Source organism: Psychrobacter pulmonis, assembly GCF_904846465.1.
Lineage (GTDB): Bacteria > Pseudomonadota > Gammaproteobacteria > Pseudomonadales > Moraxellaceae > Psychrobacter > Psychrobacter faecalis.
This window is the reverse complement of the sequence record NZ_CAJHAT010000001.1, coordinates 749,725-865,067: the sequence shown is the minus strand read 5'-3', so window position 1 is coordinate 865,067 and position 115,343 is coordinate 749,725. Positions and strand designations below refer to the sequence as shown.

The window sequence follows — 115,343 nt, the reverse complement described above, 5'->3', positions numbered from 1 at the left end:
AGAGCTAAGTGCGCCTGATATCATCGTACGTAACGAAAAACGTATGTTGCAAGAGTCAGTCGATGCCTTGCTTGATAACGGTCGCCGTGGTCGTGCGATTACCGGTAGTAATAAGCGTCCATTGAAATCTTTGGCAGATATGATCAAAGGTAAGCAAGGCCGTTTCCGTCAAAACTTACTTGGTAAGCGTGTTGACTACTCTGGTCGTTCGGTCATCGTTGTAGGTCCGACCCTGCGTCTACATCAGTGTGGTCTACCAAAGAAAATGGCACTTGAGCTATTCAAGCCATTTACTTACAACAAACTACTGTCTCATGGTTTAGCGACAACGATTAAAGCCGCTAAAAAGATGGTAGAGCGTGAAGAGCCACAAGTGTGGGATATGCTGGCCATGGTTATCCGTGAGCATCCAGTACTACTAAACCGTGCGCCGACGCTTCACCGTTTGGGTCTACAAGCATTTGAGCCAGTATTGATTGAAGGTAAAGCGATTCAGCTACACCCTCTCGTTTGTACCGCGTTCAACGCTGACTTTGACGGTGACCAAATGGCGGTACACGTGCCATTGACCCTAGAAGCACAGCTTGAATCACGTGCGCTTATGATGTCGACCAACAATATCTTGTCGCCTGCCAACGGTGATCCAATCATCGTACCGTCACAAGACGTTGTACTTGGTTTGTATTACATCAGCCGTTCATCAATCAATGCCAAAGGCGAGGGCATGATCTTTGCCACCGTTAATGAAGCATTGCGTGCGATTGGCTCAAACGATTTGCATGTTAACGCTAAGATTAAAGTGCGTGTAACGGAAACTCATGTCGACGACGAAGGTAATGAGACCAAAGAAGTCAAGATGCAAGATACCGTTGCTGGCCGTCTACTTATCTGGAACATCATGCCTAAAGGTATGACGTTTGATGAGTGTAACCAAGAGATGACCAAGAAAAATATCTCTAAGTTGATCAACTCTTGCTACCGTAAAGTTGGCGTGAAAGAAAGTGTTATGTTCGCTGACCAATTGATGTACCTTGGTTTTGCACAAGCAACCTTATCTGGCGTGTCTATCGGTATCGATGACATGGTTATTCCACCGCTGAAAAAACAAATCATCGAAACCGCTGAAGCAGAAGTTCGCGAAATTGAAGATCAATTCGAGCAAGGTTTTGTGACCGCGGGTGAGCGTTATAATAAAGTCGTCGATATCTGGTCGCGTACCAATGATAAAGTCGCTAAAGCGATGATGGATAACTTGGCAACTGATAAAGTTATCAATGCCAAAGGTGAAGAAGACGAGCAGAAATCGTTCAACTCTATCTTTATCATGTCGGATTCTGGCGCTCGTGGTAGTGCCGCTCAGATTCGTCAGTTGGCAGGTATGCGTGGTTTGATGGCAAAACCGGATGGCTCAATTATTGAGACGCCGATTAAAGCCAACTTCCGCGAAGGTCTGACCGTACTGCAGTACTTTATTTCAACGCACGGTGCGCGTAAAGGTCTTGCCGATACCGCTCTAAAAACTGCGAACTCAGGTTACTTGACGCGCCGTTTGGTTGACGTAGCGCAAGATTTGGTTATCACTAGCGAAGATTGTGGTACTGAGGAAGGCTTGCTCATGAAGCCGCACATTCAAGGTGGCGAAATCATCGAGAAGCTCGGTGAGCTAGTCCTTGGTCGTGTGACCGCGCGTGATGTTACTTACAACGATGATGCGTCAAAAGTCTTGATTCCAGCAGGTACCTTGATCGATGAGTATTGGGTAAATGTTCTTGATAACAACGCGATTGATGATATCTGGGTACGTTCGGTCATCACGTGTGATATTGAGCATGGCGTTTGTTCACAGTGTTACGGTCGTGACCTTGCTCGTGGACATAAAGTCAATATCGGCGAGTCAGTCGGTGTTATGGCAGCGCAGTCTATCGGTGAACCAGGTACTCAGTTAACCATGCGTACGTTCCACGTTGGTGGGGCCGCAAGTTCTGCATCTGTAGACAATAGCATCTCGGCACGTAATGCGGGTCAAGTGCACTTTGAGAACATGAAAACGGTACAACATACCGATGGCCATTTGGTTATCGTATCGCGTTCAGCAGAATTGGCATTGACCGATGAGCTTGGCCGTGAGCGTGAGCGCTATAAAGTACCTTATGGTTCTAGCGTTCTTGTGAAAAACGAAGAGCAGGTCGAAGGTGGTCAAACCATCGCTAAATGGGATCCGCACACGCACCCAATTATCACAGAGTTCGCCGGTACCGCACGCTTTAGTGATATTGTTGATGGTTCGACAGCAACGGTTAAAGTTGATGATGCCACTGGTATGAGCTCGTTTGAAATCCTAGCGACTCGTGACCGTTCAAGTTCAGCCAAAGACTTACGTCCAGCGATTATCTTGAACACTGACGAAGGTAAAGAAGTGGTTTACTTCTTACCAGCTGAAACGATTATTCGTGTCAGCGATGGTGAGAAGGTTGCTGCAGGTTCTATCTTGGGCCGTGTACCACAAGCGTCTTCAGGAACCAAAGATATTACCGGTGGTCTACCACGAGTTGCTGACTTATTTGAAGCGCGTCGTCCGAAAGATCATGCCATCATGGCGGAAATGACCGGTGTCGTCAGCTTCGGTAAAGAGACCAAAGGTAAAAATCGCTTCATTATTACCAATGAAGATGGTGAAGTCCATGAAGAGCTAATCCCAAAATGGCGTCAGATCAACGTCTTTGAAAACGAGACGGTTGCTCGTGGTGAGATTATCGCTGATGGTCCACAAAACCCGCACGATATCTTACGTCTAAAAGGACAAACTGCGCTTGCTGATTATATCGTAAACGAAGTTCAGGACGTTTATCGCTTACAGGGCGTGAAAATCAACGACAAGCACATCGAAGTTATCATTCGTCAGATGCTGCGTAAAGTTGAAGTCACGGACGGTGGTGATTCAAGCTACTTTAAAGGTGATCAGGTCGAGTACGCTGATGTTAAAGCGTTAAATGCGAAACTGGAAGCGGAAGATAAATTCCCAGTTAAGTATGAGCGTCAATTGCTTGGTATTACCAAAGCAAGTCTGGCAACAGAAAGCTTTATCTCAGCGGCATCGTTCCAGGAGACAACCCGTGTCCTAACGGCAGCAGCTGTGACAGGTAAAGTCGATGAGCTACGCGGTCTAAAAGAGAACGTGGTGGTTGGTCGCTTGATTCCTGCTGGTACTGGTCTTGCTTATCATAAAGCCCGCAAAGAAAAAGCGGAGCAAAAACTGCAAGATAATGATTTGAATGCAGCGTTTGATATGTCTGCTAGTACCGATAGTACAGACTTTGCAAGCTTTGATGAAGCCTTTGCTCAAGAGCTTAACCAAGGTAATCATTAATCTAGATAACCTTTAGTTATTTTTCTCAATAAAAAAGCCAGCCTCAGTCGCTGGCTTTTTTATGGCTTTAAGAAAATAAATCAGGTAAATTATTTTCTTAGACAGTCACTTAAGAGAATCGTACATTGTCATACAGAGGCTTTTTAAATTATTATTAATAGATTTTGAGCGCGTTATAGAATGATATGACATTTTCAATGATGGTAGCCAATTAAACGATTCACTTCACTCAATTAACTCATAAACACATAAGGATAAGCGCATGGCAGGTAAGACTCGCGTTGCTAAATATCAAGCTGATCGCACCAATCAAAAATTATATTTTTGTCGTTTGGCCTGTCAAGCAGCTGCTAATACGAGCGATAAACAACTATACCAAGCGCACTGTGAAACCGCTATTTTTCATTTATACGGCGCCTATCTTGCTTTTATACAAGAGCTTGGAAATTTTTATGGTTTAACGATGACCGCGCCAACCTTAGCAGACATTGAAGAAGCATTAGGCGCCCGCACGCAAGTATCACCTGAAGTACAGCGCTTAGAGCAGCTTTTACAGCAAGGTTTTTTGGCTGATATAGAGCGTGCCTATCAGCGTTGTTTATATCCAGTGTTACCTGAGAATGTAATAGATGATAAGGTAATAGATGACAGGGCAGGTCGCGGCACAGCAGCGGCACCCGATCTGATTGTTAATGTCGTTACCTTATCAAATGAGTGGCTGCCAGATGAGGCGACCGTACGCGAATGGCGTCAGCAATTATTAGAGCTGATCGAACAACTGCGCGCGGGTATGGTTGAGTTTTAAATAACCTCTAGGCTTTTATACTCTGTTTAAGTAATAGGCTTTATTTTTATAAATAAGTGTTAATAAAAAAGGTCTGGCACAGTGAAATTGTGCCAGACCTTTTCTTTACATCTACACTAAAACTGCCACTTATTTATTCGGGCATCGGTGGCATACGCTCAACCGGCGTGGCTGATAAAGGTTTGTTTTGGGAATTACCGTTATCAGTACGACTTGGTTTTGGTTTTTCAGGAGCGGGTCGATTTTGAATCTGCTCTTCAGCTGACTCAGGAGTAGGTGGCTTACGTTGTTGGGTGGTGGTTTTGACTGGCTTTGCCGATTTGCCATCGTCGGTATCTTCATCTTCAAGCTCAGCTGCGCCTTCGTCCATCATTTCTATGATAGTCTGCTTCTGCTTTTTAGATTTGGCACGGTTATTGATAGCCACCCATTGATGAGGGGTGTTCTTTAACTGGGCTTTCATAAAGTCCATCCAAACAGGCAGCGCTGCCACACCGCCATATTCACGGCGTCCAAGCGTCGATGGCTGATCAAAGCCCATCCAAACGACAGTAGCATTGGTAGGATGGAACCCTGCAAACCATGCATCTTTTGCTTCATTCGTCGTTCCGGTTTTGCCACCAATGTCATCGCGTCCCAACGCTTTTGCCCTCACAGCCGTACCGCGCTGGATAACGTCGCGTAGAATATCGGCCATCTCAAAAGCCACTCGCGGTTTCAAAATACGCGGCGCTTGCTCAGCACGTAAATACTGCAAAACTGGCGCTTTTAGGCGATCCGAATCTGGACTTGCATCATAAACCTCTACATTAAGTGCTTTGCTATCTTTTACTGGACTGTCTTCTGTAGCATCAGAATCTGCACTATTTTCAGCTTTAATATCGTTCTCTGATTCTTTTGACGCCTTATTTTCTTCTTCTACTTTTGCTTCATAATCTTCGATAAGTTTTTTGTTGAGGTCGTCGAGCTGTTCATTAAAACATAGCGCGCATGCTTGTTGCGGGTTGGCTTGAAATAGCAGCTTATTATCATAATTATAAATTTGGTCGATAAAATAAGGCTGAATACGATGACCACCATTGGCAAAGGTGGCATAAGCCGTTGCCATTTGTAATGGGGTAGCTTGACCTGTGCCCAATGCTAACGACAAAGTGGTAGGCAGCTTTTCTTTATCGAGTCCAAACTCATCTAATAAATTACGTGCATCGGAGATACCAATGGCTTGTAGCAAGCGAATAGACACTAAGTTACGTGATAAATAAAGTCCACGGCGCAAGGTAATATCGCCTAAAAAACGTTGGTCAGAGTTTTTAGGTTTCCAGTCGCCTACTTGAATCGGACGGTCTGAAACAATACTATCTGGGCGGTAGCCTTTTTCTAGGGCCGCGGTATAAACCAGTGGTTTAATCGTTGAGCCGGGCTGGCGCCAGCCTTGTAGGGCGCGGTTAAATTTACTGTGATTAAAATCAAAACCGCCAACCAAGGCTCGTACCGCGCCTGTTTCAGGGTTTAAGGAAACCAAACTGCCTTGTACGTCTGGTATTTGACTCAATTGCCAACTGCCATTAGCGGCTGGTATCAAGCGCACGATGTCATTTTTACTAACAATCTGGCTGGCATTACTCGGAAAATAGCCAATACGGTCGGCAGAAATATATTTACGTGCCCAGCTCATGCCAGACCAATTGACGGTGACGCTTTCACCGGACTGCAGGATTGCTTCAAAACTGCGTGAGTTAACCTTAGTGACTTTCGCCGGCGACATATTGCTATAACGACGGAATTTTTCCAGCGGTTCACCGTTTGCTTCTGGTCCGCGCCAGCCATGACGATGCTCATAGGCCACAAGCCCCGTCAATATTGCTTTTTCTGCAGCTTTTTGCGCTTCACTATCAACGGTCAAACGCACGCGCCAACCGCCATTCATGACTTGTTCGCCATAGCGCTCGACCAAGGCAGAACGTGTCATCTCTGCCAAATACGGCATGTTCATATCAAGCTTTTCTTGATACAGGTTGATACCGATAGGGGCGTTGATGGCTTCGTCGTGCTGCGCCTTAGTGATATAACCAAGCTCATGCATACGGCCGATAATCCAGTTGCGGCGGGTGAGCGCACGACTAGGATTGGCGACAGGATTGTATTTAGAAGGGGCTTTTGGCAAACCTGCAAGCATAGCCATCTCGGCCACCGTCAGGTTATCAAGTGATTTACTATAGTATTTCTTGGCAGCAGCACGGATACCGTAAGCGCCTTCGCCTAGATAGATTTTATTGACATATAAAGTAAGAATGTCGTTTTTACTGAGCTCATCTTCTATTTTACGGGCCAAAAACAGCTCTGTTAATTTACGATTTAATGTACGTTCCGGGCTTAAGAAATAGTTTTTAGCGACCTGCATAGTGATGGTAGAGCCGCCGGTTTGACTTTCATCGTCGGTTACCACTTCGGTCACAGCGCGACCAAGTCCTTTAATGCTGATACCGCTATGCTGAAAAAATGTTGCATCTTCTGCCGCCAAAAAGGCATGGGTTAAGCCTTCAGGGATTTCGTCAAACGTAACCGGCAACGATAGACGATTGCCATACTGGCCAATTAGCTTATCGTCACTACTATAAATCTGTAAAGGCATCTCAAGATTGGCGGTTTTAATCTCTTGGGTACTGGGCAAGGTTGGCGCTAAATACATCGCCATACCATAAAAACCAATCGGTACAGCAAGCGCTAAAATAAGCGCTAACGCTAAGCAGGCAATGAAAAGCCCCACCAAAAAGTGAATGAGACGAGCGGTAGCATTTTTTTTGGTCATAATCAGGCTTATCAATTAAAATTTGCAACAGGTAGGAGATTATACCTTGAACAAAATAGGCAAGTAATAATAAATGTGTAATTGTGCCTTAATAGGTAATTTAAATGCTTGAATCTATCTATTAAGTAAAGTATTGTACTAAATTATTACAAATAACTATCAGAATGTACACTTAATATAAGGTATAGAGTTCGTGAGGCTATTTACTTCTAAAAGTCGGCATTTGATTGGCGTGGATATTTGCGCCACGTCAGTAAAGCTGGTCGACATTCAGCGCCAACAAGGTATCTTTCATTTAAAGTCTTACGGTATCGAAGCGCTACCAGAAGGCGTAGTCGTCGACAAACTCATCGTAGACACTGAAGCAGTGGGTAGTACTATAACAAGCCTAGCAAGGCGTTGCCAAGCTGCGGGCAGTAGTGCGGCAACTGCTGTATCAGGTTCTGCTGTGATTACCAAAATTATTGATATGGATATGGTGCTTAACGATGTGGAGCGTGAAGCACAGATTCGTTTGGATGCCGATCAATATATTCCTTATCCATTAGAAGATGTAAATTTAGATTTTGAAGTACTAGGGCCGTCACTGATAAACGATGATATGGTGCAAGTGCTCCTAGCGGCGTCGCGTTCAGAAAACGTCGACCAAAGAGTCGATGCGCTTACTTTTGGCGGTTTACAAACCAAAGTGATGGATATCGAATCGCATGCCATTGAGCGTGCTTTTGGATTAATGGCAGATAACTTGCCAAATGTACCAGACTTGGTCGCTTTAGTCGATATTGGTCATAATCAAACGACCTTATATATTGCTAAAAATGGTGAGTTTATATATAGTCGTGAACAATTATTTGGTGGTGCTCAGCTCACTGATGCGATTCAAAACCGTTATGGACTATCTGCTGAAGAAGCAACCATTAGCAAACGTGAACGCACTTTACCTGATGATTACTATCCTGAGGTTTTGACACCGTTTATCGAAAATACCATCCAGCAAATTACGCGCTCATTACAGTTTTACTTCTCATCTAGCCAATACAGCAGTATTGATCATGTCGTGCTAGCGGGTGGTAGCAGCTCTATTGCAGGGCTTGCCGGTATGGCGCAGCAACGATTGGGTGTCCCTGTCACTATCGCAAATCCGTTCATCAACATGACCATCGCTCCGCACATTGACAATGAGCAACTGGCGATTGATGCACCAAGCTTAATGGCCGCTTGCGGTCTTGCGTTAAGGAGCTTCGACTAATGGCTCGTATTAACTTATTGCCCTGGCGGCAAGAAGAGCGCGAACGCCGCAATAAAGAATTTATCACTTTGGTTGCCGCAGTAACTTTGTTAACTCTATTAGCGGCATTCGCCTCATGGAGCTATTTTAACAATGAACTCGATGAGCAATTGGATGCCAATGCGCTGATTGAGCAAGAAAACGTTCGCTTAGACAAAGCCTTGGTCGAGATTGATAGCTTAGAGCAGCGCCGTGAAGACATCATCTCACGCATGCAGGTTATCCAAGATTTACAAGGACGACGCCCAGTTCCAGTCCGTATATGGGATGATCTTGCCAAAGCAATACCGCCCGCGCTGTATTTAACCAATTTAAAACGCGAAAGCGATGTGCTGACGTTGACAGGCCTTGCTGACAATCCAAATATCGTCTCTAGCTTGATTCGTAATCTTGATAGCAGTAAGTGGATGGGTAATTCAGCTGTCAGCAACATCCAACAAAATATCAGCGCTTATCAAGCCGCGCCCGCCTTAGAAAATACGGTAACCACTGGAGAGCAGTCGCGCCCGGTTTATCCTGAAGACAGCTATGTTCAGTTTGTTGTCACGACTAAAGTACAGTCAGAAACAGCAGAAGAGATTGAGGTTAACGCTGCGTCTGGAGGTGAGTTATGAAACTGATTCGAAAAAAGAGCTTGGTTAAAACCAAGAAAGAGGCGCTAAGTACAAAAAAGCAGTTTGACTTAAATGAGTTTCGCCGCAGTTTCGAATCATTAGACAGCGAAAACTACGGCAGCTGGCCGCTTCCTGTCAAAGTCACCGTGATTGGATTTATTATTGCTTTGATTGCAGCACTATCTTGGGCGCTGCCAATCAGCAGCAAAATTGATGAAATTAATGCGGCTGAAAGTCAGCAGCAAACTTTACTTGATAGCTACCGCGAAAAAGAATCGCGTGCACGTCATTTAAAAGCCTATCAAGCGCAAGTGATTCAAATGGAAACTGAGTTTAATACTTTACTCGATCAACTCCCAAAAGATACCCGCGTATCAGAGCTGGTCGAAGGTATCAATATGACGGGCGTTGGCAGTAACATTCGTTTTCAAGATATCTCTGTTGAGCCTGAAATTGAAAATGAGTTTTTTATTGAGCAGCCTATTCGTATCGCTGCCTTAGGAGAATACCATCAGTTTGGTAGCTTTATCAGTGGTCTTGCTGCCTTGCCGCGTATTATTACCATGCATGATTTTGAAGTCAGTAATCCACAGCCAACTCTAGATGTATTGCCTGAGCTCAATCTTGTGCTACAAACCAAAACCTATCGCTCAAAAGAAGCCGCTCCTGAAGGTGAAGAAACCACTGCACCAGATGCTGCTACTACTGATGCTGCAGGAGGCAACTAATGCGTAACCAAAAACTGCCCATGCTGCTGATTTTAAGCGCGACTGTTTTGTCAATGACCGGTTGTACTGACCGTATTGGCATGGCAGAGCAGGCGATGACTGCTATTCGTAATCAGCCAGCACAGCCGATTGAGCCGCCGCCCAAAGCTGAGCTGGTAGAAGATTTTGTTTATAGTGCCAGTACGCAACGCAGCCCATTTTTGCCGCCAAGCTTAGTAAATGTCCAAGGCCCTGCCACCTCTATTGATGGTGTGCGCCCTGATATAACCCGAGTGAAAGAACCACTTGAACAATATGAGCTATCGCAACTCGTCTTTCGCGGCGTCGTTATTTCACCTGAAGGTCAGCAATATGCTTTAGTACAGCGTCCTGACGGTTCGGTTGCGAGCGTAAGAGTCGGTAATTATCTTGGCTTAAATGACGGCCGTATTGTTGAAATCACGCCGACCCAGATTAACTTGATCGAAATTGTGCCAGACAGCCGCGCTGGGTTTGTTGAAAAACCCCAGTCGCTGGTCTCCCCTATAAGCTAAGTCGGCAGATTTTTTGAGGAATATATAATGACAGTACGCAACAACAAGGTAATGACGATGAGCGACCGCGTATCTTCTAGTTTTGCCATCTCTGTATTGGCAATGAGTATGGTAGCAATAAGTAGCAGTGCTCATGCTGAGCAGCGTATCAATAACGTCTCTGTGGTACAAACAGCGCCAGCGGTTACCCAAATGCGCTTAGGGTTTGCCGGTAAGCCAGTATTACCTGCTGCCTATCAGCTTGATAATCCAAGCCGTTTGGTATTAGATTTTGAACAAGTGCAAAATGGGCTTGCCAGCCGTTTTAGTGAATATAATGTTGGTATGATCAACGATGTCACCACTCTAAATAGTGACAATACCACGCGTCTGATCGTCGGTCTCAAACAAGCGGGCAATTATACTACCGCTATTGAGGGCAATAATTTGCTGCTAACCATCAGCGACCCTAGTCGTCCGGTAGTTAATCAAGTAGTTACCAATGACCCAGTCCAAGACGTATTAAATGGCAACGCAGCTATCACCACTACTGCGGTAGTGACGCCAATTGTTGAGAGCAGTAGCGTTGCCGTTGCGCCAATTAAAACCAGAGTAGTAAAAAATCAAGCAGTTGCAACACAGGCACCTGCTGACACTATGGTAGTGCGCGTCAATCCTTTATTAAGCCCACAGCTTGCCGCCTCACAAGTGAGTAAGCAATATAGTTATGATGGTTTAACGGCGGTTAATTTCACCAAAGGCAATGACGGCGGCGGTAACGTTAGCATTGCGCTCGCTAACGAAGCTATTCCAGTAGACGTGCAGCGCCAAGGTAATAAATTGGTCGTTCGTTTAACGGGTAGCACGGTACCGAGAAACTTGTTGCGCCGCTTGAATGTGAATAGCGGTCTGGTTGATAGTATTGATACCAAGAATCAAGGGCAAAATGGTGTGATCACTATTAATGTCAAAGAAGATTTTGAATATCAGGCTTACCAATCAGGCAATCAATTAAACATCAATATCAGAAAGCCTGAGCTACTACGCGAGCCAACATTAGAAGAAAAAGTCTATACCGGCGAAGCATTATCGATGGAGTTTCAAGACGTCGAAATCCGTAGTGTTTTAGATATATTGGCCCAGTTTACAGAAATGAATATTGTGGCGAGTGACTCGGTGGCGGGCAACATCACTTTGCGCTTGATTAATGTTCCTTGGGATCAAGCGTTAGATATCATTCTAAAAAGTAAGAATCTTGGCAAACGTGAAAACGGTAATGTGATTTTGGTCGCACCTTCGACTGAGCTTGCAGAACAAGAAGCGCGTGAGCTTGAAGCGCAGCAAGCGGTTGAGTCTTATGCACCGCTACGTACAGAATACATTCGCTTAAGCTATGCTAAAGCGGCTGATGTGTTGACGCTGATCTCTCAAGGTAGTGGTTCATCAGGTGGCAGCGGTACTGGCAACGCAAACTCTGTTGATAACAATACCTTATTGTCTAACCGTGGTACGGTAACGGTTGATGAGCGTACCAATACCTTGATTATCAAAGACGTTGCTGAAAGCATCGAGAATATTCATAAGCTGATTGGTAAAATTGATATTCCAGTCCGTCAGGTCATGATTGAAGCGCGTATCGTTAGCGCAACCGATAGCTTTAGTAAAGAGATTGGCGTGCGTTGGGGTATTTTATCAAACGGCGCTGCCAATAACCGTAACTTGCTGGTCGGTGGTAGCAATCAGACGCTATGGGACTTGAAAGACTTTGATGTAGAGACGACGACCGTCAATGGTCAAACAGTTTCTTATCCTAAATATGACATCAGCCGTCCTGATAACTTAAACGTGGATTTAGGGGTTGCCAACCCAGCGGGTAGGATTGCTTTTGGACTGCTTAGCATGTCAGATGTGATGCTCGATCTTGAACTATCGGCCCTACAAGCAGATAACCGCGGTGAGGTGATTTCGACGCCAAAGATTTTGACTGCTGATAAACAAACGGCAAAAGTATCTTCTGGTACGCAAATTCCTTATCAAGAAGCCTCGGCCAGTGGCGCGACCACGACCAGCTTTAAAGAAGCGGCATTGAGCTTGGAAGCCACGCCAAACATTACCCCAGACGGTAAAATTGGTTTGCAGCTGCTTATCACCAATGGCACACCGACTATTATTAACAATCAGGTCGCGATTGCTGAAGATTCTATTTCAACCAATGTGATTGTGGAAGATGGGCAAACCGTTGTACTGGGCGGGGTATTTAAAAACCGTAAAAGCAATGGGGTCGATAAAGTACCTTTCTTAGGCGACTTACCTTATGTTGGTCGTGCGTTCCGCAAGGATGTACGTAACAATGCCAAAGAAGAGCTATTGATCTTTGTCACGCCAAAATTGATTAATGATGGTACCAGTCGCCTAAATTAATCTAGCGTTTCATTGTTTCATAATAAAAAAAAGCAAGCAGCAACGCTTGCTTTTTTTATGGCTGATTTTCGTAATTGCTTAGATTTTACTGACAATAATCAATACACGTTACTAGCCAGAATATCCATGACGTTGTATCATACCTAATTTAGCTGAGTGCGTATTATGGTTGAGGAATTACCGTCGGTATTTCTAGTGGGGCCGATGGGAGCGGGAAAGACCACCATTGGCAGATTGCTTGCTAAGCAGTTAGGACGCTCGTTTGTAGACAGTGATTGGTATATTGAGTCACAAACCGGCGCAGATATTGCTTGGATATTCGCCAAAGAAGGCGAAGCGGGCTTTCGCGAACGGGAGACGCGCGCCATTGATGAGCTGACGCAGCAAACACAAATTGTCTTAGCAACCGGCGGCGGTGCGGTAATGGCCCCTGAAAACCGAGCATTTCTTCATGAACGTGGTATCGTCGTCTATCTCAATGCGCCAGTAGACGTGCAAATGGCGCGTACGGCCAAAGATAAGTCGCGACCACTATTACAGCAGCCCAACCCTAGGAAGGTATTGCAAGATTTATACAGCGCCCGCGACCCCTTATATCGGCAAGTGGCGCATATTATTATGCCGACCGGCCATACCTATCCTCGCCATATGGTCAATCAGTTATTGCAGCAATTAGACGCATTTTGTGCCTCAACTTCTATTAGCTCAGCACATCAAGAAGATCAATAAGAAAAAGTTTAATAAACAACGCCGCTCAATTTAATTCAATCCTCATACTTAAGGAGATTTTCATGGCAACGCCACTGTTTCATGCCAACTTAACAGTACAGACGAAAAGTCATGATTACCCTATTATTATTACTGAAGATAGTAATGCCATTAGTCCTAAAAAAAGCAGCATGGCAAGTCAAATCGCGCCTTATATTACCGGTCATCAAGTCCTTATCGTCACCAATGAGACGGTTGCGCCTTTATATTTAAAGGCTCTACAGGATGAGCTTGAAGCGCAGTTTACGGTCAAGGTTTGTGTGCTGCCAGATGGTGAGCAGTATAAAAACCAGACCAGTATTAACCAGATCTATGATGCGCTGATGGCAGAGCATTTTAACCGTGATGTGACCTTAATCGCGCTTGGTGGCGGCGTGGTCGGCGACATGACAGGATTTGCCGCGGCAAGCTTTATGCGTGGGGTCAATTTTATTCAAATCCCAACCACTCTGTTATCACAGGTGGATTCGAGCGTCGGCGGCAAGACCGGCATCAATCATCCGCAAGGTAAAAACATGATTGGCGCATTTTGGCAGCCGCAAATGGTGCTTGCCGATATGAGCACGCTAAAAACCTTACCCGCGCGTGAGCTATCGGCAGGCTTGGCAGAAGTCATCAAGTACGCGCTGATTATGGATGCAGAGTTTTTGACGTGGCTTGAGCACAATCTACCAGCGATGATGGCGTTAGATTTAGCCGTACTTGGCGAGGCAGTGAACCGCTGCTGTCAATATAAAGCCGATATCGTCGCCCAAGACGAAAGAGAGTCCGGCGTACGCGCTTTGTTAAACTTCGGTCATACTTTTGGCCATGTGATTGAGACCCATGAAGGCTATGGTAATTGGCTACATGGTGAGGCGGTCGCGGCCGGTATGGTGCAAGCAGCTGAGCTGTCGCAAAAGCTTGGTTGGTTAACGAGTAATGATGTTGCTCGTATTAAACGCGTACTCACCTTGGCAGATTTGCCGATTACGCCGCCCGCTATTGACTTACAAACGGCATTAGGTTTGATGGGTCATGATAAAAAAGTCAAACACGGACAAATCCGCCTTATTTTGTTAAAATCATTAGGTAAAGCGGTATTGACCAATGATTTTGATGCCAAGCTTTTGATCGAAGTTTTGTCGCAGCATCAATAGTACAAGCTCGTGAAGTATTCAGTAGGTAAGTAGCACGTTTAATTTATCAGTTAATATATAATCGTTAAACGCTTAAAATAATCATTTTAACCATTATTTTTTTAAGACCATTATTATATAAAACTCTTTTATAAACCCCACTCTCAACTTATTTTTCTAAGGTATTGGTTTACTTAGTTTTTAAAATTTCAGTTAAAACAATTAGAATTTTAAATTCTATAAAAATCAAAAGCCTACGATAAGTTGGGATTAGCGTTTTATAAGTATCTTTTTATAAGTACCCTTTTCCAAGGACCTCTCCATGGCAGCATCACGCTCGACGACTCGCACAGCTGGGCAGAAATATCGCCGTCAAGCACTGATCTGGCTGATAGCAACCCTGCTATTGGGCGTGTTTACCGCCTTAGTTTGGATGTTTAGCCAAACGCCAGCGATGGGTGCTAAGATTGAGAATGAGCCAATTTCAGCGCCACAAACCTCAACCGCTGAGCTTGAGCAGCCGCTAAAGATAGAGTCTTTGCATGAGCTCGATACAGACGTGCAGCCGATTAGTTTTGATACCACGGTTAAAGACTTACGCAGCTATCCTGATGAGTTTAAAGACAAGCGTTATCTGCTCGCTAACAAAGGCAAGTGGACAGTGCAGGTGATGAATGTCGCTGAAAATGATGTCATTGTCAGCTATTTAGAAAGCCGAGAAGATCGCGATAAGTTCGCTTATTTCCGCTACCTCGATGAAAACAATCAAGTACGTTATATGCTGACTTATGGGCTGATGAGCAGTCCACAAGAAGCGGTTGGCGCGGCTAAGCTAATAGACTTTAAGCTGCCTGCTAATGTGCGTGTGTTGCCAGAAGAGATCAATCGCTACGTCAGTATTATCGATAATTATGAACGTCCTGATCCCGTCAAGGACTTAAGCACCAAACGCACGCGCGCTGTCAATTTGCGCCCAACCAAACGCGAAGTGCCGGTGCGTCAGAAAGCACCAGCTAACGATAGTGTCAACGAGCAAGCAGCAAGTAATGCCAATCGCGGCGCCCAAGAAGGGACGAATAATAGCACTGCTGAAAGTATTCGTCAGTCAGTCGATACCTCTGAGACCTTATCTGTCAATGAAGAGCGTACGGTCGGTATCGAAGAGCAGACAACGACTGCACCAACACCAAAAAATGCAGATAATAGCCGAAAATCTGAAGCAAGTAACAATAATGAACCGAAAAAACCATCCGTGGTTGAAGCGCCTAAACCGCCGAATACGAATGCAAACAGCAATGCGGCTAATAAGAACGCCAATTCCAATGCGGCTAATAAAAATGCCAACGCTAATGCCGGTACTAATAACAATGCCTCAAAAAATAACGCCTCAAAGAACAACAATGACAGCATCAAAGAGCTTATTGAGGAAAAAAGTAACTAACTTCACCGAGCATACCGTTTTATAAACGCTCCTGTCGTATTTTATGGCAGGGGCTTTTTCGTGAACGATTTATTTACTATTAAAAAAGCTTAGTAACGCTTATAAAAGCGGCTTTGAATAAGTAATTATTCTCAATAGTTAGTCGTTAATACGACATTGATAATATATTTTTTTACAAAAACTAGAGTATGAGTTGATAGAAAAGACTAGATTTTTTAATCATCATTAACTAAGATAACTGAGGGCGACGTTCTGTATAGTTATCGTAAATTGTTATTTCATACCTCGATATGGTCGTTTCAAGCGCTGCTACTTGCTACCTATTTAAGCTTATCGCAAGTGGCGCAACTCCTCATTTTATCCCGATTGGGATTGTTAAGGCGCTTGAATGTAGAGCGTCTGATATTCATATTTGACGGCGGTTTAACCTATTCATCGCCAATTTATCCATAACTTTCTTATCAGCTGCTTTGCTTATTGTCCATTGGAGGGGTTAAGGCGTCACCGTTTTTATTAACGTTTACGCCGCTCATATTGAGTTTTTAACCGTTAAAACAGACATAAAAGTAAGTAGAGTCCGATAAGAATTTAGGTATAGATGTCTTAGCGGTAACGTTAAATCAATCGCTGTGATGGTTATAAAATAAAGAGAGTCGTGATAAGTATTTTTATCACCCTCAAAACGCTTGCACTATTTTCTCCGCTTGCGCTTTATTAATCCGCTTATGTGAATATATTTAGCCCGTTCTGCCCGCGGAGTTTGGTTGCTACTTCATATTGAAAGTATAGGCCGTCCGCTCACTCAAAAGGACAAGCTATGTCAATGATTTCCTCCTTTACGCATTTGGCGACCCCAGATGACTTCTCTGATAACTGCGGCTTTGGTTTGATAGCTCATATCGAGGGCCAAGCCAGTCACGATTTGGTAAAAACAGCCATTCATAGTCTAAGCTGTATGACCCATCGCGGCGGCGTTGCCGCTGATGGTAAGACTGGCGATGGCTGCGGTTTATTGCTGGCAACGCCGACGGTATTTTTTAGCGATATCGCCGCTGAGCAAGGCTTTACCCTGACAGCCGATTTTGCCGTTGGCATGGTGTTTGTCAGTTTGGATGAGACAAAAGCGCAGTATAGTCAGCAGGTGCTTAATGAAGAGATTGCCGCCCAAGGGTTAGCAGTGGCGGGCTGGCGCGATGTGCCGCTTGATTTAAGTATCGTTGGTGAGATTGGGCGTCAGACATTACCTGGTTTTCAGCAGATATTTGTCAATGCACCAGACGAGATAGCGGCCGATGACTTTAACCGCAAATTATTTGTCGCCCGTAAAAAAGCTGAACAGCGTCTGCATGATGACGAGTTATTTTATGTTTGTTCATTAAACTGTCAGACCATTATCTATAAAGGTTTGGTCATGCCATCAGACCTGCCAGCGTTCTTTTTAGACTTACAAGATACGCGTTTGGCCTCGCATATCGTGGTCTTCCATCAGCGTTTTTCAACCAATACCTTGCCGCGTTGGCCCCTAGCACAGCCTTTTCGCTATCTGGCGCACAATGGTGAGCTTAATACCATCACCGGCAACCGTAGCTGGTCTGAAGCGCGCACGCCAAAATTAAAATCTGATAAATTGCCCAATTTAAGCGAACTAACGCCATTGGTTAATAGCACCGGCTCAGACTCATCAAGCTTAGATAATATGCTAGAGGTGCTGATGTCGGGCGGTATGAGTTTATTCCACTCGATGTCGATTCTAGTACCACCCGCTTGGCAAAATGTCGATAGCATGGATATGGACTTGCGCGCGTTTTATGAGTTTTACTCGCAGCATATGGAGGCGTGGGACGGCCCAGCAGGGCTAGTGATTCAAGACGGTCGCTATGCGGTCTGTATGCTTGACCGTAATGGTCTGCGGCCGTCGCGTTGGGTGACCACCAAGAACGGCTATATCACGGTAGCCTCAGAAGTCGGCGTTTGGGATTATGCGCCAAAAGATGTGCTTGCTAAAGGGCGCGTTGGGCCCGGTCAGATGTTAGTTATCGATACCATGACTGGTCAAATTATGGATACCAAAGCGATTGCGACGTTACTGAAAAAAGCACATCCGTATCGTAAATGGCTGCGCGAAGAAGCGACGCGTATTCGTGATGATGAGCGCTTAGAAGAAATGCTTGCCGCCCAAGCCTGCCGCGGTGAGCCGCTAAAAGCTTTGCAAAAAATGTATCACATCACCAATGAAGAGCGTACAGAAATCATCCGTCCTAATGCCGAAAACGCGCAAGAGCCAGTTGGTTCGATGGGTGATGATACGCCAATGGCTGTGCTGTCGCAGCAAATACGTCATGTCGGTGACTTTTTCCGCCAGCAGTTTGCGCAGGTGACCAATCCACCGATTGACCCATTGCGCGAGTCCATTGTGATGTCGCTACAGACGTGTCTTGGTGCTGAGACCAATGTGTTTGCACCATCAGCACGTGACGCGCATCGTATTATCTTATCGTCGCCGGTTTTATCAGCCAGTAAAATGCAGCAGCTTGAAAACTTGGCTGATCCGGCGTTTCAAATGGCGCGTATCGACTTAAACTGCGATGCCAATCTTGAGCTAGCAGCCGCCATCAAAGCCATCTGTGAGCAAGTGGCAAGCAGCATTCGTGCGGGTTTTACTTTGATTGTGTTGTCTGATAAGAATATCGCCGCCGACAAACTACCGGCCAACGCCATTATGGTCACTGGTGCGGTGCATCATTATCTGATTGCCCAAGGTATTCGTACCGATGCCAATTTAATTATCGAGACTGGTCTGGCACGCGATTCACATCAAGTGGCGGTACTGATTGGCTTTGGTGCGACCTGTGTGTATCCGTATCTTGCTTATGATGTCATCGATGATTTGGTTGCGACGGGTGAGCTGCTTGGTGATCCGATTCAAGCGCGGGTCAATTTCCGTAAAGGCTTGGATAAAGGTCTGCTGAAGATTTTATCAAAAATGGGTATCTCTACCATTGTCTCGTATCGCGGCGCGCAGTTATTTGAAGCGGTTGGTCTTTCTGAAGAAGTCGTTAACTTATGTTTTAAAGGCGTGCAAAGTCGTATTAAAGGTGCAACCTTTGCCGATTTGGCAGCAGATCAAGCGCAGCTCGCGGCTAACGCCTTTAAGCGTCGTGCACCACTTGATCAAGGTGGCTTATTAAAATTTGTCTTTAATAAAGAATACCATGCCTTTAACCCTGATGTGATTAATAGTCTACATATGGCAGTACGAACTGGTAATTATGACAATTACCGTCAGTATGCAGAAATCGTCAATAGCCGTCCGGTCGCCACTTTGCGAGATTTATTACAGCTTAAAACCGACAATCCGCTTGAAGTAGACGAGGTTGAAGATATCTCGGCCATTTTGTCGCGTTTTGACTCTGCAGGCATGTCGTTAGGCGCATTGTCGCCAGAAGCGCATGAAGCCATCGCTATTGCTATGAATACCATTGGCGGTCGCTCAAACTCAGGTGAGGGCGGTGAAGACCCTGTCCGTTACGGCACCTTGCGCAACTCAAAAATCAAGCAAATCGCTTCTGGTCGTTTTGGGGTCACACCTGCCTATTTGCGCTCAGCAGAGGTTATGCAGATCAAGGTTGCTCAAGGGGCAAAACCGGGTGAAGGTGGTCAGCTGCCAGGCGGTAAGGTCAATGCTTTGATTGCGCGACTGCGTTATTCAGTGCCGGGTGTGACGCTCATATCACCGCCGCCGCATCATGATATTTATTCGATTGAGGATCTGGCGCAGCTTATTTTTGATCTCAAGCAAGTCAATCCTGATGCCTTAGTTTCGGTCAAGTTAGTCTCGCGTCCAGGCGTTGGTACGATTGCGACGGGTGTGGCAAAAGCTTACGCTGATTTGATTACCATCTCAGGTTATGACGGCGGTACGGCAGCATCGCCACTTTCGTCCATCCATCATGCTGGCTCGCCGTGGGAGCTGGGGCTTGCTGAAACGCATCAATCGCTACGGGTCAACGGCTTGCGTGATAAAGTTCGTATTCAAACCGATGGCGGTCTAAAAACCGGTCTTGATGTGGTCAAAGCCGCAATTCTGGGGGCAGAAAGCTTTGGTTTTGGCACCACGCCGATGATTGCCGTTGGCTGTAAATACTTGCGGATTTGCCATCTTAATAACTGTCCGACCGGCGTTGCCACCCAAAAAGCCCAGCTACGTGATGAGCATTTCATCGGTGAAGCGGAAATGCTGATTAACTTCTTTAAATTTGTCGCAACCGAAACGCGAGAATGGCTTGCCGCTCTTGGCGTGCGCAATATGGAAGAGCTGGTCGGACGTACTGACTTGCTTGACGTGTTAGAAGGTAATACCGATAAGCAGCGGCATTTGGATTTAACGCCGTTATTGTTTAGTCATCCAGCGAGTAGTGGCAAAGCGCAAACTTGTCAGGTGGCGCGCAATGAGCCGTTTGATAAAGGCTTACTTGCTGAGCAAATGATTAACGATATGCTGCTGAGTATCCGTCAAGGTAACGGCGGCGATTTCAGCTATGCCATCGGCAACTGTGATCGTTCTATTGGCGCGCGTATCTCTGGCGAGATTGCGCAGGTCTGGGGCAACCTTGGCATGAGTGATAGGCCCATTAAGCTGCATCTAAACGGCACCGCAGGTCAGAGTTTGGGGGTCTGGAATGCAGGCGGTTTGCATATTGAGCTAGAAGGCGATGCCAATGACTATGTTGGTAAAGGCATGGCGGGCGGTGAGATTGTCATTTATCCACCGCAAGATTCAAGTTTCACCACGCATGAAACCGCCATTATCGGCAATACTTGTTTGTATGGCGCAACTGGTGGCAAGTTGTATGCGGCGGGTACAGCAGGTGAGCGTTTCGGCGTACGTAATTCGGGCGCTCATGCGGTCATCGAAGGCACGGGCGACCATTGCTGCGAGTATATGACCGGCGGCATCATTACTGTCCTTGGGCGTACGGGGCTGAATTTCGGCGCAGGCATGACCGGCGGCTTTGCCTATGTCCTCGATATGGATGGTGACTTTTTTGACCGCTGTAATCATGAACTGATTGATTTAAACCGTATCTCAAGCGAGCAAATGGAAGGTCATCGTATTTACTTGCAACAAGTGATTGAAACCCATGTTGATAAAACGGGCAGTGCGTGGGGACAAACCATCTTAGCGGACTTTGAGCATTACGCGCGTAAGTTCTATTTGGTGAAACCCAAAGCGGCAAACGTTGCGACCCTGCTTAAAACCACGACGGCTGACCCACAATAAGTGAGACAGTAAGAGGTTTACAAGCAGTTTAATTCATAGGTTTTAAGCAGGTAAATGACAGCCTCTATCCGTAAATTTGCCTCATTTAAGCTACAGATATTGGCTGTCGTTACCCACTATAGAAGAGACAATACCATGGCAAAACGCTTAGAAAATAGTTTTCAGTTTTTAGATGTACCGCGCCTTGAGCCAATCAAAAAAGACATCGTTACGCGCTCAACAGAGTTTGTAGAAATATATCAGCCGTTCGATAGCGAATCAGTAGCGCAGCAATCGCACCGCTGTCTTGAGTGCGGCAATCCATACTGCGAGTGGAAATGTCCGGTACATAATTACATTCCCAACTGGCTTAAATTAGCAAGCGAGGGACAAATATTTCAGGCAGCAGAATTGTGTCATCAAACCAATACTTTGCCTGAAGTTTGTGGCCGTGTCTGCCCGCAAGACCGCTTGTGTGAAGGCGCTTGTACGCTAAACGATGGCTTTGGCGCGGTCACCATTGGCAATGTTGAGAAGTATATCAACGACACCGCTTTTGCCCTTGGCTGGCGTCCTGATATGTCCGAGGTGGTTTGGACGGATAAAAAAGTCGCTATTATTGGCGCAGGGCCTGCAGGACTGGGCTGCGCCGATATCTTAGTCAGAAACGGGGTCAAACCTGTTATCTTTGATAAGCGTCCTGAGATTGGCGGTTTATTAACCTTTGGTATTCCAGAGTTCAAAATGGAAAAAGATGTCATGCGCAATCGCCGTGTCATTTTCGAAGGTATGGGCATGGAGTTCCGTTTAGAGACCGAAATCGGCAGCGACGTCAGTATTGATGAGTTGTTAAGCGAGTACGATGCGGTATTTATGGGCATGGGCACTTATACTTATATGCGCGGCGGCTTTGCAGGCGAAGAGCTAGAAGGCGTCTACGATGCGCTAGATTATCTGATAGCTAACGTCAATCGCTGCAATGACTGGGAAAAAAATTCAGCAGACTATATCGATTTAAAAGGCAAAAAAGTGGTGGTGCTAGGCGGCGGTGATACCGCGATGGACTGTAACCGTAGCAGTGTGCGTCAAGGCGCGCAGCAAGTGGTTTGCGCTTATCGCCGTGACGAAGAAAATATGCCCGGCTCTCGCCGTGAGGTGGTCAATGCGCGCGAAGAAGGCGTTGAGTTTTTATTCAATCGTCAACCGACCGAAATCATTGGCTTAAATGGCAAGGTAAACGCGGTTAAGGTGATTACCACGCATCTGGGCGCGCCTGACAGTCATGGTCGCCGCCACCCTGAGCCTATTCCCAATTCAGAAGAAATCATCCCGTGTGATGCGGTTATTCTGGCTTTTGGTTTCCGTCCTAGCCCGGCCGATTGGTTTGCCAGTCAGCAAGTGACAATGGACGGCTCGGGTCGAGTGGTCGCCACCGAAAAACAAACCTTTAAATTCCAAACCAGTAACCCAAAAATATTTGCCGGTGGCGATATGGTGCGCGGCTCTGATTTGGTGGTGACGGCGATTTGGGAAGGTCGTGAAGCGGCAGAAGGTATTTTAGATTTCTTAGAAGTCTAGCTTTTAGAAGTCTAGTATTTGGCTATTGGTAGTTATCAATAGCCAAATCCAAATATGCTTTTTCATCATTTTTAAAATGAGGACACGCCCTTGCATGTTTATAACTATAACGTTGACGTCTTTTATCTTTACGGGATAAAAGGCGTTATTTTTTTGATAATTGCTTTATGAATGGTTAAGCTAGCAGTTATCATTTAAGCTACTTTTTATTTATCCATTATAAGAGACGCCCTGCGTGAAACCGACTTTTTGGCAACGATTTACCGCGCCGTTTGTAGAGCCTTACGCCCGCTATCAGCATGCCGATGTTTTGCATGCCATACGTTTGGGCGTGGCCGTGCTTATTGCCCTGTTGTTAAATGAGTTTACCCACTTGCCACATGGCGAGTGGACGACCATTACTGTGTTCGTGATATTGGGTTTGTTGCAATATCAAGGAGCGATTTATACCAAGGCCAAAGAGCGTGTGCTGGGCACGCTACTAGGTATTGGCACAGCATTAGGGGTGTTGTGGTTCAATCAAAATGCAGGGGCATGGCTATGGATCGATTATGCACTTATCGGTATATTAAGCGGCATTATTGGCTATCTGGCCGTTCGTAAGCTTGGCTACACAGGGCTGCTGACGGGTATTACGATGTTAATGATTGTCTCCGATCTAGGCAATAGTAGTATTGGTCAAGACGGCATTTATCGTGCGCTCAATATCTTGCTAGGGACAGGCGTGGCGGTCGCAGTCACACTCATTTTACCGCTAAAATCAACGCTGATGTGGCGATTTCTATTGAGTAGCAATCTTGATGCTTGTAGCAGCTTATATGCAAGCGTTGGCCATCATATTGATGCAGCGGACGGAGCGGCGGGCAACACGACCCATAAATCAAATCCAGTGGCTTTTTCAGTTGAAGAAATACCTGTTGATAGAGCGTTGGTCACCACATTACAACAGATCAATAAGCGCCTACTGGCCGTGCGTCCACATATCGCTGCGACCGCAAGTGAGTCGGGGATCGAAAAAGAGACGCTGGAGACCATCCAGCGCACCCACCGTAATATTATCGGGACGATTGATTTGCTGCTCAGTGCAGCGCCGCGCTTGGCAAATATTGAAATCGATGAGGAGAACCATGTTTTATTGGTTCATTATCAGCATGAGTTGACGCAAGCGATGCAGCATATGGCTGCGGTGCTACGTAGTCCCAGTGATGAAGTGTTTCGCCCGATTACGCGCATTGCGGTATCAGAATATCCAAGTGTGGAGAAATTAGGCTTTGAGTGGCAAGGCTATTTTTGGCTCACCCAAACGCTGCAAGTACAGTTACAGCGCCTTAGTGAATTATTGCAAACCACCCAGCCGCAATGGTTTGCTGCCTCTGGGTTGCGCTATCAGCGCCGCGAGCAGTGCCGTATCGAGCATAAAGGCAGCGAAACCGATTTGCACTTATAAATAAAAGCCAAATAAAAAATAGCAACCAAATAAAAGACAAATAAAAAACGCTGACTCTATAAAGTCAGCGTTTTTTGGATAGATAATAGGCATCTAAAACAGCAATTAATAAATGTGTATTAACTTACAGAATTAACGCCCTGTTTTAAGCTTATCCCAATACTGCTGATAAACTTGCAACGCTTCATCACCGACATCTTCTTGAAACTCCGCTTTTGCCAATACTTCTTTGCTTGGATAAATGGTTGGATTGTTGCGCACCTCTTCTGGCATCAGCTCACGCGCGGCCATATTCGGCGAGGCGTAACCAATCTCTTCACTGACGATTTTAGAGTTCTCAGGACGCAGTAAATAATCAATAAATTTGTGCGCCGCGTCGACTTGTTTGGCGTTTTTTGGAATAACAAAGTTATCCATCCAAAGAATAGCCCCTTCAGTTGGATATTTATACACCAAGCTAGTCAAGCCTTCGTTATTGGCGATGATGGCTTCACCATTCCAGCTCATACCAACCGTGGTTTCGCCTTCCATATAGGGCATGCGCGAGGCGTCCGAGTTGAAGGTTTTTACATTTGGCATCAAGGTCGTTAGCTTCTCGTAAGCGGCTTTGATTTCCTCAGGATTTTTACTATTACCTGAATAGCCAAGGGTCAATAGCGCCATGCCAAACACTTCGCGCATGTCATTCATTAGCATCACTTGACCTTTATACTCAGGACGCCATAAGTCATTCCAGCTATTTACGGTGGCAGGATCGACCGCTTCGCCATTGATGGCAAGGCCGGTGCTGCCCCACATATAAGGAATCGAGTATTTATTTTCTGGGTCAACCTTGGTATTGGTAAAGGAGGTATCAAGATTTTTAAAGTTGCTTAATTTGGATTTATCAAGCTCTTGTAGCAGTCCTTCTTTGGCCATTTTTTCCACATAATACGTCGATGGAATCGCTAAATCGTATTGGCTGGAATCATCAAGCAATTTAAGCTTAGCGTACATCGCTTCGTTCGAGTCAAAAGTGGTGTAATTGACCCGAATGCCGGTCTCTTTGGTAAAACCATCTAGGATTTCTTGCGGCATATATTCCGACCAGTTATACAGGTTTAACGTTTCTGCACTGGGCGCAGCGCCATCGGTAGCGGCATTATCTGATTTACTACAGCTCACAAGTACGAGCCCAACTGCCACGGCTAATAAGGCTTTTGGAAGCATGTGAGCGCTACGAGCGGCAGCACGCGACGATGATAAATGAGTCAAAATATCTCTCCTAAAATAAGAATGGTGCAAAGCAAGAAAACCCGTAAAACAGGCACGATGCTAAATTTACAGCTATGTAAACCATTATGGCTATGATTGCGCATAATTTAAAGGGCAATCGTACTTAGCGTTTTACTAGTATCGTTACAGCTCAGGCGATTAAAAATAATATGCCAAATGATCATAAGTGATGACAAATGCTGATTTTTATCATGCTTGATTTAACAATAGCCTTTTATAGAATAAACAGATTTACCATAGCATCGTAGTCGAAAAGGCGACATGATAGGCGCGTTTTATGCCACTATAGTTGCCGTATAAGACTTTAAACAATAAAAATAAGACAGTTTTACCCAATTTGAGTGAATTAAAAGAGGAAGACAATGAATAATCGTGTACGCGCTGGGATAGTGATGGCTTTGATTGGCATCATAGGTTTTATGATGGTATTTAATTCGGGCTCGCCAACCCCAATCGTGAATTGGCCAGTTGAAACCTATCTGGGTTTGGCATTTACCATTGGCTGGTTAAGCCACGTGCCAAATTGGCTGGCTTATGTGCTCGCAGCGCTGGTAATTATTTTAATCATCGTCGGATTTTATAAAGTCGGTAGCTGGCTTTATGGTTTGATGGCTAAGCGTCGTTAAATTTTGCTAGGACGTGGCTTTATTTCAAAAACCAGGACACGCCTTAGATAAATAGCGGTTTTTATAAACTATTTATCAAGACGCTATATGAAATTGCTCGAGTACCGACTGGATGCCGCGCTCTTCAATCGTACCCGTGACAAAATCCGCGCGCTCAATCAACGCAGGCTGGGCATCGCCCATCGCTACTGCATAGCCGACCAAATCAAACATCTCTAAGTCATTCATGCCATCGCCAAACGCCATGCATTCAGTTGCCTCTACGCCATAATAGCGACAGACGTCTTTGATACCGCGCGCTTTAGAGGCGTTTGCGGGCAGGATGTCTGCGCCAATATGATGCCAATGTACCAGTTTTAAATCGTCCTGTGCAAAGTCGATATCTTGCATTTTATCGAATTGATTGTTAAAAAACACTGAGCATTGATAAACGGGGTTTGATTGATAATAGAGTGGATCCACGATAGAGTTGGGCGTTTTGGCATTAAAATCACGCAAACGCTCATTTTCGTCTGACCAAGCAATGTGCGTCGCCGAGTCAAACTTATGAATCAGCTGACTGGTTTGGCATAACTGCACGATTTTGTCTGCTTGCTCAGCAGACAATGGATAATGGCTAATCAAGCCTTTATTATCAAAACTATATTGTCCATTCATACAAATAATGGCATCTAAGACATCCGCTTCGAGCAAGGCTAAAATATCCGCTGGCAATATCGCTTTAGAGCGTCCGGTCGAAATCACCAGTTTAATATCAGTTTTGGCCAGCGCCTCAAGCGTCGCTTGGTTGTGCGTAGCGATGATGCCATTACGGCTGAGCGTGTCATCAATGTCAAAAAATATCACTTTCGGCACTGGTAACGCCTGATTGATACTGGCTGGCGCCTTATCTACAATAAACATGAGTATCCTTTATATTTAAAAAACGACTATTTAGGTATTTAAAGCTAGTATAAAAAGTCGTTGAGATTTGCTGAATAGTCTCAAGGGTTATGACTGATAATATAATTTGAATTTATGGATAAGTATGCATTTTACAGGGCTGAAAATACAGTAATAGAGTGATTATGGCTAATTTATGTATCATCTTTACTGCGTTGTTTGCCTTTGATATTTAAGATGCGCTCGCTAGCAAACAGTTGATTTTCTAATTTTTGGCTTTGTAACTGCATCAGACTTTGGTGGATGCAACCGACTTACTCTCGCAACATTTGACTGATGAAGAAGACTTTGTTATTCCGATTTTGGAGTTAAGGCAGGGTTAGGGAGTAGCTTATAACTTTTTTCATTATAAGTCTTGGTTTGGGTCGTCTTTGTGATTAATAAACCAAGAGTGTATCTACGGTAGCTATAAGCCAAGAAATAACGATAGGTGATAGAAAATTGGTCAGAATGCAAAAACCTTATTGATTATTTTTTATAATAAAGTGTATCTTAGCTTAAATAAGCTTTTGTAAATAAGGTTCCTTATGGACACAACAACAAGTCATACCCTTGAAGGGAAAAAAAATGGCGAGCATATTCTTATTAACATGACATATGTCGCCAAAAATATTGACTTAGATTCGGGAATCGAGCTGACTCGTGCATTTGAGTATTGGCGAAGATATTTTGAGGAAAACAATATCGTTTCCGCTTTGGTCATTAGCGAAGGTTATTTCGTTCAAAGTTTTCAAGGGACAAGGCCTGCTATCAATATTGCCTTAGCAAAAATACTGGACAAGCATTCAACCATTTCCCCTAATATTGTTAATATAGAGGAAATTGAATCGCGGCAATGGAATGGGTTTTTAGTTAAATATCTAACATCAAGCGCTGAAGATGAAGAATATACCCTAAAAAGCTTCTCAGCAGGTTCTGACTATAATCCCTATCTAATGACAAGTACTCAGATTGAAAGCTTTTTGACAGCAGTTTTTAAAGATACCGAATCTAGCAATTTTTAGATGAGTAATGTCTTTTGACAATAATTGTCATCTGTTTTAGCCTGCCTAAAAAAGCCGCTTATACCTTGTGTATAAGAGGCTTTTTGTTAAAAGTATTGTAAGCTTTAAATGTTAAAGACTAGAATGCTAAGCATAGCTATTATTAACCAACCTCAACACTCGTCACATTCTGAAAGCCTCTTGGCAACTGACCGCCGCGATTACCACGAGTGCCCGTATAATTGGCCAAATCATTAGGCTTTAGCGTCACGTGGCGTTTGCCAGCAGTGATGATTAAGCTGTCTTGCTGACTGAGTGGCGTGATGGCAAGTACTTCTTCACCGTCTTTTAATTTGATCAGCTTATTACCCTTACCACGTGCCTGTTCAGGCAAATCATCAAGAGCAAATATCAATAGATAGCCCGCATTGGTCACGACAGCAAGATGGTCAGGTGTGGCTGTTACCGCTTCACTATTATCGCCATTAGCTTCTGCATTAGCATCGATCCGCGCAACAGGTAGCAAGCGGCTATCAGTTGCTAGGTTGATGATGTTTTTACCCGCTTTTTGATTGCTATCGAGATTGCCAACGGTGTTGATAAAACCGTAACCTGCTGAACTTGCGAGGATGATACGTTGGTTATTATCGCCCGTTAATAACTGCTCAAAGCTGGCGCCTGCTGGCGGTTTGAGTACGCTGGTCAGCGGATCGCCTTGACCACGAGCAGAGGCGAGGCTATGGGCGTCGATACTGTAGCTGCGTCCAGTGCTGTCGAGTACGTAAATTCTTTCATTGGATTTAGCACGTACATGCGCTTGATAGCTATCACCTGAGCGGTAAGTCATGCCAGCAGCATCGACGTCGTGACCTTTGGCAGCGCGTATCCAGCCCGCTTTCGATAGGATGGCAGTGACAGGCTCGCTTGGTACGAGGTCAGACTCTTTTAACGCTTGCGCTTCTTCACGTTCTGCCAATTGCGATACGCGCTCGTTGCCGTGTTCCTTCATGTCGGCGCTAAGCTCGTCAATCATCAGATTGGTCAGGCTGTCTGGATTGTTCAAGTATTCTTGAATGATGGCACGTTCGGCAGCCAGTTCATCTTGCTCGCGGCGCAGCTCAATCTCTTCTAGTCTTGCCAGCTGGCGCAGTCGAATATCCAAGATAGCATTGGCTTGGATTTCAGTCAGATCATAGCCTTGCATCAATGATAATTTTGGGTCGTCTTCTTCACGAATAATACGAATGACTTCATCGATATTCAGATAAGCAATCAGCAAGCCTGCGAGGATATGTAAGCGTTTATCAATTTTGTCGAGGCGATATTGTAGACGGCGCGTGACTACTGAGCGGCGACAGACGAGCCATTCTTCAAGGATTTCTTTGAGGTTTTTGACCTGCGGCTTACCATTTAAGCCAATCATATTCATGTTGACGCGGTAATTACTCTCAAGGTCAGTACTGGCAAATAAATGACTCATGACACGCTCGACATCGACGCGCGATGAACGTAGTTCAAGTACGATACGGCAAGCGTTTTCGTGGTCTGATTCGTCATGGATATCTGTTACCCATGGCAGCTTTTTATCCATCATGAGTTTAGCGATTTGCTCTTGAATCTTATTGCCTGACACTTGATAAGGAAGCGCGTCGATGATAACGAGGTTTTTTTCTTTTGGGTCGATATGGAAAGTGGCGCGCATTTTATAACTGCCACGACCGCTTTCATACATCGCCTGCAAGTCTTTTTTACTGGTAATGATTTCAGCAGGGGTTGGCAAATCCGGTGCGGGTATCGATTGGGTCAATTGCTTCACGGATAAATCAGGGTTTTTTAGCAAGCGAATTGCCGCCCGTACCACTTCATTAAGGTTATGCGGCGGAATATCGGTCGCCATACCGACGGCGATACCCGTTGTACCATTCAATAAAATATTGGGTAGGCGCGCGGGCAGGGTGACCGGCTCTTGCATGGTGCCATCAAAGTTATCTTGCCAATCGACCGTGCCTTGACCAAGCTCGGCAAGCAAGGTATTGGCATAAGCCGACATCTTAGCTTCGGTATAACGCATGGCAGCAAAGGATTTGGGATCATCGGGACTACCCCAGTTACCTTGACCTGTAATCAGCGGATAGCGATAACTAAACGGCTGTGCCATCAGTACCATCGCCTCATAACAGGCGCTATCGCCATGCGGATGATATTTACCCAGTACGTCACCGACCGTACGCGCGGATTTTTTGGCTTTGGCAGACGATTTTAGCCCAAGCTCGCTCATTGCATAAACGATACGGCGCTGCACAGGTTTTAGACCGTCAGCGATATTGGGCAATGCCCGATCCATGATGACGTACATGGCGTAGTTGAGATAGGCTTGTTCGGTGAATTCCGCCACGGAGCGGGTATCCATCGGTTCATTAGGAATAATAGGGTCAATGGTATCAATAACATCGGACATAAAATAGGGTTCGCTTTTGATTCTTAAAAGAGGTTTTTAATCAATCTATATAGGCAGTCCACTATAAAATAAGCACAGAGCTACTGGTATTAATTTTGCGCAGCCTCTGTCTGCGTAGGCACAGCAAGCAAGGAAAATGAATACCAGTAGCGCGTTATAATACTTGTACTAAGTTGATTTAGGACTGACTGTATCGATAAAATAGGGAAAAATAAGATAGTGCTATCGTAAAGGATATTGGCAAAATTAAAAAGGGATAAGTCAGAATAGACGACAGGACGTGACGCGCTTGATATAACAGCTTTAATATCAAATATTGAGAATGAAGTATTGAGCAAAATAGAAATTTGACGGTTTCATAATTTTAGAAATGGTGGAAAATAGTGAAAAAACTGATAAATTTTTTAATAACAAATAAAAGTTTATTATATAAATAGTCGTGATTATAGCCAATTTTAGTATTTAAGTCACTGATATTAATAAAGATAGATATCGTCAAGTAAGTTTAAGAACTCAAGTTTCAATCTTTTGTATTGAGTAGTTTGTATAAAGTGTGTATGTTAATCAACAAAGGGCTATTTACCGCTATATTGTTGATCCTTCACCATATTCCATATCGTTAGCCGCCAACCATTACTTACGTTATATCAATGGTTGGTTGTACGCCGATGTTAGATATGTTTGACCTTTTCGATTATGGATGGATTGATACCAGCACACTATTATTAGGAGCAGTAAGATTATGGAAAATCAAGGTAACGTAATTCGTCGCGATGACAAACCGTGGGTAAAAACTTACGAAAAACTTGGCATCCAATACGATATTGATATGCCGCCCGCCAACACTTCTTTGATCGATATCCTCGAACAGAATTTCGTTACCCATGCAGGTCGTACCGCTTTTGTGTGCATGGATGTGACACTTTCTTATGAAGATTTAGACCGTTATAGCAAACAAATTGCCGCGTATCTACAGTCGCTTGGTTTACAAAAAGGCGATAAAGTAGCGGTTATGATGCCCAATATCTTGCAGCTACCGGTTGCTGTATTAGGGGTGTTACGCGCTGGCATGACCTTGGTCAATGTTAATCCACTTTATACCACCAAAGAGCTTGAGCATCAGTTAAAAGACTCTGATACCAAAGTGCTATTCATCCTAGAAAACTTTGCCAAAACCTATCAAGACATCGGTAAAGACTTGGTTGATCACGTCGTCATTACCTCGATGGGCGATTTGATGAGCCCGTTAAAAGGCTTTATCGTGAATGCAGTCGTGCGCCATGTCAAAAAACTGGTGCCTGATTATAAGGTTAACGGTAGCGTAAACTTTAAAAAAGCACTCAATAAATTGTCTGTCAAAAACTATAAACGCCCAACCAATATCGGTCTTGATGACGTGGCGGTCCTACAATATACAGGTGGAACCACAGGTGTTGCCAAGGGCGCGATGCTGACGCACGGCAACTTGGTCGCCAACCTTATTCAATGTGATACTTATCTTGGCGATGCGTTTGATAAGTTCCAAGAGCGTAACGAGCAGCCGGTTATTATGACCGCCTTGCCGCTGTATCATATTTTCTCATTTACCGTTTGCGGTATGTACGGTTTATATAAAGGTTGTATCGGCTTATTGGTACCAAATCCACGTGATGGCGCAAGCTTAATCAAGGCTTATAAGGACTATCCACCGGCGTTTTTCCCAGCGGTCAACACGCTGTTTAACGCGCTTGCCAACAGCGAAGCCTTTCAAGCATTGGACCATAGCAAGCTTGAGATGTCGATGGGCGGCGGCATGGCAGTATTAAAAGACACCGCGGCTAAGTGGGAAAAAATAACCGGCAATATTATCGTGCAAGGTTATGGACTGTCGGAAACCTCTCCTGTTGCTTCAGCAAATCCGCAAGGTACAGGCGAGTTCTCAGGTAATATCGGTCTACCGATGCCTGGAACAGACATGGCCATCTTGGATGAAGAGGGCAATGAAGTGCCACTCGGTGAGCGCGGTGAAATCTGTGTTCGTGGTCCGCAGGTTATGAAGGGCTACTGGAAACGCGAAGACGCGACGGCTGAGGTCATGACGGCGGATGGCTATTTCCGTACCGGCGATATCGGCGTGATGAATGAAGAAGGTTACTTTAAGATTGTCGATCGCAAAAAGAATATGATTTTGGTCTCAGGCTTTAACGTTTATCCAAACGAAGTAGAAGATGTGATGTCTGGTCATCCAAAGATTTTGGAATGCGGCGTTATCGGTATCGACGATGAAAAAAGCGGCGAAGTGCCGAAGATTTTTGTTGTGCGTAGTGATAGTAGCCTGACCGAAGAGGAAGTGCTTGCTTATGCCAAAGAAAACCTCACCGGTTATAAGCGTCCTCGTTATGTTGAATTTATCGACGAGCTACCAAAATCTAACGTCGGTAAGATTTTACATAAAGACTTACGCGCCCTAGAAGAAAAGAAACACGCTTAAACCGTCTCATATCATAAATAGCCTAATACCAAATTTAGCGGGCTTTTTATAGCGCTTTATCAATACTGAGCATTGATAAAAATATCTTGATATTTGATAGGCGAATGGTGAAAGATGATAAGGTCTTATGCAAATGACCTTATCATCTTTTTTGTTTTTCTATAAGGGGTTGCTAGTATTCATAGAGAACTGGGCGCAAAACTGCTATAGTTCTTGCCCATAGATACTCTATTTAACAGGTGTATTTGACGATAAATGTAGAATATTATCGTCATAAATACCCTTAGACAGGCTCTATATGTCTCGAGATTTTTAACTTAAAAGTTTGTGAATGACAAATTCTCTTGAATAAGCAGTTTCTTATGTCATAAGACTTCTTATTCACAAGTTTTTGCTTTTATAACTCAGTGATTGTAAACCACGGTGATTCTATTTAATAAATTTTGATAGCAACTTACTAACAGTAATATTTAGGGAAGATTATGACGGACAGTACCAATAAAGAAGCCAAAAACCATAACGCTGCGGCAGATAGTCAATCAATGGTTGAAAATACCTTTCCTACCATGCCGACGATAGACAGCGACAGTCCGTGGTTAGGCGCGTATGAGCGTTATGGCATCAATGCAACCATCGATATGCCAGAAGACAATACGTCTTTACTGGAAGTGTTCGAACGTAATTTTAGCCGTTATGGGCAAAAACCTGCTTATATTTGCATGGGTTCGTCAATCACCTTTAAGCAGTTAGATTTATACAGCCGCCAAATCGCCAGTTATTTGCAGTCGTTAGGATTGGTAAAGGGTGATAAAGTTGGGGTAATGATGCCCAATATTTTGCAGTATCCAGTGGTGGCTTTGGGTATTATCCGTGCAGGTATGGTACTGGTTAATGTTAATCCTTTGTATACCAGCCGTGAGCTATCGCATCAGTTGCATGATAGTGGCGCTAAAGCGTTGTTTATCGTTGAAAACTTTGCAAAAACCTATCAAGATGCCGAAGATAAAGGGCAAGTGAAGCATGTGATCGTCTGTAAGCTTGGTGATATGCTTGGCTTGGTCAAAGGGGCAGTGGTCAACCTGGTCGCGCGTCATGTTAAAAAAATGATTCCCGCTTATCGTCTGCCAGAGAGCACCAGCTTTAAGCATGCGTTAAATGCGGTTTCAGCCAGCAAGTATAAGCGTCCTGATTTAAACTTAAGCGATGTGGCATTGTTGCAATATACTGGCGGTACGACGGGTGTTGCCAAAGGTGCAATGCTGTCGCACGGTAACTTGGTCGCTAATATGCTACAGATTAGTGTCCTGATGAACAGCGCTTTTGATGACGATGTCGATGCCAATGATGTGATTTTGACCGCGCTCCCGCTGTACCATGTGTTCTCATTTATGGTTTGCGGTATGTATGGTATGTACCAAGGTTATGCCGGTCTATTAATTCCAAACCCACGTGATTTGGATGGTTTGATTAAAGAGATGGGCAAATACAAGCCATCGTTTATCCCTGCGGTAAACACCTTATTTAATGGCTTAGTACATAAAGAAGGCTTTGCAGATTTAGATTTCTCTAACCTAAAAGCCTCGATTGGCGGCGGTATGTCGGTATTACCAAGCGTCGCAAAAGAGTGGCATAAAATCACTGGTCTGCCTATCGTTGAAGGTTATGGTTTGTCTGAAACCTCGCCAGTGGTTGCCTTTAATCCAATGACTATTTCTGAATTTACCGGAAAAATTGGTATTCCTGCTTCTAGCACTGATATTATTTTAATCGATGATGATGAAAATGAAGTGGCATTAGGTGATCGCGGTGAGATTTGTGTCAAAGGTCCACAGGTGATGATTGGCTATCAAAATCGTCCACAAGAAACCGCTGAAACCTTTACCTCTAGTGGTTTCTTAAAAACGGGCGATATCGGCATCATGGACGAAAAAGGCTTTATCAAAATCGTTGACCGCAAAAAAGACATGATTTTGGTTTCGGGCTTTAACGTTTATCCAAATGAGATCGAAGAAGCCATGAGTGAGCATCCTGCTGTGGTAGAATGCGGCGCTATTGGTATTCCAAATGATGACCGCGGTGAAGATCCAAAGCTATTTGTGGTCAAAAAAGGCAATGTCACCGAGCAAGAGCTGCTTGATTTTGGTAAAAAGCAACTGACCGGCTACAAACGTCCGCGTTATATCCAATTCGTTGATGAATTACCAAAATCAAACGTCGGTAAAATCCTACGTAAAGAATTGCGTAAGATGGAAGGTTTAGAATAAAGTTAACGCTAAACCTTGCTAAAGCAGCGGCGTAATAGCTTGAGAGAATCTTGCTATTGCGCCGCTGTCACGTTAGGATATCGTCATATTTATGTCTGCGAGCACATCCGTTGATGTAACGACGAACTTGTTATTGTATAACTTTATATAACCATAACTCTGCTTTTACAACATCGTACTAGGAAATTTTATGCGTATTGACAACCGTGAGCTTAACCAACTTCGCTCAATCAGCTTTGAGCGCCATTACACTAAGCATGCCGAAGGGTCAGTATTGGTCAGCTTTGGCGACACCAAAGTATTATGTACTGCGAGCGTTGAGTCGGGCGTACCACGCTGGCTTAAAGGTAAAGGCAAAGGCTGGATTACCGCAGAATACGGTATGTTGCCACGTGCGACCAATACCCGTAATCAGCGTGAAGCAGCACGCGGTAAGCAATCAGGTCGTACGCAAGAAATCCAGCGTTTAATCGGTCGTAGTTTACGGGCGATGATTGATTTAAGTAAGCTTGGTGAAAATACCATTTATCTAGATTGCGATGTATTGCAAGCAGATGGCGGCACGCGTACCGCTAGTGTGACCGGTGCAGCTATTGCCCTTATCGATGCGCTAGAGAGCCTACAAAAAACCAAAAAGCTCAAAGCTGATCCATTAATTGGTTTGGTCGCTGCGGTATCGGTTGGTATGAAAGATGGCGAAGCCTATCTTGATTTAAATTACGAAGAAGATGCTAGCTGTGATACGGACTTAAACGTGGTGATGACGCAAAAGGGCGAATTTATCGAGCTGCAAGGGACGGCAGAAGAAAAGCCATTTACCCGCGCGCAAGCAGACGATATGCTGATTCTGGCGGAAAAAGGTATTGCTGAGCTGATTGCTATGCAAAAAACAGCACTAGGTTGGTAAATCTCTAAACGTTCTTTTATGACTTTTTATTTAAACTTTTAACCATTCACTGCTTTTGAACAGGTAATCGCCCATGCTAAAGCTGACTGATGACGGCGCCAAAATCACCTTACAAGGTCAGTCGCCAGCGGCTGACAATGGGCTATTTTGGTTTGGCTCCGCATTACTGGTTGGGGCAGTGGCGGTTGCTTTAGCCATGAGTCTGTTGCCTGAGCGCTTGGCTATTGGCGCTTTGGCCTTATTGATTATTGGTAGTTTTATTTTTAATCGGCAACGCTTGAAACATAAACAAGCCATGAGCGGTATTATTAGTAGCGGCGTATTGTGGGTACGTGATGGCGAGCTGGTGCATGATAATCAAGGCAAACGTGAGCATATTCATCTGACTGATGGCGATAAAATTACTCTGATTGGTGAACAGCTACAGATTGTCGATTGTGATGACATACGTAAATATCTGATTGGCGGTTTTGATAATCTCCAAGAAGCTAACGCGGCCAAAGCCATTCTACAAGGGCAACCGCTGAGCAAACGCCATGCCAATATTAAGATGAGCAACGATTAGATTGTCGATTGATTTTAGTCTGTTCATTCTGTGAGTTGTATTTAACATAGCTTATAGCTGATTCAATTGAAAAAGAATTTAGTGCTGCTGGAGAATTTTTTGCCAAGCCTCTGGAGTGCAAAGCACACAGCAAGCGAGCAAAACTTGTTCCAGCAGAACGCTATGTTGAATATACCTTTTTTATATTGAACTGATGATATTATCTTTCCTAAATCTCTGCCTTCATCTCTAAAACTCCTATCTCGTTTTACCGTTTATCCTCAATTTCATACCTTTTATCGCTTATCTCCAAGCAATAAGACTTGCAGATTCCTGTGCAAATGGTTTATAAATAGGATTGAAAAATCTTATCTTACTTATCGTTAATACGCTTATTGATACTGAGCATTGATAGCCGTTTATTAATATTAAATTGAGTCGGCTAATCAATAATATGTTGACAAGGAGTTAGTCATGTCGCGTTTGTCCCTTTGGTCAATCACAACGTCGTGCAGTGCCTTATTATTTACCTTTGCTGCGGCCGGTCAGGTTCATGCCGATAGTCTGAGCGCCTTGATTGCGCAAAAATCTGTCCAACCTGATTATAGCGCCCGTTATACCCCAACGTATTCAGCGGTCCCTTCGGCCAAAATTAGCACACGCTCTACCATTCAACGTGCTGGTAATGCCACTAGCTATCGCTCGAATTCGAGCAACGGCCAACCAAGCTATTCTAGTAATAGCTCTTCTAATAACAGCTACTCTAATAACTCCTATTCTAACCAAAATGCTTACATCGGTAATGCCCAAAGCAATTACCGTTATCCTGAAGTACAGCGCCAAGCACCATCTGTTCTGCCCGCATTTTTATCTGGCAATTATGACAATGTCGATAGCGAATATTTACCGCTGCTGAGCAATGCTGAAACCCAAAGCAGTCGGGCGGCGCGCGAAGTGATTAGCACTGCGCGCAAGATGGCGTTAAATGAGCGTACGATTATTAAAGGTGGCTGCTGGGACTATCTCAATGCGGTGTTTAATCGAGCAGGGGTAAGCCGCGATACCATCCATAAAGGCACTTACGGTCAAGGCCCTTATGCCAGTAGCAAGGATATTGAAGTCGGTGATTGGCTGTATTATATCAATCATGGTTACAATGGTGTCGAGCATAGCGGACTGTTTGTTGGCTGGGTCGATGAGCGCGCCAAGCAAGCATTAATACTGAGCTATGCCGGTGAAAATCGCCGTGAGCCTGCGCGCTACCGTGTTTATGATTTAAGCAACGTCTATCAAATCATGCGACCAAACGTTTAATTTTTAAGGGTATTTATTCAGCTTACTTGAGAGATAAAAAAAGCGTCCGTCACTTGTTAGAGTAACGGACGCTTTTTTATGGATTTTAGAATAAAGATAAAAATGCTTATAAGGTAAATAAGCCTTATTGTTAGCTGTTTTTAAAAGGGTTTTACCACCACTAAAATCACAATAAAGATTAACGCAAATACTGGAATTTCATTAAACCAGCGCCAAAATTTATGCGATTTATAATGCGGATTATCAATGAGCTTTTTACGATAAAATCCGCAAGCCCCATGATAACCAGAAAGTAGCACCACCAATAATAATTTTACGTGTAGCCAGCCCTGAGTTTTATAAACATCCCAGCCCATTCCCAACATCCATAAACCAAACAACCAGGTGGCTATCATCGATGGTGTCATGATACCGCGATAGAGCTTGCGCTCCATAATGGCAAAGCGCTCGTGGCTGATGCTATCTTCGCTCATCGCATGATAAACGAATAGGCGCGGCAAATAAAATATCGCCGCAAACCAGCACACCATAGAGATAATGTGTGCCGCTTTAATCCAATTGAAATAATCTGCCATCATATTCTCTCTTACGATTTGATATCTTATGCACAATTTCTTGATTCATAACGTCGGCAAGCTTAGCGCAGATTACGTGATAATGGTAGCGGCACGCAAGGCATTTACTCTGCTAAGACAACTTGCGACTGATGACCACTCATGGCGTCAAGCACCGGTACTTGCTTTGGCGCTCGTGGCGCGGCAAATTGCTTGGTTAACCCAAGCTCGCGCATCAGTCTATCGTCACCCGACTGGCTGGCATTGCCCGTGGTCAGTAGCTTATCACCATAAAAGAATGAATTTGCCCCTGCCATAAATGCCAATGCTTGCTCAGAGTCAGATAAGCTTTCGCGTCCAGCAGATAAGCGTACGTAGCTGCTTGGGCAGCAAATACGTGTCACGGCAATCGTCCGTATCCATTCAAGGACTGGCAGCTGACCTTCTGCTAAAACCTTGTCGCCGATAGGCGTACCTTGAATAGGAACCAATAGATTGACCGGAATCGACTCGGGTGCTTTTGGCATTTTCAGCAGCTCATGGACCCAGTCGATGCGGTCATTACGGCTTTCGCCCATACCGACGATGTTGCCGCTACAAACGTTAATACCTGAATTGCGTACGTTTGCAATAGTATCTAGACGCTCATCATAGCTGCGGGTACTGACTACTTGCTCGTAGTAACTTCTTGAGGTATCGAGATTATGATTGTAATAATCTAAACCTGCATCAGCCAATTGTGCTGCTTGGTCCGTATCTAGCATGCCAAGGGTCATACAGGTTTCAAGCCCCAATGCTTTGACTTCTTTGACCAGTTCGACCACATAAGGCATGTCTTTGGCGCTTGGGTGTTTCCACGCTGCACCCATACAAAAACGCGATGAGCCTGTGGCTTTGGCGCGTTTGGCGGCGGCAATGACCTTATCGACCTCGATACGTTTTTCCGCTTGTAACTTAGTGGTATCGCGGTGATGACCAGACTGGGAGCAATAACCGCAATCTTCTGGACAGTTACCGGTCTTGATAGATAGCAAGGTGCTGATCTGTACTTCATTGGCGGTAAAGTGTTGGCGGTGGATCGTCTGTGCTTGCAGTAATAAATCCATCAAAGGCAAGTCAAACAATTGAGCAATCTGTTCACGGCTGTGCTTACTGGCAGCTTGTTGCTTGGTATTAGTCGCGTCTGTTGCCAATGTCGCTAAAAAATCATGGGACGCGTTTTTATTATTAAGTGTCGTATCAGTGTGGTTATGATTATTGGCATTCGGTTCTGAGATGTTAAGCAATCCTGCCATGAGATAAATCCTTTTATAACGGTATTTAGAAGTATTAGATAAATTAATAGCTATTAGTTAAATGAAGAACAATTAAATAACCTTGGGTTTATGCCTTTGTTAAAGTGTAGACAAAATAATTTAGGCAATAAAAAAAGGTTGCCGTATAGTATACCGCAACCTTTTTAGAAAATCAGAATAGTGCTAAGTAGCTCGTTAAAGGTTAGTCAGCTAATTAATTAGGTGACGCAATTATTTACCCAACTTGTGCTTAGCAACGCCGATCCAATGATTGGCAAGTTTTTGGGCTTTATAAGCATAAGGTTTGGCTTGCTGGATATAAGGTTTGTACTGTTCTGGAACGGCTGGCACGATGTGTTTGGCAAGCTTATTGAACCACATCATTAGGCTATAGTCGCCCTCGATGCTCAAATTGCCTTCTTGCACGGCAGTCATAAAAGCAGGCAGGCTGCCTTTGGTCAATAGCTTAACGCCAGTCATCGAGTCTTTAAAATTAATCGTCAAATCAGCGTCTTTGGCATGACCGCTATGTTGACTAAATTGACCATTATCAAAGCTATAGTAACGCGCAATATCAGCGTCAGTGCTGGCAAGCTCGATAGTGACTTTGCGATCAGCAAACAGCGCTTTAACGTCTTCATCTTCGCTATCAGCGAGCATCGATAAACGATAACCAATCACCGCTAATAACACATCTAATGGGTCAGACTTAATATCTAATACAGGAACAGTAAACATAATCGAACTCCTAAACAACCTAAAGAATGAGAAATGAAACGCAAAATAATGCGTACTTTATAACAATTTTTATGACAAATATATAATTAGATTATAAACGATTGAACAGATAATAAGTTTCCATTCTTTAGGGTTTACGTAGAGTGCCTTAAGTATCTTGTAACATTCGATGACAGCCGTATGATAGGGACAAGCTTAGTAAATGACTGAATTAGTGAAAGCGCGGTTGATAGTCATCATCATAAACGGGCGTGTGTTCAATATAGCGGGCGGCTTGTAGCTCGCGCTGCTGATGTACAGTGCGGCTGACGTCTTCGTAACGCAAAGCTCTATAGAGTACCCAACCTATCAAAGGCAACCAGCTAATACCCATCGCGACCACATAATTGTGCCATTCTGATAGTACCGACCAATAACTTAATAAGCTATAAATGGCTTCAACCGCCAACCAATACGCCATGCCACCAAACAGATACCACAGTAACCAACGCTGCGCTGATAAAGCCAGCGCAAGCACCAAGCCCATTAGCAGTCCAGTACCCAATATGGCACCTGCGCCCCATGTCTCACTGGCAAAAGTAGAAAATATGGTTAATAACATTGTTCATCTCGCTCTTTATCAGGTGAATTCCAACAGGGTCATTATGGAAGTTTGCGAGCTAAAGCTAAAGAGGCTAGCGACGACTTTGCGACAACAGCTGACGTTTGATTTTTTTAAACAGTTTTAAGAAACTTACGCGCAAATATTGCCGTCAATAGCAACAAAAAAGCGCCTTAATCGTAGGCGCTTTTTTGGACTTAATTTACTTTTAACGTAGATTTGGCTTTAAGGACGAACGCCGCGGCGCCCCCACCATGATAAGGCGGTGACCAAAACAGCGCCTAACAGCATTAAGCCTAAAGTGGTTAGCCAATGAGCACCCGTAGGATATTGCCATGGCATGACGTTATTGATAGCAGCGCTATTTAATGTACCGAGCGCATCGGTTTTCCATGGCCAAACTTTTACCAGCGAGCCTGCGATAAAGCCTGTCAGCAAAGCGAGGGTTGCTTGATAATAGCGTGATAGCAACCATTTGAGCATACGCGTAAATAATAATAACCCCGTTGCCATGCCAGCTATGACGGTAAAAATAATACTAAAGTTTAGCGTATGCACCGCTTCGAGTACGGTGTCATAAGCGCCCATTAATAATAGAATAAATGAGCCTGAGATACCGGGTAATATCATCGCACAAATAGCAATCGCACCTGCAAGAAACAAATAAGGCAAACTTGGCGCGGTGGTCAATAAGGGCAAGCTACTGATGACAACCGCGCTACCAGCGCCTAGCAAGAACAATACCACCCGTCCTATATTCCAGCGCGTGATCTCAGTCAATAAGATAAAGACTGTTGCCACCACCAAACCAAAAAAGAATGACCAAATCAGTAAAGGCTGATGGTCGAGTAAATGCTTAATAAATCCAGCTAACGTAGCAAAACTGGTGGCGATACCAAGTAACAAGCACACCAAAAAAGTGGCATCGACTTGCTTCCATACGGCGACCAAGCCTTTAAGCCCGCCTTGTTGACGAAATATTTGCCAAAGATGAGGACCGACGCTACTCAAAGCATTAATCAAGCGCTCGTAAATCCCTGCAATTAGGGCAATCGTGCCGCCAGAAACACCGGGTACAATGTCTGCTGCACCCATCGCAATGCCTTTGGCATAGACGCCAAATAGCTGCTTTGGACTGTCATTATAAATAGGGGTGCTTTCTTGGGATAAAGACGCATTATCTATAGGAGTGGAAGATGACGGCGCATCTGGCCGCGGTGATTGTGATGCCGTCATGGACAGTCCTTTTTTATTTAATAAGATAAAAGTAAGATGAATAGGGTAAAAGAGATGTAGATATAAAAAAGCTTCAACCATAAAAGCTAGGCTAAAGACAAATCCTTAACCTAGCTAATTTTTTAGAATGGTTAAGCGTTATTTAGTGCGGGCAAAGGCTGGATAGCCAAGCGCATAAAGCACGCCTTCAAGCCCTGTGACATTGACCGCAGCGTCCGCACGCGCTTGCACGATGGGTTTGGCATTAAACGCCACGCCCAAATCTGCCAGCGCCATCATCGGTAAATCATTGGCACCATCGCCGACGCAAACTACTTGTGACATATCAATACCCAAGCGCTCAGCAGTATGTTCAGCAATCGCCGCTTTTTTGGCGCCATTAATAATCGGCAGTTGCACATGACCGGTCACTTCGCCGTCTTCGATATCTAGCGCATTGGCGTGGACTTCATCGATACCCAATTGCTCAGCGATATAACGGGCAAAGTAGGTAAAGCCGCCTGAAACCAAGACGGTATGATAACCCAAGGCTTTAAGGGCGCTGATAGTGGTCAGCGCGCCTGTTGATAAGGTTAAACGGCTACAAATATCATCGAGCACATCGGTCGATATGCCTTTTAATAACGCCACGCGCTGTGCAAAGGATTCATCAAAATCCATCTCACCGCGCATCGCCGCTTCGGTAATGGCTGCAACTTGCTCGCCAATCCCTGCAGTTTTTGCCAGCTCAACGATGACTTCTTGTTCAATCAAGGTCGAATCCATATCAAAACAGGCCAGCTTATGGGTACGTAGCATATGACCGACCGACAAGATATGACAGTCGACCACATCTAAATGCTCGCTACCTATGGTAGTTTGCGAGTTTTTATAGTCTTCGGTTAACTCGTGGCGCAGACGGGTGGTCAATTGGTCATCGATAATGTGCGCCGCTGCTGTCTTTTTAGCAGGGTGCATGAGAGTATCGGTGACGGGTACTAGCAAATAGCGGAACACTTGCACATCAATAAACGAGCGCTTGGCAAATGGCTGCGTGGTATCTATATCAGCAATCTCAATATCGACAAAATTGGCGTCGGCGTCTTCTGCGACAGTGACCAAGTGCCAGTTTGGCTGTTCATCGACCCAAGACTGCACATATTGATGAATATCGAGCGAAGATACATGCGTCGGCAATACCACAATCAAGGCAAACACGGGCAAGGATTGTAGCGCATCAAAATCATGTAGATTTGTGCCTTCAGGCAATAATGAGGCTACAGAATCGACCGCTTGTTGCCAAGCTTTGCTGTCTTTTGGTAACGAGTAAGATGTATTTTTTTGCATCGCTCAATTGTCCCTTGTATGCTGATATAAGATTGGGAATAATAGCAGCTTTACTGGGCAGCGCCTATAGGTGAGGTACAAAGTCTCACAGTCTGATAAAAACGCTTAGCATACCCAATTAACAGGCCTAAAAAGCGCCGCCGCATAGAAGAAAATTCTTACAATAAATTTATGCGATTCGCTAACGCCATAACCCTTACTATGATGATATAGTAGAGAAAATAAGCGCTCGATTTGTCGGTAAATGTATGAACCAAACATAATTGCACAACAAAACTGCTGTACGATGGCAAGGTCTTATCAATAGTATTGGTTTCAGTGTCATCTGTTTAGGTGCTATTTGTTTAGGTGCGATGCGTTTAAATACTGTAATACTATTGATTGAGTGGCGGCGCTAGTGAATTAAGCAAAAAACAAATAGTCAAATTAAGAGCGGCATACACTTCTAGAAAATGAGCCTTAGCCTCGTTTTTTTTACTTCCATTTATCCAAAAAAGTTTACCATATCATGACGTATTTAGCGCCGCGGCAAGGGTTGTTTGCCATTATTCTTCTGGTTAGTTTTTGTTTGCAGTCCCTATTATTGGTCATCAGTACCGATCAGCAGCTGAGCAATAGCCGTGCCCAAAAGGGCGAGCAAATGGTCGCTCAGCTTATTGATGAAGCGCGCTTATCTTTAGAAAATAAAGACCGCGTCAGCCTTAGCGTCATAGCCAATCGTTATACCAGCGAGCAGGATGTCACGCGCATTTTGATTAAAGACAATAATGGCGATGTCTTGGTGCCAGTCGGTAATGCACCGATGCAGCAAGGCGATACCATTAGCCAAATCGCCACCAAAGGCGATGCAGTCATCGGTAGCGTGGCCTTGACGCTTAAAGACATTAGCAAGGGTGAGATTATTGCCATGCAGTGGCCGTTTGTGATTGGTTCGATGCTGCTGCATTTATTGCTATGGCTGATTTATGGTTATATTGCGCGCCCAACCAAAGAGCAAATCAATGCCCTAAGCCGCGCTATTCAAGATTTACATCGCGAGCAGTACAGGCAGATCGATCAGCGCGAATTTGCGCGCGGTTATGAGCGCAACCTTGAGCGTGGCGATGAAAAAGAAGATGTGTCAGCAGAATCCGCTAGTGCAGCCAATGCCGCGGCTACCAGCCACAATCCAAATGCTGATAAATCAGACCTACCGCGTAAACTCGATATTCATAGTGCGGTCAATCAATACGTTAGAGGGCAGCAAGGTCAAAATCTTGAGCTTGATGCGACTCATGACACAACTGCACGTGCTATGAGTAACGATGGCGCGGACAATCTACAGGACCAACTGACTGCTGGCAATGCTAACAATCATGACAGCCATAGGCCTAATGGCTCTAATGGTATGGCTCGGCTGTCTGCCAACCGTCCATTTGATAGTGTCAGCGTCCAGATAGTCTTTCATGATGAGTTCAATATGCTCGAGCGCTTAGCGCCGTCGCAGCGCCTGCCTTATTTGGCATTATGTACGCAGTTATTAAATCAAGCGGTGACCGAATTACTGAAGCAGCCATTATTGCTTGGGGTCAGCGCGATTAATGAGCCACACTTTGATGAAAGCGGCGCTTATGTGATGCTAAAGGCAGATAATAGCCATGCCAAAGTAGCATTGGCAGGGGTGATGCTCGCTAAGCTGTATCTCATGCTCAATAAAATTATCCACGATAAGCATATCGAGCTGTCAAGATTTGCCTTACCAGCGAAAGCGGGTGTCAGTGACAATGCGCAAGTTGAGGCGATGAGTCATTTATTAGAGAGCGTCGGTAAAAAAGAGCAGATGCTTATTTTGCTACCAAATGCGGGTATTAAACAAATCAATCATCATGTGCAGCTCCAAAGCGTCATGCGCCCAACGACCGTTTATGAGCGCGAATGTGCGATATTCGATGGCGGTAATGATGCCATGATTCAGCGGCTGGCTGATGTACGTAATGCGGTATTGATGATTGAAGAGACAGAAGAGCAGGGGTAAATTTGTCACTTTAGACGTCAGTGAATCTCTACAATTGCCTGTAAGATAAATGCTTGTGCGCTTATTAGCTTTGAGCATAACGTTGTCATAGTGATAAAAAGGATTGACAACGCTTGGGAGAGACTTTATAAGGCATATATATATTTATGTATTTTTAATACCTTTGCCGAAAAACGATAGGAGCTTGTCATGAGTGACGCTGATATTGATGACGATTTTGATGACGATTTTGTCGATGATGACGACGCCAAGATGGTGGAAGAGGCTGAAACCAGTGTGCGTACGCGCTTAAGTAGCCTTGAAAAACGCCGTTTGATTGATAACTTACTAGAAGAAAAACGTCTAGAAAAAGAGCTTAAAGACGATCTTGATGACATCGATAATTTTGATGAAGATGGCGATGACTGGGATGATGACGATATTTAACCCGTTATTTCTGTTTTAAGTTTGCCGCTTGATATTCAGGAAAAGTAGAGATAATGGCTATGTGTTAGCCGAAAGTTGTTAACTGGTTACACAGATAAGCAATCATCATGTTAAGTATATTGTGCTAAGCTGATTGTCAGAGGTTTTTAATAATATTAAATTGTTAAAAATGATGCTGCAATCAGCTCTTTTTATGTTGCCATACTCATGTATGGCGTACGCCGTAATCTAGCCGCCAAGGACTCCCTGCTATGAATAACCCACTCAGTTTCGATGAATTATTAGACTATTTGGACAATGATGAGAGCCAGTTCGTGCTTGATAGTGTTGCCACCCATGGTTTTTTGACCGCGACAGTTATTGGTCGTCCGTTGCCAAATTGGCTAGATGCGCTATTTGAAGGTCACGTCAGTGACATTCCTGCAAATGTGATTGACGGTATTCAGCGCTGGCGCGACTCGATTATGGCTGAGCTAAAAAACGAGACGCCGATCGAGCTACCCTTTGGTGAAGATGCGGGTGATGAAGAAGTGGCGGTCGATTTCTCAGAAGAATCTGATATTGTTGCTTGGTCGATTGGTTTTGTCGATGCGATGTATGGCGATGAAGCCAGTGATTGGTTTGAAGATGAAGAAACGGCAGAAGATGTGGCGGTCTTAACCTTACCTATGATTGTGCTAAGCGGTATCGATGATGAAGATCCTGAGCTTGCCGAAATGCGCGCTGATGAAGATAAAATGGCACAAATGGCCAATAGCATCGAAGGCAATTTAACCGAGCTGTTTTTATTGTTTCATACCAATGACTAGCAGGGTTTGTTTCAACAATATTGATTGTTTATTATTCATTGAAACCATAAATCTTCATTGAACCCATAATTGAACCCATATAAGTCACCGATAAGGCTGTAGCATGACTGTGCAACTTTCTAACCTTGAGCACTTACCCAACTACCAGATTACCGAGCGCTTGGACGTCGTTTACGGTAGTACTGTGCGTTCAAAGCACGTGGGCAAAGACTTGTTCGCTGGGCTAAAAAATATCGTTGGTGGTGAGCTGACGGCCTATACCGAGCTGTTAGAAGAGTCACGCCAAGAAGCGATCGATCGTATGGTCATCAAAGCAGAGGCCTTGGGTGCTGATGCTGTGGTAGGTCTGCGGTTTTCGACTTCGAGCATTGCCCAAGGCGCTTCTGAGCTGTTTGTCTATGGTACCGCGGTTAAAGCCGTGCCCATGCCGCAGCAGTCCGTCTCTTCGCCGTCATCTCATCAACCGCCAAGCAATCCTTCTGGTCCTACAGGTTTGCAAAATCACGACCAAGCAGCGCCGCAAAACCCCAACGTCGCCGCTGATGATTTGCCACGTTTCAATCCTTTTGGTTAATTAACCAGTAAAGAAAGCAGCAATGCTTTTTGACGCTCGAGACGGTCCATGAATAATTCTCTCACCCAAATGCTCATCAACTACGCGCCGCTTCTGGTGTTGTTTGTGGTCGGCTGGTTTTTTGGCTCACGGCATGAGCGTCAGCACTTGGCACAATTAAAAATCGCTGAAAAAGAGCTTGGTCATATTGTCGTCTCGACCGAGCGCTTTTATGTACCCAAACTTGCAGCTCATACTGAGGGTGAATTGGTACTTGGCAGCGTGGTGATTGCGCAAGATTATTTTAAAATGGTCATTGCTCGCGTTTTAAGTATCTTTGGTAAAAATCTCACTACTTATGAAACTTTGCTCGACCGCGCGCGCCGTGAAGCCGCCGTACGTATGCGTAGCCAAGCGCAGGCGAAAGGCTATAATCATATTTATGGCCTGCGTTTTGAAGTCAGTAATGTCAATCAGTTGGGCAGTATGGTCGAAGCCATTGCCTATGGTACCGCCGTCCATAGTTGTGAGAATTCTGATAAAGCCTCAATCCTTTAAAGCCATTTAACCCTAACCATATTAAACCTTCTGGCAAATCCTCTTATTTAGACTAAAACCCTTTCTATTTCTACTCTATTCCCACATTTCACACTTGACTGATGAGTCGCTGAATAAAGCAAATATGTATGACATTTGCGCTATATACTCGCTATATGTTTTGCTGACTTTTATGCTATAAGCACTCTCATGAAAGCTATAGTGAGTGAAAAGTAATATCGATATATCAGCAATTCAGCATAACAATGAGTGATGGCCGTTGATGCTAAGCGTTAGCCGCTATTAACCAGCCTTAGCAAGGAATGCTAAGCCGTTATCACTCAATCATTAGCAGTTGATCTAGGAATAGGTCACATTTACAGGGATGTCATTATGGAAAGTTTGGCGCTAGTTACTTTAGTAAACTCAGTTATTATTCCTATTTGCTTGTTTTTAATCATGATGGGCATGGGCTTGACCCTCGTCACCAATGATTTTAAACGGGTGCTAAAATACCCCAAGGCTGTGGGTATAGGCTTGACCAATCAGCTGATACTACTGCCAATCATCGGCTTTGCCTTAGCCAATATCATGCCATTACGCCCAGAGTATGCCGTTGGCGTTATGCTGCTTGTGCTGTGTCCGGGCGGCACTACCTCAAACTTATTTACTTATTTGGCCAAAGGTGATGTGGCGCTGTCGGTGACGATGACCGCAATTGCCAGCGTTATCACGGTATTTACCATTCCAATTGTACTGAGCTTTTCGTTGATTTATTTTATGGGCAGCGGTAGCGCGTTTGAATTGCCCGTATTAAAAACGGTGCTTACTTTGGTGCTGCTAACGATTGTGCCTATTAGTATCGGCATGCTGATTAAGCGTTACGCGCCAGCAGTCGCCGATCGCTCACAAGTCTATGTGTCGCGCTTTGGAGTGCTGTTTTTAACGTTTTTAGTGCTGTTTTTGGGCTATGTGCAACGCGATATCATCGTCGATGCCTTTATCGCTACCGGCCCTGTGTCGATAATATTGAACCTTTTAACCATGGCGCTTGGTTATTATAGTAGCAAATGGTTCGGTCTAAATTTGGCGCAAAGAACGTCAATCACGCTAGAAGTCGGGCTCCAAAACAGTACATTGTCGATATTTATGGCGTTGACACTATTATCGAACTACGATATGTCGATGATGCCAGCCATCTATACCTTGGTAATGTTCTTGACGGCAGGGATTTTGGTACGCATATTTAGCGCACGGCACAATAAACTGAGAAAGTCTGAAATAGAAAGCAGTGTATTAGCCGCGCGCATGCTTTAACGCTAATGATTTAGACAGACGTTAAGCAGCTATAGCCAATTCAATATAAAAGTGGTTCATTTAAAATAGCGCTCTGCTGGAATAAATTTTCCTCGCTTGCTATGGGCTTCGCACGCTAAAGGCTTCGAAAAATTTATTCCAGCAGTCCTATGACATTTCTAAATGGAATTTACTATATATCACTCGTTCATAAAATCCCACAACAGGTTTAAATGCTTAAAATCTGTTATGGGAAATTAGCTTAAGGATTTTACTACTAATTATTGTTAATAAGGTCGGCGGGTATTTATACGGCTGTTTATATTGTTGCCTTCATTTGGTTTGTCTTTGGCAGTTTCTTCTTTTGCTTTGGCAATATCAAACAAGAAGGTACGGTTTTTTATGACTGCGACAAATACCACCCCGCCAACGGTATTACCAACCAATATCATCGCCAAAAATAGCAAATAGCGCGCTAAGCTGACGGTATTGCCATAAAGCAAAGCAGATAATATCTCGATATTACCGACGATACTATGATGCAAACCTAAAAAGCCAATACTGCCAGAAATCAAGGTCACTAAAACAATGCGACTAAGGGTATCGCGCGCCGAGGTCACAAGCCAGGCGGTAACGCCCATCATCCAGCCTGCCAAGATGGCGCTACCAAATATCACCCACCATCTAAACCCTAAGATATGCTCGGCATAGGCATCGATGTCACTGACGCTAAACAGCTGCATATTTAAACCTAGTCCGATCATCAAAGCGGCAAATAAACAGCCACCAACGACGTTACCGGCGATGACAATGCCCCAAAGGCGTAGCAATTTGTGTAAGGGCTCGATTTTGTTGAGAACAGGCAGGCTCAGCAGTGAGGTTTGTTCGGTAAATAATAGTGACTGACCGATGACGACAATAATAAAGCCAATCGGATAAAGTAGGGAAGCGAGGACGATCGCGTAATGACTGGGGAGCCGCCACTCAAAAGCGCAAAAGCAGATAAAATCATAAAGAAGCTGATACCAATCTCAAGCCCCGCAGTAAAAGCACTAGTAAATAACGAACCAAGCGAGCGCTCAAAAGTTTCTCTGCCATCCATCACCTGCTCAACCAAGATACTGGCATAGCTTTTTGCTTGGCTGGAATTATCATCGTTGGCGACTTTTTTGATGGTCTCTTTGTCTTCTTCGCTAATATCCTCAGAGAAATCTTCGTCCTCTAAGTTTTCTGCGGTATCGGAGTCGCTCTGCTCCTCAGTATCGCCTTCTACTTTATCTTCAACGCTGTTTTCTTCAGCAGCTATAGAGCGTACATCCTCTTTTTTTTCAGCTTTAAAGTGGCTGCTATTGCTACTATTATTGTTATCGTTGTGCTCGCCATCTTTAGACACGGTCGGCTCGCTGTTTATCTGATGATAATTTAGGTTTTTCTTTATTTTAGCGTATGCGCAGCGTTTATTGTGTTGAGTGTTCAGCCGATTACTGTTGTAAATTGGCCCCTGCCGCTATTGAAGACTGATAAATGTCCTTAGCATCTAACAAAATCTGCTTATCTGCGTTAAAATCACTCTATTAATTATTTTCCCTATTTTTCGATAACTTTGTTTGACCACCTTCATTTCTAATAAAAGACCATCCTATTATGAGTACTCCTAATACCCCTGACTATCCCAAGAGCAACACCAAAACCAACCTGACCCAATCGATTCAGGCTGCCTTAAGCCAATTAGAGAACGCCTACAATCCAAGCGATGTCGAAGCAGGCATGTATCAAGGCTGGGAAGATAGCGGTTATTTTAAGCCAAGTTTTGATAAAGACGAGTCATTTTCTATCGCCTTGCCGCCACCAAACGTCACCGGTTCACTGCATATGGGTCATGGCTTTAACAATGCCATCATGGACGCACTAACCCGTTATCATCGCATGGATGGTGATAATACCCTTTGGCAACCGGGCACCGATCACGCCGGTATCGCCACCCAAATGGTCGTTGAGCGTCGTTTGGAGGCGCAAGGTTTGAAGCGCCGTGATATGACGCGCGAAGATTTCATCGATAAAGTGTGGGAGTGGAAAGAAGAGTCGGGCGGCAATATCACCACGCAGATTCGCCGCCTTGGTAGCTCGGTTGATTGGTCGCGAGAGCGCTTTACCATGGACGATGGTTTATCCAATGCGGTCAAAGAAGTGTTCGTTCGTCTATATGATGATGGGCTTATTTATCGTGGAAAGCGTTTGGTCAACTGGGATCCAAAATTTCAAACCGCGCTATCAGATTTAGAAGTTGAAAACGTCGATGAAAAGGGCAGCTTGTGGCATTTTCGCTATCACTTCACTGAGAAAGATATCACAACCCAAGATGGTAAGGACTATCTGGTCGTTGCCACCACGCGCCCTGAAACCTTGCTGGGCGATACCGCCGTTGCCGTCAATCCAAAGGACGAGCGTTACGCGCACTTGATTGGCAAAACCATTACCTTGCCAATCACTGGTCGCATTGTTCCTATCGTTGCCGATGATTATGTTGATATCGAATTTGGTACTGGCTGCGTAAAAATCACCCCAGCCCATGATTTTAACGATTATGAATTGGGTCGACGTCATAACTTACCATTGATTAATATCCTTGATGAGCGCGCCAATATCTTACCAGCCATGGAAGTCTACCCTGACTTGCAGACGCGTGAGCCAACGCTGGAGACGACGCCAAGTGACTATGCTGGGCTTGAGCGCTTTGCCGCGCGTAAATTCTTGGTTGAGCAAGCAAGTGAGCAAGGCTGGCTAGAAGATATCGAAGACTACGCACTCAAAGCTCCGCGTGCTGAGCGTGGCGGTACCATCGTTGAGCCGTGGTTGACGGATCAATGGTATGTGGCCGTCAGTAAGCTTGCTGGCCCCGCGATTGATGCGGTAGAAGACGGCCGAATTGAATTTGTCCCTGCGCAATACAAAAACATGTATATGGCGTGGATGACCGACTTGCAAGACTGGTGCATCAGTCGTCAGCTGTGGTGGGGACACCGCATTCCTGCATGGTATGACGACGCGAATGGCGAGATTTATGTTGCCCGTGATGAAGCGGAAGTTCGCACTAAATATAATCTAAGCGACGATGTTAAATTGCGCCAAGACGATGATGTGCTTGATACCTGGTTTAGCTCGGGACTTTGGACCTTTAGTACGCTCGATTGGGCAGATCCGAACGCTGATCCACGCGTACTAAAAACCTTTCACCCAACCAGCGTGTTGGTGACTGGCTTTGACATTATCTTCTTTTGGGTCGCACGCATGATCATGATGACTATGCATTTTGTGAAAAATGAAGACGGCACGCCGCAAGTACCGTTTAAGACTGTTTATGTGCATGGTCTGGTTCGTGATGGTAACGGTCAGAAAATGTCCAAATCTAAAGGTAACGTCTTAGATCCTATCGACTTGATTGATGGTATTGATCTGGAAGCGCTGGTAGAAAAACGTACCAGCAATATGATGAATCCAAAAGACGCGGCAAAAATTGAAAAGCAAACGCGTAAAGAGTTCCCAGAAGGTATCCCAGCTTACGGTACCGATGCGCTGCGCTTCACCTTTACCTCCCTTGCGAGCACTGGCCGCGATATCAACTTTGATCTCAAGCGTGTCGAGGGTTATCGTAATTTTTGTAATAAAATCTGGAACGCCAGCCGCTTTGTACTGATGAATTGTGTCGATAAACAAGGCAACGCCCAAGCGATTGACCAGACCGCCAATGCAGATGTTTGGGAATTACCAGAAAAATGGATCATGAGTCGCCTTAACTCGACCATTAGCAATATCCATCAGCATTTTGCCCAGTATCGCCTCGATATGGTCAGCCATGATATTTATGAGTTTATCTGGAATGAATACTGTGATTGGTATGTTGAGCTTGCCAAAGCCAGCCTAAATGATGACTCGGTATCAAGCGAGCGTAAAGCGCAAATCCGCTATGTGCTGCTGCATGTGCTTGAGACCGCGCTACGCTTTAGCCATCCAATCATGCCGTATTTGACCGAGCAAATCTGGCAGACGGTGGCACCGCTATTGGGTCGTAAAAACACCGACAGCATCGTCGTTGCTGACTATCCACAAACCGATACTGCGCAAATCAGTGAGCAAACTGAGGCTGATATGGCGTGGCTTCAAGAGCTTATCGCCAGCGTGCGTAATATCCGTGGTGAGATGAAACTCGGTAATGCGGTACGCTTGCCAGTACTGCTACAAAATATCTCTGCTGATGAAGATGCGCGCCTATCACGCATCAAAAATCAGTTTAAAGCGCTTGCCAAAGTTGAGAGCCTAGAGATCGTCAAAGAAAGCGATGAAGTGCCATTGTCATCATCAAGTATGGTCGGTCAGCTACGGGTACTTGTACCCATGAAAGGGCTAATCGATCCAACGGCTGAGCTGGCTCGTTTGGGCAAGTCATATGATAAGTTGAAAGGTCAAGCCGAAGGCATCGCGCGTAAGCTAGGTAATGAAGGCTTCGTCAGTAAAGCGCCAGCCGAAGTAGTTGATGCTGAAAAGGCGAAACTGGCTGAGCTAGAAGGGCAGCTGACGGCGATGACAGCGCAGATGGAAGAGTTAAAAGCGTTGTAGTTGCAAAGTAGGTGTAGGTATCTATATCAATTAAGAGCGCTGTCACAACTGTGATAGCGTTTATGACGTGCCTACTGATACCGCTTGTGACAGTATCGGCGGCGTGAGCAAATCCATATTAGTCCCATTGGCTATTGGTGTTAAAGCAAAAGAATACTGTTTTCCACAGGCAATCGCTGAGTACTGGGAAAGCTATCCTGCCAAATCGTAGAGAAGAACGATTTATATTTACCTAATCGCTAAATAAGCTACGTACCGGCAGCAAAACCGTGCAAAATCAGTCTTGTACTCAGTTATTAATTTCTTTATCTTTGATAGCTTATATAAGTAGAGCAAATCTAATAAATTAATATTTAACACTGACTGATAAACTCCCATGACCCAACCAGAAAAAGCCTTTTATTATCGACCAAAGACCAATCAGCACAATAGCCCCGCGGTGCGTTGGGCATTTTTGATATTTGGCTGGATATTCTTTGTATTGGGAATTATCGGTGCATTATTACCGGTGATGCCGACCGCGCCTTTTATATTACTGGCAGCAGGTTGCTGGGCACGTAGCTCACGACGTTTTCATTTTTGGCTCATTAATCACAAGTATTTTGGTAAGTTTGTTCGCGATTGGGAAGAGCGCCGTGCCGTACCGCTATATGCGAAGTGGTTAGCAACGATTATGATGACACTATCGATATCAATGTTATTTTATCGTCTGCCAGCGGATATGGTGTGGATGGCGTGGCTAGTAGCAGCGATTTGCACTGGCGTCGCCATATATTTATTCCGTTTGCCGAATGCCTAGACTTAGCGGTTAAATGCTTAAAATTTTTGTTAATTGTCTAAAAATAAAGCAAATAAGTGCAAAAAATAGCCAATAATTGCGCTTTGTTACACTAAAGATAAGATAAGGCTTGCGATACTGCGCTAGGCCACCTATAATACCTCCAAGCTTAAGAGCAGTTCTGCACCAAATCATTACCTCGTAGTATTAGTTATAATCCTTCGTTTTAATATTTATCGTTCAGTAGCTATTTGCAAGCGTTATCGGCCAATTAGGCCAAAAATAAATTAAATATCAGGGTTATGACTATGTCAGACGTTCAAAAAGGTACAGTTAAGTGGTTCAACGAAGCTAAAGGCTTTGGTTTCATCGCTCCAGAAAACGGCGCAGACGTTTTTGCTCATTACAGCGAAATCACTGGTTCAGGTTTCAAAACTTTGGCTGAAGGCCAAGAAGTTGAGTTCACTGTAACTCAAGGCCAAAAAGGCCCACAAGCACATAACATCGTTGCTATCTAATTTGTCTTTATAGACAATTAGAGCTAGATGAATAAAAAAACGAGCCTTAGGGTTCGTTTTTTTTCACCTATTATTTATGTTTATTGCTTTTGATAAATAAATAGTAAAGTCTTAGAACAACAATGCCGACGATTATAGTGATAATCGTCGGCATTTTTAGTTTTATTGGTGCGTAAATAGCTTTTTTACAGTGAAGCGATGCCAATATTGATCAAGCCGCCACCAACGATTAACCAAGTAAACATAATCGCCCCAAGTATCAATGGTTTGACGCCAGCTTGTTTAATGGCACTCATATGGGTGGTCAAACCAAGGGCAAACATTGCCATCGTCAATAAGACATCATCAAGCATGACCATGCTCTGCTCAAAGCTTGCCGTCATCGGTATCCACGTATGCAATACCACCACCAAAATAAAGATAAAGGCAAACCAAGGGACTTTCACTTGTTGCACACGATTTATGAAAGACGGCTTTTCGCCATTATCACTACTGGTTTTGGTTAAGGCAAACGATAAAATCAATAAGAAAGGTGCCAGCATCATCACTCGTATCATTTTTGTGACGACCGCGGTATTGCCAACCTCGGTGCTGACGGCGTTACCAGCGACCACTACTTGTGCCACTTCATGAATGGTTGAACCGGTATATATGCCGTATTGCTGAGCGTTTAGCCAAGGTTGTAGCCAGCCAAGTTGATATAAAAATGGATAGAGCAGCATGGCAATCGTGCCAAAGACCACCACGGTGGCAACGGCAATGGTGACTTTATGCGCTTCGGCTTTGACCACGGGTTCTGCGGCAATTACCGCTGCAGCGCCACAAATACTTGCCCCTGAGCCGATCAATAGCGTCGTTTGCTTATCGACTTTAAGCCACTTTGTACCGAGCCAATAGGTAAGTAAAAACGTTGAGGTTAATACCAATGCATCAGTCATTACGGCGGGCATACCAACGCTTGTGACTTGGGTTAAAGTCAGTTTAAAACCGTAAAATATAATGGCTAGGCGCAGTATTTGACCTTTAGCAAAACCAACACCCGCACTTAATTGATCAGAAAAATTTGGATAAATCGTATTGCCAAGTACCATGCCAAGTAAAATTGCTAGCGTCAACGATGACAGACCAACAATTTGTCCATTTGACCATGTGTCTAGGCTGATATTTAACCACAAACAAAACAAGCTCCCAATCAGCACGACGATAAGTCCCATCGCATGACGATTATGCGGGAAGTAATTATTCATGGTTTGTGCCACTGCGTTCATATCGTACGCATCCTATTTTTTATCATCTATAATCGAAATAAGCATAAGCTTATGAATAGACAGTATAAGACAAACCGATTTATAATAAAAACAGATTAATAAGATATAAGCCATCGATTTATTAGGTTAGTAAGTAGTTTCTGATATTAAATGATTTTTTAGAATTTTATAGTTTGTATAGGATGTCAGAGACATTATGAAAAAGACCGTTCAGACGCAGCCGAAGATTACCCTTAAGCAGCTATCGGTGTTTGTCAGTATTTATCAAACTGGCAGTACCAGCCGTGCCAGTGAAGCGCTGCATTTATCGCAGTCAGCGGTCAGCAGTGCACTCACTGAGCTGGAGGCGCGGTTACAAATGCCGCTATTTGAGCGCGTCGGGCGCAGGCTCAATCAGCATCCAAACGCCCATCCTATCTATATACAGGCGCAAGCGATTTTGGGACAAGCTTTAACGCTTGAGCATTATCATAAGCATCAAGCAGGGCAGATTCATATTGGTGCTAGCACGACTATCGGTAATTATGTATTGCCGCCGCTGCTTGCCAAATTATACGAAGCGCTACCCGATGCCCATATCGATATGTATATTGCCAATACCCAAGAAGTGGTCGGCGAGGTTGAGCAATTAAATATCGATATTGCGCTTGTAGAAGGTATGCCGCGCCCGACAGATATGAAAGTGATTGAGCAGCGCGCTTGGCGGACCGATACCTTGATGGTATTTGCTAAATCTCATAGTAAATGGCTGGCAAACATGGACTATAACCATAAAGAAAAATGCTATGAGCTCAGCGTTGAACGATTGGCAAGGCTGCCATTACTGGTACGAGAGGCAGGTTCGGGGACGCGGCAGATTATCGATGAGCAGTTATTGCAGCATCTACCGCATGCCGAGATTGTCATGGCAATTCAGCAGTCAGAAGCCATTAAGCATATGGTCAGCGCCGATATTGGGCTTGGCTGCTTATCGCAGTATGTCATTCAAGCAGAATTGGATAAAGCAGAGCTGGTGCAGGTGAAAGTAGCAGGTATTGATTTAGCGCGCACGTGGTGGCTGGTGTGGCATAAAGCGCGTCATCAAAGCCCCATTTGGCAGAGTTTTATTGATATTTTGACAGAAGATTGATTTTAGTAGTAAACATAGAGGTATTGGATAGAGTCTCTACTATTTTGATGGATAATAAAACAGCGCACTGTCACACAGTACGCTTTTCTCAATGAGCTTTTTTAATAACTTGGGAATTATGTTAAGTCTGTTCTTAGCGTTATTTATTAACGGGTTTATCGAGTCGCACCACTAAGCTGTCGCATGGGACGTTTGGCAAGATATTATCTGCCGTCGCGCCACTTAGCCAAGCCGAGATACCGTGGCGCTCATGCCGACCGATGACCAATAAATCAACGTCATGCTTATGGCAATAATTGACGATACCCTCACTGTTAGAGATAGCGGTTGTTACTTCAGAGTTGACCGCGTGCAAGTCATTACGCTCCAAAAACTGAGCCAGTTTGGCGCGCGCTTCTTGGCAGCGTTCATCATCGATTTCATCGTATAAGCTTGAGGCAGGCACCAGCTCATAGCCAAAGCCGACCATGGTATCTTTGACGATATGTAATACCGATAATTTGGCGTTCGGACGATTCTCGACGATACGTTTGGCCTTTTGGGCGACCACATCAGCGTCGGACATCAAGTCGGTGACCAATAAAATATGTTCGTAACTCATGAGCTGCTCCTTTTGACAGATGATTTCAACTATAGCACTACTACTGACTGCTGTTAAGTAGGCTTTGTTAAATCCACACTATCTTTATGATGTATTGTTGAAGCGTTATTATTTTTCTCCTAGCGCTATCTTGACTTATCAAGCCCTAAGCCCCATCTAGTTTCGTTAGGCAAATCCTTTTTAGCTGTTAATTGCCATTCTATTTAAAGATTACCTATATTTTTATAACACGGCTATTTTTATAACTTTTACAACGCTATTAATTTTAGACCAATCAATTTTATAAATATAAACCTTTCCATTTTTGATTGTTTATCCTGAGATGCTTTATCAGTTAACGGCCACATGAGCGCTTAACGAAGAAGCTATCAGGTTACTCTATAAGGACAACTATGACTGACACGCCATTTACCGCTGATTTAACCCTACATCCAGCGTTTGAGCTGCTTGAGCACCGTCATATCGATGCATTGTCGATGGACGTATTGATAAGCCAACACATCAAGACGGGCGCAATGCATTACCATTTGGCCCATCCAAGCGATGAAAATGCCTTTTTGGTCGGCTTTCGTACTCAGCCAATGGACTCAAAAGGTGAGGCGCATATTTTAGAGCACGTGGCTTTGTGTGGCTCTGAAAAGTTCCCTGTCCGCGACCCGTTCTTTTCGATGATTAAACGTTCATTAAACACCTTTATGAATGCCATGACCGCCGCCGATTGGACGGCGTATCCGTACGCGACCCAAAATAAAAACGACTACTTTAATTTGCTGGCCGTTTATCTTGATGCGTCGTTTTTCCCCAATATTCATCCGCTGGATTTTGCCCAAGAAGGCATCCGCGTTGAGTTAGACGAAAACGATAAGCCGCAGTTTAAAGGCATTGTGTTCAATGAGATGAAAGGCGCAATGAGCGGCGAGATTGATCAGTTGTATCATACGGTCGCCCATCATTTGTTCCCAACGACGACCTATCATTATAATTCGGGCGGCGATCCTGCTGATATTCCTGATTTGACCCATCATGAGCTGGTTGAATTTCATCAGAGTCATTATCATCCGTCAAACAGCGTGATCATGAGCTTTGGTAATATTCCGGTCGCTGAGACGCAAGCAAAAATTCATGAAGATGCTTTGATTCAGTTTGAAGCGGGTAAAAAGCACGTCTCGCGTCCAGAAAAACGTCTGTCTGCACCAATTAGCGCGGTTGATACTTATACCGCTGACGAAGCCGGTCCAGACCAAACGCATCATGTGGTGGCGTGGTTATTGCCATCGATTACCGATCCCAAGCAGCGTTTAGCACTGCGTCTATTAGAAGGCGTGTTGGTTGAGCATGCTGGTTCGCCCCTGCGTGCGTATTTGGACAGCCATCCGCTTGGTAAAGCGCCGAGTCCGCTATTGGGACTCGATGACAGTCATTATGAAATGGTCTTTTATACCGGTCTGCGCGGTTCAAACCCTGAGCATGCCGAAGCGGTAGAGCAGGGCATTCTTGATTTACTTAAAGAGGTGGCGAGCAATCCGATTGATGATGAAACCATCGAAACCATTTTGCACCAAATCGAGATTGATCAGCGCCATATCGGCGGTGATAGCATGCCGTATGGTTTAAACCTTATGTTAGAGGGCTTTAGCACGGCGATTCATGATGGCAACCCTATCGATGTGTGGGAAGTTGATGAGCACTTGCAATGGCTGCGTGAGCAAGTCAAAGACGAACAGTGGTTACCGAATTTAATAAAGACCCATTTGCTCGATAATCAGCATCGTGTCCGTGTCACGTTGACGCCTGATAGCGAAAAAACTGCCCGTTTGGCAGCCGCTGAGCAAACCCGTCTTGATACCATTGCGATGGATTTGACCGCTGATGATAAAGCTATCTTAAAACAGCAAGCGCTTGATTTGGCAGCGCGCCAAGCTGCGCCTGATGATTTAAGCTTATTGCCAAAAGTTGGTCTAGAAGACGTGCCAACCGATATCAGCTTTAAACAAGGCACGCAAAAACAAGTAAATTTAAGCGGGCAAGACAGCACCTTATTTGAATATGAAGCCGGTACCAATGGCTTGTATTATTACCAAGTGATAGTGCCATTGACCGATGCGATTGGTAATCAAGACACCAGCGAGCTACCGGTTAATGAAGTCATCAATCATCCGCTATTGCCGATCTATTTAAGCTTATTGTCAGAACTGGGCACGGACTCGCTAAGCGCTCATGAAATGCAGGCCAAGCAAGCGGCGCATTCATCAGGAGTGACGGCGCGTATCAGCCAGCGTACCAATATCGATGATAGCCAAGCGATTAGCAGCTACTTCGTCGTCGCTACACGCGCGCTAAATCGTAAGCCTGAAGCCATTGATTTGCTTAAAGAAGTCATGGAGCACAGCGTCTTTAGCGAGCATAACCGTATTAAAGAGATTTTGCAGCAGCGCGCAGCTGGTTGGCAATCAAACCTTGCCGGTTCTGGGCATTCGTATGCTATGCAAACCGCCAGTCGCGGCATGAGCCGTCAAGCGCAGTTAGAATATGTGCGTAGCGGGCTGCCAGCATTGAACGCGCTAAAAGACTTCTTAACCCACGCCAGTAGTGACGATAGGCAGTGGGATAAATTGGCAAGCAGTTTGATGGATTTACATCAGCGTATAATAAGTTTGCCGAAACACGCCGTCATTATCTGTGAAGCCGAGCAAACTGAACGTTTAAGTAACTTAATCGTTGAGAGCTGGAAAAACAGTAAAGCGTCACAAATTGCGGAAAAATTAAGCCATACTGAAACGGCTATTGAAGCGAGCATTCCAAGTGAGTTTGCAGATTTACAGTTAGACTCGGCGCTCAATGGTAAGAATGATGGCGCTCAATTAGAAGAGGTTACTGCTGACGATTTGGCGTGGCTAGTGCCAACCAACGTTTATCATAATGCCAGCGCTTATACTGTACCAGCCGCCGACCATCCTGATACGGCAGCCTTAATGGTGTTGGCGCCGTATCTGCGCAATGGTTACTTGCATAGTGCCATTCGTGAGCGCGGCGGTGCTTATGGCGGCGGCGCAGGTTACGATGCCAATGCTTGTGCCTTTAAGTTCTTTAGCTATCGCGATCCGCAGTGTGCCGAAACCTTTGCCCATTTTGATGCCAGTATCGAATGGCTATTAAACGAGCCGCAAACCGATGAGCAATTAGAAGAAGCGATTTTGGGTATTATCTCAGGCATGGATAAACCAGGCTCTCCAGCAGGTGAAGCGGTAAAAGCCTGCTTTGCCAATCTGCATCATCGCGGCGTCGACTGGCAGCGTAAAATGCGCGCGGCGATATTATCTGTGACGGTTGCTGACTTGCAGCGCGTCGCTAAGCAATATCTGCAAGGTCAAAAACACGTGCGAGCGGTACTAGCGCCGTATGATAAAGAAGAAGCCGTAAAAGAGTTAGGTTTTAACGTTTGTAAAATTAAAAGCTAGTTGTTAATTTAGCGCAAAAACAGTCATCGCAAATCATTGACTGTATAAAAAAACCGCCGCTCTCAGTGTTTGTATTGAAAGAGGCGGTTTTTATTATCGGTAAGTATTTTAAAAAGTTGTATTAATAACGCTTAATCGCTTGGTCTTTGCCAATCAAATCTTGATGAATAGGGAAGTCGTTATGGTCGTCAAACTCCTTGCGGTCGGCAAAGTAGCTTTTTAAGGTACGGCGCACGGCTTCAAAGGCAAGCTTATCCCAAGGGATGTCTTCCTCAGCAAATAACGCGCAGTCCAGACTTTCAGAGCCAATACCGTAAGCGCCGTCTTTTAACTCGGTGATATAAATGCTATAGATTTGCCCGATATCGGGGATATCATATAAGCAATATAAATGCGGGTTGATAACCACTGCTTCCGCCTCTTCAAAGCTTTCACGCGCCGCGCCTTCTGCCATGGTTTCGCCGTTTTCCATAAAGCCTGCAGGCAGCGTCCATAAGCCATATTGCGGCTCAATTGCACGGCGGCATAGCAGCACTCTGTTTTTGTGCACGACCAGTGAGCCACAAATCACTTTTGGATTTTCGTAGTGAATATAATTGCAGTTTGGACATACCAAACGCGGCATATTATCGGTGGCTGGTATTTTGCGTTCTGCTTCATGGCCGCATTGTAGACAATAGCGCATATCAACTGCCTTATATAAGATAAACGAAAGATGGAAAAAAGGTTATCGATGTTGTAAGAATTGTAATTCTTATGTTATGACGTTCGCTTGTCAGCTGGCATCATAGCTATGATGCCTAAGATAACACAAATTTCCATCGCACTGGCCGTGATAATAAAAAGCACACATTTTTGCTAAACTGATGGTAGCTAGGCTTACGTTTATGAAATAAGGCTTTTGAAGCGTCATTGTCAGCGCTGCGATTACGCATCAGTCCAGTCACATAAAGTATATGCAGCCGCTTTTAGATTGCGTTAGTCTAGACTAGACTGATGTTAAATAATAAATAATGGCTGTATATTGAAGGGTGGATTCACCAATAACGCGGATAATGGCGGCCGCGACCGATATTGTTATAAATCAGCGCCACTGCGACCAAGGCAAGCGCACCGATTAGCGTAGGGGTGACTAAAAAATGCCAGTTGACGCCGCCGAGCATGACGATTAGTGGATTAGAGCCTGCGGGTGGATGCGGCACGCGCAGCAATAGCATCAGCGCAATCGCTGTACCGACCGCCAGCGACAAGCTCCACCACTCGATACCAAACAAGGTCAAGAACGATAGACCCGTAAAAGTGGTGATAAGATGACCGCCAACGATGTTTCTAGGCTGAGCAAATGGACTCTCTGGATACGCAAAAATAAGCAAACAGCTGGCACCAAATGAGCCCAAAATCATGGCGACATTTTGCCAGCTGCCCAGTAGCGCCAGTATGGCGGTGGCGAAAGTACCGCCAACCCAAGCAAGGGCAATGATAATTAATGGCAATCTTTGCGGGCAATCATCGGTTTTGCCCTGCATTTTATTTAATGAAAAAATCTTATCCACAAATATTTCCTAAAAACATGTAATCTTAAAGTGCTTACTTGCGTAATCAGCATCTTATTTAATGGTTATTTATGTTGAACGGCATTGATGCTTGATACTGATAAAAACATAGGGCAATAATAATGTTACTCCCCCCGCAGTCTGTCCATTTCGATGAATTTTCCGTCGCTGTGCCAGACTTTATTCGCTATCCCACTATTAGAAAACTTGCGGAACGCGTGCAGCATGAGACCTTAAATGCGGTCACCAATCCTGCGTTATACCATAGCTCTCATACTTCTCTTAGCGAGCGTATTTTAGAGAGTCTGTATCAGACACCGATTGCTGATGCCTCGGTATTGGTTGCCATCACTCATGAGCGCCATCCAAAGCTGCTACTGACGCGCCGCGCTGCGCATATGAACAGTCATGCTGGCGAAGTGTCTTGCGTAGGCGGTAAACATGACGCCGGTGACGGTAATAATGTCATCACCGCCTTGCGTGAAGCCTGCGAAGAGACCGCGCTACCACCCAATAAAGTGCAGCTACTTGGTCAATTACCGATTCAAACCTCTAAAAGTGGCATGAGTGTGCGTCCTATTGTGGCGCTAATTGCGCCAGATTTATTGTTAGTGCCGGAGCTTGATGAAATCTCGCGTATTTTTTGGGCAGATTTTGAAACCTTGCTGACGCAGCCTACCGTTGAGTATGCGATAGAGTATACGATGCAAGATCAGACCGCGACCATCCTCACGCCAAGCTGGCAAGTAGATGGCGAAACAATATGGGGTCTGACAGGACGCGTCATCGCCAGCTTGCTAGAGACGGGCTTTGATCGGCAGCTTGAGTGGTATTACCGCATTCAAGATACGCGTAATTAATACGTCAGTCGCTTGCGGTGATTTATTGAATTGTCTACAGTAAAACCATTTTCTAATCAAACCAAGCGCGTCTTTTGCGGATTTATTATAGTTATTGTAGAGGCGGTTGATAATGGCTTGATATATTCTATTTACTACTAATAATATTCGACTTATGCCCTCTGGTTATGGTTATAGATTTGCATAATATTATTCGTTATTGGTTTTATCTAATACTGAGTGATTATTCTTCTTAGAGTATCTGTAATTAGCACAAGTTATTTATAATAATCGTCGTTTTTCTTTAACCACCAATTCATATTATCTTGGCGTTTAGCACGGAAGGCTTCTAATTTTTCAGCCACACTTTGATTGTGTTGGCGTGCCGTATCGAGCGCAAAGAGAATCGGCACTGACGATAAGACGCCAAAGCGGATTTTTGATTTTGGCAAATCCAGCCCATCGCCGATATCATCGCCGACCAAAGTACGGGTCACGCTAGCATTGACCATCTCAACGAAACGCCCCCGTCGATTGTCTTCGCCCATCAGCTGACGCGGCAAATCATGCAAGGCTTTGGCTAATGGTTGCCCCATTTTAAAATCAAGCTGCTGAATTGATAAATAGGTATAAAGCCATTCCCAACAAGCGGCTTCATCCTTCGGTAAGCGCTGTAAATCAACGCCCATCCAATAGCTGGCAAGATTCCAGAGATGTAAGATACCTTCTGCTTCCTCGCCGCTGATACGGGCGCCAAGCAGCCGTAGCCCACGCATAATCAATAATGAAAACTGCAAATGGGTAGCAATCATATCGGTTTGATTGATAGGAATACCCCAATAGTCGGTGTTCCAGCTGCCATCTACATTGTGGTGTTGGTCGGCATCGGGTATGACACCTTTAGCGGCATTACCTTTACCTTTGAGCAAGTTTTGCCGCACCGTCGTGTGAATTTGCCGCACCTTGATAGACTGCCGCCAGCCTTCTGAGCCAATTGCCAATACCTGCTCAATCGGTTGACGGTTATTATAAGAGCTAGAATTTAGTTGTGGGTGTTCAGAGACGGCTAAGATGTAAGCATAAGTACGCATCAAACGCGGTAGGGCATCGTGCATTAAGGCGCCCGTTTGAATGAGCGGTAGGGAGAGGGCAGGGATACTATAGCCGGCCATTAGCGCGACATTACGCAACAGCCAAATGAGCATCAGCGGATAACGTCGGTAAGCAACTGCGCCGATTTGTGCAAGCTTGGGGTCAAACCAAGCAGGATGGCTGCTAAATTGCTCGGTTAAGGTATTAAATGCAGGGTTGCTTAGAAAGGTAGCATCGAAGCTGCTGCCATTGCTATCGCTACTATTACTATCGCCACCATTACTATCGCTTAAGATAAATTGCTGTAAAGGCTTGGTAAAACGAATACCGTCAGCGGCCAACGCATCGGCTAGTGGATCGCCAATATCGTAGCCGGCAACCATTTCCTGCAATAACTCTTGCGAGATAACAAAGTCTTTTGGCAATAAATAACGCTTAATGCGCTTTAAGACTTGTAGGTCGCTATGGTCGTCAATCGCCGTCGTGCGTCCATGGCGTTGGTAAGCGTGAATTGCCGGGTTAGGGTCAGCTTTTTGCCGAGCGCTGGCGCTATTGGCTTTGGCATTTTCTTTAGCGATATCGATGGGATCCATATGATTAGCTACTTTATATCGTCTGCTTTTATCCACTCATCTTAAGCGCATTAAGCGACTTATTTAGCGTGATAGCTATAAGTCGCTCACGCTTAATGAGTGCTTAAGAATGATGGGTTAAGTCCACCGAGGTATTGCTGACCTCTTCTTTTAAGGTGGCTTTTAGCATCAAGTAACCTGCGATACCAGACACGATTGAACCCATAATGATACCTAAGCGCTCATCAAATAATGGTGTCGCGCCACCGAAAGCAAGGCCGCCGATAAACAAACTCATGGTAAAGCCAACGCCGCAAAGTAACGCTGCGCCGTAGATTTGCTTAAAGTTCATGCCTTTTGGCATAGTGGAAATACCCAATTTGAAAATTAACCAGCACATGAGCATCACGCCCACTTGTTTACCAATAAACAGTCCGGCAGCAATACCCAATGGCACGGAATGAAATAGCTCTGCAAAGCCTGCGCCCTTGAGCGATATACCTGAGTTGGCAAAGGCAAATAATGGCAGAATCCCGTAAGATACGGTGTTTTGTAAGTCGTGCTCGAGCTCTTCAAGTGGGGAGTGTTCAGGGTCAGTACGGTCAAATAACGGAATGAATAACGCGAGTACCACCCCAGCTAAGGTTGCGTGAATGCCAGATTTGAGCACGGCAATCCACATAATCACCCCGATTAATATGTAAGGGGTAATGCTGGTGACGTTACGGCGATTGAGTAGATATAAGAACGGTAAACACAAAGCGGCGATAGCCAATGAACCAAGTGATAAGTCGCTGGTATAAAATAAAGCGATGATTAAAATAGCACCAATATCATCAAAAATAGCGATGGATACCAAAAAGACTTTGAGTGAGTTTGGTACACGATTGCCAAGTAGGCTTAAAATACCAAGGGCAAAGGCAATGTCGGTCGCCGCCGGAATTGCCCAACCTTTCCAAAACTCAGGCTCATTATAGTTAAAAAGCAAGTAGACAATAGCGGGCATAATCATGCCGCCCAATGCCGCGCCAGCTGGTAAGATAATTTGTTTGACGTTCGAGAGCTCGCCGATGAGTACTTCACGTTTGAGCTCAAGACCGACCAAGAAAAAGAACACTGCCATCAGACCATCGTTGATCCAATGATGGGCGTCTTTTGCAATCGCAAAGCTGCCGATTTGAATGACAACGGGGGCATGAATAAAGGATTCATACCAAGTATTCAGAGGGGTATTGGCAATAATCATTGCCGCCATAGCTGCCAGCGCTAAGACAATGCCGCCTGACGCCTCGAGGTTGAAAAATGCTTTGATTCTTTGTATTGCCATATTATCCTCATTAACTAAATAAAACGTGCTAAATCATTCAAGAACTTCAAGTACCTATTGTTATTTGGTTTGCTTAGTTCAGCTCAGGACTACTCAGCATAGTTAAGCGATAGACCACCATTAATAATGACATAGATAATAGTGACATAGATTGATATAACAAATAGGTGTCTCTAGTTTCTCACAATTTTATTCATATAAACAATTAAATACGTTAACGGTTTTATGCTTCTTCCTTGAAGACTCAACGATTGTCAAAGGATATATCGATAAGACAGTCGATATGACAAATCTAGCAGACTTTGTTAGGTTTTTGGCTTTTTTTACATTTTTATCTTTATAATGAGCGCCGTTAAGCAAATCCTCATATCCAGTTTGGTACTGATGAAAGAGTGGTATCGATTAAAAAAATAGCCGCTATTTTATCAACCAACGTATTCTGAGCCTGATTTTTTCAGGCTTGCTTTTTTTATGTCATAAATTTTCAAGGTCGGTGTCATGGACATATCGCTCTCTATCGAGATTATTTTAATGCTGGCGGCGGTTGCGGCGCTGGCAGGTTTTATCGATGCTATCGCGGGCGGTGGCGGTTTATTGACCATTCCTGCCATGCTGCTTGCCAATATCCCGCCCGTGCTAACCTTGGGCACCAATAAGTTGCAAGCGGCATCAGGTGCGCTCGCGGCGTCTATTACCATGATTAAAAAAGGTGTTATCAAGCCTAAAAGTATCAAATTTGCGATCATCGCCGCTTTTATTGGTTCGGTTATTGGGACGATTGCCGTACAGTTGTCGCCGCCTGATTTGTTAGAAAAACTGATTCCGTTTTTGATTGCGGCGATTGGTATTTATACCTTATTTGCCCCAAGGCTAGGTGAAGTTGAGGCCGCACCACGTATCTCAGAAGGCACGTGGCAAAAAGTAGTAGCGCCTTTGATAGGGTTTTATGATGGTTATATGGGACCGGGTACGGGGATGTTTTTTGCTTTAGGAAATGTGGCGCTGCGTGGTCGCCAAATTATCGAAGCAACGGGCGCAGCAAAAGTGCTCAATTTATCTACCAATATCGGCTCGCTTATTTTCTTTATCTTGGGCGGTAATGTGCTGTGGAAAGTGGGACTGGCAATGATGGTTGGGCAGACGATCGGCGCGTATTTTGGCTCGCATATGGTCGTTAAAGGCGGCAGTAAACTTATTCGTCCGATGATTGTGTTGGTTTGTTTGGCAATGCTAACCAAATATGTGCTTGGTTAACGATAGTTATTTTGAGGTTAAGATAGTCTTTATAAATTGAGAAAGCTTTATTCCAGCAGAATCGTCACAGCCTTAAGTTATTTCGTCTATATATCAATTTCCAAACCTTACTCAAGACAGAAAAAAACCTCAGTCCATTTGGCTGAGGTTTTTATTATGCATTTTTATAAGTGACTAATTGATATTACCCACCAGCCATGCTTGGCCTAACCATGTTTAATATCGTCGTATTCACTGCCCATAATGCCATCGCTAAAGACTTCAGAGAATTCGCGCTCGCTGTTTTCATCGATATGACCATCGAAAACGTCTTTTGTACCCGCATCAGGATCGTTATAAATGGCTAGATCCATCTTACCTTCTGACTTGGCGACGATAGCGGTCACGGCAGCATCGCCACTGACGTTGACGGCGGTACGTAACATATCAAGGATACGGTCGACCCCCAAGATAAGGCCGATACCTTCGATTGGTAAGCCTACTTGTGCAAATACCATCGAAAGCATAATTAAACCAACACCTGGCACGCCTGCCGTACCGACAGAGGCGAGCACGGACATCAGAATAACGACTAGATAGTCGGTCACACCCAAATCAATACCATAAATATTGGCAATAAAAATGGTCGCGGTTCCCTGCATGATGGCGGTGCCATCCATGTTGATGGTCGCACCAAATGGTACCGTGAACGACGCAACAGAGTTATTGACCCCCATGCGTTTGGTAACGGTACGCAAGGTAATCGGAATCGTCGCGTTTGAGCTTGAAGTACTAAACGCAAAAATCTGTACTTCGCGCATTTTTGTTAAAAAGGTTCGCACCGAGAGGCCTGAAGCCAGCTTCAGAACAATCATCATGGTCACAAAGAAATGGAAGGCAAGCGAGCCAATCAATACTGCAACATAACCAAGCAGCGACCAAATAAGGTCTAAGCCAAGCTCTGACATGGCTTTTGCTAGTAGCGCAAACACACCATAAGGCGCAAGGTTCATGATGATGGTCACCATTTTTAAGATGACTTCGTTAATAAGCTCCAAGCTTTGCACCAAGCCTTTGGCAGGCTTACCAACCATCAAGATACTGATTCCGATTAAGATAGCAAAGAAAATAATCGATAACATATCGCCATTTGCCATCGCGCTGATGGGGTTAGATGGGATAATATTGGAGAATACATCGAGCAGAGGCGGTGCTGACTGCGCTTCAAATGCCGCTTCCGTCTCGATATCCATGCCTTTACCGATGCCAAACAAAACCCCAAGACCAATCGCCGTCGCAATAGCCAGCGCTGTTGTCATCATATAGATAAAAAAGGTCTTGGTGCCGATACGACCAAGCAAGCGAATATCACCGATGCCGCAAACCCCACAAATAAGCGAAATCAGTACCAAGGGCACAACCAGCATTTTTAGCGAGTTAACAAACAGCTTACCGATAATGGCAAATAAGCCATTGGTCACATAGTCACTAACAAAGCTGCCTTCGGTATTTAATCCTGAGTAGTTTATAAATAAACCCAGTATGATACCCAGCACCATGGCAACAATAATCTTGCCCGTTAATCCCATATTCTTCCACATAACTACTGTCCTTGGTTGCCGTAACGCGCAGCCATAAATACGCTACCTAGTATATAAGTATCGTTTTTATGCCTATTTTCGTTACGTCTAAAAGTTTGTTATCTGTCTCTGAAGTCAGATTTTGGGGACAATATAAAAGAATTGTTGGGGTAACTGCAAGAAATATTTATGACTAAAACAGGGTAAGAGAATAAACGCACGGTATTTTAATTTTATTTATCGGCAAAAATTTTTAGATTAAATTGAATGATATAAGCAATTTTTGAGTCAATTTATTGGTAGTAGTCGGGGTATAAACAAAAAAGCAAGACCATTCATATTGAATAATCTCGCTTAAGGGCGAACCGATTATGAGCAAAGGTTGGTCTTAGCGGTTTTATATCGTGACCGTTTAAAACCGCAATGACTTCACACCTTTTTATATCTTGTCATTTTCGTCACGACGTAGACCATCTTGCCATTCAGCATGATTGTCAGATTTTTCTACGCCGTTTTCTATCTCATTCTGTGTTTTGTCAGCATGCGAGTCCGTTTTATGCAGGCTATGGTTATAGCTCATACGCTCGCTCAGATGGGTTTCTGCATCACGGCGCCGCGGATCAAGCGATTCTGCATCAGGATTTGTATCCTTAAAGTCGGCTTGTTCTTGCACTTCTTCGACCGTGTCTTGCTCACTGACCATTTTGACATCACCATCGCTTTCATAGCCGTGGTCAGGGTTGTCATCGCCCGTTGATTCTTGCTTATCGGCTATGACCGCATCAGCTGTCTGCGCAGAATCATCTGTCGCAACGCCGTTACTTGCTTGTGCTTGGTTTTTTAACTGCGCGTAATCGGTGAGTTTATGTACCGCATTATCCAAACTGTGCGGATTATCGCGAGGTTGCGCTGCGGCTAAATGTTTATCAAAGACATCGGTTAATAAGGAATCAAAACGTATGGCATTATAGCGAATCAGCTGCTCCGCCTCTGCTTCGGTAATATCACCATTTTGGCTAGCATAAACCACATGATCTTCAAAAGTCAGACCCTCGAAATGGTCTTTATGCTCCGCCTTTTTAAATTTCTGCCATAAAGGCTCTACTTCGAGCAAGGTTTGATAGGCGTTTTCCATACGCCCCATGACATCATCAGGTTCGGTGTTGTAATACACCATGGTTTTAAGGTAATCGCGGAATGGATTGGCTTCAAAGTCCTCCATAAAGGTATCGCCTAATTTGCGTTTGAGCTCGTCGCTCACTGGGGCAAAGATACGACCGCTTGGGAAAGTGACGAAGCTGACTACGCTTGCCGCCATGCGATTTGGGAAGTTGGCAAACAAAGATAAAAAGGCTTCTTGAATGGTGTAAAGGCTATTTTTTAGCGCCACTTCTGCATGTAAGCGCTCCGCTTCTGATTTAGAACCGTATTCGTAAAATTGCAAAATCGCTGTACAGATAAATAGATGCGAATGGATATCAGCTAAGCGCCCAGAGAGCATCTCTTTACGTTTTAAATCACCCGCGAGTAAGCCTAATGCCATATCAGCGGTTAGGGCAAATCCTGCGCTCAAACGATTGATGTCTTTATAATAAGGGCGGGTAAAGCTATCGGCAAAGTTTGGCGCATGACTGCTACCACCGACATAACCGGCGACAAAGGCTTTGGCGCCGCGATTAAAGGTATAGCCCAAATGTTTAAAGAATAAATTATCAAACTCTTTAAGCGCGCCTTCTTTATCGTCACTTTGCAGCAGTTGCAGCTCATCAAATAGGTAAGGGTGGCAACGCATCGCCCCTTGACCAAAAATCATTAACGAGCGCGTCAAGATATTAGCCCCTTCAACGGTAATAGAAACAGGGATGGCTTGATAAGGAATCGCTAAAAAGTTACGCGGGCCCATTTGTACGGCGCGACCACCGACGACATCCATGCCGTCGTTAATGACGTCACGCATGGTTTCAGTCGCATAGTATTTTGCCATTGCCGTCATGACTGATGGCGTGCCACCTTGGTTTAGTCCACAGGTGACTAAATGACGAAACGCTTCAAGCATGTAAGTGTTACTTGCCATGCTGCTGGTCACGTCTTGAATGCCTTCAAATTTACCAATCGAAATTTTGAATTGCTCACGTACTTTTGCAAACGACCCAACGGACAAATAGGCAACTTCACTGGCCGACGTTGACAGCGCTGGCAAGGAGATGCCGCGACCGACGCCCAAGCATTCCATCAGCATCCGCCAGCCGCGACCAGCATTTTCGACGCCGCCGATAATATAATCGAGCGGAATAAAGACGTCAGTGCCATCGACCGTCCCATTCATAAACGGCGAGCCAACTGGATTGTGCCGCGGGCCGGTAATCACGCCTTCGTGACTGGCAGGCACCAGCGCACAGGTAATACCGTAATCGGTCTTTTTAGGGTCGCCAAGCAGACCTTCGGGGTCATACATTTTAAAGGCTAAGCCAACGACGGTAGCAATAGGTGCTAAGGTAATCCAACGCTTAGAAAAATTCATGCGCAGACCAAGCACTTGCTCGCCTTTATGCATGCCATAGCAAACCACGCCCGTATCAGGAATTGCGCCAGCGTCAGAACCCGCCTCAGGGCCGGTCAAACCAAAACAGGGGATTTCATCACCTTTGGCAAGGCCCGGTAGCCAGCGTTGCTTTTGTGCATCGGTACCATAATGCATCAAAAGCTCACCAGGGCCAAGTGAGTTTGGCACCATGCAAGTAACGGCAGCGGTTGGTGAGCGCGAGGCGATTTTACTCATCACGCGGCTTTGCGCATACGAGCTAAATTCCAGTCCGCCGTATTCTTTTGGAATGATTAAGCCCAAAAAGCCATTGTCTTTGATAAAGCGCCACGCTTCTGGAGACAACTCTTTATCTTCGTGGTGGATTTTCCACTCATCAAGCATCGCGCACAGCACTTCGACTTCATTATCAATAAAGCTTTGTTCTTCTTCTGACAATTCAGGATACGGGTATTTAGCAAAGGTATCCCAATTTGGCGCGCCCATAAACAGCTCTTTTTCCCACCAACTGGTACCAGCATCGAGCGCTTCACGTTCGGTATCACTCATGCTTGGCATGGCGCCGCCCAAAGCTTTATAAACGGGCTTGGTAATCAATGACTGACGCAGCGGAGTGAGCAGCAGCACCAAGCACAGTAATGCAATCGGTATGCCTAAGATGAGCGACCATGGACTGATAAAGGCGGTGACGAGGACGGTAACAAGGGCGACGATACTACCGGTGACACGCGATAAGGATAATAAAAAGATGGCCAAGACCATGGCTAACTGAATGAGGATTGCCAAAATAAAAAAGCCAATGGCCATGACTGTCTCCTTGCTAACGCCGCATACACCAGCGTAAAATTTAAGTGAATAAAAAAATGCAATAATGTGACTTATTATTTTAATTTTTCATTATAGCTGGGCTTAGAACAAGCTCATTTATGCTACAAATTGAATATCTGTGTTGGACTTTATTTAAAACTTAAGCTTGTTGATATCTACTATATAAAAGCTCACAGAGCAAAAATAAAGTAAGCTACCAATATGAAACAGTTGTTTATAACTATCAAGAGCCAAAATGCTACGCTATGTCGATAATATGTATCAAGCGTCAGACAGAAGTCGCTAGTCAAAGGGGGCTAGGCTTTTCTCAGCATACGAGAGCGTTTCATTGCGCCCGACGATGATATGGTCAACCAATGATAAATCTATTAAGTCGCAGGCTTTTTTTAGCTCATAAGTGAGTAGGTTATCGGCTGTTGAGGGGGTAGCGTCAGTATGAGGATGATTATGAGCAACGATAAGCTGACTGGCAGCGTGGCTCAACGCATGGCGTAACACATGTTTGATGCAAACCGAACAAGAGGAAATCCCGCCAGTAAATAGTATCTCAAAATTGATGAGGTTTAATGCATTATCCAAACACAGCACGGCGAAAACTTCACGAGACTCACCGCGCAGTTGGGTGCTGATATAGTCTTTGACCATTTGCGAGCGCCCAAGTGCATGACCAGTTTTAAGCTGACTGTCCAAATAGCGCGTACCCATCTCAAGCGATGCTAGAATCTGCGCGTACTTAGCGGGACCGATACCGTGACAAGCAAGCACCGTCTCTTTTGGGGCAGCCAACAGCTCAGCTAGGCTGCCAAACTGCTCTATCAAGTGACGGGCAAGCTCAATGGCCGATTGCGACTGGGTGCCTGTGCGCAAAAATATCGCTAATATCTCGGCATCAGATAAGTGAGCGGCGCCAAATTTCAGCAGTTTTTCCCGCGGTCTATCATCTTCGTGCCAGTCTTTAATTGCCATTGTTACTCCTTAATAAAGGATGGATGCCAGATAACTGAGATAAATCTACAAAACTTCCCCTAACTTATCGCATAATTGTTACTATAAGCGCAATTTTTATCTTTCATTTTTTTATTGATGCCATGCTTATGTCAAATATTGTGCTTGCTATCACTGGCGGTATCGCCGCTTATAAATCTGCTATGTTTGCCCGTCTACTTATTAAGGCGGGCTTTAATGTGCGCGTCATTATGACCACAGGCGCGCAAGCCTTTATCACGCCGCTGACCTTGCAGGCTTTGACGGGTAATGAGGTGCATATTTCATTACTTGATGAGCAAGCAGAAGCGGGTATGGGTCATATTGAGCTTGCTAAATGGGCAGACTTGATTGTCATTGCGCCTGCTTCTGCCAATACCTTAGCGCGGCTGGCGATGGGTATGGCAGATGATTTATTGACTACGGTCTGCTTGGCAACGACTGCGCCGGTTATCATTGCGCCAGCGATGAATCAGCAAATGTGGGCGCACCCAGCGGTGAATCTCAATGTGCAAACCCTGCGTGATATGAATTATCAAATTATTGCACCAGCCAGCGGCGAGCAGGCATGCGGTGACGTCGGAGCAGGGCGCTTGCCTGAGCCTGAGGATTTATTAGCGGAAGTGCAATTATTTACGGCCATGCAAACCACGCCACAGTTATTGGCAGGTAAACGCGTGGTAATTACCGCAGGGCCGACCGTAGAAGGTATCGATCCGGTGCGCTATTTGTCCAATCACTCTACTGGCAAAATGGGTTTTGCTTTAGCCCGTGCTTGCGTGGCCGCTGGCGCCGACGTGATTTTGATTGCTGGTGGCAAAGTTGCCTTGCCAACACCACTTAATGTCACGCGCATCGATGTGTTATCAGCGCAAGATATGTTGAAAGCCGCACAGCAATGCGTTGATGGCACGCATAGTGCGCTACAGTATTTGCCTGAAGACGCTGATGAGCATCCTCATGAACATAGCCATGACCATTCTCATCATCACGATGACTGTGGTTGCGGTGAAGAGCATCAACATGAACATGCTGAGATTATCACCGATGACAGCGTAAAAGTTGCTGATATCTTTATTGCTACCGCCGCAGTTGCTGATTATCGTACTGAAGAAGCGGCGCCGCAAAAAATCAAAAAAACGCAAGATGCTATGACGCTAAGCTTGGTTAAAAACCCTGATATCCTAGCGACGATTTCACTTGCCCATCCTGAGCTGTTTGTCGTGGGTTTTGCAGCAGAAACGCAAGATGTCGAGCGCTATGCGCGTGGCAAGCTGCTATCTAAAGATTTGGATTTGATCGCTTGTAATGACGTTTCGCGCGCCGATATTGGTTTTGCCAGTGACGATAATGCCATGCAAGTGTTTTTCTCCGAGCGTTATGAACACGATAATGTGATTCTTGAAAAGGCAAGTAAAGATGAGATTGCTGAGCAGTTGGCGACCATTATTGGTGAGACGATTTGGCAACGTCATCAAGCATAATTAATCATAAGAAACGGTCTAGTAATGCTGATTGCGCTGTTGTCAATGTCAGTCGCCGATATCTATCATCACTATCGTTATTAGGTTATAAGTTTCTATGACTCATATGACGAATATGATGGATAGCGATAGTACCCAGACGTTATTGCTACTGGCAATTTTTGCCTTAGCGTCATTGCTGCACGGTATTAGTGGACTGGGTGTGACGTTAGTAACCACCACCGCGCTTGCCAGTATTTATCCGTTACCCCATGCGATTGTCTTGGTAATTTTTCCGTCGTTATTGCTCAATGCCATGACTTGGCTGGCAGGTGGCGGGCGCAGTATTTGGCAAAATTTCATCCATTACGGTAGGCGCTATTGGTTATTGGCATTGACCAGTCTGCTCGGTAGTATGCTTGGTGCCAAGCTACTGCTGTGGGTCGATAGCGCATATATTCTATTGGTATTAGCTGCGGTGATTGGCTTTTATGTCAGCAGTAACTTGCTCGGTAAGCAAATCCGTCTGCCCAATACCAAGCCTGTGTTGATTATCGTCGGGTTTAGCGCTGGTATTATTGGCGGTGCGACCAATGCCATGTCCACCATACTCATGATGTATTTATTGTCCGCCAGTAACGATAAAAACACCATCGCCAAAGTCGGCAACATGTGCTATTTCTTGGGTAAAATTGCCCAAATCATTGTCCTGCGTGAACCTATCATGGCGCTAAGTGCTAATGAGTGGCAGCTGATTGCGTTACTGAGTATATTATCTATCGCTGCGTTGTTGGTTGGGATTCGCTTGCGTCGCTATTTACCGCAAGCCCGCTTTCGTCAGCTTATCTTATTGATTCTTACTGTTCTCGGTATTCGAGTTGGTTGGCAAGGCATAACAGCGTTGCTATAAACTTAACGCTTAAACAAGTTTAGCGATTAAATAAATTTAACAAGATGGTGGCGACGACACTGATGATTATCATAGTGACCACTGGAAAGTAAACTCGAGTATTGCCTGAGGTGTGTTTGATATCGCCTGGCATATTGCCTATCCATGAAAAGGCATTTGGAAACAGCAGCCAAATAACGCCGATAATAACCAGCAAGACTCCTACACCAATCAATATTTTTGCCATTTATAACCTCACTACCTTTACTACTTTTGTCGCGTTACTTTTCTTATCTTTCCTTGCGCTGAACGCTACCCACTACTCAATCAATTCTGCAAAAAACAGCTGCTGCGCCAAACGAAACGTATTACAGTGCGCCTCAACTACGTCTTCAATATCTTCTGAATAGCCGCCGCCCATGACGATAGCAACGGGAATATTGGCCGCTTTAGCTTGTTGTAGGACAAAAGCATCACGCGCCTTACAACCCTCTAGCGTCAGGCTAAGTTTGCCCAATTTATCGGTTGCCAATACATCGACCGCAGATTGATAGAACATCATATCCGGTGCAAACTCATGGATTAAGCGTGGCAGCGTATCCTCTAATATCTGTAAATACTCTGTATCAGCCGTATCATTATCCAGCTCAATATCTAAGTCTGATACTTGTTTGCGAAAAGGGTAGTTTTTTGCGCCATGCATGCTAAAAACAAAAACGCGCGGCTCATCCGCCATGATACTGGCGTTGCCATTACCTTGATGCACGTCCAAATCCACGATTAAAATTCGTTGTGCCTGTCCACGATTTAATAATAAATTGCTGGCGATACAAACATCATTAAAAACGCAAAATCCTTCGCCATGATCGGCAAAGGCATGATGAGTGCCGCCCGCAACATTCATTGCCACGCCATATTGCTGCGCATATAACGCACATTCATAGGTGGCATGGGCAATATAACGACCACGCTCTACCAACTCTGGCGTCATCTCAAAACCAATGGCGCGCGCTTCTTTACGGGGTAAGGTTTGGGTCTTAAGCTGCTGCCAATAATCCGCAGTATGCGTGGTTGAAATTTCCTCTTCGCTTAGACGTTTTGGGGCAAAGAAATTATCGCTAGTGATGGTTCCTTCGGCCAGTAAGCGCTCAGGAATCATGGTATATTTTTGCATGGGGAAGCGGTGTTTTTCGGGTACGGAATAACGAAAAATGTCCGAGTAAGCAATTTTTAGCATAGTATTAACGTATGTCTTTTAAAAAGTAATTTAAGAACAGAAGGTAAAAGAATAGAGAGATTTAAGCGTTTTGAATGTAGGGGGTTGGTGAGTAATTGTAAGAGCGACAAATACTGAGTTTGCGCAATGGATTACTGAACAAATTGCGTGGGTAAGAAAAAGGTGCGCGCATCCTCTTGTCGATATAGCGCCATCAATAGCTCTTGCAACTCTGTAGCAGGATTTTGATTGTTGACCAATTCACTAAATATCTCATAAGTCACCGTGGTCATCGCGATGACGCTTTGTAATAAGTGCTCAATGGTACTTTCATCCATACCGACCGCTTCGACATCGATGGCGTTTTTGTAGCGTATTTCGCCATCATTGATATCCATTTCGAGGTTACCAATCAGCATGTCGTAATTGATTTGGGTAATCAGTAACATCGCAGCACTTTGATGGCTTTCGGGTATTAAGAACGGCAAGATACCATAGACGGCCAATAGGTTGTTATGTTCTTGCACGCGAAACAGATAGCCGCAATCAAGCTTTTTATTACGCATTCTAAAAGACAAATAGTGTGATTGCTGGCTGTCATTATTGTCGCTGTCACTGCTTTTGGGTCGATAATGGTTATAATGCCATTGTTGCTCGTCAAAATACTGCTTAAGATAATTGACAATGGGAGTGTCATTGAGCGCATTTTGCTGCGTCATGCTGTCGATGTCATTATCAAAATCAAAATAAGCGTCAGTATCAGTATCAGTGCTGCTATCTAAGCGACTATCAAGATTGCTACTAAGGCTGCTATAAATAACCTCATCGAAGTGATTATCAACGTGGTTATCAACGCTGTGGTTTGCGCTACAGTTCACATTATGGTTTAAGTCAGGGCTAGAGCCGCTAATATCCGTATCATCGTTTTTATTACCTTTAGCGTCTTTAAGACAGCTTTCTATACCATTATCTTTATTACTATCACCTTCATTTTCTAAAAGATAAGCGTTCTTTTTATCCTGTTTTGTCAGACTTGAATCTGAACTCAAGTCCGAGTCCAAGTCGTTATCAATCTTCGTGTCGTGAATAGTAGCCTGTTCAGTTGCCATACTAAGCAACTGCTTGATTCTTTGCCATAAGCTGAGTTTAGAAGATTGGCTCATAGATAATAGCTGACTAATAAAGGGTGGATAATAAAAGTTTAGAGAAAACCGTACGCTACAACATCAGATTAATTGCTGCCAAATACCAGTCCTGCTTTGATACTCGGCTGGGCGTAAAACGCTTGCAGCATCTCTGTTATATGCGCCGTAAACCATGAGCTTTCAAGAGCGTCCGTGATGACAGGGAGCAGGGCAGTACTCAATTGCGTTATTGCCTGCTCATCGACGTGTAAACTTACCGCAATAGTGGCCATGCTATCATCCTGATGGTTGCTATACCAAGTATCGACGCTCGCTGCCACAAGGCTGTGCAAATAAGGCGATAGGCGCAGACGGTTATAGCTTTGTTGGATGCTGTTTTCAATATGGGCGATACTGCTATCGTTTGGCTCATCGCGTAGATAAGTTTGGATTTCGCTGATTGGTTTTTCTTTGATGCGTCCCCAACCGCTGACCAATAAGCGCGCAACCTCTTCGTTGGATAAATGCGCTTGAGCATTGGCTTCTGCTCGACGTGTTAAATCTTTAATATTGCGATGCAGGTAGGTCTGCAATTTTTCATCAAGATTGCGATTGGTCGCTTTTTCAAACGAGCTGCGCCCAAGCTTCATCAGTTTGCCAGCAGGGCCCGCTTTATCTAGCGTGGTTTCCATAAAGTCGTTGATAGCGTGATACAGCGTTTGCGTCAATAAATCAGCAAAGGTTTCATTGCCAACCAGCGTATGCACCAAGATATTACGCTGCTCTTCATGACTGCCGACATAGCTGGCTAAAATCTCAACTTGGCTGTCATCGACTAATTCTGATAAAGGTACATTATCATTAACCGGATGATAAATAATAGTATGCAAAATATCACGAATATCGCGTCGTACTACCTCGCTTAGCGGCTGCTTAAGAAACCAACCATTAATAAGGTGTTGTAAATCATCGCTGCTGATATATTTGCTTAATGGCTGCTCGCCAAACCACTGCCAAGCCTGTGTTGTTAACGGCTGGGCTTGCGCATGCAGCCATTGCTGCATAAAGGCAACTTGCGCCTCGATTAAGCTGTCGAGCGTTAGGTTGGTGCTCGTAGCACTTTGAGTGTCTAAATTTTGGCTATCTTTTGAAGTCTGCGTAGGTTTTGAGGTCATAGTAATCGACAATTTGTTATACTGTGGGGTTAAAGTAAGCATAAGGTATTATGCCACGAACGTCAGCGGTGTTTGTGATGAATATTGCCTGCTGCTTAATAAATAAATGAGAGGTTTGGATGACGGCTCTGAATACAGCTTTACTTGCGCTTGATAAGCTAACGGTTCAGCGCGGTGAGATCCCTTTATGTGAAGGCGTGACGCTCAATCTTGCTACGGGCAGCATTTGTCATTTAGTCGGTGCTAATGGTACGGGTAAAACGACGCTACTGATGCAATTGGCTGGATTATTGCCCGTGCTGAGCGGTGAAGTTATTTATCAAGGAGCAATAAGTTTGCCCGAGCAGCCTTTATACGTGTCGCACCAGTTGGGTATTCATCCAAACTTGACGGTCGCCCAAAACCTCACTTTTTTGCTTAATTTATATGGCATTAGCCCAAGTACAGCTGATATCGATGACGCCCTTACGTGGGTAGGGTTACAAGGGTTTGAGACCATCAGCTCAAGCCATTTGTCTGCGGGGCAAACACGGCGCATTACCCTTGCACGGCTTTACTTATTAACACCTGAGGTCACGCCTTTATGGCTACTCGATGAGCCATTTACCGCGCTTGACGTCGATATGGTAGCACGCATGGAAGATAGGTTGCGCGAATTTGCTACGGCTGGCGGTGCGATACTAATGACCAGTCACCAAGCCGTCGGCGTTGCCAATCAAGTGCTCGATTTGTCCGATTATATGGTGTAAATGCTATCAATATAACTGCCATGAACATCAATCTAACTGCAACAAGCGTCAATATAAGTGCGACAAGCATGAGTGGAAGAGCCAATAAATGATAGACACAGACAGTGCAGTAAAAACCGTGAATACAAGCTCGAATGCTAACACTTCAAATGCTAATACAGCTGCTGCACGCGGTATCAGTTTTATGCAGCTTTGGCGCCGCGAATGGCAGGTGAAGCAGCAAGGCGCGGTGCAGTGGTTATATCCTCTGGTATTGTTTTTAGTGATTATCACCTTGTTTCCGTTAGCGGTTGGCAGCGAACCTGCTTTACTGCTGCGCCTTGGGGTGTCCGCAGTTTGGATTGCCGCTCTATTGTCATTGGTAATGGGTGTCGATGGTTTATTTAAGCCTGCCTTTGATAATGGTACGCTGGCACAATTGGTCGTCGCTAAAGCATCGCTGCCATTATGGGTGCTGATTCGTTTGGTTATTCACTGGATTTTTAGTAGCGGTATTGTGGCGGCATTAAGTTTGCTTGCTGTGCCTTTATTTCAGCTTAGCTGGTTTGAGGCATGGATATTGATGGCATCTATTATCACTGGCAGTCCAATGTTATTAATGCTTTCAGCGGTTGCCAGTAGTTTGACGTTATCACTAAAAAACGGTGCGGTGCTGGTGCCTTTAATTGCCTTACCGATGCAGTTGCCGGTATTGATTTTTGCTACTGGTGCGGTTGATTTATTTGCCACAGGTCTCAACGGCTTGCCGATTTTAGCGTTATTATTAGCAGGTAGCATCATTTCGGTACTGGTGATGCCATGGGTGATTGCCCTGACCTTAAAAATGGCATGGTTAAATTAACAATCAATGCTGGCATGTTATATTCAGGTCAATATTAAAAAGAGGCAGCGGGGCTGGGATAAATTTTTCGTCGCCTCTGTCGGCGTAGGCACAGCAAGCAAGAAAAATTTGCACCAGTCACGCGGCATAGTATTGCCTATCCATTTCATTTAGTATCGACTATATACCTTTTCTGATGAAAGCCCTTTATCTTAACAGCATGATGAAAACTGGCAACTTTGCTATAATAGGCTATTCAACAAATAATCACGTGTAGATTCTATCCAGCGTTTAACGTCAGCAAGTTAGCGGGTAGGCGTATGAATCATGCGTTTTACTCGATAATCACCAGCTGCGCAATAGGTTTATTCCCATGCCCAACCTGAATAATGTCTCATCTCCTAGCCTGTGGCAACGCATTTGGCAGGTCTTTTTGACCACTGTGGGTACCAAGCAGTTTTTCCGTATTTTTGCGCCTTGGGTTAAGTGGCTGGCGATATTAGCTGGCCTCTGCTTGCTCATCGGTAGCGTTTGGGGCTTGGCATTTGCGCCGCCTGATTATCTACAAGGTAATAGCTACCGTATTATCTTTATTCACGTGCCCGCTGCCAGCCTTGCTATCTCGATTTATTTTGCTTTAGCCGTACTCGGCGTGATTTATCTGGTTTGGAAGATTAAGACGGCAAGCCTTGTCGCACAAGCGCTGGCGCCGATGGGGTTTTTGCTTTGTGTGATTAGCTTGCTGACCGGTTCTATTTGGGCAAAGCCCACGTGGGGTACGTACTGGGTTTGGGATGCACGCTTGACGTCTATGCTTATTTTGGCGTTTTTATATGCTGGGGTAATGGCATTATTTGCCGCCTTTGAGCATACCGCCAATCGCGGTAAAGCGGCGGCTATTTTGTCCATCGTTGGCGCAGTGAATTTGCCGATTATCAAATACTCAGTACAGTGGTGGAATACCTTGCACCAAGGTTCAACCTTTACCCTGACGGCGGCACCAAAAATGTCGGCAGATATGTGGCTGCCTTTACTACTGATGATTATTGGTAGTTATTTACTGGTCGCCTCATTGGCCATTTATCGGACCAATACCCTGATTTTATATCGCGACCAAGGCAAAGCATGGGTCAAAGAATACGTTCGTAGCCAAAATAAATAATCCTAAAATACAACCATAAACCAAGCAAATAACGGCTAGGGAAATAAAATGCAGCCTTACTTTTATAGCGTCTCTGAGTTTATTGCCATGGGTGAGCATGGTGTGTTTGTCTGGTCATGCTGGGCAATTACGGTCGGCGTGATGCTGATTTTTATTATTTATAGTCGCCGTCAACGCCAAGCGCTTATCAAGCAGCTATCCATTCAGCAAGCGCGTCAAGCACAGCGCGCTGCCAAGACCCCTAATCCTAAAACCAAACAACCATCCTAAACAATTCTCCTTAAAAAATTCTTTTTAATATCAAATTTTTAGCCTATCAAATAATAATGCCTTACTGGTAAATATATGACCGCATCGGTTGCTAGGGGGCTTATTGATTTGGGCAAAAAATGCTACCATATAGGTATTAGAAAAGTACGGTTGGACGGGCGTATTATTAAGTCAGTCCAATAAGCATTTCTTTAATATTTTTTGTTTTGCAAATGCGTAGTTTGTAAAACAGCGACTCATCAATGAGGTAGTGGTATGAACGCAGTTCGTCGCAAAAAACTGATGTGGGTTATGTTTACGCTTGCAGGGGCGGCGATTGCCGTGGTATTGGTGATTTACGCCATTGGGCAACAGACCGATTACTACTTTGACGCCACCGCCATTGCGCAAGGTGAAGCGCCGCAGGACAAGCGAATCCGCGCTGGCGGCATGGTCGTTGCCGGTAGTGTCCAACGTGCGCCAGACGACCCGTTAAGCGTGGAGTTTGCGATCACCGACTTTGAATCAACCGTACCCGTGACCTATCAAGGTATTTTGCCAGATTTGTTCGCTGAAAACTCAGGCGTGGTAGCAACGGGTAAAATGCAAGGCGACACCTTTGTTGCAGCCGAAGTATTGGCTAAGCATGATGAAAACTATATGCCGCCAGAAGTTGCTAAATCGATGAAAGAAAACAATCGCAATGGCGCAGTGCCTTCTTCTGAGCAATATAATCCTGCAGAAAAAATCCATAAGACCGATACTTTGCAGCAGTAATGGTTATTATAAAAAGTATTCAATATAAGAAAGCCAGTGACCTTTATCACTGGCTTTTTTGTGCTTACTCTCATTTTTACTTTACTATGGCTTACTAATCATCCCATTCTGGTGAATAATCTGGATGCTTGATTTTACGGCCATCGCTACGCGCTAAGCTACCAATTTTCTCGAGTTCATCCGCACTGAGCGTCACCTTGACAGCATCTAAGTTGCCTTGTAAGTGTTCAGGATTGGACGTTTTTGGAATCGCAATACGCTGCTTATCAGATAAAATCCACGCTAGTGAAACTTGCGCTGGCGTAATCCCGTGCTTATCAGCAATTTCCTTAATCACTTCATTATCAAACACATCACCACGCGCGAGCGGCGAGTAAGCTTCTAATAAAATATGGTGATTGTTTAAAAAAGTTTGCAGGGTGTTTTGCTTAATAAAGGGGTGAAACTCAACCTGATTAACGGAAATAGGCACATCAGCATATTTTTTAGCCTCGATAATATTGGCGATATTAAAGTTAGATACCCCAATATTACGAGTCAGCCCTTGTTTTTGTAGCTCGCAAAGCGCTGGCATCGTTTCAGACAAAGGCACGCGATCATCAGGCCAATGCAGCAGCAGTAAATCAACATAATCAGTATCTAAGTTTTCTAACGAACGCTTGGCTGCAGCGATAAGTTTTTCTGGCTCAAACTTCATGTCATCAGGAAATATTTTCGTCGTTAAAAAGAACTTATCACGCGCGACGCCTGATTGCTTAATGCCTTTTCCTACCTCGACTTCATTATCATAAGCTTGGGCAGTATCAATATGCTCATAGCCCATTTGTAGCCCTTGGCTGACCACATCGATACAGTCTTGTCCCGTTGATTGCCATGTACCCAGTCCGAGTACCGGAATGTTCGCTTGTCCAGCGGTGCGAATATTATAAGTTTTAGCACGCATATTATTATCCTTGTTTTTTTGTGATTTATTAATGGTTCTTATCGTTATTAATAGAAAATTTAAGCAGACATATAAATTTCTTAAATTTTATTAAGCATCGATTTCTATTAAATCAAAGCCTATATTAAGGTGCATTCTCTAGTAAGCTTAGCCACTATAAAAAGAAAATAGGATAAGTGAAAGAGTAGTTGACGCTTTCCTACAAACCACAAACAGGCTGTAACGTCATTGCGAGTCGTTGATTGTACCCATTCAATAAAATTTAAGAGCAAAAAAGCCCACTATTCAAAATAATGGGCTTTTTCAAATTAAGGCAATTTTAACTGTAAAAACGTTTTATTTATCCGAACCAATCGTTTTTACAATGGTTAATATTCACTATTGAGCAGCAGCTTCGGTAACTGGTGCAGTATCTGTTGCAGGAGCAGCGGTTGCAGGGGCTGTAGCAGTGTTCTCACCCCAGATTTTTGGGTATTTGTAGCCTGGGAAGCTATCGTGAGCATACTTTTTAAAGGCCTCTGAGTTATAAGCGTTGGTCACGTCTTTAACCCATTTCTTATCTTTATCTGCCGTTTTGATGGCAGACCAGTTGACATAAGCGAAGCTTGGCTCTTGAAATAGCGCTTCAGTCAGCTTAATACCCGCATCGGTTGCGTAGTTGCCATTGATAACAGCAAAGTCTACTTCATCACGCGCACGTGGCAGCTGGGCTGCTTCTAGCTCAACGATTTTGATGTCGTATTTGCTATTATCAGCGATATCAGCTTTTGAGGCGGTCAGTGGATCGATATTGTCTTTTAGCGTGATCCAGCCAAGCTCATCCATCATGACCAATGCACGAGCAAAGTTACTTGGGTCATTAGGCGCAGAAACGCTCATGCCTTTGTAGGCTTCGTCAAGCTTGGTCTTTTTACCAGTATAGATGCCAAGTGGCGCAGTAGGCACTTGGAAAACTTCAACCAAATCAAGATTGTTCTCTTTTTTAAAGGTATCAAGATAAGGCTTATGCTGGAAGACATTGATGTCTAAATCGCCATCAGCTAAAGCAATGTTTGGACGCACATAATCAGTAAAGGTGACCAGCTCAACTTCATAGCCTTGCGCTTCTAACGAGCCTTTTACTTGGTTGCGAACCATATCAGCAAAATCGCCTTCAGTGGTACCGATCACAATCTTGCTATGTTCAGGATCGATATCGTTGCCCGCTGCCGTTTCTGTCGTCGTTGATTCAGTAGCACCTTCAGTGACTGGCTCTTTGCTAGCTTCTGGCGCTGATGAGTTATTACAACCGACCAATACAAGGCCTGATACGCCAACGGTGGCCAATGCGGTCGCGAGTTGACGGCTGATATCTGTTAATTTCATGAAACTTCCTTAATAAGGGGGAGGGAATAGGGATTAAATGTCAACAGTAAAAATCCGCATTAAAAAAGCAACATTATGAATAGTAATGCTGCTAAGTTAAAGGCTGTTAAGATAGTATCAAAATTAAAGGGAATCAGTTACAAAGTCAAGCATTTGCTTAGGATGAATCGGCATTAAACCTTGAGTATTATTCATATTAAACAGTCTTTGCCTCTCAAAATAAAAGGTGAAATCACCATAATAGAGAGGGTAAAGACTAAATTTTTGGCTTAACGTTTATCCAAACGGGTGGCGATCCAATTACCAGACGCCTGAATACCGATAACCATAATCGATAGCATCACAACGATAAAGACCATCACCTCAGTTTGATAGCGATAATAACCGTAACGAATGGCCAAATCACCCAAACCCCCACCACCAATCATACCCGCCGCCGCCGAAAACGACAGTAAGCTGATACATAAAATGGTCACGGACAATACCAAACCTGAGCGCGCTTCATTAAGCAATACTTTGATGATGGTCAAGGGGCGGGCACCCATAGATTCCGTTGCTTCGATAATGCCGCGTGGTACTTCACGCAGATTTTGCTCGACCAGACGCGCAAAGTAAAAGGAGCCGGCAATCGCCAGTACTAGTGACGCGGCAATCGGTCCAATACCCGTACCAACGATGGCTTTGGTAAAAGGACTCATGGCAATCATCAAAATCACAAACGGGAAAGCGCGCATAAAGTTGGTGATCGCACCAAGGACACCATACAAGGTTTTATTTTGCAAAAACTGCCGATCACTGGATAAAAATAAGAATACCCCAAACAGACCGCCGATGACGATGGCGACCGTTGTCGAAATACCCAGCATAATAAAGGTATCGACGAACGCTTGCATAATTTCTTTACGTAGCGCGAGCAGCTTGTCCAATGAGGCGGATAATTCAGCACCAGTTAACATGTCTATTCTCCTGCCTCTTAATCTTCATGAACCAAGCCTTTGCCAATCGGGGTCGTGGCCTGAATCAGGCCGTCGCGGATATCGGCAACCTCGAGCAACTGCCCTTGATGTAACAATGCAGCGCGGTCGCATAGCCTACGAATGACGCTCATCTCATGGGTGACGATGACAATGGTGACGCCAAGCTGCTCATTAATATCACGCAGACAAGTCAATAAGCTGCGTGTGGTTGAAGGATCAAGCGCACTGGTTGGCTCATCAGCCAATAATACTTTTGGGCTAGGCGCGATCGCACGGGCGATACCAACACGCTGTTTTTGTCCGCCTGATAGCTGCGCAGGATAGTGCCCAGCACGGTCAGTCAAATCAACGATTTCTAAGCAGTCCATCACCCGCTTATAAATATCGGCGCGCGGATAACCTGCCACCGTTAAGTTAAAGGCAACATTATCATAGACAGTACGGTTGGACATCAGGTTAAACTGCTGAAAAATCATACCGATATTGTGGCGGGCGATACGTAAATCACTGGCCGATAAGGTGGTCAAGTCGGTACCATCTATGATGACTTGACCGGAATCTGGGCGCTCAAGTAAATTAATCAGACGCAGCAAGGTAGATTTGCCCGCGCCCGAATAACCCATTAAACCAAAGATTTCGCCTTGTTTTACCGTTAAAGACGTCGGCTCAACCGCAGTAAACCAATGTGGCTTGCCGTCTTTATCTTTTATAGACCGGTCGCTTAAAAAGCTTTTGGTCACATCGTTTAAGACAATCATGTCACTCATGGAATGCTCAAAATTTAATAAATATTTTAATGGTTATGAAGCGGTTGCAGGCTCTTTTGCCATTTGTGCGCAAATTAAAATCAACCTTCAATAACCCTATAATAAGGGGCGCTAATATAGCATATTATGCAGCGTTTTGGATATGGACATCCATGATTAACGGATAATCTTGGCTGTAGTCTGGTTAGCTGATGAGATTAGTGACGGCTGTCATGCTGATAATGAGGGTCGTGCTTGACGGGTAATATCACTAAAAATCGCGTATGACCATTGATGGTATCTGTAATGATACGGCCTTGGTGCGCCGTCACTATCTGGGCAACCAACGATAAACCAAGCCCTGAGCCTTTGTTTTTTTGCTGTAAGCGTACAAAGGGGCTAAAGACTTCTTCGCGTTTATTTTCGGGGATACCTTCGCCTTCATCAATCACCGCCAGCACCGCAAATTTTGGTAGCGGGCGTGTTGGCTCAGCTTTCGGCTTTTTGAGATGCTTACTAAATATGCCTTCTTTGCGGGTAGCGTTTGCCGTGTCGCCGTTTTCTTTATTACCGTTTTCTCTATTAGGGTCTTTGGTGGCACTTTTGGCGTCATCCTTCTCAGTACTAACGCTTTTATCCGCTTCTTCTATCTGTTTATTGATAGTCTTGTCATCGATGTCGTCGATGGATGTTTCTTGTTGTTCAGGAACCGCGCGCCAAATAACTTTTTTAATTTTTTCTGTCAAATCAGTGGTAAAGCGCTGATAGGTAAGTAATAACGACGGTTCAACAACGGCTTCGGTTCCAGTGATACTACTTAGGTCATTGTTTCGCTCATTAGATGAGTCAATAGTTTTTGCCGTCGCTGGTTTATCAGTATCTGTGCTGTTATCACTATTCGTGTTGCCATCAATCTCAGCGTCCGCAGTGATGCTTTCACCATTTTTATAAATCACTGGCGCCGGTAATAACGCTGCGGTCGATGCTTCTTCTGTCGACGTTGAGGTGGCTTTATTATCGCTAGGAACAATATTATCGTTAGTAATTGTGCCATCAGCATTTTGCTGGGCGTTTTGATCGGTTTCAAGCGCATGGTTACTATCAGGCGCTTCTTCATCATAATCAAAGTCTGGGCTGTTATAATCGACAAAGCTGCTGCACAGTATGGTTTGCAAAAGATAATCAGGAATAGCGTCGGCTTCATCTAGCGTTTGTACGCCGTAAAGTAATACCGTAACGGGTGGCTTGCCGTGCAGCATAGCATTGGTTAATAAGTTGCGAATTAAATGGGTCAGCATCGACGATTGGCCATCGATGACGATATGCTCGCCAATTAAGGTTGCTTCAGGATAATGCTGGCGTTCTTGGTTCACCAAATCATATAAGTCCAAATGCTCAACTTGTTGTAGCGCATGTCCAGCATCTAAACGACTGACCAGCAAAATACTCTCGACCAAATCATTTAATCCAGACAAATCGCGATTGATGGCTTGGGCGCGCTTATCAAATTTTTCTTTGGTATCACTCGGCAAGGCCCCTGCCAGCATATCCATCATCTCAATCTGTAAGCGAATACGGGTGATGGGCGTACGCAGCTCGTGCGAGGCGTGCGCCAATAGCAGATTATTGGCATTGATTAGGTGTTCAATTTTTTGTGCTGCTTGGTTAAAGCCGCGCGCAAGCGATGCAATCTCATCATTACCGCGGGCGTTGACTCGCACCGTAAAGTCGCCATCGCCCAATTGCGCCATTTGTTGGCTCATCTGATTGATACGCCAAGTAATGGTACGCGCAATCCACCAAAGTACCCCTGCCATGATAAGCAGCAGCAATAGCGTACCAGTAAATAAGTTTAAGGCGGCAGAGAGGACAGGTTTTTTAGGCGGCAAGCGTGATTCGTATAATAGCGTATAACCGGTGCTACTATAAACTTGGGCTTGCTTGGTTGGAGAGGTTTCGGCAAATGAGGGAAAGACGCGCGCCAATAGCGAGGGCGGCGCAGGTAATTCTAACGGCAAATCACTGTTGTCACTTTGCATGAGCAAATGACCTTCATTGTCATATAGCCCCATTTTTGCTTGCAATGATTCATCAAAAATGTCAAAGCTCTTTTTGACCACCGCTAGCATAAAGCGCGCTTGTAAGCGGTTGTCCTTGCTAACGGCAATATTTAACTCATGCAAAAATGGGTCTATTTGGCCCAAAATTTGTGTGGCTAATATCTCCGAGCGAATACCAGCGTCTTTGTCATGTACCAACTGGGTCAATAACACCATCGCTACCGCAAATAAGATAAGTGCCAGCATCACACTGGCAAATAGTTTGGCAAATACGGAACGAAAACCCAGTTGTTGCATTAAATCATCTCTATTATCAAACGCTTATAACTATTTTATTCACGTTATTTTAATAACTTTATTGCAATACGGGCTTAGTTTAATAGCGTTTGATTGCATGTGCTAACTATACCTGATCGGTGGCGAACTGATAACCCACACCGCGTACGGTAATAATACGTTTTGGCTGACGCGGATTGTCTTCGATTAAAGCACGCAGACGCGAAATATGCACGTCAATGGCGCGATCAATGTTATCCGAACTGTCATCGTTTGGCATCGCTTGCCATAATTGCTCACGGTTTAATACTTTGCCCGAGTGGGTAGCAAAATAATGCAGCAGCTGAAACTGATGCGTCGTCAAGCGGACTGGTTGATCATCGATAGTGACTTCATGACTGTCAGGGAAAACGCTTAAACGCCCAAAGGTTAAACTATCAGACTCACTGTCAGCTTGGTTTGGCTGTTCATGACGACGAATGACGGCACGAATACGCGCGAGCAGTTCGCGCGGCTCAAAGGGTTTGGCAATATAATCATCGGCGCCCATCTCTAAACCTAATACACGGTCTGTGGTGTCGCCTTTTGCCGTTAGCATAATAATCGGCACTTTATTGGTCATGTTGTTTTTGTTGCCACGTATCTTTTGGCAAACTTGCATGCCATCCATATCAGGCAGCATCAAATCTAATACCACCAAATCGATGTCACGCTCTTTAGCGTCTAACAAGTCCAAACCTTCTTGACCCAGCCCTGCATGATGTACATCATAATAGTTCATGGTCAGATAATCGCTGATTAATTCGGCTAAATCTGGATCGTCTTCAATTAATAAAATTTGCTTACTCATAATTTTTCCTCTAGTTGTTGTTATAGTTTGTTTAAAATGCTGTTTAAAAATACTGCTTTAAAAGTGCCTATCTACCAATGCTGTCTTTATAAAACTGTTTTTGTAAATAAGCACGCCCTAAATTTTCAATGCCCTTAATTCTCACTAAAAGCGTAATCTCTATTAGTTTACGCTATATTGCCTAAACAGAATGTTATTAAACAAGATAGGCTTTGTTAATGTTTCTACACAATGTAACTACGAGCTTTGGCGCTTATGAAACCACCGCCTTTTTACCTTCAGATTCCACCGGTAAATTCGCCAAACAAATCAAACTGTCATTGGTAATACCGGCAATTAAATACTGTTTGGTCAGCGGGTCATACTCGATGACTTCGACGGGCTGGCGCGTCAAACGCTGGTCTTGTTTGATAATCCAAACGTTAGCATGCAAAGGACGCAGCGGCTTATAAGGCGGTTTGTGCAGCACGGTTAGGTCAACATTGTGCAGCGCGCGCTTAGGAACAATGGTTCCAACTTCTATTTGTCCGTAGTCAACGCGCCCAGTCACCTGCATATCAGGTCGTATTTGGTTGCGACTGACTTCATTATCAACCACATTGACATAAACCAATAGCTGCTTTGGTAACTCAGTGACTGTCAGCTTACTGACCTGACCGGTAAATTTATCTATCAAGCCTTCCGCCGTGAAGTTAACCGTTTGTCCAACGGAGATTTGAGATTTGGCTTCAATTGGTAAGCTTGCGCTAAAATGCAGCTCCGTCCCGTCGCTAAGCTTTAGAAGAGGTTGACGCGGTGCTACTTGTTGGCCGCTTTCGACGTATAGCTTTTCGATATGACCTGCGAAGCTTGCCCGTACCGTTATCAAATTATTCGCCGTTTCTGTATGCTTAGAAGCTTGATTATTGTCTAAGTCGTGACGGCTTGCATTAGCAGAATTTTCTTTATCATCCTCACTATTTTTTTCTGTACTGGGTTTTATATTATCTGAATTCTTAGCAGTGGAGTCTTTTGGCGCCGCTTGAGTACTATTGATGGCAGACGGTTTTGGTTCAGTGGCCGCACCTTTATTATCTGCTACTTCATCTTCTACTTCTAAGGAAGTTGCTACTTCATCATCGGCTTGTTCAGATGACTCTGTTGAGTCAATAGGCGCTGCTTGCCGTCGAACGGTGAATAATGGTGCGCCTTTTTCGACCCGTTGATTTATTTTCACCCACACCTGCTCTACCGTCAGTGCTTGGGCAGCAATTAGGTTTACCTGTTTGATAGGCTCAATCTCACCTTCTAAGCCAAGGCTAGGCTGATAACGGGTTGGTTTGACGCTTAGGATATGATCAGGGGTCATAGTAATGCTATCAGCACGTATGAGCAGGGGCGTGTCAAAGGCCTCGCTATTTTCAGCTGTAACAGGTTCTGACGTAGGCGGGGAGGGCTGGCAGGCGATAAGCAGCATCGCGCCCAAAAGATACGCACCCTTTTTTAATGGGCTAAAAGCTAAAAGTATGGTGCTTGAAAATTTAGCCTTCAAACTCCTTAAATCTATAAAACCTGTCATAGCGATTACCCTTGTCAACGAATTTTTATTATATAGGGAATTATGAGGCGGTGAAATGATTACTCTTATTTACTGATTTTGAATGACGAATTTCAGCGTACTAGGTATCACCCGATAGATTACACGTAAAAATAAATAGTTGAGGATAAGCGTAGTTAATGAGGAGAATTTGGCTAGAGTGATGAATTTACAGTTATTTATTTGAACATAAATTTATTAAATGACTGGAAAAGCGCTCATAACTGTGCTAAAACGAACATAATAAAATATATTGATACATTTTTATGACAAAAGAAAATTATTCGGTAAGGTGTGCCCTAATTCTATATAATGTCCAAAATATAACCGTATTAACGATTGTGCAGGTTCCCATTCAAAAGGGCTTATTTTAAAAGAGTTTATATTGAAAGTGCTGTTTTAAAGGAATTATTTCCTGCTTAATTATTCTACGTTGCTTTTAACGCCATTTTAACAACGATTATAAGGGCAATTGGGAAGCGGAAGAATTGGAAAATAAGCATTTGCAGTTATGACTGGATGGTACGTTTGCGCAAGCTAGTATTACTATCATAAAGCATCAAAAAACTTAAAATGCCGTGCAAATTGCTAAGATAATTCGCCGCAAAGTGCGTATAGTGACGGATGATAGTGCGCTATTAACCATGCTTAGTGAACAAGCAGATACTTAGCGTAAAAACTTAGCTATTTATTTTTATACGAAATATACCAATGGTCTAATTAAGATGACGGCTTATTTCCTTGTATTCGTCACCCAGCTTGACTTAGTATCTTAGTGTGATCGTTCATATTGATAAATAGTACCCCGAATAAATAGTCGTTTATAGGACAGAGATAATGGAAAATAACTTTGATGGTTTAAAAGTAATGGTAATCGATGACTCAAAAACCATTCGCCGTACCGCAGAAACTTTATTGCAAAAAGCGGGTTGCGAAGTCGTCACCGCCATTGACGGTTTTGATGCCTTAGCGAAGATTGTTGATAACAATCCAGATATCATTTTTGTAGATATCATGATGCCACGTTTAGATGGTTATCAGACTTGTGCTTTGATAAAAAATAATCCAGATTATGCGAGCAAACCGGTGATTATGTTGTCATCGAAAGATGGCTTGTTTGATAAAGCCCGCGGCCGCATTGTTGGTTCTGATGAGTATTTGACCAAACCATTTAGTAAAGATGAGCTTTTTGAGGCGATTAACCAGTATCGTTAAATAATCAGTAACGTTAATAGTAGCGCGTCAAAAACCTGCTATAAAAAATAGATTATAAGCTCGGTTATTTAGGTTAACAGTGAGTGCTTGCTGCTTAATTTTTATCTTGATGTAAATCATATTGGCATTCAATCAATGCGATTTATTTTTTAATCGGTTTGTTTTAACAATATATCCTAATGGATATCATCGAAAATAAAGGAAACACCTATGACTACTGTTTTAGTCATTGACGACTCGCCATCTGAGATGGCGAAATTTCGCGACATGCTTTCTAAAAATAACTTTCAAGTATTAGAAGCGAGCAACGGAGAGCAAGGCTGTCAGATGGCCGCCGACCACCTACCAGACGTCATTTTGATGGACGTGGTGATGCCTGAGATGAATGGTTTTCAGGCAACCCGCAAAATTACGCGCGGTAAAACGACTGCTCATATCCCTATTATTATGATCAGTACTAAAAATCAAGAAACAGATCGAGTATGGGGCAAGCGTCAAGGCGCTAAAGAATATATCACCAAACCGATTGATGAAAGTGGTTTGGTCCAGATAATTCGTAAAGTAATGGGGTAGCTTGTGGCATCCAGAGGATTTATTGAGCTGCTGCGTATAGCAGACTTAGCACGCGCGCGCAAAAGTGGTCGCCGCGGCGGCAAGGAGTTTGATTGGCAAGGCGTGGTATTTGAAATTGGCGGTCAGCGTTTGGTGGCACCAATGGGTCAAGTATCAGAAGTATTGTCCATGCCAGAATATACCAGCTTACCTTTAGTAAAGCCTTGGATGCTCGGCATCGCCAACATCCGCGGGCGCTTGTTGCCGTTAACCGATTTGTCGCGGTTTTTACAAGTACCTAGCCGATTGACGCAAATGAGCCAGCGTAAGGTCATTGTCATAGATCACGATAATGTGTTTTCAGGACTGCTGGTCGATCAGGTGCTGGGTATTGAGCAGTTTACCCAAGACCAATATCGAGCAGAAGCGCTTGAACCGAGCTCGCCATTTGCGCCTTATAACCACGGTAAGTTTGTCAAAGATGAGCAAGATTGGTATGTATTTATGCCAAGCTTACTGGCACAGGACTTGCAATATACCGATGCTGCCATCTAGTGGCTGTGAGTAACTAGTAATTAGCTGTTTTTTCTAAATATTGATTTTTGGTAAATACATCAACCTTAATAAACACATCGATTATTAACGGGGTGTTTATTAAAGCAAGAAAAGAACAAAGGCTGACATGGTTTGATGAGATGTCAGCATTCATACAGGCTTTGTGAATCACTGTTGTTTTGATGGCAATATGATTTCAGAGTCAGTCACGATACGACTTTGACGATTGTTTGAAAGGAATAGGCACGATGAGTGATGTTATAAACAACCCTGTAGCTGGTACGAATAAAACAACGACAGATGCTAATAGTAAATGGAAGCTGTTATTAGGGCTTTGTGCTTTAGTGAGCGTGGCTTGTCTGTTTTGGCTGGTCAATTCACTGTCGTCGGTCAGCCAATATTTAAGCAATTTTAATCAATCAGTCATCTTGCCTGTGATTGTTTTTGTGGTAGGTGTACTGGGCATTTTATTTGCTTTATACCAATTACTCAAACAACGCGGCGGCTCAGAGCGTTTATTGATTGAAAAAGAAACCTTACGCCGTCGTCAAGAAGCAGAAGCGGAGTCTGAGCGCGCGCGCCAAATTCAAGAAGAGAACGAGCGTAACCAGATTGCAATTTTGCGTCTACTAGATGAGTTGGGCGATTTGGCAGATGGTGACTTAACAGTAAACGCGACGGTATCGGAAGATTTTACTGGTGCGATTGCTGACTCTGTGAACTTCGCAATTGACCAATTACGCCAATTAGTACTGGTTATTAACAGTACTGCTGAGCGTGTCTCGCAGTCCTCAGAGCAAACGCAGATGAATGCAGTTGAGCTTGCTGAAGCTTCAGAGCACCAAGCACAAGAAATTGCTGGGGTATCTGCGGCGATTAATGAGATGACAGTCTCGATTGACCAAGTGTCAAATAACGCTTCAGAATCGGCGACGGTTGCACAGCGTTCGGTTGCCATTGCTTATAACGGCGCGGAAGTTGTACAGCGCTCGATAGAAGGTATGAACGTGATTCGCGATCAGATTCAAGAAACCTCAAAACGTATCAAGCGTCTCGGTGAGTCTTCGCAAGAGATTGGTGATATCGTTGGTCTAATTAACGATATTGCTGACCAAACCAACGTCTTGGCATTGAATGCTGCGATTCAGGCATCGATGGCAGGGGAAGCAGGTCGAGGCTTTGCGGTTGTTGCCGATGAGGTTCAGCGTCTTGCTGAGCGTTCAGCAAACGCAACCAAACAGATCGAAACGCTGGTAAAAACCATTCAGGCCGACACCAGTGAAGCAGTGATGTCAATGGAATCAACAACTTCTGAAGTAGTACGTGGTGCCCGTTTGGCAAAAGATGCGGGTGAAGCACTAGAAGAGGTGCAAACGGTTTCAAATACCTTGGCGGACCTGATTCAAAACATCTCTAACGCCGCGCTACAACAGGCCGAGTCTGCAGGTCATATTTCGCATACCATGAATATTATTCAAGATATTACTTCGCAAACCTCGTCTGGTTCGATGGCAACAGCGCGCTCTATTGGCGAGCTGAGCGAAATGGCGGCGGCACTGCAAGAGTCGGTCACCGGCTTTAAGGTCTCTAATGATGACGAGCAGTTGGAGCAAGAGCTTAGCGAAGATGAGTATTTAGAAGTTGATGAAAGTGTTTCGGCGAGCATGTAATTTCTAGTTATCAGCTTATGACTGTGATATTGAAATATTAACCAAGCAGTTGCTCTACTCGTTTTTTCTTTTGAGCAACACTATTAATAGCAGGTCACGTGAATAATCATACTCAAAAAGACAGTCTGATGATAAATAAAGCTGACGCTTTGGTAGCCGAGGCTTTGTGGGATGATGTTGCTTTTGATACTGAGCAATGGCAACGCTATATAGAACAAGAGATTGGTTTTATATTGCCAAATGTTCAACGTAAATGGTTGGTCAACGCCGTCAGCCAAACGGCACTGGGCTATGGTTTGAGCATCATACAATTATGGCATCAGTTACCGATTAATCATGAGCTGCGCCAGCAATTGTTAGATAAAGTGCTCATTCATGAAAGCCGCTTTTTTCGCCATCTGCCTTCTATAGAGTTTATCACTGATTATGCCTTGCAATGGCAACGAGAGCAGCTTCAACGAGTGCGGCTGATCAATAATACTAGCTGCAATGCTAATGGTAGCAGCGCTAGTATTGATGCCAGCAATCCTGATGATTTATTCCGTATCTGGAGCGTCGGCTGTGCCAGTGGGCAAGAAACTTGGTCGCTGGCCATGAGTTTGGCCGCAAAGCAGCTGACCAATTATCGTATATTAGGGACTGACGTCAGTCAGCAAGCTTTAAAAAAAGCACGTTTAGGTCAGTATGATAATAAGCAACTGGCTTTGATTCCGCAAGATTGCCAGCAATTTATTCAACCATTGCGGCCAGCAAGTATCGTTGAAGAATTACGTTTTATGCCTGTGTCTATGCAAAAAAATACAGAGAAAAACGCTCGTACCCACTGGCAGGTGATGCCAACGCTAAAACAGCATGTACGCTTTGCTTTACACAACATTATCGACAAAAAACCGCCAACGCCGCATTTACAACAAGTCATTGTCTGCCAAAACATGCTGCTTTATTTTCGTAAGTTTGATCAGCGCGATATATTAGCGCGGTTATCAGAGCAGTGCGCAGTAGGCGGTTATATTATATTGGCTCCAGGTGAGGCGTTATTTTGGCGTCCTTCAAACATGCGCCGTATTGCGCACCCACAGATTAACGCCTGGCAAAAAACCAGTGCCTAAATTAGCGCCTAGACGAGTTAGGATACATCTATGAAAAACCAGCCCAACGACATGGTGACACTTGAGTGGTTACTGCCACTGTTTGATCAGCAATTATCACAGATAGCTGATGGCTGGCAATTGGGTGAAAAAAACGCTGATTATGAGCAGATGGCACAAAGCTATCATCAGATTGGTGGCGCTTTGACCATGATTAACTTGCCGATATTGGCAAATTTGGCTACTAAGCTCAGCTTACTTGCAGGGGCAGAAATAGACAATTTCGGTGCTGATGCCAGCCGTATTGGTCAAGTAGGGCATCGACTGCTTACACGTGAGCTGGTTTACTACGCACGTACGAGCAATTTTCATAGCGCTTTAATAAATAAAACATCAGCTGAGCTTACCCAAGTTTTAGCACGTTATGATATAGTGACTGATCACCTTGTAGACGCTTCTTTAGACTCTAAAGAGGACAGTCTTGCTAGCATTGCCACTAACGATATTGTTGATATTGCGGTACCTGCTAGTAAGGCAGTGGTCAGTTTAGACCAAGCGCAGTCTCAGCAGTTGCTATTGGTTTGGCGTCAACAAGCGCAAGCGTTACTTGCCGCTAATACCAATGACGCTTCTATACTGGCGACTTTAGAAAAAGTTGCTCAATACTTATGGCAAACCGCAGCAGATGCCGATTTGCAGCGTCTTTGGTATTTGACTGAAGCTTGGCTACATGACCTTGCCCATAACGAAACGCCGCGACCTAAGTATTACGCCGCGCTATTGAGTCAATTAGATGCGTTAATAGAGTCGAACACCCATCAAAAAGCGCTATCGCCGAGTGTTATCAGCGAGCTAATAGCGAATGTTTATATCGAAATCAACAGCCTTGCCAAACAGGGCGATATCACGCAAGCTATGCTGCAAAGGGTAGCGCCGCAAGAGGTCGAAACACGCTTTTTACCGCGTATCTTAAGTGATATTGATACGCTTGTTTTTAGCCTTGATAAGCCGCAAACCCTAATTAAACCACTACAACAAATCAGCAATCAGCTAGAAAGTCGTGGTTGGACATTGTTTGCCTCGCAAGCAACATCTATCCTAGCAGATATAGAACGTGACTTAATTGCCCAAACTGGAGTGGTAGAAGAGCAATCACAACAGCAGTGGCAAATTGAGCAGCGTCTCCAAGAATTATACAACGCTATCTACAATACCGAACAAATTATCTTAAGTAAAATAGGAAGCGCGGCTTCTTTTATACCTGCGGCTGACGTCATTACTCATGATGAAGTGGATGGCTTAGAGATAGAAAGTAGCCACCAAATTAAGACAGACGTTAAAGAGCTGCGCGAGCTGCGTATTGCGGTTGAAGACGTTAAGCAAGGCTTTAGTGATTATATTCAGCGCCAAGACCTAGCACTATTACCAGACGCTGCAGATTTTTCTAACATTGGCGAAGCTTTTGACAGTATGAGCCTGTCATCTATCCGTCAAGCGACCGATAAAATAGCAAATATATTCGATCAGTTAACCACTCATGATGTTGCCGTACTGAGCTGGGATGTCACCGAGGCCTTAGCCGAAGGTTTAACCTCTATCGAATTGCTGCTCGACTATCTTGCGCAGCAGGTCTTCGATCAGCCTTTATTGACCAAAGCTCATGAATATATCGACAAAGCGGCGACACTACTTAGTGGCTATATAGCTGCGCCTGAAACCGTTAATGATACCTTTTTAACGCAAAAGCAAGCGACAAGTGATGTACTGCGCTACGATGATAGTGGCGAGATTGCGCCTGTTACGGTTGCTAATGAAGACATTGATTCAACCGATAACACAAACCATAGCGATAAAAAAGAAAGCGCCGCTTTATTAAATGCTCGCAGTGAGCTTAAGCCTGATAACTTTGATGTTGATGAAGATATTCGCGAGATCTTTATTGAAGAGGTGGAAGAGGTCGTCGCTGATTTAGAGGATTTCTTACCTATTTGGCAGCAAGATGCGCAAGATTTAACGCCATTAACTGAAATACGCAGAGGCTTTCATACCTTGAAAGGGTCAGGGCGTATGGTTGGTGCTTTTAGTATCAGTGAGATGGCGTGGTCTATTGAAAACTTACTCAACCGTCTGTTGGACAAAACCCTACCAGTGACCGATGAGGTCGTGGCACTCGTCACAGAAACCACTAAGCATCTACCAGCGATGTTGGCTGATTTTGCAGCACAGAACCCACCAAGTTTTGATCCTGCCATTACCATTTTGCAAAGCAATAACTTAATGAGTCAGCAACCTATTAATACAGGCTTAGAAGTGCTTGATGGTAATTTCTCTACAGATGAGGTTGAAAAAAATAATGCGGTACTAGATGAGTGTACGCAATCGACAGATGAGAAACTCTTAAATACCGAACAAGTTGATACTCTAAACATAAAGGACTCTGTTAGCAACTTTGACGAAGTTTTTGAAGTAGAAACAGACTTTTCAGCCTCATTAACGGATTTAGAGATACCAGACGTATTAACCCCATTTATGACAGCGGCGCAGTCGCTACCGACAGATGCTAACGATGCTGATCCTGATATCAAAGAGATATTTATAGAAGAGGCCAATGAAGTTCTAGAAGAAATTGTGCCCTTATATGAGCATTGGCAGCTTACTCCTGATAACTTAAGCCAGTTAACTGATATTCGTCGCGGTTTCCATACTTTAAAAGGCTCGGGTCGTATGGTTGGTGCTAATTATAGCGCTGAGCTAGCCTGGTCGATAGAAAATATGCTCAACCGTATTTTGGATAATACAATTGTAGCGTCTGCAGACATACAGCAGCTTATCGGTGATGTGTTAGCTGCTTATCCAACGCTATTAATTACCTTTGAAAATGACAGTCAAGATTATCCTGCACTTGTACCGTTATGGGTGGCTTGTGCTCAGGCTTTTAGTAAGCAATTAGGTGATGAATTCAGCTACTGCGCGCTACATAAACAACTATTTGATGGTTCTGAGCAGCAGCAGGACATAAGCACAGCGCAATATTCTGATGTTAAAAATACAGATCAAGAACTTGCTGATGACACTGCTTATGACATTGCCGAAAGTAACAGTAGCATTGATAGCACGCTGCAAACCATTCATTCGGTAAATGAAAAAATGGCCGAAGCGCCCATCATCTTGACGCCTCAAAGCGAAGAAGAGCAAATCTTTTTCGATATCTTTGTTGAAGAGGCTGAAAAGCTGTTAGAAAGCATTAAAGACTTTGTTTTTGATCACCAAGACGAGCCTTATGTCGCTGTAAGTGATGAAATTGTTCGCGCTTTTCATACGCTAAGAGCAGCATCTGGCGCTAGTGCTTTGACGGCAATCAGTGAGGTTGGCACGACGATAGAGCAAAGTTTGGAGCTTTTGCAGCAGCAGGACACGCCAATGAATGCTCAGCATTTAAAAGCGCTCGCTCAGTCTGTGACGCTGATTGAAGGCTATCTAGACAATTATAAAAGCGATGTGCAGGAGCGAGAAGCTTCGTCAGAAGAGGCGCAAAGTCAGCAAGATATTGCTTCTTTACAAGCCATGCTTGGTGAGCAATACACTATTAACGATGATGAAGACTCAGCCGATGATAGACCAACGATAAGCCAATTATTAGATGATGATATTAATGAGTTACTAGATGCAGAATGGCAGCTAGAAGTGGTCTTTAATAATGCAGAGCAAGAACAGATTCAAAGTTATATAGCAAAGCAAATCTCACAAATAAAACATCTAGCTAACAAAGCACAAGATGTACCAAAGTTTGCTTTAATTCTTAGCGAATTGGAAAATGCTTATACTTATTTAAGTCATCACCCTGAAAAATCTCGCGATACTGATATTCAAGCCGCTTTACTTGCAGGTCATTGTCAGCTAGTCGGTTTATTTGATGCTTTAGCGGGTAGCACCTCGTTGAAAATTGACGAGCAGGTTATCGAACGCCTACAAAGCATTGCTCAAAGTGATGACAGCACTAGCAATGATAAAAAAGCTGCTGATAATAAAGAAATTAATATTGATGCAGAAGCAAGTGTTGAGTCGAACATCGGTATTCATGAAGAAATAAATACTGCTAAAGTGCAAAGTATTGCTGCCCCTGAGCTTGCGCTTGAAACTATCGATACCGATATTGAGCTATTAGAAATCTTCTTAGAAGAAGCGCAGGAGCTTGATGATGCGCTCAATGATAGCTTTAGTAAATGGCGTGCTGATATCAGCAATATCAATACCTTAAAAGTTTTACAGCGCCACCTGCATACCATCAAAGGTGGTGCACGTATGGCAGGCATACGCAGTATTGGCGATTTGACCCATGAGGCGGAGAGTATTTATGAGGCGTTCGTTGAAGCAAGACGTACGCCAACGGCGCAGTGGCTTGAAATTATGCAAGTCGTGCAAGATACTTTGTCATTGCAAGTGGCGCATATTGTCCGCTATCAGCAATCATTTTTTACGCCTGAACTGATTGAGCAACTGCAGCAGTTTGAAAAAGCAGCAGCGTTACCAAAAGACGTTGAGCTTATTGTACCAATGCCACAACATCAGGCTGCTGCTGAACCGCAAATCAGCGCCGATGAATACACCCATCGTATCGAAAAGACGGCAGACTTCTTAAGTTTAGATAGAATTATAAAACAATCTTGGGCGAACGGCTTACCTGACCCAGATATTTTAGAGGTGTTTTTAGAAGAAGCAGAGGCGCTGACCAACCGCAATGAATATCTCCAAGCATTCTTAAGTGATGCCGGTGATACAGTTGCATTGCAGGCCCTACAGCGCGACTTACATACCTTAAAAGGTGGTGCGCGTATGGTGACCGCAAGTGGTATCGCTGACCTTGCCCATGAAATGGAATCGGTTTATACCGATTTTATTGATCGTCGCCGACCTGCTACCAAAAAAGTCTTGGAGCTACTGGTAGCCTGTCACGATTGGCTGGCAGATGCGGTATTTATTCTCTCGCAACAGGTGAACCCACCAACGCCAGACTTATTAATTGAGGCGCTGCAGCAATTTAGTAAAAACCCCGATAGCTTAAAACATATACCAAAAGAGTCGTTGCAACCGCAGCGCGATGCTATTTTGCTGGCGAAAGAAAAGCAAGAATCTACCTATATCCAAAAAGATATCAGTGAGATGCCGCCGATGGTGGCTGATACGACTGAGCAAGAACAGAACGCCAGTAACAATGAGATGATTCGTATTTCAGGTGGCCTCATTGAGCATATGATTAACCTATCAGGTGAATCAGCGATCAACCGTGCGCGTATCGATATGGGTATGAGTAGCTTGACCACTAGTATTGAAGAGATGGGAACGACGGTACAACGTCTAGCGGATCAGTTGCGCCGGATGGAGATTGAGCTTGAAGCGCAGATTTTATCGCAGATTGATGATGAGTTGGTCAATCATGAAGGCTTTGATCCTCTAGAGATGGATCAGTATTCTTCGCTAAACCAACTGTCGAAATCTTTAACCGAGTCGGCCTCGGATTTGGTTGATATTAATCATACCTTACTTGAAAAGATGCGCGACAGCGAAAGTCTATTGCTACAATTATCGCGGACGCAAACTGAGCTGCAAGATGGCTTGATGAATTCGCGGATGGTACCCTTTACCCGCCTAACGCCACGGCTTGAGCGTATCGTGCGCCAAACGGCCAATGAGCTAAACAAGTCGGTTGATTTAAAGATTATCAATGCTGATGACGAAATGGATAGAACCATTTTGGAGCGCATTACCTCACCGCTTGAGCATATGTTACGCAACGCGGTCGATCACGGAATTGAAACGGTTGCAACGCGCTTAGAAGCAGGTAAAGAACGTAATGGACAAATTACTTTAGAAGTCCTGCGTGAAGGTAGTGAAATCATTATCCAGCTAACTGATGATGGACGCGGCATTGATGTAGAAGCAGTACGCAATAAAGCCATTTCTCAAGGTTTAATTGACGCTGAAGATACTAGTTTAAGCGACCTTGATATTATGCAGTATATCTTTAATGCTGGTTTAAGTACCAGTAAGCAAGTGACGCAAATATCAGGTCGCGGTGTTGGTATGGACGTGGTGATTAGTGAAATTCGTCAACTAGGGGGGGCAGTATCGGTGGTGTCAGAGCTTGGTAAAGGCTCGCGCTTTACCATGCGTGTGCCGCTCACGGTTGCGGTGTCTGATGCGTTGGTGGTTCGCGCCGCAGACCGCTATTATGCGATACCGCTAGCGCAGATCGAGCGTGTCGTACGTATCAGTCCAGAAAGAATTTATGACTATTATCAATCCGGTGCCGCTACGCTTAACTTTGAAGATAATGATTATCGCGTGCGTTATTTGAATGAGATTTTATCAGGTAATAAACTCAATGAGCTGGTCGTCAATACTAACACCAGTGTGCCACTAATTATTATCAAAAACCGTAGTGGACAAAACATGGCCCTACAGGTTGATCAAATCGCAGGGTCACGTATTGAGGTCGTGGTAAAACCTTTAGGCCAGCAATTCTCGAATCTATCGGGTATCTCAGCGGCAACCATCATGGGTGATGGCTCGGTCATGCTTATTCTGGATCTGATTGCACTGATGCGAAATGCTGCTTTAGGCAGAGAAGTCGCAAAACCTGCTATCAGTGTTCGTAGCAGTACAGAATCTAAAACCACCATTTTGGTTGTCGATGACTCAGTCACGGTACGGAAAGTGACCTCACGTTTCTTAGAGCGTCAAGGTTTCAATGTGGTCCTTGCCAAAGATGGTATCGATGCGCTTGAGATTTTACAAGAAACCACGCCAGACTTGATGTTACTTGATATTGAAATGCCGCGTATGGACGGCTTTGAAGTCGCGTCGCAAGTACGTCATAACCGCCGCCTGCAAGAGCTGCCTATTATTATGATTACCTCACGTACCGGTGAAAAGCATCGCGAGCGCGCTTTTGAGATTGGGGTCAATGACTACATGGGCAAACCTTTCCAAGAAAACCAGCTTCTTAATAAAATCCAAGGTCTATTGGGTATAGAGGCTAGCTTAGTCAATGAAGGATAATGTACCTGCCTTAATACTAAGGGATAAGCATAAAAACGATATCAGGGTACTGGTGGTGGCAGAAGACCACCATCAGCGCATGGCTTTTTCTGATACCGTACGTAGTTGTGGTTTGCAGCTGGTTGACTGCGTATCAAGGGCGCAATTACAAAATAGGTTGAGCCGCTATACAGCGCCGATTGATATTTGGCTCATAGATGGTGATTACGATGAGCATATGGCAGTAGCGACTACTACCGCTCAACCTGCTACCGTTCTAGTCGGATTTAGCCAGGCGCCATATCTTAATGAAGCTGAGCAGTATGCCAAATGGCAGCGCAAACTCAAGCGCAAACTTGCCCAAATGCTGGCGTTGCCGTTATTGAGTAATGCAATAGATAGCCCTGCTTATAAGAATACGGCTTACCAAAATGAGCCTAACGATTGGCATTATGTGGTATTTTTAGGTGCTTCGATGGGCGGACCTAGTGCGGTCAAAGAATTTCTAGATCATCTGTCACCCACCTTGCCTGTGAGTATTTTACTGGCCCATCATTTTAACCAAGCGATGATAGGTACGCTACCACGCATACTCAATCGCCATAATGACTGGCGCTGTCAGCTGATTACCTCATCACAGCGTTTGCGCGGCGGGCAATGCCTTATTGTACCCATTGATAAACAAATTGTTTGCGATTCAACTGGTCGTATCATCTTAATGGATCAGGCGTGGGAAGGCGATTATAAGCCAGCTATCGGTCAAATCTTGAAAAATACCAGTGATGTTTATGGCAGTGAACTTATCAATATTATTTTCTCTGGGATGGGAAATGATGGTTCGCAGTATTTAAGCTTAATCCAAGATAATGACAGTCAATTGTGGGCGCAAGACCCAAGCTCAAGCGCTTGTCCGAGTCAGCCGCAAGCTATTATTGATTCAGGTTATTGTCAGTTTGTCGGTAGTCCCAAAGCCTTAGCAGAAAAACTTACCCATTATATTGCTGAAAGGGCGATGCCCGCCTCTTCGTAGTCATTTATTGTGAGCGACATATGAAACAGATTCTAAAGCACTCATTTGAAGCCGTGAGCTTATTGACCACCAACAATGGTATGCTCGACGTAACGATTGTCCCAGCCACCGACCAACCGGATTGGCTTATCCCTAGTAGTTTGATTTTAAGTGTCGATGAGTGTAGTGAACATACATGGACGTATGAATGGCAACAACAAGAAGTCGCTGTGTTCCATCTACTACCGCGCCATCAAACGTCGGACAAGATGATTATTTTAGAAGGCAATACTACTGCGCATCGTATCGCGCTACAGACAGCAGGCGAGCTCCGCCAACTACAGGCGCGTATCTCCGACGTCAAAGATATCGACTTGCCTGAGCATTTTATCAAAACCGACAGCAAAACTGATACCGTTCAGCAGCGCGTCCAAGAAGATGTTGTGCTATCCTACCTTTTCCAAGCGGTGATGATTGATGATACGGTTTACGTAGTGCCAGATTTGGATAAAATCGCCCATCAATTGGTTGACTTAGATAGCTAATTTGCTCATGGTGACGCTTTTTATCATGGGCTTTAGTGTTAGCTCTAAAGAAAGTTATTAGCCTTGAGCTGGGATAAATAGTTATTGTATTAATTTGCCAGCTAGTAGGTTTTTAACACTGTCATTTGATCCGTATCAGTCAGCGCCTATAAGTATCGATGAATAGGAAGCGATAAAATATACTATGAATAATATCCATTCAAATCTGACAAAGTGGTCGGTTGCTAGTCGAATCTTTCATTGGGTTAGCGCCTTATTATTACTGGTCACTTGGATCATGATACTGTTATATGACAATCTTGATAGTAAGGTCTATATCGGATTGCACAAGGCATTTGGGGTCAGTTTGTTGTTTTGGATGATTGCCCGCGTGATCAGCCGTATTTTTACTAAAGCACCGCCAGCGTTGGCAATGCCAAAATGGCAAATGCTGCTTGCACAATTATCCCACTTTGCTTTATATGCGTTATTAATTGCGATGCCTATGGCAGGACTACTGATGTCGGTATATGGCGGCCGAGCAGTTGACGTCTTTGGTTTATTTCAAATCCCTGTCTTTGTCACCCCCGATAGAGGGTTGGCACGGCTTTTTAATGACTGGCATACCGATATTCTGTGGCCGATGATTATCGTTTTTACCTTGATTCATATTGGCGCCGCGTTATATCATCAATTTATCAAAAAAGACAATATTATGGCGCGTATGAAATAAAGACTTAAAAATGGGAAGAGCGCTTATAAAAAAGCCCTAATTATGAAACTTAGGGCTTTTTTCGTACCAGTATTTATATAATCAAACGCTATACTATAAAGTTATGTCATTTACTTTTTATGTTCAGGTAAACTGATATTCATCTCAAGCACATCGAGGCTATCTTCAGAGCGATGGTTGATATTAACATCATCAATCTGTACGCCGTTGACGTATTTATTGACCACTTCTAGTATCTCACGTTTCATTTTTTCAATACGATCAGCGGTCAAACGGTTATTCAAGCGATTTTCGCTTGCAACAATAACTTTTAAGCGCTCAGTTGCCATATTAGCACTGCCAGCACTGCTGCTGTCATCCGTACCAAATAAGCTACTCCAAAATCCTTTTTTCTTACTCATCATTAACCCCCAAACCAGCGCTGTAGTAGACTCTTTTTCTTCACATCAATATGACGTAATGGACGCTCTTCTCCTAAGAAACGGGCGACGATATCGTCATAACATTGACCAGCCACTGAATCGGTATAATGAATCACCGGCTCGCCATGGTTAGACGCTTCAAGCACTGAATGGCTTTCAGGAACCACACCAAGTAACGGCACCTTTAAAATATCGTTAGAGATGGTATCGATATCCATCATCTCGTTAGCGGCAGCACGGTCGGCGTTGTAGCGGGTGATGATTAAATGCTCGCGTACCGTGCCCTGATTTTCAATGACCTTTTTGGTTTGGCTTTGCAAGATACCAATGATACGGTCCGAGTCACGTACCGAAGAGATTTCAGGGTTGGTGACGATGATGGCTTCATCTGCATGATACATCGCCAACTGCGCACCGCGCTCAATACCAGCAGGCGAGTCGCAGATAATATAGTCAAACTGCTTTGACAATTCGTCCATGACTTCTGTAACGCCGTCGTCTGTCAACGCATCTTTATCACGCGTTTGACTGGCAGGCAGGATATATAAATTTTCTAGTTGCTTGTCTTTTACCAGCGCTTGTGACAGGCGGGCATTGCCATTGATAACATCGACAAAGTCATAAACAATTCGATTTTCGCAGCCCATAATCAAGTCTAGATTACGTAAGCCTACATCAAAATCGATAACAACTGTCTTATAGCCACGTAATGCTAAACCGGCGGCAAAAGAAGCGCTGGTCGTGGTTTTGCCCACACCGCCTTTACCCGAAGTGATTACAACAATCTTCGCCACAATGGCACACTCCTATGAATTGATGGGATATTTATTGATTAAAACATTTTAGATGAAACAGTATAGATGTAAAGTAGCACAATTGCTCGGCGTTTACCTAGCCAAGATGTGCTATCTGCGAGCGTAAGCCTAGCATAAATATACAAAAACTTATAGCCAGTGCATATTTAAGCACAAAAGCTGCTTAAAGATAATGGTTATATAAGCTAAATAGGGAGCCAAAGCACCCTCTATTATCTGCGCTCAACGTCCGCGCCTATAGTCTAGCGTAAATAGTGGCAGAGCTAACAATCCATCATAGCGCAGTTTTGTTAAGTAAACTTACTATAATATTAATTATGCTATTTAGACGTCAATTTATCATCTATCATCAAATATATTCAAACTGATAATGATGAAATGACGCCTTTGAGTCGTCTAAAGAGCAAATAAAACCTAAGCGTTATCCATGACCGTAAAAACTAAACCCTGACCTTCTAAATAACGCACTTCAACCGATTTATCAATCACGTGCTCGGGTAGGTTATCACGTAAGCAATACGTGCCAGCGACTGATACCAGAGAGGGATTAAAGACTTGGCAAAAAATACGCGCGTCTTTATCGCCAGTTGCGCCTGCGACCAAACGACCTTGGGCACGACCATAAACGTGTAGGTTATTGTCGGTAATGGCTTCAGCGCCACTATTGACACTATTGGTCAAAATCAAATCGCCACCAACGTGATTGAGGCTTTGACCCGAGCGCAGCATTTGATCATAGATCAAACTGGTAATATGCTCGGCACTGATAAGCGTCTCTGCTGTCAAGGTGGTTTCAGTCGTTGCATTTACCTCGGTAGTGGCAGCAGCTTGGCTATTTACAGCTGAGCCAGCATTATCCGTAGTAGAGCTGACAGAATCGTTCGCAGGTGTTGTTTGTGCGCCGTCTTTAGAAACTGCTACTTGACTTAACTGTGTAGTGGCTTTTTTACTGGGCAAAATACGCTCGATACGTTTGCCATCCGCTGGGAATATCGCCAAGCGTAGCTGACGTGCTTGCTCATCAAGCAAACCTGTGACCACGCCGATAGGCTGCAAACCCCATGACCAAAGCAGCTCTACCAATGCTGCTAAATCCTGCTCGACTTCACTGTCAATCAATACAGGAATATTGCTATTTTTATTACTCAGTGTACTTTCAAGTTGGCTGCCAATCGCCGCAAAATCATCGGTGCTAAACTGCAGCCGTGAAAAGGTCAGCATTTTGCCATAAAATGCCAAAGCTGGCATTTCAGGCGAGTCAAGCGCCTGCTGATTGTTGTCTGAAATCGTCATAATATACATCCTCAAAAATGGTCGTGTTGCGGTGTTCAATGTGCCGTTTTTGCCTCGGCATATAGCATCAAAGTCTAATTATTAAAAGTGTGGCCTTCAAAAATATGCATATCAAAAGTATGATTGTCAAAAAATCTGGTTCTCATTCAAAACACTACAAATTAAGCATGTCTTGATGCTTCCACTGCTGTACTTTTATTTGGGCTTCAAATTCGTCTAAACCATCGGCGATGATGCTTGAGATTAACGTATCAAGGGCGCTGTTGTCGGTATCGATTTGAGCAACGCCGCTGGCAATAGCAACCATTAACGCGTCAATACGTTCGGCGTCAAGCAGGCGCTCATTCAGCGCATATACCACGTTTTCGCCGATATTATGCCCGACATGTTGTAGCTGCGACTCAATTAACGTTCCAGCAATGGGTATCATACGCAGATAGCGGCGTAGTTCAGGCGTATTGGCCAATCCTTCTTTGATGGCATTGCCCATTTCGGTGGCGACAATAGTGCCGCCGCCCGATGACTCGGTCAGTGCTTGGAGTTTTGGCGCCAGCTCTTTACGCAGTAGCGATAGTATCGCCGCTTCAATCTCATTACGATTGCGGGCAATGGTAGATTCGATAAAGGATTTATGAGTGTTAGGATCGGTCAGCTGCTGACGAAACGTCTGAATGGTCGTTAAGATGACGCGGTCAGACAGCTCTTCTAACAGCAAATTAATATAAAAATTAATGCGATTAATCCACGGCTGCGGCAATACTTGATAACCTAGCTGATATAAGCGGCGCCCGATAATCACGGCGCGAAATAGGCGCAGCGCGCGCAACTGCGGAAAACAGCCTAACACTTCATACCAATGCACAAAAGGGAAAAAGAACCAGCGGTAATACACCTTTTCTTTAATAGCAACTGCCCAGCGCAATAGCAACTCGGCAATCAAGAATAGCGTAAAAAAACCGCCCGCTGTCCGTAGCGAGTCATGAATATGGTTTTGATACCAGTTTAATGCCTCGCTCATACTCAACCACTGCGCGGCATTACTACTAAAATTACTCATCAAAATAGCGTCAGTACTGATTAAAAATAAATCAATACTGATGGCGATGAGCATCACGATGTCATAGGTCAGCTTCAAGCGATTGGGCTTGGGACGGTTCGGTCTTGGCGGCGGGCTGCTGGGTAGGTCTGAGGACTGAAGAGGCGCTGGTGTTATCGGCGCACGGGTAGAAGAGGCGGGCACAGTCATACCTTATTTAGTAGTAAATGGCATTGGTAGTGAGTAGTCTTTTGCCAATCACTACCAAATAAGCGGCAAGTTTTAATGGTTATTCACATTATCAATGAATCATGCCAAAAAACAAGCCATCAACCATTATAATTTGGTATTTTAGCCGTTATCTTTTTATATAAAAAGCCATAATTTTTAATGGCTTTTTTTAATCAGTTTTTTTAATGTCCTTTTTTATTCACTTTGATGCGCCGCTTGCGGATGACTCTCAAATTCTGCCAGCATTTTTGTAATACGCTGATCTTTTTGGCGCCAAATTTGCTCGACCCATTCAAACATTTGCGCTTTAACGGCCTCATCGTTTTCGTAGCCGCCGTCTTGAATACCGGCAAACAGCGCATCCGGTATGGCAATATGGCGGACATCGACGCCTAAGCGTTTGATATTGCCTTTCCACAAATCGCCATAGGTTGGCACGCCGTCAGGGTAGACGATGGTCATATCTAAGATACCATCGATATCAGCGCCCAAGGCATTAATGGCTAGCGACAGACCGCCAGCGCGCGGCTTCAACAGATGGGTATAAGGCGAGTTTTGTTTATCGTGTTTTTCTTGGGTAAAGCGTGTGCCTTCCAAATAATTTAACAAGGTAAACGGCTTGTCTTTTAATAACGCACAAGCGCGCTTGGCTTCTTCGATATCTTTACCTTTAAGCGCTGGGTTTTTAGCAACTGCTTCTTTAGAATGGCGACGCATCATTGGAAAATCTAAAAAGTAAAATGCCTGCCCAACGATAGGAATATAGATGAGCTCAAACTTGGTGAAAAACCGGGTCAGTGGTAAGCGTTTTTCACTAATGTATTGCACGATGCTGGTATCTACCCAAGACTGATGATTGCTGACCAGCAGATATTTACCGTCCATATGTACATCATCCGGCAATTGAATGCGCCAATCCTTACGCGGCAATATGGTATCAATCAAAGCATTATTGCTACCAATCCAGTGCTCGGCAATCTTTATTACCGTCTTATCAGCAATAGGAGCGCCCGTGATAATTTTGCCAACGCCCATAAGCCATAATGGAATACTGCCGCCAAAACTATTGGCAGCGATGACTCCGGCCGCTGTGGTAAGCGACATTGCTTTGCCAAGTTTTGGCGCGCGTTCGTGTATTTTTTGCATCGCAGCGTTCAAGCGCATGTCTTATTCCTTACTATTTGCTCGTTAATCGTTTCATTATTATGGTTAAACCGGTGTTTTATATCATCTCAAAAATACAGCTAATTTTTCTAACAAGTTTTAGCAAATTATAATCGCATTTTATTTAATAAATTTTAGTACTAATATTAGGTAATACCTAATTTTAGTCCAGTAATTTTTCGGATTTTTAATTCGTAAAATGTTTGTACCAGAGTTTTTATAAGATAATGTTAGCAGAAAATAATTAGAGTGTACGACTGTAAACGTGACTTGCGGTAACAAACAACGCGCTTTTATAAACACTAGACTATAGATACTTATGCACTTTCCATACATAGATGTGACAAAATATTACACACAAATAGACGGTAATTGCCATAATAATAGTAAGTGTGAATAAACAAATAAACAGGTTTGTTGACGCATATTCGTGACAAGCAATATCTATAAAAACACCGTTTATTTATCGATACCTATATTGATAGCCCATTTTTTCAACTTAAGAGGACATATTATGCGTAATACATTAGTGGTTGCAGCATTGGCATCAGGCTTAGCATTGAGTGGCTGTACAACTGATCCAAACACTGGACAGCAACGTCTAAACAAAGCCGCAATTGGTACACTAGCTGGCGCAGCTGGCGGCGCTGCTATCTCAAAAGCCACCGGTGGTGATAAGACTGGTCGTGATGCGGCTATCGGTGCTGCACTGGGTGCAGGCGTAGGCTACTACATGGAGCGTCAAGCGAAGCAGCTAGAGCAGCAAATGGCGGGCACTGGCGTTACGGTTACCCCAAATCCAAACGGCAACATTGACTTAGTCATGCCAGGTAACATTACTTTTGCTTTTGACAGTGCTTCGTTGAACCCATCGTTTAGACCAACGCTTGATAAGCTTGCGGCAACGATGAATGAATATAACCAAAACACAGTTACGATTGCTGGTCATACTGACAGCGTAGGTAACCCATCTTACAACATGAACTTGTCACGTGATCGTGCTAATTCTGTGAGAAATTATTTGGTTAATCGCGGCGTAGCTTCTAACCGTATCAACGTAGTTGCTTATGGTCAGACTCGTCCAATCGCTGATAACAGCACGGATTATGGTCGTCAGCAGAACCGCCGCGTTGAGCTAACGGTAAATGCGCCAAGCAGCGTTCGTTAATCGCTACTGATATTTAAAATATGATGTAAATTAAAAAAGACTAACTCCACGTTGGTCTTTTTTTTGCCTAAAATTCGTCTAATATTCAAAAAATTACATTTGATAATAGTTATCAATAACATTATAATTTGCAGGGGTTAAATTTTGTCAGCCTTTAGCGGGTGTTTAAATTTAGCTAGAGTTTAAATGGATTTTATCGTATTGAAATTATAAATCTCTAAGCTTTCCTTTTATCACTTTATCTTTTATCATTTTATCTAATGTATCTCATCGAGGATGTGTATGAATATCAGCCCAGCGATAAGCCGTAAAATTTTACCGACTACTTTAGCTGCTGCATTGGCAGGGATACTGCTAGTATCAGGATGTACCAAACAGTCTGATGAGACCACAGCGTCAGAGGCGCAAACCGACGTTCAAGCAACCCAAAACAGCGACAATAAAACGTCTTCGGCTGCTGATCAAGCGCATATCGATCGATTGTTGATTAGCTATGCTGATATGGCGCACGCCGCCTATAAAGATTCTTTGGAAACTGCCCAACTTTTACAGACAGCAGTGAACACCTATGTAGACACGCCGACCCAAGCCAATCTTGACGCTGCAAAGGCTGCCTATAAAGCCGCGCGTCAGCCATATTCACAGACTGAAGTGTTTCGCTTTGACGAAGGCTTTGTGACCGCTGATGATAAACGCGCGCTTGGTAGCGTTGATGGCTGGGAAGGACAGGTAAATGCTTGGCCGCTAGATGAAGCTTTGATTGACTATGTCAGTGACAGTTATGAGGGTGAATATAACAGTCAGGATAATATTATCAATAGCGAGAGCATCATGGTTGGTAGCATCAAGCAAGATACCAGCACCATTACGCCTGACTTGCTGGCCGAGATGAACGAGATTGGTGGTAGTGAGGCTAATGTCACTACCGGTTATCATGCGATTGAGTTTCTGCTGTGGGGGCAGGATACCAATGGCGTTGGTGAAGGTGCAGGTAATCGTCCAGTGAGCGACTATATAACGACCGAGGGCGAATGTACCAGCGGCGATACGACAAACCCAGATGTGAGTATTTGCGACCGCCGTGGACAGTATCTAAAAGCGGTTACTCAGTTATTGATCGATGATTTGACCGCGATGGAAGCCCAGTGGCAACCTGATAGCGAAAACACCTTACGTAGCGATATGATGGCCCGTAAAGACAAAAACGGTCTGCGTCAAATCATGTATCAAATGGGCAGCTTAGCACTTGGCGAGCTAGCTTCTGAGCGCATACAGGTGGCGTTCGTCACTGGCTCTACCGAAGATGAGCATGAATGCTTTAGTGATTTGACCCATTTGAGCTATGCCAATAATGCCCGCGGTATTCAAAATATCTTTAATGGCGGCTATAAAACCGTCGCTGGCAAGACAGTAGGCGGTTATGGACTAAAGAATTATCTTGTCGATACCGGCAATAAAGAAGCGGCTGATAAACTTGCGACTGATTTTGCTAACGTCGAAGCAGCGTTTAAAGTCATCGTTGAAAAAGCCGAAAAAGAAGGCATCAAGGTCGATCAGATGATTGCAACCGTAGGTCAAGCCAGCAAGCACGGTATTTCTGCTGAAGAGCAAAACAAACGCCGCGGCTGGATTGAAAGTAGTATCGCAAGCTTACAACAGCTAACCGATGGTATCGAAAATGCAGCAAAAGCCGTTAGCATTGATAATTTAGACGCTGATGCAGGTTCACAGTTTTAAGTAGGCCTTATTTAAAAGAGCGCTTATTTAAAAGGGCAGTTATTTAAAATGGAGCTTTTGATTTTAATTTAGGAAGCCTTAATAGCCTGTATTTATGTGCCTGATGAGTCGTTATCAGTGAATGAGAATTATTTTTATAGAAAAATAATTTGGGTATAATATACACGTTGTCGACCGCTGTTGGCAGCGTGTTTTTTTATAGCGCAGCAATGATTTATCGAATTAAAATATTTATTGACTAAAAATGCTTATCAAATAAAAGTGAAAAAATTATAGCACGCGTTTTTTATGGTTCCATACCAGAACTAAGGTTCCCTATGAGTAGCAGTAATGTGTCAACCGCCAAACAATCTACCGCGTTTTATTTTCCTTTAATATTTAAAAATTCGCTATTAAAGCTATCGCTAGGAGTGACATGCGTGCTCTCATTAAGCGC

89 protein-coding genes and 1 pseudogene (2 of these 90 only partly in view) are annotated in these 115,343 nt (G+C 44.3%); 53 read left to right on the top strand and 37 right to left on the bottom strand.

All coding sequences use genetic code 11. From position 1 onward, the window contains the following. Both rpoC and JMX70_RS03665 read left to right on the top strand, forming a co-directional pair. Nucleotides 1-3,367: the 3' portion of a DNA-directed RNA polymerase subunit beta' gene (gene rpoC, locus JMX70_RS03670; protein WP_102077692.1), read on the top strand. 854 nt of this gene lie to the left of the window's left edge; 3,367 of the gene's 4,221 nt are visible here — the last part of the coding sequence; its start codon lies beyond the left edge, outside the window; the stop codon is at nucleotides 3,365-3,367. 262 nt (nucleotides 3,368-3,629) lie between these two features. Further along, on the top strand, nucleotides 3,630-4,172 hold the full coding sequence (locus tag JMX70_RS03665; protein WP_201589598.1) for a DUF6586 family protein: 543 nt from the start codon (nucleotides 3,630-3,632) through the stop codon (nucleotides 4,170-4,172). Nucleotides 4,173-4,305: 133 nt separating this feature from the next. On the opposite strand, the gene JMX70_RS03660 is transcribed toward JMX70_RS03665, so the two are convergent. After that, nucleotides 4,306-6,981, bottom strand: a complete 2,676-nt coding sequence (locus JMX70_RS03660) for a penicillin-binding protein 1A (protein WP_201589596.1) — start codon at nucleotides 6,979-6,981, stop codon at nucleotides 4,306-4,308. 193 nt (nucleotides 6,982-7,174) lie between these two features. Here JMX70_RS03660 and JMX70_RS03655 point away from each other — a divergent pair, with 193 nt between their 5' ends. The 11 genes from JMX70_RS03655 to JMX70_RS03605 all read left to right on the top strand — a co-directional run bounded on the left by JMX70_RS03655 (nucleotide 7,175) and on the right by JMX70_RS03605 (nucleotide 24,156). Further along, nucleotides 7,175-8,230 carry a pilus assembly protein PilM gene (locus tag JMX70_RS03655; RefSeq protein ID WP_201589594.1) on the top strand — a complete coding sequence of 352 codons (1,056 nt, stop codon included), beginning with the start codon at nucleotides 7,175-7,177 and terminating at the stop codon, nucleotides 8,228-8,230. Further along, on the top strand, nucleotides 8,230-8,883 hold the full coding sequence (locus JMX70_RS03650; protein ID WP_201589592.1) for a PilN domain-containing protein: 654 nt from the start codon (nucleotides 8,230-8,232) through the stop codon (nucleotides 8,881-8,883). Before JMX70_RS03655 ends, JMX70_RS03650 begins: the two co-directional genes overlap by 1 nt. Beyond that, entirely contained in the window at nucleotides 8,880-9,611 is a 732-nt protein-coding gene (gene pilO / locus JMX70_RS03645) for a type IV pilus inner membrane component PilO (protein ID WP_201589590.1), read from the top strand. The genes JMX70_RS03650 and pilO overlap by 4 nt, the downstream gene beginning before the upstream one ends. Beyond that, a complete protein-coding gene (locus JMX70_RS03640; protein WP_201589587.1) occupies nucleotides 9,611-10,144 on the top strand; it encodes a pilus assembly protein PilP in 534 nt (177 codons plus the stop codon). The genes pilO and JMX70_RS03640 overlap by 1 nt, the downstream gene beginning before the upstream one ends. A 27-nt stretch (nucleotides 10,145-10,171) precedes the next feature. Further along, nucleotides 10,172-12,544 carry a type IV pilus secretin PilQ gene (gene pilQ / locus JMX70_RS03635; RefSeq protein WP_201589584.1) on the top strand — a complete coding sequence of 791 codons (2,373 nt, stop codon included), beginning with the start codon at nucleotides 10,172-10,174 and terminating at the stop codon, nucleotides 12,542-12,544. 165 nt (nucleotides 12,545-12,709) lie between these two features. Beyond that, entirely contained in the window at nucleotides 12,710-13,273 is a 564-nt protein-coding gene (gene aroK / locus JMX70_RS03630; RefSeq protein WP_201589581.1) for a shikimate kinase AroK, read from the top strand. A gap of 62 nt (nucleotides 13,274-13,335) precedes the next feature. Further along, nucleotides 13,336-14,451, top strand: a complete 1,116-nt coding sequence (aroB, locus tag JMX70_RS03625) for a 3-dehydroquinate synthase (RefSeq protein ID WP_201589579.1) — start codon at nucleotides 13,336-13,338, stop codon at nucleotides 14,449-14,451. A 301-nt stretch (nucleotides 14,452-14,752) separates the two neighbouring features. Next, nucleotides 14,753-15,871 carry a hypothetical protein gene (locus JMX70_RS03620; RefSeq protein WP_201589577.1) on the top strand — a complete coding sequence of 373 codons (1,119 nt, stop codon included), beginning with the start codon at nucleotides 14,753-14,755 and terminating at the stop codon, nucleotides 15,869-15,871. An 817-nt stretch (nucleotides 15,872-16,688) separates the two neighbouring features. Further along, entirely contained in the window at nucleotides 16,689-21,152 is a 4,464-nt protein-coding gene (gltB, locus tag JMX70_RS03615; protein ID WP_201589575.1) for a glutamate synthase large subunit, read from the top strand. 135 nt (nucleotides 21,153-21,287) lie between these two features. Beyond that, nucleotides 21,288-22,709 carry an FAD-dependent oxidoreductase gene (locus tag JMX70_RS03610; RefSeq protein WP_201589697.1) on the top strand — a complete coding sequence of 474 codons (1,422 nt, stop codon included), beginning with the start codon at nucleotides 21,288-21,290 and terminating at the stop codon, nucleotides 22,707-22,709. Nucleotides 22,710-22,944: 235 nt separating this feature from the next. After that, nucleotides 22,945-24,156 (top strand): FUSC family protein, encoded by a 1,212-nt coding sequence (locus JMX70_RS03605; RefSeq protein ID WP_201589573.1) that lies wholly within the window; start codon nucleotides 22,945-22,947, stop codon nucleotides 24,154-24,156. Nucleotides 24,157-24,288: 132 nt separating this feature from the next. Here the strand turns inward: JMX70_RS03605 and JMX70_RS03600 are convergent, their stop codons facing one another. Continuing rightward, nucleotides 24,289-25,410 (bottom strand): ABC transporter substrate-binding protein, encoded by a 1,122-nt coding sequence (locus tag JMX70_RS03600; RefSeq protein ID WP_144298086.1) that lies wholly within the window; start codon nucleotides 25,408-25,410, stop codon nucleotides 24,289-24,291. Nucleotides 25,411-25,793: 383 nt separating this feature from the next. Between JMX70_RS03600 and JMX70_RS03595 the strand changes: the two genes are divergently transcribed. Beyond that, complete coding sequence (locus JMX70_RS03595; protein ID WP_191690240.1) at nucleotides 25,794-26,057, top strand: hypothetical protein; 264 nt, start codon at nucleotides 25,794-25,796, stop codon at nucleotides 26,055-26,057. A 75-nt stretch (nucleotides 26,058-26,132) separates the two neighbouring features. On the opposite strand, the gene JMX70_RS03590 is transcribed toward JMX70_RS03595, so the two are convergent. Next, on the bottom strand, nucleotides 26,133-26,960 hold the full coding sequence (locus JMX70_RS03590; RefSeq protein ID WP_201589571.1) for a Cof-type HAD-IIB family hydrolase: 828 nt from the start codon (nucleotides 26,958-26,960) through the stop codon (nucleotides 26,133-26,135). Between the two features lie 566 nt (nucleotides 26,961-27,526). Between JMX70_RS03590 and JMX70_RS03585 the strand changes: the two genes are divergently transcribed. Further along, on the top strand, nucleotides 27,527-28,003 hold the full coding sequence (locus tag JMX70_RS03585; protein ID WP_201589569.1) for a BLUF domain-containing protein: 477 nt from the start codon (nucleotides 27,527-27,529) through the stop codon (nucleotides 28,001-28,003). Between the two features lie 142 nt (nucleotides 28,004-28,145). Here the strand turns inward: JMX70_RS03585 and parC are convergent, their stop codons facing one another. Next, complete coding sequence (gene parC, locus JMX70_RS03580; RefSeq protein WP_201589567.1) at nucleotides 28,146-30,440, bottom strand: DNA topoisomerase IV subunit A; 2,295 nt, start codon at nucleotides 30,438-30,440, stop codon at nucleotides 28,146-28,148. A gap of 742 nt (nucleotides 30,441-31,182) precedes the next feature. Here parC and JMX70_RS03575 point away from each other — a divergent pair. From JMX70_RS03575 to JMX70_RS03555, 5 genes are all read left to right on the top strand, one after another. Beyond that, complete coding sequence (locus tag JMX70_RS03575) at nucleotides 31,183-32,910, top strand: AMP-binding protein (RefSeq protein WP_201589565.1); 1,728 nt, start codon at nucleotides 31,183-31,185, stop codon at nucleotides 32,908-32,910. Nucleotides 32,911-33,392: 482 nt separating this feature from the next. After that, nucleotides 33,393-35,174 carry an AMP-binding protein gene (locus JMX70_RS03570; protein ID WP_201589562.1) on the top strand — a complete coding sequence of 594 codons (1,782 nt, stop codon included), beginning with the start codon at nucleotides 33,393-33,395 and terminating at the stop codon, nucleotides 35,172-35,174. Between the two features lie 190 nt (nucleotides 35,175-35,364). Beyond that, complete coding sequence (rph, locus tag JMX70_RS03565) at nucleotides 35,365-36,081, top strand: ribonuclease PH (RefSeq protein WP_183620154.1); 717 nt, start codon at nucleotides 35,365-35,367, stop codon at nucleotides 36,079-36,081. Nucleotides 36,082-36,154: 73 nt separating this feature from the next. Continuing rightward, nucleotides 36,155-36,646 (top strand): hypothetical protein, encoded by a 492-nt coding sequence (locus JMX70_RS03560; protein ID WP_201589559.1) that lies wholly within the window; start codon nucleotides 36,155-36,157, stop codon nucleotides 36,644-36,646. Nucleotides 36,647-37,099: 453 nt separating this feature from the next. Next, entirely contained in the window at nucleotides 37,100-37,939 is an 840-nt protein-coding gene (locus tag JMX70_RS03555) for a hypothetical protein (protein ID WP_201589556.1), read from the top strand. Between the two features lie 140 nt (nucleotides 37,940-38,079). Here JMX70_RS03555 and hemJ read toward each other — a convergent pair whose 3' ends face one another. From hemJ to serB, 6 genes are all read right to left on the bottom strand, one after another. Continuing rightward, a complete protein-coding gene (gene hemJ, locus JMX70_RS03550) occupies nucleotides 38,080-38,514 on the bottom strand; it encodes a protoporphyrinogen oxidase HemJ (protein ID WP_191690361.1) in 435 nt (144 codons plus the stop codon). A 104-nt stretch (nucleotides 38,515-38,618) separates the two neighbouring features. Further along, entirely contained in the window at nucleotides 38,619-39,788 is a 1,170-nt protein-coding gene (gene bioB, locus JMX70_RS03545) for a biotin synthase BioB (protein ID WP_201589553.1), read from the bottom strand. A 231-nt stretch (nucleotides 39,789-40,019) separates the two neighbouring features. Next, entirely contained in the window at nucleotides 40,020-40,526 is a 507-nt protein-coding gene (locus JMX70_RS03540) for an SCP2 sterol-binding domain-containing protein (protein ID WP_201589551.1), read from the bottom strand. 211 nt (nucleotides 40,527-40,737) lie between these two features. Beyond that, the gene (gene aciT / locus JMX70_RS03535) at nucleotides 40,738-41,127 is read right to left on the bottom strand and encodes an AciT family ciprofloxacin tolerance protein (RefSeq protein ID WP_068403623.1); all 390 of its coding nucleotides are present in this window, start codon (nucleotides 41,125-41,127) and stop codon (nucleotides 40,738-40,740) included. A gap of 225 nt (nucleotides 41,128-41,352) precedes the next feature. Continuing rightward, nucleotides 41,353-42,363 carry a DUF368 domain-containing protein gene (locus JMX70_RS03530; protein ID WP_201589549.1) on the bottom strand — a complete coding sequence of 337 codons (1,011 nt, stop codon included), beginning with the start codon at nucleotides 42,361-42,363 and terminating at the stop codon, nucleotides 41,353-41,355. A gap of 138 nt (nucleotides 42,364-42,501) precedes the next feature. Further along, on the bottom strand, nucleotides 42,502-43,689 hold the full coding sequence (serB, locus tag JMX70_RS03525) for a phosphoserine phosphatase SerB (protein ID WP_201589547.1): 1,188 nt from the start codon (nucleotides 43,687-43,689) through the stop codon (nucleotides 42,502-42,504). Nucleotides 43,690-44,197: 508 nt separating this feature from the next. Between serB and JMX70_RS03520 the strand changes: the two genes are divergently transcribed. From JMX70_RS03520 to JMX70_RS03495, 6 genes are all read left to right on the top strand, one after another. After that, nucleotides 44,198-45,703, top strand: coding sequence for a hypothetical protein (locus JMX70_RS03520; RefSeq protein WP_201589545.1), 1,506 nt, complete (start codon nucleotides 44,198-44,200; stop codon nucleotides 45,701-45,703). 189 nt (nucleotides 45,704-45,892) lie between these two features. Next, entirely contained in the window at nucleotides 45,893-46,129 is a 237-nt protein-coding gene (locus tag JMX70_RS03515; protein WP_068403618.1) for a PA3496 family putative envelope integrity protein, read from the top strand. A gap of 251 nt (nucleotides 46,130-46,380) precedes the next feature. Next, nucleotides 46,381-46,938, top strand: coding sequence for a UPF0149 family protein (locus JMX70_RS03510; protein WP_068403615.1), 558 nt, complete (start codon nucleotides 46,381-46,383; stop codon nucleotides 46,936-46,938). Nucleotides 46,939-47,041: 103 nt separating this feature from the next. Then, complete coding sequence (locus JMX70_RS03505) at nucleotides 47,042-47,512, top strand: YbjQ family protein (protein WP_144297803.1); 471 nt, start codon at nucleotides 47,042-47,044, stop codon at nucleotides 47,510-47,512. 48 nt (nucleotides 47,513-47,560) lie between these two features. Beyond that, a complete protein-coding gene (locus JMX70_RS03500) occupies nucleotides 47,561-48,049 on the top strand; it encodes a YbjQ family protein (RefSeq protein WP_191690270.1) in 489 nt (162 codons plus the stop codon). Nucleotides 48,050-48,421: 372 nt separating this feature from the next. Beyond that, nucleotides 48,422-49,345: a bile acid:sodium symporter family protein gene (locus JMX70_RS03495; RefSeq protein WP_201589543.1), complete on the top strand. Its 924-nt coding sequence runs from the start codon at nucleotides 48,422-48,424 to the stop codon at nucleotides 49,343-49,345. A gap of 266 nt (nucleotides 49,346-49,611) precedes the next feature. Here the strand turns inward: JMX70_RS03495 and JMX70_RS12445 are convergent, their stop codons facing one another. Together JMX70_RS12445 and JMX70_RS12440 are read right to left on the bottom strand one after the other, a co-directional pair. After that, the gene (locus JMX70_RS12445) at nucleotides 49,612-50,235 is read right to left on the bottom strand and encodes a formate/nitrite transporter family protein (protein WP_265089123.1); all 624 of its coding nucleotides are present in this window, start codon (nucleotides 50,233-50,235) and stop codon (nucleotides 49,612-49,614) included. Continuing rightward, nucleotides 50,193-50,717: a hypothetical protein gene (locus JMX70_RS12440; protein ID WP_227671150.1), complete on the bottom strand. Its 525-nt coding sequence runs from the start codon at nucleotides 50,715-50,717 to the stop codon at nucleotides 50,193-50,195. Before JMX70_RS12440 ends, JMX70_RS12445 begins: the two co-directional genes overlap by 43 nt. A gap of 251 nt (nucleotides 50,718-50,968) precedes the next feature. On the opposite strand from JMX70_RS12440, the gene JMX70_RS03485 reads away from it, so the two are divergent. The 4 genes from JMX70_RS03485 (at nucleotide 50,969) to cspE (ending at nucleotide 55,234) form a co-directional block, all read left to right on the top strand. Next, a complete protein-coding gene (locus JMX70_RS03485) occupies nucleotides 50,969-53,938 on the top strand; it encodes a valine--tRNA ligase (RefSeq protein WP_201589541.1) in 2,970 nt (989 codons plus the stop codon). 67 nt (nucleotides 53,939-54,005) lie between these two features. Then, nucleotides 54,006-54,149, top strand: a complete 144-nt coding sequence (locus JMX70_RS03480; RefSeq protein ID WP_201589532.1) for a hypothetical protein — start codon at nucleotides 54,006-54,008, stop codon at nucleotides 54,147-54,149. 165 nt (nucleotides 54,150-54,314) lie between these two features. Beyond that, nucleotides 54,315-54,737 carry a YbaN family protein gene (locus JMX70_RS03475; RefSeq protein ID WP_201589530.1) on the top strand — a complete coding sequence of 141 codons (423 nt, stop codon included), beginning with the start codon at nucleotides 54,315-54,317 and terminating at the stop codon, nucleotides 54,735-54,737. Nucleotides 54,738-55,024: 287 nt separating this feature from the next. Further along, nucleotides 55,025-55,234 carry a transcription antiterminator/RNA stability regulator CspE gene (gene cspE / locus JMX70_RS03470; RefSeq protein ID WP_068403593.1) on the top strand — a complete coding sequence of 70 codons (210 nt, stop codon included), beginning with the start codon at nucleotides 55,025-55,027 and terminating at the stop codon, nucleotides 55,232-55,234. Between the two features lie 185 nt (nucleotides 55,235-55,419). On the opposite strand, the gene JMX70_RS03465 is transcribed toward cspE, so the two are convergent. Next, entirely contained in the window at nucleotides 55,420-56,502 is a 1,083-nt protein-coding gene (locus tag JMX70_RS03465) for a YeiH family protein (protein ID WP_201589528.1), read from the bottom strand. A gap of 196 nt (nucleotides 56,503-56,698) precedes the next feature. On the opposite strand from JMX70_RS03465, the gene JMX70_RS03460 reads away from it, so the two are divergent. Further along, on the top strand, nucleotides 56,699-57,631 hold the full coding sequence (locus JMX70_RS03460) for a LysR substrate-binding domain-containing protein (protein WP_201589525.1): 933 nt from the start codon (nucleotides 56,699-56,701) through the stop codon (nucleotides 57,629-57,631). A 139-nt stretch (nucleotides 57,632-57,770) separates the two neighbouring features. Here JMX70_RS03460 and JMX70_RS03455 read toward each other — a convergent pair whose 3' ends face one another. Next, nucleotides 57,771-58,232, bottom strand: coding sequence for a universal stress protein (locus JMX70_RS03455; RefSeq protein WP_068403584.1), 462 nt, complete (start codon nucleotides 58,230-58,232; stop codon nucleotides 57,771-57,773). Nucleotides 58,233-58,624: 392 nt separating this feature from the next. Between JMX70_RS03455 and JMX70_RS03450 the strand changes: the two genes are divergently transcribed. Further along, a complete protein-coding gene (locus JMX70_RS03450) occupies nucleotides 58,625-61,690 on the top strand; it encodes an insulinase family protein (RefSeq protein WP_201589523.1) in 3,066 nt (1,021 codons plus the stop codon). A 121-nt stretch (nucleotides 61,691-61,811) separates the two neighbouring features. Here the strand turns inward: JMX70_RS03450 and JMX70_RS03445 are convergent, their stop codons facing one another. Together JMX70_RS03445 and JMX70_RS03440 are read right to left on the bottom strand one after the other, a co-directional pair. After that, on the bottom strand, nucleotides 61,812-62,375 hold the full coding sequence (locus tag JMX70_RS03445) for an NUDIX hydrolase (protein ID WP_144297815.1): 564 nt from the start codon (nucleotides 62,373-62,375) through the stop codon (nucleotides 61,812-61,814). 352 nt (nucleotides 62,376-62,727) lie between these two features. After that, on the bottom strand, nucleotides 62,728-63,243 hold the full coding sequence (locus JMX70_RS03440) for an HPP family protein (protein WP_227514902.1): 516 nt from the start codon (nucleotides 63,241-63,243) through the stop codon (nucleotides 62,728-62,730). A 122-nt stretch (nucleotides 63,244-63,365) separates the two neighbouring features. Between JMX70_RS03440 and JMX70_RS03435 the strand changes: the two genes are divergently transcribed. Then, entirely contained in the window at nucleotides 63,366-64,103 is a 738-nt protein-coding gene (locus JMX70_RS03435; protein ID WP_191690288.1) for an NUDIX hydrolase, read from the top strand. Between the two features lie 257 nt (nucleotides 64,104-64,360). Here JMX70_RS03435 and JMX70_RS03430 read toward each other — a convergent pair whose 3' ends face one another. Next, nucleotides 64,361-65,767, bottom strand: a complete 1,407-nt coding sequence (locus JMX70_RS03430; protein WP_201589521.1) for an oxygenase MpaB family protein — start codon at nucleotides 65,765-65,767, stop codon at nucleotides 64,361-64,363. A 103-nt stretch (nucleotides 65,768-65,870) separates the two neighbouring features. After that, nucleotides 65,871-67,073 (bottom strand): Na+/H+ antiporter NhaA, encoded by a 1,203-nt coding sequence (gene nhaA, locus JMX70_RS03425; protein ID WP_201589519.1) that lies wholly within the window; start codon nucleotides 67,071-67,073, stop codon nucleotides 65,871-65,873. A gap of 498 nt (nucleotides 67,074-67,571) precedes the next feature. On the opposite strand from nhaA, the gene JMX70_RS03420 reads away from it, so the two are divergent. Next, nucleotides 67,572-68,327: a TSUP family transporter gene (locus tag JMX70_RS03420; protein WP_201589517.1), complete on the top strand. Its 756-nt coding sequence runs from the start codon at nucleotides 67,572-67,574 to the stop codon at nucleotides 68,325-68,327. A 206-nt stretch (nucleotides 68,328-68,533) separates the two neighbouring features. Here the strand turns inward: JMX70_RS03420 and JMX70_RS03415 are convergent, their stop codons facing one another. The 3 genes from JMX70_RS03415 to radC all read right to left on the bottom strand — a co-directional run bounded on the left by JMX70_RS03415 (nucleotide 68,534) and on the right by radC (nucleotide 74,222). Beyond that, on the bottom strand, nucleotides 68,534-69,907 hold the full coding sequence (locus JMX70_RS03415) for a dicarboxylate/amino acid:cation symporter (protein WP_201589515.1): 1,374 nt from the start codon (nucleotides 69,905-69,907) through the stop codon (nucleotides 68,534-68,536). 418 nt (nucleotides 69,908-70,325) lie between these two features. Further along, nucleotides 70,326-73,235: an acyl-CoA dehydrogenase gene (locus JMX70_RS03410; RefSeq protein WP_201589513.1), complete on the bottom strand. Its 2,910-nt coding sequence runs from the start codon at nucleotides 73,233-73,235 to the stop codon at nucleotides 70,326-70,328. Nucleotides 73,236-73,538: 303 nt separating this feature from the next. Continuing rightward, nucleotides 73,539-74,222: a RadC family protein gene (gene radC / locus JMX70_RS03405; RefSeq protein WP_201589511.1), complete on the bottom strand. Its 684-nt coding sequence runs from the start codon at nucleotides 74,220-74,222 to the stop codon at nucleotides 73,539-73,541. 128 nt (nucleotides 74,223-74,350) lie between these two features. On the opposite strand from radC, the gene coaBC reads away from it, so the two are divergent. Continuing rightward, nucleotides 74,351-75,724: a bifunctional phosphopantothenoylcysteine decarboxylase/phosphopantothenate--cysteine ligase CoaBC gene (gene coaBC / locus JMX70_RS03400; protein ID WP_201589508.1), complete on the top strand. Its 1,374-nt coding sequence runs from the start codon at nucleotides 74,351-74,353 to the stop codon at nucleotides 75,722-75,724. Between the two features lie 106 nt (nucleotides 75,725-75,830). Beyond that, nucleotides 75,831-76,613 carry a sulfite exporter TauE/SafE family protein gene (locus JMX70_RS03395; protein WP_144297833.1) on the top strand — a complete coding sequence of 261 codons (783 nt, stop codon included), beginning with the start codon at nucleotides 75,831-75,833 and terminating at the stop codon, nucleotides 76,611-76,613. A gap of 19 nt (nucleotides 76,614-76,632) precedes the next feature. On the opposite strand, the gene JMX70_RS03390 is transcribed toward JMX70_RS03395, so the two are convergent. The 4 genes from JMX70_RS03390 to JMX70_RS03375 all read right to left on the bottom strand — a co-directional run bounded on the left by JMX70_RS03390 (nucleotide 76,633) and on the right by JMX70_RS03375 (nucleotide 80,149). Continuing rightward, a complete protein-coding gene (locus JMX70_RS03390; RefSeq protein ID WP_191690303.1) occupies nucleotides 76,633-76,839 on the bottom strand; it encodes a DUF2905 domain-containing protein in 207 nt (68 codons plus the stop codon). 72 nt (nucleotides 76,840-76,911) lie between these two features. After that, a complete protein-coding gene (locus JMX70_RS03385; protein ID WP_201589505.1) occupies nucleotides 76,912-77,829 on the bottom strand; it encodes a histone deacetylase family protein in 918 nt (305 codons plus the stop codon). A 131-nt stretch (nucleotides 77,830-77,960) separates the two neighbouring features. Then, nucleotides 77,961-78,971 (bottom strand): YbjN domain-containing protein, encoded by a 1,011-nt coding sequence (locus JMX70_RS03380; protein ID WP_201589502.1) that lies wholly within the window; start codon nucleotides 78,969-78,971, stop codon nucleotides 77,961-77,963. A gap of 68 nt (nucleotides 78,972-79,039) precedes the next feature. Beyond that, nucleotides 79,040-80,149 (bottom strand): hypothetical protein, encoded by a 1,110-nt coding sequence (locus JMX70_RS03375; protein WP_227671149.1) that lies wholly within the window; start codon nucleotides 80,147-80,149, stop codon nucleotides 79,040-79,042. A 77-nt stretch (nucleotides 80,150-80,226) separates the two neighbouring features. Between JMX70_RS03375 and ccmA the strand changes: the two genes are divergently transcribed. From ccmA to ccmE, 5 genes are all read left to right on the top strand, one after another. Beyond that, nucleotides 80,227-80,856 carry a heme ABC exporter ATP-binding protein CcmA gene (gene ccmA / locus JMX70_RS03370; RefSeq protein WP_191690309.1) on the top strand — a complete coding sequence of 210 codons (630 nt, stop codon included), beginning with the start codon at nucleotides 80,227-80,229 and terminating at the stop codon, nucleotides 80,854-80,856. A 184-nt stretch (nucleotides 80,857-81,040) separates the two neighbouring features. Next, a complete protein-coding gene (locus tag JMX70_RS03365; RefSeq protein ID WP_190295544.1) occupies nucleotides 81,041-81,697 on the top strand; it encodes a heme exporter protein CcmB in 657 nt (218 codons plus the stop codon). Between the two features lie 352 nt (nucleotides 81,698-82,049). Then, nucleotides 82,050-82,838: a heme ABC transporter permease CcmC gene (gene ccmC / locus JMX70_RS03360; protein WP_144297829.1), complete on the top strand. Its 789-nt coding sequence runs from the start codon at nucleotides 82,050-82,052 to the stop codon at nucleotides 82,836-82,838. 48 nt (nucleotides 82,839-82,886) lie between these two features. Beyond that, entirely contained in the window at nucleotides 82,887-83,108 is a 222-nt protein-coding gene (gene ccmD / locus JMX70_RS03355; RefSeq protein WP_200661775.1) for a heme exporter protein CcmD, read from the top strand. A 255-nt stretch (nucleotides 83,109-83,363) separates the two neighbouring features. Further along, a complete protein-coding gene (gene ccmE, locus JMX70_RS03350) occupies nucleotides 83,364-83,864 on the top strand; it encodes a cytochrome c maturation protein CcmE (RefSeq protein WP_144297831.1) in 501 nt (166 codons plus the stop codon). A 94-nt stretch (nucleotides 83,865-83,958) separates the two neighbouring features. Here ccmE and JMX70_RS03345 read toward each other — a convergent pair whose 3' ends face one another. The 7 genes from JMX70_RS03345 to JMX70_RS03315 form a co-directional block, all read right to left on the bottom strand. After that, complete coding sequence (locus JMX70_RS03345; RefSeq protein ID WP_200661776.1) at nucleotides 83,959-84,807, bottom strand: aldo/keto reductase; 849 nt, start codon at nucleotides 84,805-84,807, stop codon at nucleotides 83,959-83,961. Nucleotides 84,808-85,185: 378 nt separating this feature from the next. Beyond that, a complete protein-coding gene (locus JMX70_RS03340) occupies nucleotides 85,186-86,172 on the bottom strand; it encodes a MetQ/NlpA family ABC transporter substrate-binding protein (protein WP_201589500.1) in 987 nt (328 codons plus the stop codon). 269 nt (nucleotides 86,173-86,441) lie between these two features. Further along, a complete protein-coding gene (locus JMX70_RS03335; protein WP_201589498.1) occupies nucleotides 86,442-87,128 on the bottom strand; it encodes a methionine ABC transporter permease in 687 nt (228 codons plus the stop codon). A 17-nt stretch (nucleotides 87,129-87,145) separates the two neighbouring features. After that, a complete protein-coding gene (locus JMX70_RS03330; RefSeq protein ID WP_068403535.1) occupies nucleotides 87,146-87,916 on the bottom strand; it encodes a methionine ABC transporter ATP-binding protein in 771 nt (256 codons plus the stop codon). 197 nt (nucleotides 87,917-88,113) lie between these two features. Then, nucleotides 88,114-90,252, bottom strand: a complete 2,139-nt coding sequence (locus JMX70_RS03325; protein WP_201589496.1) for a sensor histidine kinase — start codon at nucleotides 90,250-90,252, stop codon at nucleotides 88,114-88,116. A gap of 106 nt (nucleotides 90,253-90,358) precedes the next feature. Continuing rightward, the gene (locus JMX70_RS03320) at nucleotides 90,359-91,081 is read right to left on the bottom strand and encodes a response regulator transcription factor (protein WP_144296730.1); all 723 of its coding nucleotides are present in this window, start codon (nucleotides 91,079-91,081) and stop codon (nucleotides 90,359-90,361) included. A 253-nt stretch (nucleotides 91,082-91,334) separates the two neighbouring features. After that, a complete protein-coding gene (locus JMX70_RS03315; protein ID WP_227671159.1) occupies nucleotides 91,335-92,537 on the bottom strand; it encodes an efflux RND transporter periplasmic adaptor subunit in 1,203 nt (400 codons plus the stop codon). A gap of 957 nt (nucleotides 92,538-93,494) precedes the next feature. Here JMX70_RS03315 and pilG point away from each other — a divergent pair. The 9 genes and pseudogenes from pilG to JMX70_RS03270 all read left to right on the top strand — a co-directional run bounded on the left by pilG (nucleotide 93,495) and on the right by JMX70_RS03270 (nucleotide 107,041). Further along, nucleotides 93,495-93,872, top strand: a complete 378-nt coding sequence (gene pilG, locus JMX70_RS03310; protein ID WP_045453505.1) for a twitching motility response regulator PilG — start codon at nucleotides 93,495-93,497, stop codon at nucleotides 93,870-93,872. Nucleotides 93,873-94,082: 210 nt separating this feature from the next. Then, nucleotides 94,083-94,445, top strand: a complete 363-nt coding sequence (locus JMX70_RS03305; RefSeq protein ID WP_200661781.1) for a response regulator — start codon at nucleotides 94,083-94,085, stop codon at nucleotides 94,443-94,445. A gap of 3 nt (nucleotides 94,446-94,448) precedes the next feature. Next, nucleotides 94,449-94,979 carry a chemotaxis protein CheW gene (locus tag JMX70_RS03300; RefSeq protein ID WP_201589492.1) on the top strand — a complete coding sequence of 177 codons (531 nt, stop codon included), beginning with the start codon at nucleotides 94,449-94,451 and terminating at the stop codon, nucleotides 94,977-94,979. A gap of 581 nt (nucleotides 94,980-95,560) precedes the next feature. After that, nucleotides 95,561-96,565 (top strand): annotated as a pseudogene (locus JMX70_RS03295) (methyl-accepting chemotaxis protein); the annotation flags it as partial. 182 nt (nucleotides 96,566-96,747) lie between these two features. Next, the gene (locus JMX70_RS03290) at nucleotides 96,748-97,758 is read left to right on the top strand and encodes a CheR family methyltransferase (protein WP_201589488.1); all 1,011 of its coding nucleotides are present in this window, start codon (nucleotides 96,748-96,750) and stop codon (nucleotides 97,756-97,758) included. 30 nt (nucleotides 97,759-97,788) lie between these two features. Continuing rightward, complete coding sequence (locus JMX70_RS03285) at nucleotides 97,789-104,796, top strand: Hpt domain-containing protein (RefSeq protein ID WP_201589486.1); 7,008 nt, start codon at nucleotides 97,789-97,791, stop codon at nucleotides 104,794-104,796. Beyond that, on the top strand, nucleotides 104,786-105,805 hold the full coding sequence (locus tag JMX70_RS03280) for a chemotaxis protein CheB (protein WP_201589483.1): 1,020 nt from the start codon (nucleotides 104,786-104,788) through the stop codon (nucleotides 105,803-105,805). The genes JMX70_RS03285 and JMX70_RS03280 overlap by 11 nt, the downstream gene beginning before the upstream one ends. A gap of 20 nt (nucleotides 105,806-105,825) precedes the next feature. After that, nucleotides 105,826-106,329, top strand: a complete 504-nt coding sequence (locus tag JMX70_RS03275) for a hypothetical protein (protein WP_201589480.1) — start codon at nucleotides 105,826-105,828, stop codon at nucleotides 106,327-106,329. 184 nt (nucleotides 106,330-106,513) lie between these two features. Beyond that, complete coding sequence (locus JMX70_RS03270; RefSeq protein WP_201589477.1) at nucleotides 106,514-107,041, top strand: cytochrome b; 528 nt, start codon at nucleotides 106,514-106,516, stop codon at nucleotides 107,039-107,041. Nucleotides 107,042-107,151: 110 nt separating this feature from the next. Here JMX70_RS03270 and minE read toward each other — a convergent pair whose 3' ends face one another. The 5 genes from minE to JMX70_RS03245 all read right to left on the bottom strand — a co-directional run bounded on the left by minE (nucleotide 107,152) and on the right by JMX70_RS03245 (nucleotide 112,002). Beyond that, entirely contained in the window at nucleotides 107,152-107,442 is a 291-nt protein-coding gene (gene minE, locus JMX70_RS03265) for a cell division topological specificity factor MinE (protein ID WP_200661789.1), read from the bottom strand. Between the two features lie 2 nt (nucleotides 107,443-107,444). Beyond that, the gene (minD, locus tag JMX70_RS03260) at nucleotides 107,445-108,257 is read right to left on the bottom strand and encodes a septum site-determining protein MinD (protein WP_068408121.1); all 813 of its coding nucleotides are present in this window, start codon (nucleotides 108,255-108,257) and stop codon (nucleotides 107,445-107,447) included. Nucleotides 108,258-108,692: 435 nt separating this feature from the next. Beyond that, complete coding sequence (gene minC, locus JMX70_RS03255) at nucleotides 108,693-109,571, bottom strand: septum site-determining protein MinC (RefSeq protein ID WP_227671148.1); 879 nt, start codon at nucleotides 109,569-109,571, stop codon at nucleotides 108,693-108,695. 154 nt (nucleotides 109,572-109,725) lie between these two features. After that, nucleotides 109,726-110,811, bottom strand: coding sequence for a hypothetical protein (locus JMX70_RS03250; RefSeq protein WP_201589474.1), 1,086 nt, complete (start codon nucleotides 110,809-110,811; stop codon nucleotides 109,726-109,728). 222 nt (nucleotides 110,812-111,033) lie between these two features. Beyond that, nucleotides 111,034-112,002: an acyltransferase gene (locus JMX70_RS03245; RefSeq protein WP_201589471.1), complete on the bottom strand. Its 969-nt coding sequence runs from the start codon at nucleotides 112,000-112,002 to the stop codon at nucleotides 111,034-111,036. A 514-nt stretch (nucleotides 112,003-112,516) separates the two neighbouring features. On the opposite strand from JMX70_RS03245, the gene JMX70_RS03240 reads away from it, so the two are divergent. The 3 genes from JMX70_RS03240 to JMX70_RS03230 form a co-directional block, all read left to right on the top strand. Next, nucleotides 112,517-113,170: an OmpA family protein gene (locus tag JMX70_RS03240; RefSeq protein ID WP_191690321.1), complete on the top strand. Its 654-nt coding sequence runs from the start codon at nucleotides 112,517-112,519 to the stop codon at nucleotides 113,168-113,170. Between the two features lie 282 nt (nucleotides 113,171-113,452). Beyond that, nucleotides 113,453-114,907: an imelysin family protein gene (locus JMX70_RS03235; protein ID WP_201589468.1), complete on the top strand. Its 1,455-nt coding sequence runs from the start codon at nucleotides 113,453-113,455 to the stop codon at nucleotides 114,905-114,907. A 317-nt stretch (nucleotides 114,908-115,224) separates the two neighbouring features. Further along, nucleotides 115,225-115,343, top strand: partial view of a di-heme oxidoreductase family protein gene (locus JMX70_RS03230; protein WP_201589465.1) — the start only. 1,543 nt of this gene lie beyond the right edge of the window; 119 of the gene's 1,662 nt are visible here — the first part of the coding sequence; its start codon is at nucleotides 115,225-115,227; the stop codon falls past the right edge of the window.

Excerpts from the sequence above, each read along its gene's own strand:
- JMX70_RS03665 (WP_201589598.1), top strand. The coding sequence starts at position 3,630 with ATGGCAGGTAAGACTCGCGTTGCTAAATATCAAGCTGATCGCACCAAT.
- JMX70_RS03660 (WP_201589596.1), bottom strand. The coding sequence starts at position 6,981 with ATGACCAAAAAAAATGCTACCGCTCGTCTCATTCACTTTTTGGTGGGG.
- JMX70_RS03650 (WP_201589592.1), top strand. The coding sequence starts at position 8,230 with ATGGCTCGTATTAACTTATTGCCCTGGCGGCAAGAAGAGCGCGAACGC.
- pilO (WP_201589590.1), top strand. The coding sequence starts at position 8,880 with ATGAAACTGATTCGAAAAAAGAGCTTGGTTAAAACCAAGAAAGAGGCG.
- JMX70_RS03640 (WP_201589587.1), top strand. The coding sequence starts at position 9,611 with ATGCGTAACCAAAAACTGCCCATGCTGCTGATTTTAAGCGCGACTGTT.
- pilQ (WP_201589584.1), top strand. The coding sequence starts at position 10,172 with ATGACAGTACGCAACAACAAGGTAATGACGATGAGCGACCGCGTATCT.
- aroK (WP_201589581.1), top strand. The coding sequence starts at position 12,710 with ATGGTTGAGGAATTACCGTCGGTATTTCTAGTGGGGCCGATGGGAGCG.
- aroB (WP_201589579.1), top strand. The coding sequence starts at position 13,336 with ATGGCAACGCCACTGTTTCATGCCAACTTAACAGTACAGACGAAAAGT.
- JMX70_RS03620 (WP_201589577.1), top strand. The coding sequence starts at position 14,753 with ATGGCAGCATCACGCTCGACGACTCGCACAGCTGGGCAGAAATATCGC.
- gltB (WP_201589575.1), top strand. The coding sequence starts at position 16,689 with ATGTCAATGATTTCCTCCTTTACGCATTTGGCGACCCCAGATGACTTC.
- JMX70_RS03610 (WP_201589697.1), top strand. The coding sequence starts at position 21,288 with ATGGCAAAACGCTTAGAAAATAGTTTTCAGTTTTTAGATGTACCGCGC.
- JMX70_RS03595 (WP_191690240.1), top strand. The coding sequence starts at position 25,794 with ATGAATAATCGTGTACGCGCTGGGATAGTGATGGCTTTGATTGGCATC.
- JMX70_RS03590 (WP_201589571.1), bottom strand. The coding sequence starts at position 26,960 with ATGTTTATTGTAGATAAGGCGCCAGCCAGTATCAATCAGGCGTTACCA.
- JMX70_RS03585 (WP_201589569.1), top strand. The coding sequence starts at position 27,527 with ATGGACACAACAACAAGTCATACCCTTGAAGGGAAAAAAAATGGCGAG.
- parC (WP_201589567.1), bottom strand. The coding sequence starts at position 30,440 with ATGTCCGATGTTATTGATACCATTGACCCTATTATTCCTAATGAACCG.
- JMX70_RS03575 (WP_201589565.1), top strand. The coding sequence starts at position 31,183 with ATGGAAAATCAAGGTAACGTAATTCGTCGCGATGACAAACCGTGGGTA.
- JMX70_RS03570 (WP_201589562.1), top strand. The coding sequence starts at position 33,393 with ATGACGGACAGTACCAATAAAGAAGCCAAAAACCATAACGCTGCGGCA.
- rph (WP_183620154.1), top strand. The coding sequence starts at position 35,365 with ATGCGTATTGACAACCGTGAGCTTAACCAACTTCGCTCAATCAGCTTT.
- JMX70_RS03560 (WP_201589559.1), top strand. The coding sequence starts at position 36,155 with ATGCTAAAGCTGACTGATGACGGCGCCAAAATCACCTTACAAGGTCAG.
- JMX70_RS03555 (WP_201589556.1), top strand. The coding sequence starts at position 37,100 with ATGTCGCGTTTGTCCCTTTGGTCAATCACAACGTCGTGCAGTGCCTTA.
- hemJ (WP_191690361.1), bottom strand. The coding sequence starts at position 38,514 with ATGGCAGATTATTTCAATTGGATTAAAGCGGCACACATTATCTCTATG.
- bioB (WP_201589553.1), bottom strand. The coding sequence starts at position 39,788 with ATGGCAGGATTGCTTAACATCTCAGAACCGAATGCCAATAATCATAAC.
- JMX70_RS03540 (WP_201589551.1), bottom strand. The coding sequence starts at position 40,526 with ATGTTTACTGTTCCTGTATTAGATATTAAGTCTGACCCATTAGATGTG.
- aciT (WP_068403623.1), bottom strand. The coding sequence starts at position 41,127 with ATGTTATTAACCATATTTTCTACTTTTGCCAGTGAGACATGGGGCGCA.
- JMX70_RS03530 (WP_201589549.1), bottom strand. The coding sequence starts at position 42,363 with ATGACGGCATCACAATCACCGCGGCCAGATGCGCCGTCATCTTCCACT.
- serB (WP_201589547.1), bottom strand. The coding sequence starts at position 43,689 with ATGCAAAAAAATACATCTTACTCGTTACCAAAAGACAGCAAAGCTTGG.
- JMX70_RS03520 (WP_201589545.1), top strand. The coding sequence starts at position 44,198 with ATGACGTATTTAGCGCCGCGGCAAGGGTTGTTTGCCATTATTCTTCTG.
- JMX70_RS03515 (WP_068403618.1), top strand. The coding sequence starts at position 45,893 with ATGAGTGACGCTGATATTGATGACGATTTTGATGACGATTTTGTCGAT.
- JMX70_RS03510 (WP_068403615.1), top strand. The coding sequence starts at position 46,381 with ATGAATAACCCACTCAGTTTCGATGAATTATTAGACTATTTGGACAAT.
- JMX70_RS03505 (WP_144297803.1), top strand. The coding sequence starts at position 47,042 with ATGACTGTGCAACTTTCTAACCTTGAGCACTTACCCAACTACCAGATT.
- JMX70_RS03500 (WP_191690270.1), top strand. The coding sequence starts at position 47,561 with ATGAATAATTCTCTCACCCAAATGCTCATCAACTACGCGCCGCTTCTG.
- JMX70_RS03495 (WP_201589543.1), top strand. The coding sequence starts at position 48,422 with ATGGAAAGTTTGGCGCTAGTTACTTTAGTAAACTCAGTTATTATTCCT.
- JMX70_RS03485 (WP_201589541.1), top strand. The coding sequence starts at position 50,969 with ATGAGTACTCCTAATACCCCTGACTATCCCAAGAGCAACACCAAAACC.
- JMX70_RS03475 (WP_201589530.1), top strand. The coding sequence starts at position 54,315 with ATGACCCAACCAGAAAAAGCCTTTTATTATCGACCAAAGACCAATCAG.
- cspE (WP_068403593.1), top strand. The coding sequence starts at position 55,025 with ATGTCAGACGTTCAAAAAGGTACAGTTAAGTGGTTCAACGAAGCTAAA.
- JMX70_RS03465 (WP_201589528.1), bottom strand. The coding sequence starts at position 56,502 with ATGAACGCAGTGGCACAAACCATGAATAATTACTTCCCGCATAATCGT.
- JMX70_RS03460 (WP_201589525.1), top strand. The coding sequence starts at position 56,699 with ATGAAAAAGACCGTTCAGACGCAGCCGAAGATTACCCTTAAGCAGCTA.
- JMX70_RS03455 (WP_068403584.1), bottom strand. The coding sequence starts at position 58,232 with ATGAGTTACGAACATATTTTATTGGTCACCGACTTGATGTCCGACGCT.
- JMX70_RS03450 (WP_201589523.1), top strand. The coding sequence starts at position 58,625 with ATGACTGACACGCCATTTACCGCTGATTTAACCCTACATCCAGCGTTT.
- JMX70_RS03445 (WP_144297815.1), bottom strand. The coding sequence starts at position 62,375 with ATGCGCTATTGTCTACAATGCGGCCATGAAGCAGAACGCAAAATACCA.
- JMX70_RS03435 (WP_191690288.1), top strand. The coding sequence starts at position 63,366 with ATGTTACTCCCCCCGCAGTCTGTCCATTTCGATGAATTTTCCGTCGCT.
- JMX70_RS03430 (WP_201589521.1), bottom strand. The coding sequence starts at position 65,767 with ATGGATCCCATCGATATCGCTAAAGAAAATGCCAAAGCCAATAGCGCC.
- nhaA (WP_201589519.1), bottom strand. The coding sequence starts at position 67,073 with ATGGCAATACAAAGAATCAAAGCATTTTTCAACCTCGAGGCGTCAGGC.
- JMX70_RS03420 (WP_201589517.1), top strand. The coding sequence starts at position 67,572 with ATGGACATATCGCTCTCTATCGAGATTATTTTAATGCTGGCGGCGGTT.
- JMX70_RS03415 (WP_201589515.1), bottom strand. The coding sequence starts at position 69,907 with ATGTGGAAGAATATGGGATTAACGGGCAAGATTATTGTTGCCATGGTG.
- JMX70_RS03410 (WP_201589513.1), bottom strand. The coding sequence starts at position 73,235 with ATGGCCATTGGCTTTTTTATTTTGGCAATCCTCATTCAGTTAGCCATG.
- radC (WP_201589511.1), bottom strand. The coding sequence starts at position 74,222 with ATGGCAATTAAAGACTGGCACGAAGATGATAGACCGCGGGAAAAACTG.
- coaBC (WP_201589508.1), top strand. The coding sequence starts at position 74,351 with ATGTCAAATATTGTGCTTGCTATCACTGGCGGTATCGCCGCTTATAAA.
- JMX70_RS03395 (WP_144297833.1), top strand. The coding sequence starts at position 75,831 with ATGACGAATATGATGGATAGCGATAGTACCCAGACGTTATTGCTACTG.
- JMX70_RS03390 (WP_191690303.1), bottom strand. The coding sequence starts at position 76,839 with ATGGCAAAAATATTGATTGGTGTAGGAGTCTTGCTGGTTATTATCGGC.
- JMX70_RS03385 (WP_201589505.1), bottom strand. The coding sequence starts at position 77,829 with ATGCTAAAAATTGCTTACTCGGACATTTTTCGTTATTCCGTACCCGAA.
- JMX70_RS03380 (WP_201589502.1), bottom strand. The coding sequence starts at position 78,971 with ATGAGCCAATCTTCTAAACTCAGCTTATGGCAAAGAATCAAGCAGTTG.
- JMX70_RS03375 (WP_227671149.1), bottom strand. The coding sequence starts at position 80,149 with ATGCTTACTTTAACCCCACAGTATAACAAATTGTCGATTACTATGACC.
- ccmA (WP_191690309.1), top strand. The coding sequence starts at position 80,227 with ATGACGGCTCTGAATACAGCTTTACTTGCGCTTGATAAGCTAACGGTT.
- JMX70_RS03365 (WP_190295544.1), top strand. The coding sequence starts at position 81,041 with ATGCAGCTTTGGCGCCGCGAATGGCAGGTGAAGCAGCAAGGCGCGGTG.
- ccmC (WP_144297829.1), top strand. The coding sequence starts at position 82,050 with ATGCCCAACCTGAATAATGTCTCATCTCCTAGCCTGTGGCAACGCATT.
- ccmD (WP_200661775.1), top strand. The coding sequence starts at position 82,887 with ATGCAGCCTTACTTTTATAGCGTCTCTGAGTTTATTGCCATGGGTGAG.
- ccmE (WP_144297831.1), top strand. The coding sequence starts at position 83,364 with ATGAACGCAGTTCGTCGCAAAAAACTGATGTGGGTTATGTTTACGCTT.
- JMX70_RS03345 (WP_200661776.1), bottom strand. The coding sequence starts at position 84,807 with ATGCGTGCTAAAACTTATAATATTCGCACCGCTGGACAAGCGAACATT.
- JMX70_RS03340 (WP_201589500.1), bottom strand. The coding sequence starts at position 86,172 with ATGAAATTAACAGATATCAGCCGTCAACTCGCGACCGCATTGGCCACC.
- JMX70_RS03335 (WP_201589498.1), bottom strand. The coding sequence starts at position 87,128 with ATGTTAACTGGTGCTGAATTATCCGCCTCATTGGACAAGCTGCTCGCG.
- JMX70_RS03330 (WP_068403535.1), bottom strand. The coding sequence starts at position 87,916 with ATGAGTGACATGATTGTCTTAAACGATGTGACCAAAAGCTTTTTAAGC.
- JMX70_RS03325 (WP_201589496.1), bottom strand. The coding sequence starts at position 90,252 with ATGCAACAACTGGGTTTTCGTTCCGTATTTGCCAAACTATTTGCCAGT.
- JMX70_RS03320 (WP_144296730.1), bottom strand. The coding sequence starts at position 91,081 with ATGAGTAAGCAAATTTTATTAATTGAAGACGATCCAGATTTAGCCGAA.
- JMX70_RS03315 (WP_227671159.1), bottom strand. The coding sequence starts at position 92,537 with ATGCTGCTTATCGCCTGCCAGCCCTCCCCGCCTACGTCAGAACCTGTT.
- pilG (WP_045453505.1), top strand. The coding sequence starts at position 93,495 with ATGGAAAATAACTTTGATGGTTTAAAAGTAATGGTAATCGATGACTCA.
- JMX70_RS03305 (WP_200661781.1), top strand. The coding sequence starts at position 94,083 with ATGACTACTGTTTTAGTCATTGACGACTCGCCATCTGAGATGGCGAAA.
- JMX70_RS03285 (WP_201589486.1), top strand. The coding sequence starts at position 97,789 with ATGAAAAACCAGCCCAACGACATGGTGACACTTGAGTGGTTACTGCCA.
- JMX70_RS03280 (WP_201589483.1), top strand. The coding sequence starts at position 104,786 with ATGAAGGATAATGTACCTGCCTTAATACTAAGGGATAAGCATAAAAAC.
- JMX70_RS03275 (WP_201589480.1), top strand. The coding sequence starts at position 105,826 with ATGAAACAGATTCTAAAGCACTCATTTGAAGCCGTGAGCTTATTGACC.
- JMX70_RS03270 (WP_201589477.1), top strand. The coding sequence starts at position 106,514 with ATGAATAATATCCATTCAAATCTGACAAAGTGGTCGGTTGCTAGTCGA.
- minE (WP_200661789.1), bottom strand. The coding sequence starts at position 107,442 with ATGAGTAAGAAAAAAGGATTTTGGAGTAGCTTATTTGGTACGGATGAC.
- minC (WP_227671148.1), bottom strand. The coding sequence starts at position 109,571 with ATGACGATTTCAGACAACAATCAGCAGGCGCTTGACTCGCCTGAAATG.
- JMX70_RS03245 (WP_201589471.1), bottom strand. The coding sequence starts at position 112,002 with ATGCGCTTGAACGCTGCGATGCAAAAAATACACGAACGCGCGCCAAAA.
- JMX70_RS03240 (WP_191690321.1), top strand. The coding sequence starts at position 112,517 with ATGCGTAATACATTAGTGGTTGCAGCATTGGCATCAGGCTTAGCATTG.
- JMX70_RS03235 (WP_201589468.1), top strand. The coding sequence starts at position 113,453 with ATGAATATCAGCCCAGCGATAAGCCGTAAAATTTTACCGACTACTTTA.